This window comes from Pandoraea horticolens (assembly GCF_902459555.1).
Classification (GTDB): Bacteria; Pseudomonadota; Gammaproteobacteria; order Burkholderiales; family Burkholderiaceae; genus Pandoraea; species Pandoraea horticolens.
This window is the reverse complement of the sequence record NZ_CABPSM010000004.1, coordinates 1-115,343: the sequence shown is the minus strand read 5'-3', so window position 1 is coordinate 115,343 and position 115,343 is coordinate 1. Positions and strand designations below refer to the sequence as shown.

103 protein-coding genes, 1 tRNA gene and 3 pseudogenes (1 of these 107 running past the window's edge) are annotated in these 115,343 nt (G+C 62.5%); 45 read left to right on the top strand and 62 right to left on the bottom strand.

What is annotated here, in order from left to right; genetic code table 11:
- Both PHO31112_RS08995 and PHO31112_RS08990 read right to left on the bottom strand, forming a co-directional pair.
- Positions 1-232: the 5' portion of a peptidylprolyl isomerase gene (locus PHO31112_RS08995; RefSeq protein ID WP_150620206.1), read on the bottom strand. The gene continues 1,136 nt to the left of window position 1, outside the view; the window shows 232 of its 1,368 coding nt (coding positions 1-232); it begins with the start codon at positions 230-232; the stop codon falls past the left edge of the window.
- Positions 225-2,534, bottom strand: a complete 2,310-nt coding sequence (locus PHO31112_RS08990) for an LPS-assembly protein LptD (protein WP_174995633.1) — start codon at positions 2,532-2,534, stop codon at positions 225-227. Before PHO31112_RS08990 ends, PHO31112_RS08995 begins: the two co-directional genes overlap by 8 nt.
- 214 nt (positions 2,535-2,748) lie before the next feature.
- On the opposite strand from PHO31112_RS08990, the gene PHO31112_RS08985 reads away from it, so the two are divergent.
- The 7 genes from PHO31112_RS08985 to purH all read left to right on the top strand — a co-directional run bounded on the left by PHO31112_RS08985 (position 2,749) and on the right by purH (position 10,281).
- Positions 2,749-3,834 carry an aminoglycoside phosphotransferase family protein gene (locus tag PHO31112_RS08985; RefSeq protein ID WP_150620204.1) on the top strand — a complete coding sequence of 362 codons (1,086 nt, stop codon included), beginning with the start codon at positions 2,749-2,751 and terminating at the stop codon, positions 3,832-3,834.
- Positions 3,835-3,853: 19 nt separating this feature from the next.
- The gene (murU, locus tag PHO31112_RS08980; RefSeq protein ID WP_150620372.1) at positions 3,854-4,594 is read left to right on the top strand and encodes an N-acetylmuramate alpha-1-phosphate uridylyltransferase MurU; all 741 of its coding nucleotides are present in this window, start codon (positions 3,854-3,856) and stop codon (positions 4,592-4,594) included.
- A 51-nt stretch (positions 4,595-4,645) separates the two neighbouring features.
- Positions 4,646-5,977, top strand: coding sequence for an aminopeptidase P N-terminal domain-containing protein (locus PHO31112_RS08975; RefSeq protein ID WP_150620203.1), 1,332 nt, complete (start codon positions 4,646-4,648; stop codon positions 5,975-5,977).
- On the top strand, positions 5,977-7,290 hold the full coding sequence (locus tag PHO31112_RS08970; RefSeq protein ID WP_150620202.1) for a UbiH/UbiF/VisC/COQ6 family ubiquinone biosynthesis hydroxylase: 1,314 nt from the start codon (positions 5,977-5,979) through the stop codon (positions 7,288-7,290). Before PHO31112_RS08975 ends, PHO31112_RS08970 begins: the two co-directional genes overlap by 1 nt.
- A 107-nt stretch (positions 7,291-7,397) precedes the next feature.
- Entirely contained in the window at positions 7,398-8,426 is a 1,029-nt protein-coding gene (dusB, locus tag PHO31112_RS08965; protein WP_174995632.1) for a tRNA dihydrouridine synthase DusB, read from the top strand.
- Positions 8,423-8,656 carry a Fis family transcriptional regulator gene (locus PHO31112_RS08960; protein ID WP_010803993.1) on the top strand — a complete coding sequence of 78 codons (234 nt, stop codon included), beginning with the start codon at positions 8,423-8,425 and terminating at the stop codon, positions 8,654-8,656. Before dusB ends, PHO31112_RS08960 begins: the two co-directional genes overlap by 4 nt.
- A 59-nt stretch (positions 8,657-8,715) precedes the next feature.
- Positions 8,716-10,281, top strand: coding sequence for a bifunctional phosphoribosylaminoimidazolecarboxamide formyltransferase/IMP cyclohydrolase (gene purH, locus PHO31112_RS08955; protein ID WP_150620200.1), 1,566 nt, complete (start codon positions 8,716-8,718; stop codon positions 10,279-10,281).
- 168 nt (positions 10,282-10,449) lie between these two features.
- Here the strand turns inward: purH and PHO31112_RS08950 are convergent, their stop codons facing one another.
- From PHO31112_RS08950 to PHO31112_RS08920, 7 genes are all read right to left on the bottom strand, one after another.
- On the bottom strand, positions 10,450-11,064 hold the full coding sequence (locus PHO31112_RS08950; protein ID WP_150620199.1) for a HutD/Ves family protein: 615 nt from the start codon (positions 11,062-11,064) through the stop codon (positions 10,450-10,452).
- Positions 11,065-11,085: 21 nt separating this feature from the next.
- Entirely contained in the window at positions 11,086-12,354 is a 1,269-nt protein-coding gene (locus PHO31112_RS08945; protein ID WP_150620198.1) for a glutamate-5-semialdehyde dehydrogenase, read from the bottom strand.
- 95 nt (positions 12,355-12,449) lie between these two features.
- Complete coding sequence (gene holA, locus PHO31112_RS08940) at positions 12,450-13,529, bottom strand: DNA polymerase III subunit delta (RefSeq protein ID WP_150620197.1); 1,080 nt, start codon at positions 13,527-13,529, stop codon at positions 12,450-12,452.
- An 11-nt stretch (positions 13,530-13,540) separates the two neighbouring features.
- Positions 13,541-14,056, bottom strand: coding sequence for an LPS-assembly lipoprotein LptE (locus tag PHO31112_RS08935; protein ID WP_174995630.1), 516 nt, complete (start codon positions 14,054-14,056; stop codon positions 13,541-13,543).
- Between the two features lie 95 nt (positions 14,057-14,151).
- Positions 14,152-16,746: a leucine--tRNA ligase gene (gene leuS, locus PHO31112_RS08930; RefSeq protein ID WP_150620195.1), complete on the bottom strand. Its 2,595-nt coding sequence runs from the start codon at positions 16,744-16,746 to the stop codon at positions 14,152-14,154.
- 305 nt (positions 16,747-17,051) lie between these two features.
- Entirely contained in the window at positions 17,052-17,849 is a 798-nt protein-coding gene (dapB, locus tag PHO31112_RS08925; RefSeq protein ID WP_150620371.1) for a 4-hydroxy-tetrahydrodipicolinate reductase, read from the bottom strand.
- 28 nt (positions 17,850-17,877) lie between these two features.
- Positions 17,878-18,555 (bottom strand): outer membrane protein assembly factor BamE, encoded by a 678-nt coding sequence (locus PHO31112_RS08920; RefSeq protein WP_246177898.1) that lies wholly within the window; start codon positions 18,553-18,555, stop codon positions 17,878-17,880.
- Between the two features lie 166 nt (positions 18,556-18,721).
- Here PHO31112_RS08920 and fur point away from each other — a divergent pair, with 166 nt between their 5' ends.
- Positions 18,722-19,153, top strand: a complete 432-nt coding sequence (gene fur / locus PHO31112_RS08915) for a ferric iron uptake transcriptional regulator (RefSeq protein ID WP_150620194.1) — start codon at positions 18,722-18,724, stop codon at positions 19,151-19,153.
- A 297-nt stretch (positions 19,154-19,450) separates the two neighbouring features.
- On the opposite strand, the gene gap is transcribed toward fur, so the two are convergent.
- Together gap and tkt are read right to left on the bottom strand one after the other, a co-directional pair.
- Positions 19,451-20,461, bottom strand: a complete 1,011-nt coding sequence (gap, locus tag PHO31112_RS08910; protein WP_150620193.1) for a type I glyceraldehyde-3-phosphate dehydrogenase — start codon at positions 20,459-20,461, stop codon at positions 19,451-19,453.
- Between the two features lie 28 nt (positions 20,462-20,489).
- The gene (gene tkt, locus PHO31112_RS08905) at positions 20,490-22,502 is read right to left on the bottom strand and encodes a transketolase (protein ID WP_150620192.1); all 2,013 of its coding nucleotides are present in this window, start codon (positions 22,500-22,502) and stop codon (positions 20,490-20,492) included.
- Between the two features lie 197 nt (positions 22,503-22,699).
- Between tkt and PHO31112_RS08900 the strand changes: the two genes are divergently transcribed.
- The 4 genes from PHO31112_RS08900 to PHO31112_RS08885 all read left to right on the top strand — a co-directional run bounded on the left by PHO31112_RS08900 (position 22,700) and on the right by PHO31112_RS08885 (position 25,686).
- Positions 22,700-23,617 (top strand): spermine/spermidine synthase domain-containing protein, encoded by a 918-nt coding sequence (locus PHO31112_RS08900; protein WP_150620191.1) that lies wholly within the window; start codon positions 22,700-22,702, stop codon positions 23,615-23,617.
- A gap of 142 nt (positions 23,618-23,759) precedes the next feature.
- On the top strand, positions 23,760-24,182 hold the full coding sequence (locus tag PHO31112_RS08895) for a VOC family protein (RefSeq protein WP_150620190.1): 423 nt from the start codon (positions 23,760-23,762) through the stop codon (positions 24,180-24,182).
- Between the two features lie 78 nt (positions 24,183-24,260).
- Positions 24,261-24,998, top strand: coding sequence for a 16S rRNA (uracil(1498)-N(3))-methyltransferase (locus tag PHO31112_RS08890; RefSeq protein ID WP_150620189.1), 738 nt, complete (start codon positions 24,261-24,263; stop codon positions 24,996-24,998).
- 49 nt (positions 24,999-25,047) lie between these two features.
- On the top strand, positions 25,048-25,686 hold the full coding sequence (locus PHO31112_RS08885; protein ID WP_150620188.1) for a YidB family protein: 639 nt from the start codon (positions 25,048-25,050) through the stop codon (positions 25,684-25,686).
- A gap of 170 nt (positions 25,687-25,856) precedes the next feature.
- On the opposite strand, the gene PHO31112_RS08880 is transcribed toward PHO31112_RS08885, so the two are convergent.
- The 3 genes from PHO31112_RS08880 to PHO31112_RS08870 all read right to left on the bottom strand — a co-directional run bounded on the left by PHO31112_RS08880 (position 25,857) and on the right by PHO31112_RS08870 (position 29,406).
- Entirely contained in the window at positions 25,857-26,363 is a 507-nt protein-coding gene (locus PHO31112_RS08880) for a barstar family protein (protein ID WP_425495168.1), read from the bottom strand.
- Positions 26,364-26,412: 49 nt separating this feature from the next.
- Positions 26,413-26,808, bottom strand: coding sequence for a guanyl-specific ribonuclease (locus PHO31112_RS08875; protein ID WP_010803972.1), 396 nt, complete (start codon positions 26,806-26,808; stop codon positions 26,413-26,415).
- Positions 26,809-27,102: 294 nt separating this feature from the next.
- Entirely contained in the window at positions 27,103-29,406 is a 2,304-nt protein-coding gene (locus PHO31112_RS08870; RefSeq protein WP_150620187.1) for an NADP-dependent malic enzyme, read from the bottom strand.
- 489 nt (positions 29,407-29,895) lie between these two features.
- On the opposite strand from PHO31112_RS08870, the gene thiL reads away from it, so the two are divergent.
- From thiL to PHO31112_RS08855, 3 genes are all read left to right on the top strand, one after another.
- The gene (thiL, locus tag PHO31112_RS08865) at positions 29,896-30,897 is read left to right on the top strand and encodes a thiamine-phosphate kinase (protein ID WP_150620186.1); all 1,002 of its coding nucleotides are present in this window, start codon (positions 29,896-29,898) and stop codon (positions 30,895-30,897) included.
- Positions 30,894-31,415, top strand: a complete 522-nt coding sequence (locus tag PHO31112_RS08860; RefSeq protein WP_150620185.1) for a phosphatidylglycerophosphatase A family protein — start codon at positions 30,894-30,896, stop codon at positions 31,413-31,415. The genes thiL and PHO31112_RS08860 overlap by 4 nt, the downstream gene beginning before the upstream one ends.
- 162 nt (positions 31,416-31,577) lie before the next feature.
- Positions 31,578-32,081, top strand: a complete 504-nt coding sequence (locus PHO31112_RS08855) for a CinA family protein (RefSeq protein WP_150620184.1) — start codon at positions 31,578-31,580, stop codon at positions 32,079-32,081.
- Positions 32,082-32,306: 225 nt separating this feature from the next.
- Here the strand turns inward: PHO31112_RS08855 and pyrF are convergent, their stop codons facing one another.
- Together pyrF and corA are read right to left on the bottom strand one after the other, a co-directional pair.
- On the bottom strand, positions 32,307-33,119 hold the full coding sequence (pyrF, locus tag PHO31112_RS08850) for an orotidine-5'-phosphate decarboxylase (RefSeq protein WP_150620183.1): 813 nt from the start codon (positions 33,117-33,119) through the stop codon (positions 32,307-32,309).
- 162 nt (positions 33,120-33,281) lie between these two features.
- Positions 33,282-34,244: a magnesium/cobalt transporter CorA gene (gene corA, locus PHO31112_RS08845; RefSeq protein ID WP_150620182.1), complete on the bottom strand. Its 963-nt coding sequence runs from the start codon at positions 34,242-34,244 to the stop codon at positions 33,282-33,284.
- Between the two features lie 258 nt (positions 34,245-34,502).
- Here corA and PHO31112_RS08840 point away from each other — a divergent pair, with 258 nt between their 5' ends.
- Positions 34,503-35,378, top strand: coding sequence for a mechanosensitive ion channel family protein (locus tag PHO31112_RS08840; protein WP_150620181.1), 876 nt, complete (start codon positions 34,503-34,505; stop codon positions 35,376-35,378).
- A 132-nt stretch (positions 35,379-35,510) separates the two neighbouring features.
- Here PHO31112_RS08840 and mtgA read toward each other — a convergent pair whose 3' ends face one another.
- The 7 genes from mtgA to mpl form a co-directional block, all read right to left on the bottom strand.
- Positions 35,511-36,251, bottom strand: coding sequence for a monofunctional biosynthetic peptidoglycan transglycosylase (gene mtgA / locus PHO31112_RS08835; RefSeq protein ID WP_150620180.1), 741 nt, complete (start codon positions 36,249-36,251; stop codon positions 35,511-35,513).
- Between the two features lie 9 nt (positions 36,252-36,260).
- Positions 36,261-37,133: a shikimate dehydrogenase gene (gene aroE, locus PHO31112_RS08830; RefSeq protein WP_150620179.1), complete on the bottom strand. Its 873-nt coding sequence runs from the start codon at positions 37,131-37,133 to the stop codon at positions 36,261-36,263.
- Positions 37,134-37,224: 91 nt separating this feature from the next.
- The gene (gene lpxO / locus PHO31112_RS08825; protein WP_150620178.1) at positions 37,225-38,121 is read right to left on the bottom strand and encodes a lipid A hydroxylase LpxO; all 897 of its coding nucleotides are present in this window, start codon (positions 38,119-38,121) and stop codon (positions 37,225-37,227) included.
- A gap of 91 nt (positions 38,122-38,212) precedes the next feature.
- Positions 38,213-39,172, bottom strand: a complete 960-nt coding sequence (locus PHO31112_RS08820; RefSeq protein WP_246177887.1) for an energy transducer TonB — start codon at positions 39,170-39,172, stop codon at positions 38,213-38,215.
- Entirely contained in the window at positions 39,166-41,358 is a 2,193-nt protein-coding gene (locus PHO31112_RS08815) for a ribonuclease catalytic domain-containing protein (protein ID WP_150620177.1), read from the bottom strand. Before PHO31112_RS08815 ends, PHO31112_RS08820 begins: the two co-directional genes overlap by 7 nt.
- A gap of 77 nt (positions 41,359-41,435) precedes the next feature.
- Positions 41,436-42,047 carry a YqiA/YcfP family alpha/beta fold hydrolase gene (locus PHO31112_RS08810; RefSeq protein ID WP_150620176.1) on the bottom strand — a complete coding sequence of 204 codons (612 nt, stop codon included), beginning with the start codon at positions 42,045-42,047 and terminating at the stop codon, positions 41,436-41,438.
- Positions 42,048-42,100: 53 nt separating this feature from the next.
- A complete protein-coding gene (mpl, locus tag PHO31112_RS08805; protein ID WP_150620175.1) occupies positions 42,101-43,483 on the bottom strand; it encodes a UDP-N-acetylmuramate:L-alanyl-gamma-D-glutamyl-meso-diaminopimelate ligase in 1,383 nt (460 codons plus the stop codon).
- Positions 43,484-43,601: 118 nt separating this feature from the next.
- On the opposite strand from mpl, the gene PHO31112_RS08800 reads away from it, so the two are divergent.
- The 10 genes from PHO31112_RS08800 to PHO31112_RS08755 all read left to right on the top strand — a co-directional run bounded on the left by PHO31112_RS08800 (position 43,602) and on the right by PHO31112_RS08755 (position 51,661).
- Positions 43,602-44,252, top strand: a complete 651-nt coding sequence (locus PHO31112_RS08800) for a UDP-N-acetylmuramate--alanine ligase (RefSeq protein WP_150620174.1) — start codon at positions 43,602-43,604, stop codon at positions 44,250-44,252.
- Positions 44,253-44,351: 99 nt separating this feature from the next.
- A complete protein-coding gene (locus PHO31112_RS08795) occupies positions 44,352-44,876 on the top strand; it encodes a TlpA family protein disulfide reductase (RefSeq protein ID WP_150620173.1) in 525 nt (174 codons plus the stop codon).
- 143 nt (positions 44,877-45,019) lie between these two features.
- Positions 45,020-45,466: a type II 3-dehydroquinate dehydratase gene (aroQ, locus tag PHO31112_RS08790; protein WP_036664542.1), complete on the top strand. Its 447-nt coding sequence runs from the start codon at positions 45,020-45,022 to the stop codon at positions 45,464-45,466.
- 69 nt (positions 45,467-45,535) lie between these two features.
- The gene (accB, locus tag PHO31112_RS08785) at positions 45,536-45,994 is read left to right on the top strand and encodes an acetyl-CoA carboxylase biotin carboxyl carrier protein (RefSeq protein WP_150620172.1); all 459 of its coding nucleotides are present in this window, start codon (positions 45,536-45,538) and stop codon (positions 45,992-45,994) included.
- Between the two features lie 100 nt (positions 45,995-46,094).
- Positions 46,095-47,456 (top strand): acetyl-CoA carboxylase biotin carboxylase subunit, encoded by a 1,362-nt coding sequence (accC, locus tag PHO31112_RS08780; RefSeq protein ID WP_150620171.1) that lies wholly within the window; start codon positions 46,095-46,097, stop codon positions 47,454-47,456.
- A 27-nt stretch (positions 47,457-47,483) separates the two neighbouring features.
- Positions 47,484-48,377, top strand: coding sequence for a 50S ribosomal protein L11 methyltransferase (gene prmA / locus PHO31112_RS08775; protein WP_150620170.1), 894 nt, complete (start codon positions 47,484-47,486; stop codon positions 48,375-48,377).
- A 32-nt stretch (positions 48,378-48,409) separates the two neighbouring features.
- Positions 48,410-49,504 carry a DUF3426 domain-containing protein gene (locus tag PHO31112_RS08770; protein WP_150620169.1) on the top strand — a complete coding sequence of 365 codons (1,095 nt, stop codon included), beginning with the start codon at positions 48,410-48,412 and terminating at the stop codon, positions 49,502-49,504.
- A 32-nt stretch (positions 49,505-49,536) separates the two neighbouring features.
- On the top strand, positions 49,537-50,037 hold the full coding sequence (gene tpx, locus PHO31112_RS08765) for a thiol peroxidase (RefSeq protein ID WP_150620168.1): 501 nt from the start codon (positions 49,537-49,539) through the stop codon (positions 50,035-50,037).
- 189 nt (positions 50,038-50,226) lie between these two features.
- On the top strand, positions 50,227-51,162 hold the full coding sequence (locus PHO31112_RS08760) for a carbohydrate kinase family protein (protein WP_150620167.1): 936 nt from the start codon (positions 50,227-50,229) through the stop codon (positions 51,160-51,162).
- Positions 51,163-51,181: 19 nt separating this feature from the next.
- The gene (locus PHO31112_RS08755) at positions 51,182-51,661 is read left to right on the top strand and encodes an outer membrane lipoprotein (protein ID WP_150620166.1); all 480 of its coding nucleotides are present in this window, start codon (positions 51,182-51,184) and stop codon (positions 51,659-51,661) included.
- A 214-nt stretch (positions 51,662-51,875) separates the two neighbouring features.
- On the opposite strand, the gene PHO31112_RS08750 is transcribed toward PHO31112_RS08755, so the two are convergent.
- The 3 genes from PHO31112_RS08750 to PHO31112_RS08740 form a co-directional block, all read right to left on the bottom strand.
- On the bottom strand, positions 51,876-52,460 hold the full coding sequence (locus tag PHO31112_RS08750) for a histone H1-like DNA-binding protein (protein WP_150620165.1): 585 nt from the start codon (positions 52,458-52,460) through the stop codon (positions 51,876-51,878).
- A gap of 24 nt (positions 52,461-52,484) precedes the next feature.
- The gene (locus PHO31112_RS08745) at positions 52,485-52,790 is read right to left on the bottom strand and encodes a hypothetical protein (RefSeq protein ID WP_150620164.1); all 306 of its coding nucleotides are present in this window, start codon (positions 52,788-52,790) and stop codon (positions 52,485-52,487) included.
- 386 nt (positions 52,791-53,176) lie between these two features.
- The gene (locus PHO31112_RS08740) at positions 53,177-54,319 is read right to left on the bottom strand and encodes a ribonucleotide-diphosphate reductase subunit beta (protein ID WP_150620163.1); all 1,143 of its coding nucleotides are present in this window, start codon (positions 54,317-54,319) and stop codon (positions 53,177-53,179) included.
- A 555-nt stretch (positions 54,320-54,874) separates the two neighbouring features.
- Between PHO31112_RS08740 and PHO31112_RS08735 the strand changes: the two genes are divergently transcribed.
- Positions 54,875-55,837 (top strand): aldose epimerase family protein, encoded by a 963-nt coding sequence (locus tag PHO31112_RS08735; RefSeq protein WP_174995628.1) that lies wholly within the window; start codon positions 54,875-54,877, stop codon positions 55,835-55,837.
- 101 nt (positions 55,838-55,938) lie between these two features.
- Here PHO31112_RS08735 and PHO31112_RS08730 read toward each other — a convergent pair whose 3' ends face one another.
- The 5 genes from PHO31112_RS08730 to PHO31112_RS08710 form a co-directional block, all read right to left on the bottom strand.
- Positions 55,939-58,893 carry a ribonucleoside-diphosphate reductase subunit alpha gene (locus PHO31112_RS08730; RefSeq protein WP_150620161.1) on the bottom strand — a complete coding sequence of 985 codons (2,955 nt, stop codon included), beginning with the start codon at positions 58,891-58,893 and terminating at the stop codon, positions 55,939-55,941.
- Positions 58,894-59,268: 375 nt separating this feature from the next.
- Complete coding sequence (gene ampD / locus PHO31112_RS08725) at positions 59,269-59,868, bottom strand: 1,6-anhydro-N-acetylmuramyl-L-alanine amidase AmpD (protein ID WP_150620160.1); 600 nt, start codon at positions 59,866-59,868, stop codon at positions 59,269-59,271.
- Positions 59,869-60,331: 463 nt separating this feature from the next.
- Positions 60,332-60,844, bottom strand: a complete 513-nt coding sequence (locus PHO31112_RS08720; protein ID WP_010803942.1) for a DUF1269 domain-containing protein — start codon at positions 60,842-60,844, stop codon at positions 60,332-60,334.
- Positions 60,845-61,019: 175 nt separating this feature from the next.
- Positions 61,020-61,316, bottom strand: a complete 297-nt coding sequence (locus PHO31112_RS08715; RefSeq protein WP_150620159.1) for a PP0621 family protein — start codon at positions 61,314-61,316, stop codon at positions 61,020-61,022.
- 6 nt (positions 61,317-61,322) lie between these two features.
- Positions 61,323-62,207 (bottom strand): cytochrome C assembly family protein, encoded by an 885-nt coding sequence (locus tag PHO31112_RS08710; RefSeq protein ID WP_150620158.1) that lies wholly within the window; start codon positions 62,205-62,207, stop codon positions 61,323-61,325.
- A 112-nt stretch (positions 62,208-62,319) separates the two neighbouring features.
- Between PHO31112_RS08710 and ffh the strand changes: the two genes are divergently transcribed.
- Both ffh and PHO31112_RS08700 read left to right on the top strand, forming a co-directional pair.
- The gene (gene ffh / locus PHO31112_RS08705) at positions 62,320-63,684 is read left to right on the top strand and encodes a signal recognition particle protein (protein ID WP_150620157.1); all 1,365 of its coding nucleotides are present in this window, start codon (positions 62,320-62,322) and stop codon (positions 63,682-63,684) included.
- A gap of 107 nt (positions 63,685-63,791) precedes the next feature.
- On the top strand, positions 63,792-64,340 hold the full coding sequence (locus tag PHO31112_RS08700; RefSeq protein WP_150620156.1) for a hypoxanthine-guanine phosphoribosyltransferase: 549 nt from the start codon (positions 63,792-63,794) through the stop codon (positions 64,338-64,340).
- 98 nt (positions 64,341-64,438) lie between these two features.
- On the opposite strand, the gene PHO31112_RS08695 is transcribed toward PHO31112_RS08700, so the two are convergent.
- Complete coding sequence (locus PHO31112_RS08695) at positions 64,439-65,032, bottom strand: MarC family protein (RefSeq protein ID WP_150620155.1); 594 nt, start codon at positions 65,030-65,032, stop codon at positions 64,439-64,441.
- 128 nt (positions 65,033-65,160) lie between these two features.
- On the bottom strand, positions 65,161-66,900 hold the full coding sequence (locus PHO31112_RS08690; RefSeq protein ID WP_150620154.1) for a proline--tRNA ligase: 1,740 nt from the start codon (positions 66,898-66,900) through the stop codon (positions 65,161-65,163).
- Between the two features lie 212 nt (positions 66,901-67,112).
- Here PHO31112_RS08690 and PHO31112_RS08685 point away from each other — a divergent pair, with 212 nt between their 5' ends.
- A complete protein-coding gene (locus PHO31112_RS08685; RefSeq protein WP_150620153.1) occupies positions 67,113-67,760 on the top strand; it encodes an RNA pyrophosphohydrolase in 648 nt (215 codons plus the stop codon).
- Between the two features lie 228 nt (positions 67,761-67,988).
- Positions 67,989-68,474 (top strand): CNP1-like family protein, encoded by a 486-nt coding sequence (locus PHO31112_RS08680; RefSeq protein ID WP_174995626.1) that lies wholly within the window; start codon positions 67,989-67,991, stop codon positions 68,472-68,474.
- Positions 68,475-68,588: 114 nt separating this feature from the next.
- Here PHO31112_RS08680 and proB read toward each other — a convergent pair whose 3' ends face one another.
- The 4 genes from proB to rplU all read right to left on the bottom strand — a co-directional run bounded on the left by proB (position 68,589) and on the right by rplU (position 71,771).
- Positions 68,589-69,722 carry a glutamate 5-kinase gene (gene proB / locus PHO31112_RS08675; RefSeq protein ID WP_010803933.1) on the bottom strand — a complete coding sequence of 378 codons (1,134 nt, stop codon included), beginning with the start codon at positions 69,720-69,722 and terminating at the stop codon, positions 68,589-68,591.
- Between the two features lie 158 nt (positions 69,723-69,880).
- Complete coding sequence (gene cgtA, locus PHO31112_RS08670) at positions 69,881-71,020, bottom strand: Obg family GTPase CgtA (protein WP_150620151.1); 1,140 nt, start codon at positions 71,018-71,020, stop codon at positions 69,881-69,883.
- A 150-nt stretch (positions 71,021-71,170) separates the two neighbouring features.
- On the bottom strand, positions 71,171-71,431 hold the full coding sequence (gene rpmA / locus PHO31112_RS08665; protein WP_010803931.1) for a 50S ribosomal protein L27: 261 nt from the start codon (positions 71,429-71,431) through the stop codon (positions 71,171-71,173).
- Between the two features lie 28 nt (positions 71,432-71,459).
- A complete protein-coding gene (rplU, locus tag PHO31112_RS08660) occupies positions 71,460-71,771 on the bottom strand; it encodes a 50S ribosomal protein L21 (protein ID WP_010803930.1) in 312 nt (103 codons plus the stop codon).
- Positions 71,772-72,099: 328 nt separating this feature from the next.
- Here rplU and PHO31112_RS08655 point away from each other — a divergent pair, with 328 nt between their 5' ends.
- The 9 genes from PHO31112_RS08655 (at position 72,100) to yacG (ending at position 79,894) form a co-directional block, all read left to right on the top strand.
- Complete coding sequence (locus PHO31112_RS08655; RefSeq protein WP_010803929.1) at positions 72,100-73,029, top strand: polyprenyl synthetase family protein; 930 nt, start codon at positions 72,100-72,102, stop codon at positions 73,027-73,029.
- 22 nt (positions 73,030-73,051) lie between these two features.
- Positions 73,052-73,128: transfer RNA gene (locus PHO31112_RS08650), tRNA-Pro, on the top strand.
- 240 nt (positions 73,129-73,368) lie between these two features.
- Complete coding sequence (locus PHO31112_RS08645; RefSeq protein ID WP_150620150.1) at positions 73,369-74,658, top strand: HlyC/CorC family transporter; 1,290 nt, start codon at positions 73,369-73,371, stop codon at positions 74,656-74,658.
- A gap of 113 nt (positions 74,659-74,771) precedes the next feature.
- Positions 74,772-76,010, top strand: a complete 1,239-nt coding sequence (locus tag PHO31112_RS08640) for a GspE/PulE family protein (RefSeq protein ID WP_246177885.1) — start codon at positions 74,772-74,774, stop codon at positions 76,008-76,010.
- Positions 76,011-76,127: 117 nt separating this feature from the next.
- Positions 76,128-77,348: a type II secretion system F family protein gene (locus PHO31112_RS08635; protein ID WP_150620149.1), complete on the top strand. Its 1,221-nt coding sequence runs from the start codon at positions 76,128-76,130 to the stop codon at positions 77,346-77,348.
- On the top strand, positions 77,345-78,187 hold the full coding sequence (locus tag PHO31112_RS08630) for a prepilin peptidase (protein WP_150620148.1): 843 nt from the start codon (positions 77,345-77,347) through the stop codon (positions 78,185-78,187). Before PHO31112_RS08635 ends, PHO31112_RS08630 begins: the two co-directional genes overlap by 4 nt.
- Positions 78,184-78,798, top strand: coding sequence for a dephospho-CoA kinase (gene coaE / locus PHO31112_RS08625; protein WP_150620147.1), 615 nt, complete (start codon positions 78,184-78,186; stop codon positions 78,796-78,798). Before PHO31112_RS08630 ends, coaE begins: the two co-directional genes overlap by 4 nt.
- A gap of 141 nt (positions 78,799-78,939) precedes the next feature.
- Positions 78,940-79,695 (top strand): cell division protein ZapD, encoded by a 756-nt coding sequence (gene zapD, locus PHO31112_RS08620; RefSeq protein WP_010803922.1) that lies wholly within the window; start codon positions 78,940-78,942, stop codon positions 79,693-79,695.
- A gap of 4 nt (positions 79,696-79,699) precedes the next feature.
- Positions 79,700-79,894, top strand: a complete 195-nt coding sequence (gene yacG / locus PHO31112_RS08615) for a DNA gyrase inhibitor YacG (protein WP_010803921.1) — start codon at positions 79,700-79,702, stop codon at positions 79,892-79,894.
- A 74-nt stretch (positions 79,895-79,968) separates the two neighbouring features.
- Here yacG and PHO31112_RS08610 read toward each other — a convergent pair whose 3' ends face one another.
- From PHO31112_RS08610 to secA, 5 genes and pseudogenes are all read right to left on the bottom strand, one after another.
- Entirely contained in the window at positions 79,969-80,403 is a 435-nt protein-coding gene (locus PHO31112_RS08610) for an NUDIX domain-containing protein (RefSeq protein ID WP_010803920.1), read from the bottom strand.
- Between the two features lie 83 nt (positions 80,404-80,486).
- On the bottom strand, positions 80,487-81,368 hold the full coding sequence (locus PHO31112_RS08605; RefSeq protein WP_150620146.1) for an ATP-binding protein: 882 nt from the start codon (positions 81,366-81,368) through the stop codon (positions 80,487-80,489).
- 154 nt (positions 81,369-81,522) lie between these two features.
- Positions 81,523-82,752: a bifunctional glutamate N-acetyltransferase/amino-acid acetyltransferase ArgJ gene (gene argJ / locus PHO31112_RS08600; RefSeq protein ID WP_150620145.1), complete on the bottom strand. Its 1,230-nt coding sequence runs from the start codon at positions 82,750-82,752 to the stop codon at positions 81,523-81,525.
- Between the two features lie 161 nt (positions 82,753-82,913).
- Positions 82,914-82,994: pseudogene (locus PHO31112_RS28150) on the bottom strand (SEC-C metal-binding domain-containing protein); the annotation flags it as partial.
- Positions 82,995-83,107: 113 nt separating this feature from the next.
- Positions 83,108-85,712: pseudogene (gene secA, locus PHO31112_RS08595) on the bottom strand (preprotein translocase subunit SecA); the annotation flags it as partial.
- A gap of 304 nt (positions 85,713-86,016) precedes the next feature.
- Between secA and PHO31112_RS08590 the strand changes: the two are divergent.
- The gene (locus PHO31112_RS08590) at positions 86,017-86,484 is read left to right on the top strand and encodes a DciA family protein (RefSeq protein WP_010803916.1); all 468 of its coding nucleotides are present in this window, start codon (positions 86,017-86,019) and stop codon (positions 86,482-86,484) included.
- Positions 86,485-86,630: 146 nt separating this feature from the next.
- Here PHO31112_RS08590 and lpxC read toward each other — a convergent pair whose 3' ends face one another.
- From lpxC to coq7, 17 genes are all read right to left on the bottom strand, one after another.
- A complete protein-coding gene (lpxC, locus tag PHO31112_RS08585) occupies positions 86,631-87,545 on the bottom strand; it encodes a UDP-3-O-acyl-N-acetylglucosamine deacetylase (RefSeq protein ID WP_150620143.1) in 915 nt (304 codons plus the stop codon).
- A gap of 555 nt (positions 87,546-88,100) precedes the next feature.
- Positions 88,101-89,291, bottom strand: coding sequence for a cell division protein FtsZ (ftsZ, locus tag PHO31112_RS08580; protein WP_010806904.1), 1,191 nt, complete (start codon positions 89,289-89,291; stop codon positions 88,101-88,103).
- Positions 89,292-89,397: 106 nt separating this feature from the next.
- On the bottom strand, positions 89,398-90,630 hold the full coding sequence (gene ftsA / locus PHO31112_RS08575; protein WP_150620142.1) for a cell division protein FtsA: 1,233 nt from the start codon (positions 90,628-90,630) through the stop codon (positions 89,398-89,400).
- Between the two features lie 22 nt (positions 90,631-90,652).
- Positions 90,653-91,489, bottom strand: coding sequence for a cell division protein FtsQ/DivIB (locus PHO31112_RS08570; RefSeq protein ID WP_150620141.1), 837 nt, complete (start codon positions 91,487-91,489; stop codon positions 90,653-90,655).
- 56 nt (positions 91,490-91,545) lie between these two features.
- Positions 91,546-92,529 carry a D-alanine--D-alanine ligase gene (locus PHO31112_RS08565; RefSeq protein ID WP_150620140.1) on the bottom strand — a complete coding sequence of 328 codons (984 nt, stop codon included), beginning with the start codon at positions 92,527-92,529 and terminating at the stop codon, positions 91,546-91,548.
- A gap of 1 nt (position 92,530) precedes the next feature.
- Positions 92,531-93,940 carry a UDP-N-acetylmuramate--L-alanine ligase gene (murC, locus tag PHO31112_RS08560; protein WP_150620139.1) on the bottom strand — a complete coding sequence of 470 codons (1,410 nt, stop codon included), beginning with the start codon at positions 93,938-93,940 and terminating at the stop codon, positions 92,531-92,533.
- Position 93,941: 1 nt separating this feature from the next.
- On the bottom strand, positions 93,942-95,045 hold the full coding sequence (murG, locus tag PHO31112_RS08555; protein WP_150620138.1) for an undecaprenyldiphospho-muramoylpentapeptide beta-N-acetylglucosaminyltransferase: 1,104 nt from the start codon (positions 95,043-95,045) through the stop codon (positions 93,942-93,944).
- On the bottom strand, positions 95,042-96,310 hold the full coding sequence (gene ftsW / locus PHO31112_RS08550; RefSeq protein WP_150620137.1) for a putative lipid II flippase FtsW: 1,269 nt from the start codon (positions 96,308-96,310) through the stop codon (positions 95,042-95,044). The genes murG and ftsW overlap by 4 nt, the downstream gene beginning before the upstream one ends.
- A complete protein-coding gene (murD, locus tag PHO31112_RS08545) occupies positions 96,307-97,833 on the bottom strand; it encodes a UDP-N-acetylmuramoyl-L-alanine--D-glutamate ligase (protein WP_150620136.1) in 1,527 nt (508 codons plus the stop codon). The genes ftsW and murD overlap by 4 nt, the downstream gene beginning before the upstream one ends.
- A 163-nt stretch (positions 97,834-97,996) precedes the next feature.
- Positions 97,997-99,166 carry a phospho-N-acetylmuramoyl-pentapeptide-transferase gene (gene mraY, locus PHO31112_RS08540; protein ID WP_010806912.1) on the bottom strand — a complete coding sequence of 390 codons (1,170 nt, stop codon included), beginning with the start codon at positions 99,164-99,166 and terminating at the stop codon, positions 97,997-97,999.
- Between the two features lie 15 nt (positions 99,167-99,181).
- Positions 99,182-100,588 (bottom strand): UDP-N-acetylmuramoyl-tripeptide--D-alanyl-D-alanine ligase, encoded by a 1,407-nt coding sequence (locus PHO31112_RS08535; RefSeq protein WP_150620135.1) that lies wholly within the window; start codon positions 100,586-100,588, stop codon positions 99,182-99,184.
- Positions 100,585-102,123: a UDP-N-acetylmuramoyl-L-alanyl-D-glutamate--2,6-diaminopimelate ligase gene (locus PHO31112_RS08530; protein WP_150620367.1), complete on the bottom strand. Its 1,539-nt coding sequence runs from the start codon at positions 102,121-102,123 to the stop codon at positions 100,585-100,587. Before PHO31112_RS08530 ends, PHO31112_RS08535 begins: the two co-directional genes overlap by 4 nt.
- Positions 102,124-102,155: 32 nt before the next feature.
- Complete coding sequence (locus tag PHO31112_RS08525) at positions 102,156-103,931, bottom strand: peptidoglycan D,D-transpeptidase FtsI family protein (protein ID WP_150620134.1); 1,776 nt, start codon at positions 103,929-103,931, stop codon at positions 102,156-102,158.
- The gene (ftsL, locus tag PHO31112_RS08520) at positions 103,928-104,272 is read right to left on the bottom strand and encodes a cell division protein FtsL (RefSeq protein WP_150620133.1); all 345 of its coding nucleotides are present in this window, start codon (positions 104,270-104,272) and stop codon (positions 103,928-103,930) included. The genes PHO31112_RS08525 and ftsL overlap by 4 nt, the downstream gene beginning before the upstream one ends.
- Entirely contained in the window at positions 104,269-105,222 is a 954-nt protein-coding gene (rsmH, locus tag PHO31112_RS08515) for a 16S rRNA (cytosine(1402)-N(4))-methyltransferase RsmH (protein WP_150620132.1), read from the bottom strand. The genes ftsL and rsmH overlap by 4 nt, the downstream gene beginning before the upstream one ends.
- A 22-nt stretch (positions 105,223-105,244) precedes the next feature.
- Entirely contained in the window at positions 105,245-105,673 is a 429-nt protein-coding gene (gene mraZ, locus PHO31112_RS08510) for a division/cell wall cluster transcriptional repressor MraZ (protein WP_150620131.1), read from the bottom strand.
- A 421-nt stretch (positions 105,674-106,094) separates the two neighbouring features.
- Positions 106,095-106,742: a 2-polyprenyl-3-methyl-6-methoxy-1,4-benzoquinone monooxygenase gene (gene coq7 / locus PHO31112_RS08505; RefSeq protein ID WP_150620130.1), complete on the bottom strand. Its 648-nt coding sequence runs from the start codon at positions 106,740-106,742 to the stop codon at positions 106,095-106,097.
- Between the two features lie 318 nt (positions 106,743-107,060).
- On the opposite strand from coq7, the gene PHO31112_RS08500 reads away from it, so the two are divergent.
- Positions 107,061-108,218 (top strand): porin, encoded by a 1,158-nt coding sequence (locus PHO31112_RS08500; protein WP_150620129.1) that lies wholly within the window; start codon positions 107,061-107,063, stop codon positions 108,216-108,218.
- A gap of 184 nt (positions 108,219-108,402) precedes the next feature.
- Positions 108,403-108,882 (top strand): MarR family winged helix-turn-helix transcriptional regulator, encoded by a 480-nt coding sequence (locus tag PHO31112_RS08495; protein WP_174995624.1) that lies wholly within the window; start codon positions 108,403-108,405, stop codon positions 108,880-108,882.
- A 90-nt stretch (positions 108,883-108,972) separates the two neighbouring features.
- Here the strand turns inward: PHO31112_RS08495 and PHO31112_RS08490 are convergent, their stop codons facing one another.
- Both PHO31112_RS08490 and PHO31112_RS08485 read right to left on the bottom strand, forming a co-directional pair.
- The gene (locus PHO31112_RS08490; protein WP_150620127.1) at positions 108,973-110,100 is read right to left on the bottom strand and encodes an aminopeptidase; all 1,128 of its coding nucleotides are present in this window, start codon (positions 110,098-110,100) and stop codon (positions 108,973-108,975) included.
- Between the two features lie 55 nt (positions 110,101-110,155).
- Positions 110,156-112,231 carry a molybdopterin-containing oxidoreductase family protein gene (locus PHO31112_RS08485; RefSeq protein WP_150620126.1) on the bottom strand — a complete coding sequence of 692 codons (2,076 nt, stop codon included), beginning with the start codon at positions 112,229-112,231 and terminating at the stop codon, positions 110,156-110,158.
- A gap of 212 nt (positions 112,232-112,443) precedes the next feature.
- Between PHO31112_RS08485 and PHO31112_RS08480 the strand changes: the two genes are divergently transcribed.
- The gene (locus PHO31112_RS08480) at positions 112,444-113,640 is read left to right on the top strand and encodes a M20 aminoacylase family protein (RefSeq protein WP_150620125.1); all 1,197 of its coding nucleotides are present in this window, start codon (positions 112,444-112,446) and stop codon (positions 113,638-113,640) included.
- 90 nt (positions 113,641-113,730) lie between these two features.
- Here the strand turns inward: PHO31112_RS08480 and PHO31112_RS08475 are convergent, their stop codons facing one another.
- Positions 113,731-114,573: a DUF3047 domain-containing protein gene (locus tag PHO31112_RS08475; protein WP_174995622.1), complete on the bottom strand. Its 843-nt coding sequence runs from the start codon at positions 114,571-114,573 to the stop codon at positions 113,731-113,733.
- Positions 114,574-114,804: 231 nt separating this feature from the next.
- Here PHO31112_RS08475 and PHO31112_RS08470 point away from each other — a divergent pair.
- A pseudogene (locus tag PHO31112_RS08470) lies at positions 114,805-115,253 on the top strand (transposase); the annotation flags it as partial.
- Positions 115,254-115,343 lie beyond the last annotated feature (90 nt).

The following is a 115,343-nucleotide window of genomic DNA, read 5'->3' as shown; positions in this document are numbered from 1 at the left end:
GACGCTTGGCAAGCGTGAGCTGGTGCTTGGCCTCCTCGATCCGCGTGTCGAGTTCCTTGCGCGTGATCACGCTGTCGTTGACCACGGCCACGATGGAATCGACCGCACGTGCGGTCGACGCAGGCGCACCGGCGGCTTTGGCGCTGACCGGCGCCGGCTGAGCCACTGCCACCCCTGCCGCGAGACACAGGCCCGCCAGCAGCGAGGCACGCTTCACAAACATGTCATTCATAGTTGCTGAATCGAGAAGGAATCTGGTTCGTCGGCGGCGCCTGATAGCCCGGCACCCCGATCTTGAAGGCTTCTGTGGCACTGTTGCCGGACTTGGTCAAGCCCTTCAACTCCAACTGCCCGAAGATGCGCGTGGTCGTCGTAGTGGCATTGGTCGCGTACCGCTGGAGCCCCACCCGGAAGGCCCAGCAGTCGGCATCATACTCGAAACCCGCCAGGGCATCGATGAACGTCTTGTCGGTAATGCTGTAGTTCAATCGCCCGACAACCCCTAGACGTGGTGTGATCGGCCATTGACCGGAAAGTTCGACCTGGTTGATCGGCGTGATCGTCAATGCGGTTTGTCCCACGACCGGCGGGGGATTGCGCAGGTAACGATAGTACAGGTTGAAGACGCGGCGTTCGCCCGGACGCCATGTAATGCCCGCGTCTCCCCGGTTGAACTGCGACGTATTCGGACTGTACTGCACGTTCGACGTGAACGTGATGTTGTTATACAGCAGCGCCGAACCACCGACCAGGAAGTCGGACACGCCGGCATTTTCCGGCTTGCCGCCCGGCATCGTCACCAGAGATTGCTGAATGTTGTAACGCTGCGCGTACCAGACACGGCCACGCTCCACGCCGGACTCCGCATCGATCAGGCGCGACGTCAGCGCCATCGTGACGCGATTGGCGTCCTGAATCCGATCGACGCCAATGAACGAGTTCTCGCTGAAAATTTCGGCGAGGTTGAAGTCCGAAACCGCACTGTCGAAGATCGGGATCGAGCTCTGATTGCGGTACGGCGTATACACGTAGAACAGGCGCGGCTCCAACGTTTGCCGCATCGCCGTCCCGAACAGGTTCACCGGACGCTCGAACGTCAACCCGGTATCGAAGCTGAACGTCGGTACGGTACGCGTAATCGACGATTGCATCATCGATCCGTTCGGGTAATTGACATTGTACGAAGCGGCATTGAAGATGACCTTCGGTACGACGAAGTAGCCTGGCGTCAGAATCGGATAGCTCAACGTCGGCTGCGCATAGAGCCGCTCGCCATTCGGCTGGCCCGTCGACGATGCGATCTGGAACCGGTTGTACCGGATCGGCATCGTGAAATCGAAACCGTGGAAATCGAGCTTGTTGTATGTCGCCGACAGCTCCGGCACCGACTCGTACTGCGGCGCACTTGGCGCGAGCGTCTGATATTTCAGCACCCGGGCCAGGAACGACCAGTCACCGTAACTCCAGGTCAACCCCACTTCACGGTTGTACACACGCTGCACGCCAGTCTGGAAATTGGTACCTGCGCCGAAATCGTCCGGATAAGTGTCGTCCGAGACTTTCGTATAGTTGACGTAGGCATTAACGCCATAGCCGAGCGACTGGCTATGCTGCCACGTGAACGTATAACGGGCGTCGCCCGTCACGCGATCCTTCGCCAGATACTCAAGGTGGAACAACCCTGCGTACGTCGGTTCAAGATAGCGGAGGTCACCAATGAGCATCACACCACGCTTGGTCATGAAGCGGGGCGTGATCGTCAGGTCACGATTCGGCGCGATGTTGAAGTAGTACGGCGTGGACAACTCGAAACCCGTGCGGGTCGACTGCGTGAACGTCGGCGCCAGGAAGCCTGAGCGGCGTTCGGTCGACGTCGGGAACGACAGATACGGGCTGGCGAAAATCGGTACGCCTTGAAAGAACAGAATGCCGTTATACGCTGTGCCTTCCTGCTGCTCCTGATCGAACTCGAACTCGGACGCCTTGATGTACCAGGCCGGTGTCTGGCCTTCGTCCGTGCATGCGCAAGCCGAATAGGTGCCTCGCTGCATCGTCACGACGTTGTTCGCCTCGATGTCCGCCCGCTCCGACTTACCGCCCCCCCCCGACACCAGCCGGTAAGTCGGTGTCAGCATGTAGCCGTCGCCCGCGCCGGTATACATATGGGCCTCGGGGCCCACGAACAGATTCCCGCCCTGAGACAGATGCGCATTGCCGCGCGCCACGACTTCATCCGAGTCCTGGTCGTACGTCAGGCGGTCACCCTTCACGAACTGGCGGTATTTGCGCGCCTCGGCGTCGCCATCGACCGTCGCATCCACGTTGGTCCGGCCAGTCAGGTGCATGCCGCGCACGTACATCGGCACATCGTCACCAACACCCAACGGGTTGTCGACGAGCGCCGGCACCGTGCGCAGCACGAGACCGTCGCTCCTGGCGATATCGGGAGGGGGGGCTTCTTGTGCGCCGGCAAGCGAACACCACACTCCGGGAAGGGAGAGCAGGAGTGCCAGCGGCTTACGCCGCGTACGCATCAGGCGACGCAGCGAAGAATCATCATTCGTATGGACTTGTTTATCCGGCATGTACGCAAACAGCGTGACAATCGTGGCGCCGCTTGCGGGCAGCCAATCCCGTATGTCTGCACGGCTTTGCCGGGACATTCGGGACGGTCGATCGAGGTCGAGAATCAGGGCGTCGGGAAAACATGATCGGGTATTATATGGCAAGACGTTTACCGCCCCCATCATGACCGCACACCCCATTGCCGCCACGAGTGTTTCCAACGCTTCCCACCCGCTCTCCGACGCCGTCGATCCCCGCCTGAAAGCCCTGAGCGACTGGCTCGCCAGCGTGGCCGAACCGTTTGCGCTCGACATGACGCAGTGGGCGCCGGCGTCGGCAGACGCCAGCTTCCGGCGTTACTTCCGCATCGGCAGTCGCGATCCGGCCCATCCGAGCCTGATCGTGATGGACGCGCCGCCGCCGCAGGAGGATTGCCGCCCGTTCGTTCACGTCGCTCAATTGCTCGACGAAGCGGGCTTGCAAGCGCCGAAGGTGCTGACCGAGGATCTCGCGCAGGGTTTCCTTTTGCTGACGGATCTCGGACGCGAGACGTATCTCGACGTGATCAACGAGGAGAACGCGCGCACGCTCATGCGCGCCGCCCTCGACGCCTTGATCGTCTGGCAGAAAAGCTCGCGGCCGAATGTGTTGCCCCCCTACGATACGGCGCTGCTCCGGCGTGAACTCGACCTGTTCCCGGATTGGTATGTCGGCAAGCATCTGAAGGTGGAACTGAGCGCGGACCAACGGGCCACGCTCGATCGCATCAATGAGTTACTCATCGACAATGCCCTCGCACAACCCAAGGTGTTCGTGCATCGCGACTACATGCCCCGCAATCTGATGCCGGGTCTGCCAGGCACCACGGGGCCGGGCATTCTCGACTTTCAGGATGCCGTCTACGGCCCGCTCACTTACGACGTCATCTCGCTCATGCGCGACGCGTTTCGCAGTTGGGACGAAGAGCGCCAGCTCGACTGGCTGGCCTATTACTGGGAACGCGCCCGCAAGGCCGGCCTGCCGGTCGACGCCGACTTCGGTGAGTTCTATCGGCAAGCCGAATGGATGGGCCTGCAACGCCACCTGAAGGTGCTCGGCATTTTCGCGCGCATCAACTACCGGGACGGCAAGTCGCGCTATCTGGCCGATACCCCGCGTTTCATCGAATACGCACGCAAGGTCGCCGATCGTTACGCGCCGTTGCGCCCGCTGGCCAAGCTGCTCGACGAGTTGACCGGCCAGCAGGCTGACGTCGGCTACACGTTCTGAGGCGCGTCGCATGACAGCAATGAAAGCGATGATTTTCGCTGCCGGACGCGGCGAACGCATGCGCCCGCTCACCGACGTCACGCCCAAGCCCCTGCTGAGCGTTGGCGGCAAGCCGATCATCGTCTGGCAGATCGAGGCGCTCGCGCGCGCGGGCTTTGCGGACATCGTCATCAATCATGCCTGGCTTGGTACGCAGATCGAAGCCGCACTCGGCGACGGCAGCGCGTTCGGCGTGCGCCTCGCTTACTCGGCCGAGGCCGAGGCGCTCGAGACGGCAGGCGGAATTGCGAAGGCGCGTCCGTTGCTCGAAGGGGCCGGCAATATATTTCTGGCAATCTCGGGCGATGTTTTCACGGCGTTCGATTACGCGTCGTTGCGTCCGCAGGCTGCGCGTATGGCCGCACAGTCCGCGCCGGGAATGCATCTGGTGATGGTGCCGAACCCGCCGTTTCATCCGGCGGGGGACTTCGCGCTCGACGCGGCAGGGCGTCTGTATCTGCCCGAAACCGCTCCAGCCGCGGCCAGCCAGTTGACGTTCGGCAATATCGCGCTGTACGACCTGCGCCTGTTCGATGGCATCGCCCCCGGCACGCGCATGGCGATCACGCCGCTGTATCAGCGCTCGATTGCCGCCGCGCGGGCAAGCGGCGAGCGCTTCGATGGCATCTGGGAAAACATTGGCACCCCGGCACAGCTCGACGAACTGGATGCCGGCGTGCGCGCCCGGCAAGACCTCGCCCCCGGCAGTAGAATCGCCTGAATACATCCGAACACGCCTGAACTCGAACGAATAGACGAAATGGAGCCCGCGATGTCTGATTCCCCGTACCGTGCCCGCCGCGAGCGAGTCATCGAACAGATGCGCAAGGCCGGTGGCGGCGTCGCCATTCTGCCAACGGCGCCGGAAGTGCCGCGCAACCGCGACAGCGACTACCCTTACCGTCACGACAGCTATTTCTATTACCTGTCGGGCTTCACGGAGCCCGAAGCGGTCGTCGTACTCGACAGCCGCACGGGGCACTCGATCCTGTTCTGCCGCGCGAAGAGCGAAGAACGCGAGATCTGGGACGGCTATCGCTACGGCCCGGAAGCCGCACGCGAGACGTTCGGCTTCGACGCTGCCTACTCCATCGACGAGATCGATACGCGTTTGCCGCAACTGCTGGCCGACGCCCCCGCGCTCTTCTATGCACTCGGCGCTTCGGCTCAGCAGGATCGTCAGGTGCGTCACTGGCTGAACGCGGTGCGCGCGCAAAGCCGCACGGGGGTGTCTGCCCCGTCGGCCGCACGCGATATCCGCGCGATTCTCGATGAGATGCGTCTGGTCAAGGACCGCGTCGAAATCGAGATCATGGCGCGCGCCGGCAAGATTTCAGCCGATGCCCATGTGCGCGCGATGAAGGCGTCGCGCCCAGGGCTGCGTGAATATCATCTCGAAGCCGAGCTGCTGTACGAATTCCGCCGAAACGGCTCGCAATTCCCGGCTTACGGCTCGATTGTCGCCACGGGCGCCAACGCGACGGTGCTGCACTATCGCGCGGGCGATACCGAGTTGCGCGACGGCGATCTGTGTCTGATCGACGCGGCTTGCGAACTGGACGGCTACGCTTCGGACATCACGCGCACGTTCCCGGTGAACGGCAAGTTCACCCCGGCACAGCGCGAGCTGTACGACATCGTGCTCGCCTCGCAACAAGCCGCCATCGACGCCACACGCGCCGGCGTGCGCTTCGATGCGCCCCACGACGCTGCCGTGCGCGTGCTCGCGCAGGGCATGCTCGACACCGGCCTGCTCAAGCGCGACATCGCCGGCAGCCTCGACGACGTCATCGCCAACAAGTCGTTCAGCCGCTTCTACATGCACCGCACGGGACACTGGATCGGCATGGACGTGCACGATTGCGGCGAGTACCGTGAGGACGGTGCGAACGGTGAACGCCCGTGGCGGACGCTGGCCGCGAACATGGTGACGACCATCGAGCCCGGCATCTACGTGCGGCCCGCGCCGGACATTGACGAGCGCTACTGGAACATCGGCATTCGTATCGAAGACGATGCAGTCGTGACTGCAGACGGCTGCACGCTGCTCACGCGCGGCGTGCCGGTCGGCGCCGACGAGATCGAAGCCCTGATGCGCGGCTGATGACACACGCCCTGCCCCCCGCCTCGCCGACACCCGCCACGCCCACGGTGGACGAACATCCGGCGCGGCGTTTCGACGTAGCGATCGTCGGTGCCGGCCCGGTCGGCACGACGCTCGCGCTGATGCTCGCGCAACGCGCGCCGCAGTTGCGCATCGCGCTGGTGGATGGGCGCGGCGCACAGGCCGGTTACGACGACCCGCGTACACTCGCCCTCTCGCACGGCAGTCGCGAGATTCTCGCGCGCGCCGGAGCATGGCCGCATAGCGGGTCGGGGCTCGACAGCACACCGATTCAGCATATCCACGTCTCGCAGGCACGACGCTTCGGCAGCACGGAAATCGACTATCGCGATCACAGCGTTCCCGCGCTGGGTTACGTGGTGCGCTACGGCGCGCTGATGCGCGCGCTGGACGCAGCCATGTCGCGCGTGCCCGCCCGCTTCGAGCACGCCCCCGCCTCCCCGTCGGCGCCCGCTTCGCAAGATACGCCAGGCCTGCATCACTTCCGCCCCTATCGGGCAATCGCCCTGCGTCAGGATTCCCAACAGGTCACGATCACCCTCGGCACCTCGATCGACGACGAGGCGCACACGTTACATGCCACACTTGCCGTGAACGCAGAGGGTGGCCTGTTCGAGAGGCAGACGGCTCGCCCACGCGCACGCGACTACGGTCAGACGGCGCTCGTCGGCTTCGTCACCTGCGATCGGCCGCGCGTTGGCTGGGCATGGGAACGCTTTACCCCGGACGGCCCGCTGGCGCTGCTACCGCAGGAAAGCGGCTACGCGCTGGTGTGGTGTTGCTCTCACGCCGAAGCGAAACGCCGTCGGGAGATGGACGACGCGTCGTTCCTCGCGGAACTGCACACGGCGTTCGGCGACCGCATGGGCCGGTTCACATCGGTTACCGCCCGCGCCGGTTTCCCGTTGGGCCTGAACGCCCTCGGCCATGTCGTCGACGGCCGCATCGCCGCCATCGGCAACGCTGCGCAAACGCTCCACCCGGTCGCCGGACAAGGCCTGAACCTTGGCCTGCGCGACGCCTTCGATCTGGCCGACACGCTCGTTCGCAACGCGCACAGCGCCCCCCACCACCTTGGCGTGCCGGGCCCCGCCGCGCTCACCGCCTTCGCCCGTCGGCGTCGCGCCGACCGCGGCCTCACGATCCGCATTACCGACCTGCTGCCTCGCGTCTTCGGCATCGGCGCCGCCCCAGTCGCCGTTCTGCGCGGCATGGCGCTGGCCGGTCTCGATTTCGTCCCGCCGGTCAAAACCGCTTTCGCTCGCCAGATGCTGTTCGGCCAGCGCGGCTGAACCGGGCTTTCCCGGCGAGGCCCCGCGAACGATTTGCACATTTTTTAGGCGACGGGGACGAGTTTTCGCAGTAAAATACAAACTTTTTCCCGGCTTTTCCCTTCATCGTGCGTATTGGCCCCCACGAACTCCGCAATAACCTGTTTGTCGCTCCCATGGCGGGTGTGACGGACCGGCCGTTCCGCCAGTTGTGCAAACGACTCGGCGCGGGTTATGCCGTCTCGGAGATGGTGGCGTCGAACGCACAGCTCTGGAAGAGCGAGAAGACGATGCGCCGCGCGAATCACGCTGGCGAAGTCGCCCCGATCTCGGTGCAAATTGCCGGCGCCGACCCGGCCATGATGGCCGAGGCCGCCCGCTATAACGTGGAACGCGGCGCACAGATCATCGACATCAACATGGGCTGCCCGGCCAAGAAGGTCTGCAACGTTGCCGCCGGATCGGCCCTCCTGCAAAACGAACCGCTCGTCGCCCGAATCGTGTCCGCCGTCGTTGGCGCCGTGGGCGACGTGGTGCCGGTCACGCTCAAGATTCGCACGGGCTGGGACCGCGAACACAAGAATGCCCTCACGGTCGCCCGTATCGCCGAAGAGTGCGGCATCAGCATGCTGACGGTTCACGGTCGCACCCGCGCCGACCTGTATCACGGCGACGCGGAGTACGAGACCATCGCTGCCGTAAAGGCCGCCGCACGTATTCCGATCGTGGCCAACGGCGATATCGCCACGGCGCAGAAAGCGAAGCATGTGCTCGAAGTCACCGGCGCGGACGCCATCATGATCGGCCGTGCCGCACAGGGACGCCCGTGGTTGTTCCGCGATATTGAGTTGTTTCTCACGACGGGCGAGATTGCCTTACCGCCGCGCGTCGACGAGATCCAGCAGATCATGAACGAACACCTCGAAGACCATTACGAGTTTTACGGGGAGTACACCGGTGTGCGGACCGCGCGCAAGCATATCGCGTGGTATTCGCGTGGGCTGCCTGGGGCAGCTACGTTCCGCCAGCGTATGAATACGCTCGACACCACGCAGGAACAGTTGGCTGCAGTCAACGAGTTTTTCGAACAGCAGAAGGCGCACTCGGACCGTCTCTGCTATGAACAAGAATCGCCGAGGGAGCTATTAGCCGCATGAGCAAAACAAACATAGAACAATGCGTGCGCGACAGTCTGGATTCGTATTTCCGCGATCTGGATGGCGCACGGCCACACGATGTCTACGATATGGTCGTCTCGGTCGTTGAGAAGCCGCTGCTCGAGTTCGTGCTCGGCAAGGCCGACGGCAACCAGTCGCTCGCCGCCGAATATCTGGGAATCAACCGCAACACGCTGCGCAAGAAGTTGCAGCAGCACGGTCTGCTCTAACCGTTGCGCCCAGCCATTCGCCCAACTCGCCCGTTTTTGCCGCTTCACTACCGTCCGTCATGATTAAGCAAGCTCTCATTTCCGTCTCCGACAAGACCGGCATCGTCGACTTCGCCAAGTCGCTCGCTGCTCAGGGCGTGTCGATCCTCTCCACTGGCGGCACCGCCAAACTGCTGGCCGAAGCCGGCCTGAAGGTGACCGAAGTGGCCGACTACACCGGTTTTCCGGAAATGCTCGACGGGCGCGTGAAGACGCTGCATCCGAAGGTGCATGGCGGCATTCTGGCCCGACGCGATCTGCCCGAACACATGGCCGCGCTCGAGAAGCACAACATTCCGACGATCGATCTGCTTGTCGTGAATCTGTATCCGTTCGTACAGACCATCGCCCGCGATGATTGCTCGCTCGAAGACGCCATCGAGAACATCGACATTGGTGGCCCGACCATGCTGCGCTCGGCGGCGAAGAACCACCGCGATGTCACCGTGATCGTCGATCCGGCCGACTACGCCGTGGTGCTCGACGAAATGAAGGCGAACGGCAACACGGTCGGCTACGCCACGAACTTCCGTCTGGCGACCAAGGTGTTCGCCCACACGGCCCAGTACGACGGCGCGATCACGAACTACCTCACGAGCCTTGGCGAGTCGCTGCGTCACAGCGAGCGCTCCGCCTACCCGGCTACGCTGAATCTGGCGTATACGAAGGTGCAGGACATGCGTTATGGCGAGAACCCGCACCAAAGCGCCGCCTTCTACCGCGACATCGTCACGCCGGAAGGTTCGCTCGCGAACTATCGCCAGCTTCAGGGCAAGGAACTGTCGTACAACAATATTGCCGATGCCGACGCCGCCTGGGAATGCGTGAAGACGTTCGACGCCCCGGCCTGCGTCATCATCAAGCACGCAAATCCGTGTGGCGTGGCCGTGGCCGCCACGCCCGCGCAAGCCTACGCGAAGGCATTCCAGACCGATCCGACGTCGGCCTTCGGCGGCATCATCGCGTTCAACCGCGAAGTTGACGAAGCGGCTGCACAATCGGTGGTCAAGCAATTCGTGGAAGTGCTGCTCGCCCCGTCGTTCACCGACGCCGCCAAGCAAATCTTCGCAGCCAAGCAGAACGTGCGCCTGCTGGAAGTGCCGCTGGGCAACGGCGTGAATCAATACGACTTCAAGCGTGTGGGCGGCGGTCTGCTCGTTCAGTCGCCGGACGCGAAGAACGTGGCCCCGCATGAACTGCGTGTGGTGACGAAGCGTCATCCGACGCCGAAGGAAATGGAAGATCTGCTCTTCGCGTGGCGCGTGGCGAAGTACGTCAAGTCGAACGCTATCGTGTTCTGCGCTGGCGGCATGACGCTGGGCGTGGGTGCCGGCCAGATGAGCCGCGTCGACTCGGCACGTATCGCCAGCATCAAGGCGCAGAATGCGGGTCTGTCGCTGATCGGCTCGGCGGTGGCATCGGACGCGTTCTTCCCGTTCCGTGACGGCCTGGACGTGGTAGTCGACGCAGGCGCCACCTGCGTGATTCACCCGGGCGGCTCGATGCGCGACGATGAGGTCATTGCCGCTGCCGACGAACGCAACGTCGCCATGCTGATGACCGGCACGCGTCATTTCCGTCACTAAGCGCCCGGCTTCGCAACAAAAGAAGCGCGCTTTCTGAACGGCGCCCCAAAGGTTGGATGCCAATCCGATCTTTGGGGCGTTTTTCACGACGGCGTACGACACGACGCTCAAGCCGTGGCGAGTCGGGCCGTATCGAAGCGGTGGCGCGGCCCTGCACGGGCCGGGGGCTCAACGTCGCGAAAGCGTTGTCAGAAAGACTTCGGCAGGATTTGTCGCGCCGGCACGCAGATCACAGGAGGCGTCACTGCCTTCGATGCGAAGCGCATGCCCCTCCGGCACGTTCAGGGTATGGCCATCACCGAAAGTCGCCTGCACGTCCCCTTGCGCACAATACAGAAAAGCCACGGCATCGGTATTCGTCGGCAACCTCCACGTCAGCGCCTCTTCACCAATACGATGCTGTGCCAGTGTGTGCCGCCATTCGGTGCGACGCGTCATGACGTTGAAGTCGTCGATGGGCACACCTGCGATGTCCAGCACCGGCGTGCTGCTCACGCTTAGTTCGCCGCCAAAGACGTAGGGAGGGGTGCGCGTCGTGAGCGTGACATCCGGACGGCCCTCGACGTTGAGCGTGAGTGTGCCGCCCCGGACGATTGCCAGTGAGCGGTCGATGCCCGCGAACACGGAAAAAGGCCCCGGCGCCGCGATCGTCGCGGTGCTGATCCGCCAGTCGAAGCCGTCGTCGCCAGCGCGTCGCGCTACGGCCAATTCCGTTGTCACACCCTGGCCGTTCTTCCACGGCATCTTCAGAAAATCGGTCGGGCCGAGCACTTGCAGTTTCATAGGACGTAGTTGGCGACGCGATTACTGGCGGACTTCGCCGTGCCCGAACACGACGTACTTCAGACTCGTCAGGCCCTCGAGACCCACCGGCCCCCGCGCGTGCAGCTTGTCGTTCGAGATACCGATCTCCGCGCCCAGACCGAACTCGAAGCCATCGGCAAAACGCGTGCTGGCGTTGATCATCACGCTTGCCGAATCGACTTCGCGCAGGAATTGCATCGCAGCGGAGTAGTCCTCGGTGACGATGGCGTCGGTGTGATGCGAGCCGTAGCGATTGATGTGCTCGATGGCCGGCGCGAGGCCGTCGACGATCTTGATCGCCAGCACCGGTGCGAGGTATTCCGTGGACCAGTCTTCCTCGGTCGCCGCCACTGCCCCCGTCACGCCGGCATTGCCCAGCGCGGCGAGCGTGCGTTCGCAACCACGCAACTCGACCTGCTTGCTCTGGAACATGCGGGCAATGGCAGGCAACTGGCCAATGGCCTGCTGATCGACAAGCAGCGTCTCCATCGTGTTGCAAGTGCCGTAGCGGTGCGTCTTGGCATTCTCGCAAATCACCAGCGCCTTCGCCGGGTCGGCGCGGCCGTCGACGTAGACGTGGCAGATGCCATCGAGGTGCTTGATCATGGGCACGCGGGCGTCTCGCATCAGACGTGCGATCAGGCTCTTGCCACCGCGCGGCACGATCACGTCGACGTATTCGGTCATGGTGATGAGTTCGCCGACCGCAGCGCGATCGGGCGTATTCACCACCTGCACGGCGTCACCCGGCAGTCCAGTGTTCGCGAGCGCCTGTGCAATGAGCGCTGCCAGCGCAGTGTTGCTTTCAATGGCTTCCGAACCGCCGCGCAGAATGGTCGCGTTGCCCGACTTGAGGCAAAGCGCTGCGGCGTCGATGGTCACGTTGGGACGCGATTCGTAAATGATGCCGATGACGCCCAGCGGCACGCGCATCTGGCCCACCTGAATGCCGCTCGGCTGCACGCGCACGTTGCTGATCTCACCGATGGGATCGGACAGGCCGGCAATCTGGCGCAGCCCTTCGATCATCGTGCGCAGCGCCTTGTCGGACAGTGTGAGGCGGTCGATGAACGCGGCGTCCTGACCGTTGGCGCGCGCCCGCTCGAGATCGCGGCGGTTCACTTCCTGCAACATCGCGCCATCGCGTTCGATGGCATCCGCAATCGCCAGCAATGCGCGATTCTTGGCGGCAGTATCGGCACGCGCCATGGCGCGTGACGCCTCACGGGCACGCTGGCCCAGCGATTGCATGTAGGCTTTGATATCCATATCGTCGGTTCGGCAGTTCTTTGGGCGACGCGGTCGCCTTTGCATTCTGTTGGCGGCCAGTGCAGGCAGCCGGCGTTGGCAGGAATTGGGGCGCGCTAGGCGTGCACCGGACGCGGTGCGCGGGCGGAGCGCGCCGTCGGCGGTCGCTCGCCCGCGAGCAGCAGGCCGAGTTGCAGCATGCCGTCCCATGGGTCGCCGGGCAGGCCATCGGCACGCAGACCCTTGACCTGCCGATCCAGACGCGCCGCCAACTGCAGCGCCTGCGCAAGCATGGCCGGCGTGGCGCGATTCGCCGCTTGTTCCATCAGTCGCTCGCGCGGGCCCCAGACACGGTATTCGCGCAGCAACATGGCAAGCGGCTTGCCCGCTGCCATCCCACGCGTGATCTTGGCAAGTGTGCGGACCTCTTCGGTCAACGCCCACAGCACGAGCGGCGCGGCCTCGCCTTCGCCACGCAGACCGTCGAGCATGCGAACCAGCCGGGCGGCATCGCCGGCCAGTACAGCTTCGCTGAGCTTGAAGACGTCGTAGCGCGCGACATTAAGCACGGCGTCCTGCACCTGCTCGAACGCCAGCGCGCCCGACGGGTACAGCAGGCCGAGCTTCTGAATTTCCTGATGCGCCGCGAGCAGGTTGCCCTCGACGCGGTCGGCGATGAACTGCAATACGCGACGTCCCGGCTCACCGGCTTCGACGCGCTGTCCCTGCGCGGTGAGACGTTGGGCGATCCAGTCCGGCAGACGGCTCCGGTCGACCGGATCGATCTTGATCGTGACACCCACGCGATCGAGCGACGAGAACCAGTCGGACTTGGTCGCGGTAGCATCGAGCCGGGGCAGCGTGATGATGGTCAGCACGTCGCTATTGGCGGCATCGGCGTGCGCCTTGAGCGCAGCGCCCCCGTCCTTGCCCGGCTTTCCGCCGGGAATGCGCAACTCGATGAGTTTGCGGTCGCCGAACAGCGACATCGACTGCCCGGCGTTCGCAAGGGCGCCCCAATCGAAGCCGCGCTCAACGCTTAGCACGTCACGCTCGGTGAAGCCCCCCGCACGCGCCGCTGCGCGCACGCGATCCACCGCCTCCTGCACAAGCAGGCTCTCGTCGCCGTAGATCGTATAGATCGGCGAGAGGGTCTTGGCGAGATGCGCGTCGAGCGCGTCGGGACGCAGTTGCATAAGGGTAGACGTTACTCTTCCGGTTTCTTCGCCGGCATGGACTTTACCGCTTCCATGCGACGGATGATCTGAGCGACGGCGTCCTTCTGCATGTCTCGATTGAGCAGCGCAGCTTCCGCGTCGCGTGCCGTCGTTTCGCTGTCGCTATACGGCAGATTGCGGGTCAGGCGAATCGTACTCAACGGAATGATCGGCGTTCCGTCAGGTGTCACGAGCTGGAAGGTGAACGAGGTGCGCATTTCATACTCGCGCGCCTGGCCGTTTGCGTCGAGACTGATCGCCGAGCGTGACCCCGTCGCGCTTACGATTTCGAGCCGGGCATCGGCGTCCTTGGGTTCGGTCACAACGACCGTTCCCTTGCTGCCGTAGCGAATATAGCGCGAGATATCGGTCCCCATCTGACCGCCACCCGAGATGTACAGACGATGGAACGCGTACTCGCTTGCGCCACGCAACTGGAAGCCACACGCGGACAGCGTCAACGCGCAGCCCAGCAAAGCGACCCAGCCGAAAATCCTGCGCGTCACGCCGACGCCTCGTTGCCCGGATGTCATTTGCACGTGATGTGCCCTCTTGTCACCAAACGTCATCAATTCATCGACCCGCGGCAGCGGCTGCTGCCTCAGACCACTACGTTCACGAGACGGCCCGGCACGACGATGACCTTCTTCACCGGCTTGCCTTCGCCGAACTTGGCCGTCATTTCGTGTGCCAGCGCGGCTTGCTCGATGGTCTCGCGCGAAGCGTCCTTCGCCACACGCACGGCGCCGCGCACCTTGCCGGCCACTTGCAGCACGAGTTCGATTTCGTCTTGCACCAGCGCGCCTTCGTCGACTTCCGGCCACGCAGCGTCGAGCAGATCGCCGAGTTGGGCGGTATAGCCCAACTCGGCCCACAGACCGTGCGTGACGTGCGGCACCACCGGGTACAGCACGCGCAGCAGAATGCCGTAGCATTCGCGCACCGCGCCGGCGCCCGCAGCGCCCTTGTCGCTCTCGATGGCGTTGAGCATCTTCATCGCGGCCGACACCACCGTGTTGTACTGCACACGCTGATAGTCGTAGTTGGCCTGCTTGAGCACGCTATGAATCTCAAGGCGCAGCGCCTGAGCCGCCGGGTTGGCCGTCTCGATGGCGGCGTCCGTCTGACGCAGCAGCGCAGCCTGCGACTGACCGAAGCCCCAAAGACGGCGCAGGAAGCGGCTCGCACCTTCAACGCCGGCGCCCGACCACTCGAGCTGCTGCTCGGGCGGTGCGGCGAACATCACGAACAGACGCGCCGTATCGGCGCCGTACTGATCGATCAGCGATTGCGGATCGACCCCGTTGTTCTTCGACTTCGACATCTTCTCGATGCCGCCAAGCGTCACGTCCGCCCCGTCGGCCTTCGACGTCGCGCTGGTCGGACGGCCCTTGTCGTCGAATTGCACTTGCACGTCGAGCGGGTTGAACCATGTCTTCTTGCCCGAGGTGTCTTCACGATAGTACGTTTCGTTGAGCACCATGCCCTGCGTGAGCAGGTTCTGCGCCGGCTCCTTGAAGCTCACCAGCCCCAGATCGCGCATGACCTTGGTCCAGAAGCGCGAATACAACAGGTGAAGAATCGCGTGCTCGATGCCGCCGATGTACTGATCCATCGGCATCCAGTAATTGGTGCGCTCGTCGACCATCTTGTCGGCATCCGGGCAGGCGTAGCGCGAGAAGTACCACGACGAGTCCACGAACGTGTCCATCGTGTCGGTCTCGCGGCGTGCCGGCTTGCCGCATTTCGGGCAATCGCACTTGAGGAACGCTTCGGACTTGGCGAGCGGATTGCCGGTGCCGTCCGGCACGAGATCTTCGGGCAGCACAACCGGCAGATCCTTCTCGGGTACCGGCACGGCACCGCACGCGTCGCAATGAATGATCGGGATCGGCGTGCCCCAGTAGCGCTGACGCGAAATGCCCCAGTCACGCAAACGGAACGTGACCTGCTTGTCGCCCATGCCCTTCGCCTTGAGATCCGCGGCAATGGCGTCGACGGCAGCCGCGAAGCCCAGGCCGTCGTACTTGCCGCTGTTGATCAGCGTGCCATTTTCCTTGTCGCCGTACCAAGCCTGCCAGGCATCCGTCGAGTACGTCTCGCCGGCCGCCGCGACAACCTGCTTGATCGGCAGACCATACTTGCGCGCGAACGCGAAGTCGCGCTCGTCATGCGCCGGCACGCCCATCACGGCACCTTCGCCGTAACCCATCAGCACGTAGTTGCCGATCCACACTTCAACCTTGTCGCCGGTGAGCGGATGCGTGACGAAGAAGCCCGTCGGCATCCCCTTCTTTTCCATCGTGGCGATGTCGGCTTCCGCCACGCCACCCTGCTTGCATTCGGCGATGAACGCCTGCAAGTCTGGACGCTCAGCCGCCAGACGCGTGGCCAGCGGATGCTCGGCGGCAATCGCGCAGAAGGTCACGCCCATGATCGTGTCGGCACGCGTGGTGAACACGCGCAGCAACTTGCTCTCACCATCGAGTTCGTACGGGAAGCCGAAGTTCACGCCGAAACTCTTGCCGATCCAGTTCTGCTGCATCACCTTCACGCGCTCGGGCCAGCCGAGTTCGTCCAGGTCGCCGAGTAATTCGTCGGCGTATTCGGTGATACGCATGTAGTACATCGGGATTTCGCGCTTTTCAACGAGCGCACCCGAGCGCCAGCCGCGGCCGTCGATCACCTGCTCGTTGGCGAGCACGGTCTGGTCGACCGGGTCCCAGTTCACCGTTCCCGTCTTCAGATAAGCGACACCCTTCTCGAGCATCTTGAGGAACAGCCACTGATTCCAGCGGTAGTACTCCGGCTTGCAGGTGGCGACTTCGCGCGACCAATCGATCGCCAGACCCATGGCCTGCATCTGCTTCTTCATGTACGCGATGTTGTCGTACGTCCACTTGGCCGGCGGCACGCCGTTGGCCATGGCCGCATTTTCCGCCGGCATGCCAAAGGCGTCCCAGCCCATCGGCATCAGCACGTTGTAGCCGCGCATACGCATCTGACGGTACATCACGTCATTGATGGTGTAGTTGCGCACATGCCCCATATGCAACTTGCCCGACGGATACGGCAGCATCGAGACGCAATAGAATTTCTGTTTGTCCGCGCGCTCGGTGGTCTTGTAGGCATCGATCGCCTGCCAGTGAGACTGGGCGGAGGCTTCGACGTCGGCGGGAACGTATTTTTCTTGCATGATGGGTCGGCGGATAGGATTCGGCTCGGTCGGCCCCCACTGACGTGCGGCACAGATAGCGCGGCACGCAGGACTTTCAGGGCAAATCCGGGGAAAACGATAATTATAACGCCGCCGGGAGCGGATTCGGCGCGACGGCTGCGAGGGGATGCGGCCTTTAGGTCACTTTGACTCCGGAACCCGCCGATGCATCGTGCGATCTGCGGTGGAGTCCAACCCTTCCGATGACGTCAGAACTTCAGAGGCTGGCTGGCGCTTCACACGCGATGCGCCAGCCGGCTCCCTGGCCAGAAGCCGACGCTGGATCAGCGTAGGCCCAGCACGTCCTGCATGTCGAACAGGCCGGTCTTGTGTTGCGCGAGGAAGCGGGCAGCACGTAGCGCGCCCTGCGCGTACGACAGACGGCTCGACGACTTGTGGGTGATTTCGATACGCTCACCGATGCCGGCGAAGAGCACCGTGTGATCGCCGACGATATCGCCGCCGCGCACGGTGGCGAAGCCGATAGTCGACGGGTCGCGCTCGCCGGTCACGCCTTCGCGGCCATAGACGGCACATTCCTTCAGATCACGGCCCAACGCCTCGGCCACGACTTCGCCCATGCGCAACGCCGTCCCGGACGGCGCGTCGACCTTGTGGCGATGGTGGGCTTCGATGATCTCGATGTCGTAACCCGTGTTCAGGATCTTGGCGGCGACTTCGAGCAGCTTGAACGTGGCGTTCACGCCAACACTCATGTTCGGGGCGAACACGACGGCCACACGCTCGGCCCCCGCAGCCAGACGCGCCTTGTCTTCTTCCGAAAAGCCCGTGGTGCCGACGATCATCTTTACGCCGTGCTTTTCGGCGGCGGCCAGATGCGCCAGCGTACCTTCAGGGCGCGTGAAGTCGATCAGGTATTCGGCGCTGGCGAGCGCGGCGTCGAGATCGGCAGTGATTTTCACCCCCGTCTCGCGGCCCAGAAAAGCGCCGGCGTCGTGCCCCAGCGCCGGGCTGCCTTCGCGGTCGAGGGCACCGACCAGTTCGGCGTCGTCGGCCGCCAGGACGGTTTCGATCAGCATCCGGCCCATACGGCCGGAGGCGCCAGCAATCGCAATTTTCATCATCGTGATTCTTTAGACTTCCAACCGCTTACTTGGGCATCGAGAACAGACCACCACCGGAGGTCACGGGCGACGGAACAAGCCCCGTACCACCGGACGCGCCGGTACTCCCCGATGCGCTGTTGCCAGCAGCAGGCGCGGCCTGCACGGCAGGGTCGGCCGACACCGTCGAGACGCCGTTTGCCGCAGGTGCTGCGACCGGTGCAATGGCGGCAGCATCCGGCGACGGTGCAGCGGCCTCGGCGGCAGCAGCGCTTGCCGTCGACGGCGCGGGCGCTTCGGTCTTCACGGCCTTGCCCTTCTGACCGTCGATTTCCTGAACGAGCTGGTACTCGGTCGGCAAGTTTTCGCCGCCTTCCCAACGTGCCAGCGTATCGCCCTCGAAATACAGCTTCAGATGGCGCTCTTGCACCACGGAGGCATTGCCGCGCTTGAAGTAGAAGACGTAGTCCCAGCGGTTTGCGTGGAATATGTCCGTGAGCAGCGGCGTGCCCAGCAACTGGCGCACCTGATCGCGGTTCATGCCGGCCTTGAGCTGGTCATAGGCCTCTTTCGAGACGAAATTACCCTGAACGATGTTGATTCGATACGGCGTGACCACGCCGATCACTTTGTCGGTCACGCTGTCATACGTCGAGCAGCCGGCCAACGCCAGGAATGCCGCCGCAACACAGACGGAGAACGGAAGGGAGAGATAACGACGCAAATCTGACTCGCTTTCAAAAAAATCGAACTTGACTCCGGCACGCCGGGCGCGCCGCCACATCGCCCCCATTGACGGCGATTACCGTCCCGTTTGCCCCGGTTTGTACCCGGGCAAGGCAAAAAGGCATTATTATTGGGGCTGTATTGTACTCTAGGGACGTAGAGCGATGCCGAATCCCGCCGATTTGAAAAATATCGGACTGAAAGCCACGCTTCCGCGCCTGAAAATTCTGGAGATTTTCCAGAGTAGCAAGGTGCGCCATCTGACCGCTGAAGACGTCTACCGTCATCTGCTCAATGAAAATCTCGATATCGGCCTGGCCACGGTCTACCGTGTGCTGACACAATTCGAGCAAGCCGGGCTATTGTCGCGCAGCAACTTTGAATCCGGCAAGGCCGTTTTCGAACTTAACCAAGGCAATCACCACGATCACCTGGTGTGTCTTGACTGCGGCCGTGTCGAAGAGTTCTTCGACGCAGAAATCGAACGCCGCCAGAAGATGATTGCAAAGGAAAACGGCTTCGAGCTTCAGGAACACTCGCTCGCCATGTACGGGAGTTGCACAAAGGAACCGTGCCCGTACCGTCAAAAAAACTAAAAATTGACCTGTCAGAATGCCTTTCCACAGGGGCATTCTGGGATTTCCCCCGCATTCCCGCCGCTCGTTTAGCTCCACGTTACTGCGCGTCGCTGACAATAGCTCTCCGTAAAGTGCGGTTAGGCTCAGGTGTCGTGAGCACATCGCCGTATCAAAGCTTCCGCCGACTTTTCACCTGAATCGCGGAATATTGCCTGCCACTGAATCCAATACCGGACAAATCCCGAAAGCGATCGTCAATGAAAAAAGCCGCCATCTCACGACAGCGGCTTTTTTTAACACTCGCGTCGAACGCGCTTACTTCGCCGACATCAGCGCGACAGTCGTGTCGAGCATGCGGTTCGAGAAGCCCCACTCGTTGTCGTACCACGAGTTGACCTTCACCAGACGGCCCGACACCTTGGTCAGCGTGCCGTCGAAGTTCGACGAGGCCGGGTTGTGGTTGAAGTCGACCGACACCAGCGGCGCCGTGTTGTACGTAGCAATGGCCTTCAGCGGACCTTCAGCGGCTTCCTTCAGGATCGCGTTGACTTCGTCCACCGTCGTGTCGCGCTTGGCGATGAACGACAGGTCAACGATCGACACGTTGATCGTCGGGACGCGAATGGCGTAGCCGTCGAGCTTGCCGTTCAGTTCCGGCAGCACTAGGCCGACAGCCGAAGCGGCGCCCGTCTTGGTCGGGATCATGCTCATCGTGGCCGAACGCGCGCGACGCAGGTCTTCGTGATAGACGTCCGTCAGCACCTGATCGTTGGTGTAAGCGTGAACCGTCGTCATCAGGCCCGTTTCCAGACCGATCTTCTCGTGCAGCGGCTGAACCAGCGGTGCCAGGCAGTTCGTGGTGCACGAAGCGTTCGAGATGACCGTGTCGGTCGACTTGAGCACGCCGTCGTTCACACCGAACACGATGGTGGCGTCCACGTCCTTGCCGCCGGGAGCCGAGATGATGACCTTCTTCGCGCCGCCCTTCAGGTGGGCACTGGCCTTTTCCTTCGTGGTGAAGAAGCCAGTGCACTCGAGCACGACATCCACACCCAGCTCGCCCCACGGCAGTTCTGCCGGGTTACGGTTGGCCAGCACACGGATCTTGTCGCCGTTGACGACCATGAAGTCGCCGTCGACCGACACCGTGCCCGGGAACTTGCCGTGAGCCGTGTCGTATTGCGTCAGGTGAGCGTTCGTCTGCGCATTGCCGAGATCGTTGATGGCGACAATTTCGATGTCGTGCTTCTTACCGCCTTCGTAGTGGGCACGCAGTACGTTGCGGCCGATACGGCCGTAGCCGTTGATAGCGACGCGAATGGTCATGGGGGTATCTCCGTAAGGTCTAACGAAATCAGCCAAGCACAGACTTGACCGTCGCAACCACGTGGTCGACGGTCAAGCCGAAGTGTTTGAACAGCACGCCGGCCGGGGCCGACTCGCCGAAGGTATCGATGCCGACCACGCCGCCTTCCAGGCCGACGTACTTATGCCAGAACGCCGTCACGCCGGCTTCGATGGCCACACGCGGCACACCGCGCGGCAGCACGCTCTCGCGATACGCCTTGTCCTGACGGTCGAACACGTTGGTCGACGGCATGGACACGACACGCGCCGCGATCCCCTCGGCAGCCAGCACTTCGGCGCCCTTGAGGGCCAGATCCATTTCCGAGCCGGTCGCGATCAGCACGATCTGCGGATTCGCCACGTCACGCAGCACGTAGCCGCCACGGCGAATGTTGGCGATCTGCGCGTCGTCACGCGAGACGAACGGCAGGTTCTGGCGGCTGAACACGAGGCTCGACGGGCCATCGTGACGCTCCACCGCCGCCACCCACGCGACCGCCGTCTCCGTCGTATCGCACGGACGCCACAGGTCCATTTGCGGAATCAGACGCAGGCTCGAGACGTGCTCGATCGACTGGTGCGTCGGGCCATCTTCGCCCAGACCGATCGAGTCGTGCGTGAACACGAAGATCGAGCGCAGCTTCATGAGCGCCGCCATACGCAGCGCATTGCGGCTGTAATCGGAGAACGTCAGGAACGTGCCGCCGAACGGGAGGTAACCGCCGTGCAGTGCAATACCGTTCATGATGGCGCTCATGCCGAACTCGCGCACACCGTAGTTGATGTGGTTGCCGAACTGCACGCCTTCCGCGTTCGCACGCACGGCCTTGCTGGCCTTCCAGTTCGTCAGGTTCGAGCCGGTCAGGTCTGCCGAGCCGCCCAGAAATTCCGGCAGCACCGCAGCCAGACCCTCAATGGCCAGTTGCGACGCCTTGCGCGTCGCGACCGTCTCGGCCTTCTCGTTGGCCTTGGCGATCAATGCCGCAGCGGCCGACTTGAAGTCGCCCGGCAGTTCGCCCTTCATACGGCGTTCGAACTCGGCAGCTTCTGCCGGGAACTCGCTGCGATAGGCGGCAAAACGCTCGTTCCACGCGGCTTCGGCTTTCTGCCCCGCCGCCTTGGCATCCCATGCTGCATAGACTTCGGCCGGCACTTCGAACGGCGGCAGATGCCAACCCAGCGCAGCGCGCGTGGCAGCGATTTCGTCCGCGCCCAACGGTGCGCCGTGCACATCGTGACCACCCTGCTTGTTCGGTGCGCCCTTGCCGATGAGCGTCTTGCAGCAGATCAGTGTCGGACGATCCGATGTCTTGGCTTGTGCGATGGCAGCGTCCACAGCGTCGGCATTGTGCCCGTCGATGCCGCGAATCACGTTCCAGCCATAAGCTTCGAAGCGCTTGGGCGTGTCATCGGCAAACCAGTACTCGACGTCACCGTCGATCGAGATGCCGTTATCGTCGTACAGTGCGATGAGCTTGTTCAGACGCAGCGTGCCCGCGAGCGAACAGGCTTCGTGCGAGATGCCTTCCATCAGGCAGCCGTCGCCGAGGAATGCGTAAGTGTAATGATCGACGATGTCGTTGCCCGGGCGGTTGAATTCCTTGGCAAGCAGCGCCTCGGCGAGCGCAAAGCCCACGGCGTTGGTGATGCCCTGCCCCAGCGGGCCGGTAGTCGTCTCGACACCCGGCGTGACGCCCACTTCAGGGTGACCCGGGGTCTTGCTGTGAAGTTGACGGAAGTGCTTGAGCTCTTCAATCGGCAGATCGTAACCCGTCAGATGCAGCAGCGAATAGATGAGCATCGAACCGTGGCCGTTCGACAGGATGAAGCGGTCGCGATCGAACCAGTGCGGATTGACGGGGTTATGTTTGAGATGACGGCCCCAGAGAGCAACGGCGATATCGGCCATGCCCATCGGCGCGCCAGGGTGACCGGAGTTGGCCTGTTGGACCGCATCCATGGAAAGGACGCGAATGGCAGAGGCCATCAGTGCAGCCGTAGCAGAAGAGGAGTTCGTCATGGTGACCAGCCGAAAGAGCGGGCGTGCCCCGTTGCCGCAAGCTGCCGCGCGAAATTCAAATGCAGGAAAAGACCAAGATTTTACCAGATACGGCACTTGCCCGGGTCGTTCGTGGCGAACTTCCCCAACCGGCGGGAACGTGGAATCATGCGAGAAAGTGACGTGATCGCCACAAATTAGAGGAAGTTCCCCTACCAATGCCCGCCAAACGTGACGTCCCCGAACATGAATCCGGCATCGCGCCCCCCCTTTACACGGCACCTCTCGGGCGGTGGGCCGGTTATTCGTTCGCTGCGCACCCGGTATTCGCCACCACGACGGCTCACCAACACATCGAGATCCTGGATTTACCGGCATTCGGCGCGCTCGGACGCGCTTATCGGCTCGATGGCCGGTTCATGGCCTCGCTCGCCGATGCGCATATCTGCCACGAATGCATGGTGCACCCGCTGATGCTTGCGCACGGCAGTGTCGAGCGCGTGCTGATACTCGGTGGCGGTGACGGCGGCTCGGCACGCGAGGCGTTGCGCCATGCGAGTGTGCGTGAGGTCGTCGTTGCCGAACTCGATGCTCAGGTTCCCGCAACGATCCTTCGGTACATGCCGGCGCTGGCCGACGGTGCGTTTGACGATCCACGCACGACACTCGTCATCGGCGACGCCCGGCATCTCGTGGATGCCGCGCTCGCACATGGCGAACGATTCGATGCCGTGATTTTCGATCTGACGGAAGCCGACGGCGAAGCGGCGACGCTACACGACGCGGCGTTCTTCGCCAAAATCCGCGCGTTACTCGGACCTCGCGGCGGGATCGCCCTGCAACTGGGCGTCCCCTGGTTCGAGGCCGATCCGGTGCGACATATGCTCACCGCCCTGCGCTCGGTGTTCGCCTGCGTCCAGCCCATAACAACGTATGTGCCGCTGTACGGCACGCAATGGGCGCTCGTGTTCGCCAGCGATTCCCTGGATGTGCGCACAAGCGTCCCGGACGCCCTGCCAGACGCGTTGCAACCCCTGCGTCACTATTCGCCCTCGCGGCACGCCGCGCTGTTCGACATCCCGCCGGAACTGGCGGACGTACTTGGCAGTTCACCGGATCACTCGGCAACAAGATGACACACTGCGGGTGAAGCGAACACGCGTTCCTTGTATATTGAGGGCTAGTCACGACCGTCGGCCCCGCCCGTTCCTCCCCCCATTTTCAGGATTCGGGACGCGCGCCCATCGCCCCCGCCGGCGGACTTACCGGAGCACCGTCATGTCCGATCCCCGCCCGCCTCACGTACCGTGGTTGACGCCTTATCTGACCGTACGCGATGCCAGAGCGGCCGCAACGTTCTATGCCCAGGCGTTTGGTTTCACGATGCATGACATGGTGGACGACGACGGTGCGGTCATGCATGTCGAAATGTTCTATCAGGGCCAACTGATCCTGATGTTTGCTCCCGAAGGTGCGTTTGCCAGCACGGCACGCACGCCGCGCACCTCAGGCGTGGAAGCGCCGCAGAGCTTCTACGTGTATACGGAAGACGTCGATGCGCTATACGCCCGCGCCATTGCCGCCGGAGCAAAAGGGCTGATGCCACCCAGCGACCAATTCTGGGGCGATCGCTTCTGCCAGTTGGAAGACCCGGACGGGTATCGCTGGGGCTTCGCTCGCCCTGTCGCACCTCGCGGCTGAACGCTCGCTTCGATCGCATTGGGGTATGCTTCTGTCCCCATCGCCCCGCCTCGCAGCCTTCCTTCACCTTTCGCCCGTATGCCTCGTTTTTTCATTGATGCGCCGCTGCACGCCGGCGCGCTGCTCGACCTTCCCGACACCGTGGTTCGTCACGTTCAGGTATTGCGTCTGAAGACGGGTGACAGACTCACGCTATTCAACGGCACGGGCGGCGAGTATCCGGCCGTACTCACGACGCTGGAAAAACGGCACGCCACGGCGCAGCTCGCGGAGCACGATACGCGGGAAACGGAGACGCCGTATCGCGTCACGCTGGCGCAAGGCATCGCCGGCGGCGACAAAATGGACTGGCTGATCGAAAAGGCCATCGAACTCGGTGTGACGGACATCCAGCCGCTCGCCACCGAACGCTCGGTGATCCGCCTCGATGCAGAGCGCGCCGCAAAACGGATAGCGCATTGGCAAGCCCTGGCGCAAGCTGCTTGCGAGCAGTGCGGACGAAACCGCGTGCCGCGCATCCTACCGATCCGCCCGATCGGAACCTGGTTGTGCGAGCAGGACACGAGGACGTGCTATGGATGGCGTGTGCTATTGTCACCTAGAGCAGACAGCGGTTTCGATTCGCTGCCGCGTGAAGCGCCGCCTGAACCAGGCGTGTTGCTCTTCGGCCCAGAAGGTGGACTGACACCTCAGGAAGAAGCGCTCGCGCGGGAGGCCGGTTTTGCGGCAATTCGTCTTGGAGAACGTATCTTACGGACGGAAACAGCCGGCATTGCGGTGCTTGCCGCTTTGGCCGCGCGCTGGGGCGGTTGGTAAGCATAGATGACTCGATCAACGGCTTCTCAAGCCTAAGGAGCAAATCCTCATGGGTATCCTCGATTCCATTCTCGGCGACGTGTCCGGCAATCAGGCCGGTGGCGGTAGCGGCGGCGGCAATACCAAGATGTTGCTGCTGATGGGCTTGCTGGCGATGATCGCCAGCCGCTCCGGTAACGCGCAAGGTCAAGGCGCTCAGGGCGGCGACCTGCTCGGCTCGCTAGGCGGCGCACTCGGCGGGATGCTGGGCGGTGGTGCCGCAGCGGGCGGTGGCGGCGGTCTCGGCGGCCTGCTGGGCGGCTTGCTGGGCGGTGCGCAGACACCGCAGCCCACGGGCTCTGGCGCCCAGGCGACCTCCCCCGGTGATTTGGTTGGCGCGCTTGGCGGTCTGGGCGGCCTGACGCAGATGCTGGAAACCGGCGGGCTCGGCGACGCCATGCGTTCGTGGGTCGGTACCGGAAGCAACCAGCCCGTCTCGGCCGATCAGGTCACGCAAGCGCTTGGGCCCGGCGGTCGCCTGCAACAACTGGCCGATACCGCTGGCATCAGCCAGGACGACGCCGCACAGCAGTTGTCCTCGCTTCTACCGGAGGTTGTCAATCAACTCGCGCCGAACGGCGACCTGCCGCAAGGCCAGTTGGATCTGGCAAGTCTCGCGCAGAAATTCCTTGGCGGTCATACCGGCTGAGGTAGCACCGAAGTGTCGGATGGTCGGCACCCGGCCAGAAATGAAAAAAGGTCCGCATTACGGACCTTTTTTCTCGCCTTCGCTATGACACAAAATCACATCGCGGCACGCATCTGTCTACGTCAGGCAGCGAATTCGCGAGAATTCACTGCCGATGAAACCAGTAGCGATCAGGCAAATGAGTAGAAAACACGGAAGCTGACACGACGCTCCGACCAGAATTCAGCGGCATCACGGAAGACGTCGAGCAGTGTTTCCCGGCCATCCTTATCGAACTTCGTCACCACCGGCAATCCCTCAAGCACCACCACGAAGCCCGGTTGCGGGCCAGAGTGGCTCACAAGATCGGTGAGACAGTCGTGCAACGCATCGTAGTTCTTCCCGAAATGCTTGGGGAACAGAAACGATGTGGCAATCGTCTCCAGCACCTCGGCCTTGCTCTGCGCCTGAGAACAATTGGCGTATAGGAAGTGCTGCCCGAGTCGCTCGGCCTCTGCGGCCAGTTCCGGCACGCGGAATGCACGGATCGACTGCACGATATTCGGCCTGACGGTCTTGAAAAGACTCATATCTCCCTCTTCCGATAAGGTATGGCGGCGGCCGGCCCGCGCTACAGCATGCAGGCCCAGCACCTGCTTGAACAAGTTGCCCTCGCCCGCACCGAATGGATCTGCCATAAGATCTTTCCCGCGTTCCTGTGCGAAAACCGGCTCACTCATACTGCTGTCATTCCCTTATGCGTCTAAAGCTGTTGTAGTGATCTTGCGTGTAGTAACACGGATCCACTGTGCGTTGGTCGCCGCCGCAGATGATGCGCCTAGCACCTCTATTACGGGCACCGGGAGTCGGCACCGTATATTCATGGTAATAGCCGCGTGGCATTTTGGGCAGACGCTTTTCGTAGTTCCCGAACACAATGCCATCTTTGGCATAGGGGAACGGCCCGCCCTGAGCAATCAGCGTCAGCGTGCGCTGCGCTTCACGAGGCAACTCAGCAACGGATACCGCTGCCGTTTGATCCGTGACGTATGGCGCGGTTTCGCGCGCCACGGTATTGCCCGCCAGAAAAACACTACCAGCCGCCGTCAGCGCCACGATGCCCCGATGAAGCCAACGTGCCATTGTCATAGCTAGCCTGTCGCCCGACGCCGTTTTGCGCTGCGGACTCGTTCTGGTGGGTGAAGCCGTAAGGTTATCGCTATTGCTCCCGAGAATCAATGTCGGCTTACATTTTGCAACCAAACTAGTCAACAAATTCATGAAAACATAAGGGGTTTCATGATAGTAAGCACCCACATGAATATTTTCGCTGGGTAAAATGCGTCGCAAAAATGACAAAACGCCGCCCCGAATAGGTGCGGCGTTTGTCGTCAACGTGTGGCGAACAGCGCCAATCTGCCCTGTACCCTCGCCAGATCAGCGCGATTCTTGCTGCGCTGCCGCATCGGCCACCACGAGCGCAGCCATGTTGATGATGCGGCGTACCGTAGCGGACTCGGTCAGGATATGCACCGGCTTCGCCGCACCTAGCAGGATCGGGCCGATCGCGACGTTATTGCCGGCTGCCGTCTTGAGCAGGTTGTAGGCAATGTTCGCAGCATCGATGTTCGGCATGACAAGCAGGTTGGCGGCGCCGGTAAGCGTCGAGTCCGGCATGATGCGCGCGCGGAGTTCGGGGTCGAGCGCACAATCACCGTGCATTTCCCCGTCAACTTCCAGTTCTGGCGCACGCTCTTGCAGAATTGCCAGTGTTTCGCGCATCTTGCGTGCGCAATTGGCATCGCTCGTACCGAAGTTCGAGTGCGAGAGCAACGCCACCTTCGGCTGGATGCCGAAACGGCGAATCTCGTCAGCCGCCATCAACGTGATCTCGGCCAGTTCCTCGGCGCTCGGGTCCTGATTGATGTGTGTGTCGACCAGGAAAATCTGGCGATTCGGCAGAATCAGTGCGTTCATCGCAGCGTACACGTGGCCACCCGCGCGCTTACCAATCACGCGATCGATGAAGTGCAGGTGACGGCCCGGCGTCGACACCGTGCCGCAGATCAGGCCATCGGCCTCGCCCTTGCGCACCAGCATGGCGGCAATCAGCGTCGTGCGGCGGCGCATTTCAACGCGTGCATACGACGCCGTCACGCCCTTGCGATTGGTCAACTGATGATACGTCTCCCAGTAATCGCGATAGCGCTCGTCGTGGTCCGGATTGACGACGGTGAAATCGACACCCGGCGTCAGGCGCAGGCCATATTGCTCGATGCGATGTTCGATCACGGCCGGGCGGCCCACCAGAATCGGCGTCGCCACGCGCTCGTCCACGAGTACCTGCACGGCACGCAGCACACGCTCTTCTTCGCCCTCGGCAAACGCAATGCGCTTCTTGTTGGCGGGCACACTACGCGCCACCGAGAACAGCGGCTTCATCAGACTGCCGCTGTGGTACACAAACTGCTGCAACGACTGCGAGTAAGCATCCACATCCGCGAGCGGGCGCGTGGCGACACCTGCGGCCATCGCCGCTTCGGCCACAGCGGTGGCGACCTTGACCAGCAAACGCGGATCGAATGGCTTCGGAATCAAGTATTCCGGGCCGAACGACAGGTTCTTGATACCGTAAGCCGACGCCACGATATCGCTCTGCTCCTGACGCGCCAACTCCGCCAGCGCGTTCACGGCGGCGATTTCCATCGAGCGCGTGATCGTAGTCGCGCCAACATCGATGGCGCCGCGGAAGATGAACGGGAAACACAGGACGTTGTTGACCTGATTCGGGTAGTCGGTGCGACCGGTTGCCATCACGCAATCCGGGCGCACTTCCTTCGCGAGTTCCGGCGTGATTTCCGGGTTCGGATTGGCCAGCGCGAAGATCAGCGGCTGATCGGCCATCGTCTTGACCATTTCCGGCTTAAGCACGCCGGCGGCCGACAGGCCGAGGAACACGTCTGCGCCGCCGATCACCTCGGCAAGGCTGCGAGCATCGGTCTTTTGCGAGAAACGGATCTTTTCCGGATCCATCAGTTCAGTACGGCCCTCGTACACCACGCCCGCCAGGTCCGTCACCCAGACGTTCTCGATAGGCAGGCCCATGTCGACGAGCAGGTCCAGGCATGCGAGTGCGGCGGCGCCCGCGCCGGACGTGACCACCTTCACCGACGTCAGTTCCTTGCCGACCACCTTCAGGCCGTTGATGAGTGCTGCGGCAACCACGATGGCCGTGCCATGCTGATCGTCGTGAAAGACCGGGATCTTCATGCGCTCGCGAAGCTTGCGCTCCACGATGAAACACTCAGGCGCCTTGATGTCTTCAAGATTGATCGCGCCGAAAGTCGGCTCCAGTGCCGCGATGATGTCGACGAGCTTCTCGGGGTCCTTCTCGTCGATCTCGATATCGAACACGTCGATGTTGGCGAACTTCTTGAACAGCACGCCCTTGCCTTCCATCACCGGCTTCGATGCCAGCGGACCGATGTCGCCCAGACCGAGCACCGCGGTGCCGTTCGAGATGACGCCGACCAGATTGCCGCGCGCCGTATAACGCGATGCGTTGAGCGGATCGACAACGATTTCCTCACACGCGGCCGCGACGCCCGGCGAGTACGCCAGCGCGAGATCGCGTTGGTTGAGCAACTGCTTGGTCGGCGCGATGGCGATTTTGCCGGGAGTGGGGAATTCGTGATACTCGAGCGCAGCTTCGCGCAGTTTCGGATCGATCGGCGTGGGCATGAGGAAAGGCTCTTGGACGAGCAGAATGAGTCAAATTTTCACTGCGAATTGTAGCCCCATTTATTCACGCAATTTATGCAAAAAACGGATAAGGGCCGCGCCTGCGTTACTGTATGTCTCCGACGATAGTGGCCAGAAATCCATGCGAGATCAACGCTGCATTGCACCATCACCTGCATTTTCAGACGAAGGATGAAGGTCGACTCAGGTGTTATCCGAGAGGATCATGAGAGATAGGCTGAATTCATGACGCGTCCCGTTTGTCCGCTTGGGAAAGCGGAAGCAGCCTCTTAGAATATAGGGGTTCGCACTGTGCATTTCGGGTGCCCATTTCACCCATTCACCCATTCCGCCCTTTACACCCTTTACACCTCTACACTTTTACTCACTCACTGCCCGCCGCCTGACGCCTCACGTTGCCACGCAGCCGCGCTGCGCTGCAATGCAACGCATCCCGCCAAGGCGCTGGCAACGGTTGTACCGGTGCCCATGACCACGACAATCCCGTCACCTTCGCCGCTGTCCGAGTTCTCGCTGATCGACCGCTTCTTCGCCCGTGCAACGCGCCAGGGTGAGCATGTGACGCTCGGCATCGGGGACGACTGCGCCCTGCTGCGCCCGCCGGCAGGCGAGCAACTCGCGATTTCGACCGACATGCTCGTCGAGGGCCGCCATTTCTTCGCGGACGCCGATCCGCGCGCGCTTGGCCACAAAACACTCGCCGTCAACCTGTCGGATCTGGCGGCAATGGGCGCACGCCCCATGGGATTCACGCTGGCCCTTGCCCTGCCCGACAGCGATCCCGCGTGGCTCGCACCATTTGCGCAAGGCCTCTCGGCGCTGGCCGACCGCTACGCGTGCCCGCTGGTTGGCGGCGACACCACACGTGGTCCGCGCAATCTCTGCGTGACGGTGTTCGGCAGCGTGCCGGGCCCCCAGGCGCTGCGGCGCGATGCCGCCCGGCCCGGCGACGACATTTGGGTCTCCGGCACCCTCGGCGATGCCCGGCTCGCGCTCGGGGCATTGCGCGGCGAATGGTCGCTTCACCCAGACGATCTCGCGCTCGCGCGTCGCGCGATGGACTGGCCCGAGCCTCAGATCGCACTCGGGTTGGCGCTGCGAGGTGTGGCACGCGCTGCGCTAGACGTCTCGGACGGATTGCTCGGCGACCTCGGCCATATTCTTGAGCGCTCGAATATGAGTGCACAGGTGAACGTCGACGACCTGCCACGCTCGGCCCTGCTGGCATCGCAAACCCGCGAGATTCAACGCCTTTGCACGCTCGCAGGTGGCGACGACTATCAATTGTGCTTTTGCGCCGACAGCGCTCAACGGCCTCGAATCGCGGCGATCGGCGACGAACTTGGCATACGTCTCACGCGTATCGGTACAATAGCGTTTCCCGACGCGCGCCGAACGATGCTGCATCTTCACGACAAGACTGGCGCGGCCGTCGCTGCCGATTACAAAAGTTTCGACCATTTCCAATGAGCACTGATCAAACGGCCGCCGTCAACCCGGGCAGTGGCCCGCGCCGGCCGACCTCGCGTTTCCTGCTGTCGCACCCCGCGCACCTGTTTTCGCTTGGTTTCGGCACAGGCCTGTCGTCATTCGCGCCAGGCACCGTGGGAACACTGTTCGGGTGGGCGTCGTATCTGGTGCTCAATCTGTATCTGACGGTCACCGGCTGGGGCGTGTTGATCGCCGCGTCTCTCATCGGCGGCGTCTGGATCTGCGGCTTTACGGCACGCAAGCTCGGCATACAGGACCCGAGTGCGGTTGTCTGGGACGAGATCGTCGCGTTCTGGATCGTGTTGCTGTTCGTTACCCCGGCAAGCTTCGGTGGCCAACTGGTGGCGTTCGTCCTGTTCCGTTTCTTCGATGCCGTCAAACCGCCGCCCATCAGTTATTTCGATCGCACGGTGAAGGGCGGCCTCGGTATCATGCTGGACGATCTCGTCGCCGCGTTCTGCACGCTGCTCGTGATTGCGTTGTGGCGCTCGATCTGACCGGCCTTGCCACTGCGGCATGACGGCGGCATGACAACATGCATGACTGCCGTATTTCTGCGGCGGCGTCGCGCTGAGACAGCACCACAAAGGGTGTCCCGCAAATGCCTTGCCCGTGCCCGTTGCGTATTCGTTGCATAGACTTTTTGAAGGCGTCGTCCCGTGGTCTCCGAACAAAATCTTCTCGCTCAACTGTCGGTGAAAGTCGGCAACCGTCTGCGTGACGAACGCCTGATGCTAACAACGGCCGAGTCGTGCACCGGTGGCCTCGTCGCCGCTGCAATCACCGACATTTCCGGCAGCAGCAACTGGTTCGAGCGCGGCTTCGTCACCTACTCGAATCAAGCCAAGTCCGAGATGATCGGTGTTCCGGCCGAACTGATCGATAAGCACGGTGCCGTGAGCGAACCCGTGGCGCGCGCCATGGCCGAAGGTGCGCTGCTCAATAGCCGTGCGCAGATCTCGCTGTCGATCACTGGCGTCGCCGGTCCTGGCGGCGGCACACCCTATAAGCCCGTGGGCATGGTGTGCTTCGCGTGGAGCAACCGTGTCACGACACTCGTCGAGACGAAGCATTTCAAGGGCGATCGCACGCAGGTGCGCAGTCAGGCCGCGCAACACGCGCTGCGTGGCGTCATCGAGTTGCTCGACAAAGCCGAAGCGTAACTGCCGGGGCTCGTCCCCCACGTCACGCCAAACGCGAAACGGCGAGCGCAAGACGACAAGAACGCTGCCATCCGGAATCATAAAAAAACAGCGCCTGCGATTCACTCGCAAGGCGCTGTTTTTTCCGGGTCGTCATCCCCGATAGCGCGGCGGCAAAACCTGACGCGGCAGCCGCTACGTATTGGGCAATGACGGTGATGACTCGCGCATCAATACGACGCCCGGTCAGCGATAAGCATTGATGCTATCGCGCGTCTTCTGCGCAGCCGTCGCCGCAGCCTCGGCGAATTGCTCATCGCGACCGGCATAGATGATGGCGCGCGACGAATTGATCATCATGCCTGTGCCGTTGGCGGTACGGCCGGCTTTGACCGTCGCCTCGACGTCGCCGCCCTGAGCGCCCACGCCTGGGATCAACAGCGGCATATCGCCAACGATGCTGCGAACGGTCGCGATTTCCGCCGGGAACGTTGCGCCGACCACCAAACCGATCTGACCGCTCGTATTCCACGGACCCGCCGCCAAACGCGCCACCGTTTGATACAGCGGCCTGCCGTCGACATCGAGGAACTGCAGATCGCTGCCCCCCGGATTCGACGTCCTGCACAGCACGATCACGCCCTTATCGGCGTGCGCGAGGTATGGTTCCAGCGAGTCGAAACCCATATACGGGTTCACCGTCACGGCGTCGGCACGATAGCGCTCGAATGCTTCGCGCGCGTACTGCTCGGCGGTGCTGCCGATATCGCCGCGCTTCGCATCGAGAATAACCGGCAGGCCCGGATGATCGGCGTGAATATGCGCAATCAGCCGCTCAAGCTGGTCTTCGGCACGATGCGCGGCGAAGTAGGCGATCTGCGGCTTGAACGCACAAGCGTAGCGCGCGGTAGCATCGACGATCTGGCGGCAAAACTCGAAAATCGCGTCGGGCTGACCTTGCAGATGTGCGGGGATACGCGACGGCTCAGGGTCCAGCCCCACGCAAAGCAATGAATTGTTGCGCGTCCAAGCGGCCTTGAGAACTTCGGTGAATGTCATGACGGGGTTCCGGCGGGGTTCCGGCGGCGGTAGTCCGGCGGAGGGTGATTCGAGACTGGTTCCATCCAGCGATGGCCGCTATTTTACCTGCTCGGCGGCCTCGCCTTCCCTTGTTCAGCGCAAGATGGCCGCGACGGCGGCGTCGGGCACTGCCCGAGGCGCTCAGTCGAGCCAGCCGCGATGACGGAAATACAGGAACGGTGCAATCGCCGAAAGGATCATCAAGCCGATGGCGAACGGATAACCAACCTCCCAACGCAGTTCCGGCATCATCTGGAAATTCATGCCATAAATACTGGCGATCAGCGTGGGCGGAAGAAAGGCAACCGCCGCCACCGAGAAGATCTTGATGATCTTGTTTTGATTGATGTTGATGAAGCCGATCGTGGCGTCCATCAGGAAGTTGATCTTGTCGAACAGATACGCCGTGTGGTTATCGAGCGATTCGATATCGCGCAGGATCTGCTTGCCCTCCTGATACTGCTCGTCCTTGAGCATGCGGGCACGCATGAGGAACGACACAGCGCGGCGCGTATCCATGACGTTGCGACGAATCCGGCCGTTCAGATCCTCCTCGGCGGCGATGCTCTCCAGGGCCTTGGCGGCATCGGCATCGGTGAGATTCTTGCCGAGTACTCGCTTGCTTACCTCTTCGAGCGCGGCGTACACCCCTTCGAGCGAATCGGCCGAATACTCGGCGTCGGTCGAATAGAGGTCGAGCAATACGTCCATCGCGTCGCGAACCGACCCAGGACGAATGCGCGCACGCATGCGCACCAGCCGGAACACTGGCAAATCTTCGTCGTGGATGGAAATCAACAGGTCCTTGAGCGCCACGAACGCGACGGGAACGTTGCGCGACTGCTCTTCGTCGTCGAGCAGGAAATCCGTGCGGATGTGCAGCACGCCACCATCGTCTTCGTAATAGCGGGCCGATGCCTCGATATCGGTCACCTCATCGCGTGACGGCAACTTGACGTTGTAGGCCTCTTCTACCCAGCGGCGCTCCTCTTCCGATTCGCTATGTAAATCGACCCAAACCGGTGAGACGCTGGCCAGGTCGCTGGGGTGGTCACATGTCACCTGTTGCAGACGGCCATGATGGATGACGAAGGCATTGATCAAACGAGGTTCTCCCGGCTACACAGCGACGGCAAGTGTAGCAGCCGCTCCACGGACACGCCAAGAACGGCAACCTTTCCCGATGACGCGCGTCTTCCGTCGTCGGTCGGCGGAGGATTCTTCCGTAAGCATCCTCCTAAAACATTAAAAGTCGGCGCGGGCGGCCGGGAATGCTGGCAAGCTAGTCGAACCAATCTACGCACTTTGCGTCAACCTTGGTATCGACGCGTTCACGCGTCCATCGACAGGGAGAAAAGCGAAATGAATGAAGTCACGCCCCCTCTCGCGTCCTTCGACGCGGTGATGGGTTTTCTCGCGGGCAATGCCGTTCGTTACGGGCTGTCGTTCGTACAAGCCGTGCTGATTCTGCTGATCGGCTTCTGGATTGCGAAACGATTGGCTCGCTTCGTTCACCGCGCCCTGAGCCGTTCGCCGCATTTCGACGCCACGCTCAAGCCGCTCATCGAGTCGGTCGTGCTTTGGTCGGTACGCATCATCACCATCGTTGCGGTACTGGCGCAGTTCGGCGTGCAAACAGCCAGCATCATCGCAGTGCTCGGTGCTGCCGGTCTGGCGATCGGTCTCGCGCTGCAAGGCACGTTGCAGAACATCGCGGCGGGCACGATGCTGCTGGTGCTGCGCCCCTTCCGCAACGGCGACTACATTACCGCCGGCGCGTCGGTCGCGGGAACGGTCAACGAGATCGGCCTGTTCACCACCACGCTCACGAATGCCGACGGTATTTACGTCTGCGTGCCGAACAATCAGATCTGGGGGCAACCGATCACGAACTTCAGCCGGAACGCCACGCGTCGCATGGAGATCACCGTGGGCATTGCGCTCGACGACGATCTCGACGCAGCCATGGCCGCGCTGCATGCGCATGTCGCGCACGACGACCGGGTGCTCGACAAACCTGCGCCGGAAATCATGGTCAAGCAGGTCAGCGACAGCGCCGTGATTGTGAACGTGCGTGTCTGGTCGCTGCTGGGCAACTACTGGGGGCTGTATTGGGATCTCCAGCGTCGTGTCAAAGAGACGGTCGAGGGTGTGGGTTGCTCGCTGCCCTTCCCGACACGCACCATCATGCAAGTGCCTGCGCAGCCCATGCCGGACGCAGCGCAGCCGAGACACTAGGCCCGGCTCGCCTTCCCTCTCATGCGGGGGCACGGGTTGCGGAACACCGGGCAGCGCGGCTTTCGTCGCGCCGCCTTTTTTCGTCGTGACGCAGCGCTGACGCCGCAGAGACGGGCCGGCATCGGCAATGCGCTACTGCGGCAACTCCGCCGCGCCCATACGACGCGAAATCACGCCAGCGCGCTGCGCGAGATACGGCGAATTGCGATGGGTGTCGAAATAGCGCGGACGCGGCAGCATCACGGCCAGTCGCGCCGCCTGCCATGGCGAGAGCTTGGCGGCCGGAATGCCGTAGTAGTAACGTGCGGCCGCTTCGGCACCGAATACGCCGTCGCCCCACTCCACCGAATTGAGATAAATCTCGAAGATGCGCTGCTTGTCCATCCAAAACTCGAGCATCCAGGTGATGCTCAGCTCTTCGGCCTTACGCAGATAACTCTTCTCGCTCGACAGAAACAGATTCTTGGCCAACTGTTGCGAGAGGGTCGAGCCGCCAGCGACGATGCGCCCCTTCTTCTGATTCTTCTCCCACGCGCCGAGCATCGCGTCGATCTCGAAGCCGTCGTGGTTGACGAAGTTCGCGTCTTCACTCGCGATGATCGCGCGCTTCAGGTTGCGCGAAATCTGATCGTACGGCACCCATTCGTGCCGCAGCGTCGCGTTCGCATCGGTCTCGCGCAGCCTCGCCTCGGCCGCCCGCATGAACGCCGTCGACTGCGGATTGAAATGCACCCACCAGCCGATTTGCATGAAGTAGTAAAGCTGTGTGGCCAGCACGCCCACGAACAGCAGCGTGACGACGTAGGCCATCCAGTGCCACGGACCCCAACGGCGTTTACGGGTCGTGCGCGGGGTTCGTCGCTGCGCAGCCATCGCGGAAGATCAGCCCTTGGCGGCGAGTCGTGCACGCAACGCTGCGCGCACGGCATCGGTCGACGGACGCACGCCGCGCCACACCGCAAACGCTTCAGCCGCCTGTTCGACCAGCATGCCCAGTCCGTCCACCGCGCGTGCCGCACCGGCCGACAATGCGTGCGTCATGAACACGGTCGGTTGCGCACCGTACATCATGTCGTAGGCCAGGGCTCCGGCCGCGTAGACGCCAGCCGGCAGCGGCGGCAACTCGCCCTGCAAGCTGCCGGCCGTGGCATTGATGACGACATCGAACGCCGCCGGGGTGGCGTCCCAACCGCCGCCGGCCAGCGCAACGCCATGACGCTGCGCCGCCGCCGTAAAACGTGCGACAAGCTCATCGGCGCGTGCGGCCGTGCGATTGGCGACGAACAGCGCCGCCGGCGCCGCCTCGATCAGCGGGAGCATCGCGCCGCGTGACGCGCCGCCGGCGCCAAGCAGCAGCACGCGGCGCCCCTTGAGCGAAACGCCAAGCGGCCCCTCGATATCGCGCACGAGCCCCACGCCGTCGGTGTTGTCACCGGTAATTCCCTGTGCGTCGAACACCAGTGTGTTGACGGCGCCAGCCGCCTGCGCGCGCTCGGTCAGACGATCTGCGAGCGCGTGAGCCTCGAGCTTGAACGGCACCGTGACGTTGGCGCCCCGTGCGCCGCTCTCGATGAAAGTTCGGACAGTGGCCGCGAACGCATCGAGTGGCGCGAGCAGACGTTCATAGGTGAGATGCTGCCCCGTCTCGCGCGCGAACTCAGCGTGAATGAACGGCGACTGACTGTGTTCGACAGGATGACCGATCACCGCGTAGCGATCGGCCGGCAGGTCCCCGGGTGGCGTTTGGTTTGTCATCGTTTTCAAAGACGCGGCGCCTGGCTTTCGCTCAGGCGCCGCTGTTGCGTGCGTCAAATACGGCGTTTGGCCAAAGGTCTGCGAGCGCCGATCACCAGAAGATCCACAGCGCGATGCCGCCGAACAAAGCCCATTTCACTGCATAGTACACGTAGCGGTTCCACGCCTTGAGGCGTTTGCCGACAATGCGGATCGAGTAAATATACTTGAACGCCTTGTTCAACCCGCCGGTACGGTCGCCCGCCTCGTTGGGCGACGCCGCCGCACCGACCAGATGACGGCCGAACCAGTGGTTGATCGCCTGCGTCCAGCGATACTTCATCGGACGCTCGACGTCGCAGAACAGAATGATGCGGTTCTGACCGCTCTTGTTCTCGGCATAGTGAATGTACGTCTCGTCGAACACCACGCCCTCGCCGTCGCGCCAGCTATAGCGCTGACCGTCGACGTCGATATAACAGCGGTCATCGTTCGGCGTGACCAGCCCGAGGTGAAAACGCAGCGACCCCGCGAACGGATCCCGGTGACGCACGAGGCGGCTGCCGTGCGGCAGTTCGGCAAACATCGCCGCCTTGATCGTCGGAATCTGGCGTACAAGACCGGTGGTCAGCGGACAGAGTTCATTGGCAGACGGATGCGCGTCGTCATACCACTTCAGATAGAAACGCTTCCAGCCACTCTTGAAGAAAGAATTAAAGCCAAGATCGTTGTACTTATCCGACGCTTTGATTTGGCTCGCGCCGAGCAGCGATACCGCTTCGGCACGAATCGCTTCCCAGTTCTGGCGCAACGGCTCGAGTTCCGGGAAGTTTTCGGTTTTCAGATATGGCGTTGTCGGCACACGAGAGAACGTGTACATGAACACGTTCAGTGGCGACAGAAACGTCGAATGGTCAGAGAGTTGGCGGAAAAATTTGTGGCGAACCTTGCCGCGAAAATGCACATATGCAGCACAAGCGGCAAAGATCGCCAACACAATCCATTTCATGGCTGACTTTCCAAGAGTCGGAGAAAACTTCGCAATTATAGAAATATTTAGAAGGTTTTTCCGAGCAGGCCACGCCGTGAAATGCCAGGTATTACCGTGCCTCGCCCTCCGGCGGGGCGGCCAGCGTTTCGGCCTGCACGCCCTGACGTGAGAACGTCATCCGCGTGACGATTTCGAGAATGTCGTAGCGCTGTTTCATCTCGGAAGAGAAGTCGCCAAACGGAGCGCTGGCTTGCACGATCGCCACGGCGCGGCGGTCCAGATCGCGATTGCCGGAGCTTCGCGTGACCTCCACACCCGTGACGCTCCAGCCGTCCTTGTGATACCCGAGTCCGCCGCGTTGATTGACGTTGAGCGTCACGATCAACTCGCCATAAAGGCGGTCGTTGCCGATCTGCGGAAAGTGCTCCGTGCCGTAACGCTCCACGCGATGGCGTAGCGTATCGAAGTATCGGGCGTACACCACTTCGCGCGTGTTGGCCGTGACCTGACCGCGTTTCGGACGAGTCTGATACGCGCGCAACTGCTTATCGATTTCCGCCTGCAGACGGGCGATCCGCTGATCGACGTTCTGATCGTCGTGCCCTTGCCCGCGTTGCGGGGCGTCGGCACGATTGCGCTGCGACTCCGGCGCGGCAGCGTACTGACTGCGCAGTTGCGAAAGCAACTTTTCCTGCATCGCCTCGAGGTCGCTCACGTTGCGCTGGATCTGCGCGACGGGCGCGCCGTCGCGCTCGAAGGCACGCGACGGCAAGGGCGACGTCGCGCGCTCACCGTCGTGCTCGCCGCCGCCCACAAGGTTAGCCTGCGCCAGCGCGGTGGCCTTGTCGGGCGCGTTGGCCGACTTCGCATTGACGAGAACGACTTCGAGCGGCGAGTCTGCGCTGTGCAGCCGGAAACTATCGGGTGCGACGAAATGCACCGCCAGCGCGAGCAGATGAACCACGGCCGAAAATACGAGACCCGTGGCAAGCGGATGCTCACGCATGAGCGACCAGCCGCGGCGTCGGGCCTCGCCCAGATTGCCGGAGGCGAGCGCCGGTTTCAGCACGCCGAGCTGGCAGAGGCGTCGCGAGCGCCCGCAGCCATCAGCGCGGCAGCGAGCGGCGAAGTCTCGGAGCCGGCATCCGCCGGTTGCGCGACAGGCGCACTCGTGTCGGGCGAGGCCGACACGGCATCCTCTTCACTGCGGCTTTCGACACCATCGGCATCGTCATTGCTGTCGGTACCATCGGCGCCATCGGTGTCATCCGCACCGCCTGCTCCCTCAGCCAGTTCTCCGCCGTCGCCGCCCTCACCCGCGCCGCCTTCCCCTTCGTCATCGTCATCGGCAAGCACGGTCTGGCTGGCGTCGAGCACCTGCGAGATACGCACCGAAATACTGAGCGTGACGACGTCGAGCGACAGCACGTCGAGCATGATCTGCGTGCCACGCGCGTGCAGACCGAGTCCCGGCACAATCAACGTCAGCGGGATGTCGTTCAGACGCACCGTGTCGCCCTTGAGCACACTCGCCTGCACCTGCGACTTGTTCTCCTGAAGCAGCCAGCGCAGACACCAGTAACGCTCCATCCGGCTCTGATGCTCGGCATAGGCGGCATAAGCGGCCTCGAAGCTCGAGACGGTGACATACAGATCGGCGTCCTTGGGCTTGAAGGGCGCCGCCAGTTTGGCCGTCACCCCGTGACGCACACACGCGATCAACTGCCACTGGTTCACGAGATCGACGTAGCGACGAAGCGGTGAAGTGCTCCACGCGTACTGCTCGACGCCGAGGCCCTCATGCGGCGCCGGCGACGTCTGCATGCGCGTACGGTTCACACCGTAGGCACGTTGTGCACGGTAGATGCCGGGCACGCCGCATTCGGCCAGCAGGCGTCCCCAACGACTGTTCGCGAGAATCGCCATCTCGGCGACGATCAGATCCAGCGGCGCACCCCGCAGGCGCTGCTTGATCGTGATGTGCTCGCCGTCGACGTAGAAACTGAAGTCGGTCTTGTTCTGCACTTCCGGGCGCAAGCCATAGCCCACGCGTGCGGCCTGACGTTTGTCGTAAAGCGACTGCGCGAACGGCCACAGCAGACGCAGTTCTTCCTTGTGCGGATAGTCGCCGCTGCCATCGGCCAGCGCCTCGGCCGTGATGATCGAGTCGAGTTCGTTGTGGCGCAGGTTCGCAGAGATCGGCACGCGTTCAGCACGCGTCTCGGTGGCGACGATCTCGTACGTGTCGGCCTTGGCCACGACATACAGCGACAACGCCGGACGGGCACCGCCTTCGGCGAGCGTGTACGCCTCGACCACGGCGTCGGGCAGCATCGTAATCTTCTCGCCGGGCGCGTAGACCGTCGACAGGCGTACGCGCGCGATGGCGTCGATGGCGTCGCCGCGCGTGATTCCGAGCGCAGGCGCCGCAATGTGGATACCCACACGCAGCAGGCCGTCGGGCAACAACTGCACCGAGAGCGCGTCGTCGATTTCCGTCGTCGTCGAATCGTCGATGGAGAATGCCTGCACGTCGGCCAGCGGCAGATCGTCGCTTGGCAGGGGAACCTGCCCCACATCGGGGAAGCCAGTACCGCGCGGGAAGTACTCGTAGAGGAATGCCGCCTCGTGATACGCGCGCGGCGACGCAATGCCGCCACAGGCAAGCATTACTTCGGCGTGCGTCTTACCCAGCGCGCTGGCGGCGGCGTCGAGCGCCTTCCACTCGATGGCGTTCTTGTCCGGGCGGAACAGCAACAGCAGTTCCTTGCCCTTGAGCGCATCGGGCAGCGTGCCCGCAATCATCTGATCCGCATAGCTGGCCTGCAACTCTGCCTGCTGCTGCTTGCGGGCGAGTCCTGCGAGCGCGGCCTGGATTTGTTCCTGCGGCGCGCGTTGATACTGGCCGCGGCCCTTGCGGCGGAAGTAGATCGGCGAGGCTTGCAGGGCCAGCGCCAGTCCGGCCTGTTGCGCAACACTCGCGCCTTCGCCGAAGTACTCGGCGGCGAGCGTCGGAAACGGAAACTCCTCGGCAGGCGCGCATTCCCACAGGAAACTCATATCGATGTCCTGTGCGGCTGCCTGAGCCTGGGCGATCAGATCAGCGGGAGAGGGCGACTCAAAACGCAACAGGACGTCGCGTCCTTTGATCTTGCTACGGCGTCCGCCAGGCAGTTCCACCTGATACGACTCACCCTGCTGCGACAACACCGTGCCAGCCTTGAAGCCGCCGGATTCCTCAAAAAAAATGTTCATGAAACAGCCATCGATCGCAATAGGCGATATTGTAGCCCGCCAAACGACGGCGGTTTAGGGCAGAACGGGCAAACGCGTCATTCGCTCGCGAGCGAACCTGCGGCACCGGGCGAAGAGGTGACATCGATGCCGGCGAAGCGCAGCACGTCGTCCATATAATCGATAAAATCGGAAATACCGTGGTCGCTGCCTTCGATCTGGGTGAGCTTGGCCCCCGGGAACTTCGCCACCATGTCACGGTAGTCCAGGGTCTGGTCGCCGGTCGCCGCCACGAGGTAATAGCGCTCGGCACGCGTGATCTGCGCCACGTCGATCATGCGCAACTCGTCCAGGTGGCGCGGCTCGACGACGATGGTGCCGCCGCCATGCCACATCGGCTGCTCGCCGAGCCATTTACCAAGGTCCTCGTACGGCCGCGTGGCCGGATTGAGCAGCACCGCGCGGCAGCCGAGCTTCTCGGCCAAATAGGTTGCGTAGTAGCCGCCCAGCGAGCTGCCCACGATGGTCAACTCGTCGGGCGCCACGCCGGTCAGCAGGCGCTGGGCGTCCACCACTGCCGCCAGCGGCGACGGCGGCAACTGCGGACACGCCCACGCATGTCCCAGGCCGAGCCGGTGCATGCGGGCAGCCATCAATTGCGCCTTGAACGAACGCGGCGACGAACGGAAGCCGTGCAAATAGAGAATCATGTGAGCCCCCGATAAAACCCAATCAGTATGCGCAAACGGCGACGGCGCCGGAATCAGGCGCGCGCCGCCAGTGTGTCGAGCAATTTCTGGTGAATGCCGCCGAAGCCGCCGTTACTCATCACCACGATCTGGTCGCCGGGCTGTGCTGCCGCACTCACCGCACGCACGAGTCCGTCGATATCGCTGAAGGCCTGCGCCCGGGCGCCGAGCGGTGCGAGCGCTTCGGCAAGATTCCAGCCAAGTGCGTCTTTGCCCGACGGCGCACCGTAGCCGAACACCAGATCGGCATCGGCCAGACTCGCGGGCAATTGCGACTTCATCACGCCGAGCTTCATCGTATTCGAGCGCGGTTCGAGCACCGCCAGAATACGCGCGGTGCCGGCCCGGCGGCGCAGTCCGGCCAAGGTCATCTGAATGGCGGTCGGATGATGAGCGAAGTCGTCGTAGACGGTGACGCCCGCCACCTCGCCGCGCACTTCCATGCGGCGCTTCACGTTCTGGAACTTGCCCAGCGCCGCCGCGCCCTGCTCCGGCGGCACCCCCACGTGCCGTGCCGCCGCCAGCGCCGCCAGCGCGTTCATCCGGTTGTGCTCGCCCTGGAGCGACCACTTCACTTCCCCGGCAGCCGCCGGGCCGTGATGGACCCAGAAGGCTTCCTGCCCCGGCGCGAGCGTGTCGTTGGCCTGAGCGACGTGCCAGCCGTCTGCCACACCGAAGCGTTCAACCTCGCTCCAGCAGCCGCGCACCAGCACGCGCTCGAGCGCCGCCTCGCGACCATTGACGATCACGCGGCCCTGCCCCGGCACAGTGCGCACCAAATGATGGAATTGCGTCTCGATGGCGGCCAGATCCGGGAAGATGTCGGCGTGATCGAACTCCAGGTTGTTCAGAATCGCCGTGCGCGGATGGTAGTGGACGAATTTGGAGCGTTTGTCGAAAAAGGCCGTGTCGTACTCGTCGGCCTCGATCACGAAGAAATCGCTGTCAGTCAGACGCGCCGAGATGCCGAAGTTCATCGGCACGCCGCCGACGAGGAATCCCGGATGGTACCCGGCGTCCTCGAGAATCCAGGTCAGCATCGACGTGGTTGTCGTCTTGCCATGCGTTCCCGCCACGGCCAGCACCCACTTCTTCGACAGCACATGCTCGCCGAGCCATTGCGGGCCCGAGGTGTATGGCAGGTTTCGATTCAGGATCTCTTCCATCAGCGGATTACCGCGCGAGACGACGTTGCCGATCACGAACAGGTCGGGCCCCAGTGAGACCTGTTCGGCGTCGAACCCTTCGATCAACCGGATGCCCTGCGCCTCGAGTTGCGTGCTCATGGGGGGATAGACATTGGCGTCGCAACCTGTGACGGTGTGGCCGGCCTGACGTGCGAGGACTGCCAGACCGCCCATGAACGTGCCGCAGATGCCAAGAATATGAATATGCATGGATGGGGAGCGTGGTGAGGACGGGCCGAACCCGTGCGGGAAATGGAGTGCCGAAAAGCCAAGGGCTCCATTGTACCTGTGGCGTGCTCTGCAATGCCTTTCGGGTATCATCGTCCGCATGACACGCAAATCCTGGACCGACGCCCAACGCCTGCGCGAAGAAATTGCGCTGGCCGCCGCACGCCTCATCGCCGAGGAGGGCGCCGACTACGCCACCGCGAAGCGCAAGGCGGCGAAGCAGGTCACCGGTGAGACGCGGATTGCCGGTGAATTGCTGCCAGATAACGATCAGATCGAAGCGGAAGTCCGCGAGTACGTCCAGACCTTTCTCTCCGACACGCAGCCCGCCGAGTTGGCGCATCTGCGCCAAGTGGCGCTCACCGTCATGACGGCACTGGCGCGCTACCGGCCGTTCATTACCGGTGCCGTCTACAACGGCACGGCAACGGCGCTATCGGATATCTATTTGCAGGCTTTTTGCGACAATCCGAAGGAAGTTGCCATCGATCTGCTCAATCGGGGAATCGACTACGAGGTCTCGGAGAGCCGCCATTTCAATGGCCGTGGCATGGTCGAGACGCTGAGCTTCCTGTGGCGCGAGCGGCATCAGCGGGGTGAACCTGCGGGCGTGCACCTGTCCTTGTACTCCCTGGATGACATGCGCGGTGCGCTCAAGGCAACCGACGGCAACGGCCGCCCGATACGCGTCGATGCCAACGGCCTGCGCGCGCTGATTGCCGAAGCCACGGAGCCAGCGGCCAACAGTTGATCTGCCGTCATGTTGCGGCAAAATCGCCACTTATTCTCCTCAATTGCCCTCCGTTTTTCGTCTACCGTTGATCCCGGCACCTCTGCCCTCCCTCCCATCATGGCAAAACGCATTGTTATTCTAGTGATTCTGGCGCTCGCAGGGCTGGCGGGCGGCTTCTGGCTCGGCCACCGGAACCCGCCGCCGGCGAACGCCCCGGACGCCGCTGTCGCGCAGTTGCTCGCCACCCGGCTGCCCGACCTGCGCGGTAACGAGCAGGCCGTCTCGCAATGGCGCGGCAAAACACTGGTCATCAACTTCTGGGCGCCGTGGTGCGGGCCCTGCGTGGAAGAAATGCCCGATTTGCAGGCATTGTCCTCGGAATTCGGTAGTAAAAACGTCCAATTCGTGGGAATCGGCATCGATACCGCCCAGAACATGATCGCGTTCGAGCAGAAGGTAAAAGTCGACTATCCGCTGCTCGTGGCCGGCTACGCGGGAACCGATCTGGCCCGTGCGCTGGGCAACAAGGCCGGGGCATTACCGTTTACCGTCGTTGTCGATCCGCAGGGCCGCCTGCACTACGAGAAGCTCGGCCGCATCTCGTCGGACGAAGTCCGCGCAGCGCTCAGGCCGTTCATCTGACCCCACAGCGGAAACAGGAAGTCACGGGGGCATCACGGGGAGTCCCGCCGGACGTGGGTGGCACGGCACGATTTTCGCCCCACTGGACAAAATCCACCAACTGGCGTTTAATTGCGCCCAATTTCGTGAAATTTGATTCGCCAATGCCTCACCGCATTCTCGTGCTCCATGGCCCCAACCTGAACCTGCTCGGCACTCGCGAGCCGGAGGTGTACGGTCGCACGACGTTGGCCGACATTGACTCCGCCCTTGTGGCGCAGGCCAAGACGGCGGGTGCCGAGGTGGTGACATTCCAAAGCAATCACGAAGGTGCATTGGTTGACCGGATTCAGGCGGCTCGCGATGAGTCGATCGACTTCATCGTCATCAACCCTGCGGCCTACACCCATACCAGTGTGGCGATGCGCGACGCCCTGGCCGGGGTGGGCATTCCGTTCGTCGAGGTCCACCTCTCGAACGTCCATGCGCGCGAAGCCTTCCGGCATCACTCGTACTTTTCCGATATAGCGCAAGGCGTGATCTGCGGCCTGGGCTGGCGCGGCTACACCTTCGCACTCGATTTTGCCCTGCGGCGACTCGCCGGCGGGTAGTCCTCTCATCCCCATTTCCCCGCGCGGGGCGTTGCCCCCGTGCCGATATCGAATCAAGGAGCTTCCTTCATGGATTTGCGCAAACTCAAGACGTTGATCGACCTCGTGGCCGAATCGGGTATTTCCGAACTCGAAGTCACCGAAGGCGAAGGCAAGGTCCGCATCGTCAAGGCGCCGCCCCAAGTGATCGCCGCCCCGATGCAGATGGCCATGCCGGCACTCCCGCAGGCCGCTGCGCAAGCTCCCGTCGCTCCGAGCGCTGCCCCCGCCCCGGCCACGCCGGTGCTGCCGCAAGGTCATATCGTGACGTCGCCGATGGTCGGTACGTTCTACCGTGCCCCGTCGCCGGGCGCCGATCCGTTCGCGCAAGTCGGCGACTCGGTCAAGGAAGGCCAGACGCTGTGCATCATCGAAGCCATGAAACTGCTCAACGAAATCGAGTCGGACAAGGCTGGCGTGATCAAGGAAATCCTGGTCGAGAACGGTCAAGCCGTGGAATACGGTCAGCCGCTGTTCGTGATCGGCTAATGCCGGTTGTCGGACGCCCCACGCAGCGCAGCTGTGTACCGCTTGGCGGCAAGCGGCGTCCGGCCCCGCTCCTCTCCCCTTACGGGCAGGACTGCACATAATGTTTGAAAAAATTCTCATCGCCAACCGCGGCGAAATCGCTTTGCGCATCCAGCGCGCGTGCCGCGAGATGGGCATCAAGACCGTCGTGGTCTACTCCGAAGCCGACAAGGAAGCGAAGTACGTCAAGCTCGCTGACGAAGCCGTTTGTATCGGCCCGGCACCCTCGCCGCTCAGCTATCTGAACATGCCTGCGCTCATCAGCGCGGCAGAAGTCACCGACGCCCAGGCTATCCACCCAGGCTACGGCTTTCTCTCCGAGAATGCCGACTTCGCCGAGCGCGTCGAGCAATCGGGCTTCACGTTCATCGGCCCGCGCCCCGACACCATTCGCCTGATGGGCGACAAGGTCTCGGCCAAGCAGACGATGATCAAGACCGGCGTGCCCTGCGTGCCGGGCTCGGAAGGCGCGTTGCCCGACGATCCGAAGGAAATCGTGCGCATTGCACGTCAGATCGGCTATCCGGTGATCATCAAGGCCGCAGGCGGCGGCGGTGGTCGCGGCATGCGCGTGGTGCACACGGAAGCGGCACTCGTGAACGCGGTTAACATGACCCGCGAGGAAGCCGGCCGTGCGTTCGGCAATCCGGAAGTCTATATGGAGAAGTTCCTCGAGAACCCGCGCCATATCGAAATCCAGATTCTCGCCGACAAGCACAAGAATGCAATCTGGCTGGGCGAGCGCGACTGCTCGATGCAGCGCCGTCACCAGAAGGTGATCGAAGAGGCGACCGCACCGCTGATCCCGCGCCGTCTGATCGAGCGCATCGGCGATCGATGCGCCGACGCCTGCAAGAAGATGGGCTATGTCGGCGCCGGCACGTTCGAGTTCCTGTTCGAGAACAATGAGTTCTACTTCATCGAAATGAACACGCGCGTGCAGGTCGAGCACCCGGTCACGGAAATGATCACGGGCATCGATATCGTGCAGGAACAAATCCGCATCGCGGCCGGCGAGAAGCTCGTCTACCGTCAGCGCGACATCCAGTTCCAGGGGCACGCCATCGAGTGCCGTATCAACGCCGAAGATCCGTTCAAGTTCACGCCGTCGCCGGGTCGCATCACCGCCTGGCACATGCCGGGCGGCCCCGGCATCCGCGTCGATTCTCATGCTTATAACGGCTACTTCGTGCCGCCCAACTACGATTCGATGATCGGCAAGCTGATCGCCTACGGGGCAACGCGCGACCAGGCGATTCGCCGCATGCGCGTGGCGCTGTCGGAAATCGTGATCGAAGGTATTCAGACGAACATTCCGCTGCACCGGGAATTGATGCTCGACGCCAAGTTCGTCGAAGGCGGCACGAGCATCCATTATCTGGAACACAAGCTGGCGCAGAAGTCTGCCGTCGGCAGCAATTAAGTCGTTAATTCGTAGGAACTACTCGCTATGTATCGCGAACTCGTCGTAGAAGTTGCCCGTGCCCAAGCCGAGGCCCTGTCAGACGCCCTGCTCGATCTCGGCGTGCTGTCCGTCTCGGTGGAAGACGCGGACGCCGACACGCCCGACGAGCAACCGATGTTCGGCGAGCCTGGTCTCACCCCGCCGGACACTGCGTGGCAGCACTCGCGCGTGGTCGCGCTGGTGGGGGAAGACCAGGACGCCGCCGTGCTGCTCGCGGCGGCGGTCAATGAATTGGGGCTCGCCGCGTCACCCGCGTTCACCTTGCGTGACGTGGAGGAGCAGGATTGGGTGCGCCTCACGCAATCGCAGTTCGAGCCGATGCAGATCGGCCAGCGGATCTGGGTGGTGCCGTCGTGGCACGACGCCCCGGACACCGACGCCCTCATCCTCGAACTCGATCCGGGCCTGGCCTTCGGCACCGGCAGCCATCCAACCACGCGACTCTGCATGGAGTGGCTCGAACAGAACGTACAGCCGGGCCAATCGCTGCTCGACTATGGTTGTGGCTCGGGCATTCTGGCGATTCTCGCGCGCAAGTGCGGCGCCGATCCGGTCATCGGTATCGATATCGATCCGCAGGCCGTCGAGTCCGCCCGCTACAATAGCGAACGCAATCACGCGACGGTCGAATACGGACTGCCCGACGACCTGCGCGACGGTCAGTTCAACATTGTGGTCGCTAACATCCTGTCGAATCCGCTCAAGCTGCTGGCCTCGATGCTCACCTCGCGGGTAGCACCGGGCGGACGCCTCGCGCTGTCCGGCGTGCTGGAACGACAAGCCGGCGAAGTGATCGCTGCCTACGCGCCCTATATGAAGATGTCGGTCTGGCGCGCTGACGATGGCTGGGTCTGCCTGCACGGGCAGGCCGCCAGCTAAACCGCGCACAACGCGCCGAGCCCTCGAGTCCCATGACCCAGCCCTCGCGCGTTCTCGCTACCCGCTGCCCCCACTGCCATACCGTCTTTCGCGTCGTCTCGGATCAGCTCAAGCTGCGCGATGGTTTGGTGCGTTGCGGCAATTGCCGTGAAGTGTTCGACGGACGCGCCTATCTCTGCGATCCGCCCAGCGAAGCGAGTGACGCGCCGGCCGCCGAGATGATGAGTGCGACGCCAGCCGATAGCACTGCCCTCATCGATACCGTCGCGACGAACGGCGCCGGTACCCACGACATCTCGGGCGAACCGCAGGTGTCGTCGCTGCCGATCGATAAGGCGGTGTCTGCGGCATCGGCGAACGAATCCGTACCCCGCGCCGAACGGCCGCCGGCGCCCGAGATGCTCACGCCCACCGCCATCGCTGCGTTGCTGGGCACCGCCGACGAAAGCCGGGCGCAAATGCAACATGGCCCAAGGCGCTACATCGACGACGACGAACCCACGAGACTCAACACACCGACCTCACCAACCGCCTCGTCGTCCCGAGCCGAACCACCAGGCTCGAGCCACCTCGCAGGGCAACCGCAGCGCCCCGGTGCCGGCCGCGCGATCTGGCGAGTGCTGCTCACGCTGGCGATCCTCGGCCTGGCTGCACAGTGGGCATGGATCGAACACGCCGCACTGGTCGACCGGGTTCCGGCATTGCGCGGCGTGTTCACCGCTATCGGCCGGCCGATGCATGTGACGATCGCACCACCGCGTCAGCCGGACATGATTCAGCTTTCCAGCGTGACTCTTGTCACCGACGAAGCCGGCACAGAAGACGCCACCGACGCAACGGCAAGCGCGGTGTCTGCCTCCCCGGCCGACGCCGTACCCATGACGCTCACCGTGTTCATCCGCAATCAGGCGGACTACGCGGTGGCGTGGCCATCGCTCGAACTGACGCTGTCGGACATCGACGGCAAGCCCGTCGTGCGACGCGTTTTTGCGGCCAGCGACTACGTTGCCGATGCCGCGCTGCGCGAGGCCGGGCTGGCTTCACGCAATGAACGAACGATTCGGTTACGATTGTCGGCGCAGGCAGCGCTAGCCAGTAATTACCGGGTGCTCGCGTTCTATCCTTGATAGCGCTGTTGCACTCAATTCAGGAGATATTGATGTCCCAAGTCACGCTCGGGGGTAACCCCATCGAAGTCGACGGCCAGTTCCCGCAGAAGGGTCAGACCGCACCGGCACTCTCGCTCGTCAACGCCAAATTGCAAGACGTCACGCTCGACGACTTCGCCGGTAAACGCAAGGTGCTCAACATCGTGCCGAGCCTCGACACGCCGACCTGCGCCACCTCGACCCGCAAATTCAACGAAGCCGCCGGTAAGCTCGAGAACACTGTCGTGCTCGTGATCTCGGCCGACCTGCCGTTCGCGATGAGCCGCTTCTGCGCCACCGAAGGCCTGAACAACGTTGTCACGCTCTCGACCATGCGCGGTCGCGAGTTCCTCAAGAATTACGGCGTGGCGATCACGACCGGCCCGCTCGCCGGCGTGGCAGCTCGTGCCGTCGTGGTGCTCGATGCCGATAACCGCGTGATCCACGCTGAACTCGTGCCCGAGATCAAGAACGAACCGAACTACGACGCCGCGCTCGCCGCCCTGGCGTAAATCACTGCCGTTCATCTGGCTCGCCCGCATCAGTCGATTCGGCCGGTGCGCGCCGGATCGCAGTTCCCGTGCCGGCGCAACAGATGCGATGCGCCGGCCCGTTTTTTCGACAGCATGAGGCGGCTCGACTGCGAGTCATCGACTGCCGCCCTTGTTGCCCCCTTCTTACTTTTCGCAAGGACCTGTTCCGTGACTACCGTGATCTGCGGCTCGCTCGCCTACGACAACATCATGACGTTCGAAGGCCGCTTCGGCGAGCACATCCTGCCCGATCAGGTGCACATCCTGAACGTCAGCTTCCTCGTGCCGACGATGCGCCGCAACTTCGGCGGGTGCGCCGGCAACATCGGCTACAGCCTGCATCTGCTGGGGGGCTCGCCGGTGGTGATGGGGACGGTCGGCGGCGATGGCGGCGCCTACGTCGAGCGTTTCCAGTCGCTTGGCATGACGACGGAATTCGTGCGCACCGTCGCCGACAGCATGACGGCGAACGCCATGATCACCACCGATCTGGACAACAACCAGATCACCGCCTTCCACCCGGGCGCAATGATGTTCTCGGCGGAGAATCGCGTGGCCGACGTCAAAGGCGCCACGCTCGGCATCGTCGCCCCCGATGCCCCGGACGCCATGCTCACCCACGCCGAGGGCTTCGCCGCGGCAGGAGTGCCTTTCGTGTTCGATCCGGGCCAGGGTTTGCCGCTGCTCTCGGCTGAGGCACTGCGTCGCATGGTGGAACTCGCAACGTATCTCGCGGTCAACGACTACGAAGCCAAGCTCCTCTGCTCGAAGACCGGCTGGTCGATGGAAGACCTGCAGTCCCGAGTCGAGGCACTTGTCGTCACGCGCGGAGAGCACGGGGCCCTGATCTTCGCCGACGGCAAGCAACACGACATTCCTGCCGTGACCGCCAAGCGCATCGTCGATCCCACCGGTTGCGGCGATGCGTTCCGTGGCGGGTTGCTGTATGGCATTGAAAAGGGCCTCGACTGGCCGACGACCGGCCGCCTGGCCAGCCTGATGGGTTCACTCAAGATTGCCGAGCAAGGCCCGCAGACTTATGCACCGGCGCGCAGCGAAATCGAGGCGCAATATGTAGAAGCGTTCGGCCACCGCTTCGAATGATCTTAGAAAAGGCACAACGATGGCACGACTGACCACACCGCTCATTATTCTCACTGCCGCGGCTTCGCTCTCTCTGTCCGCCTGCACGGCGTTCGGCCCGAGCAATTCTGCGAGCGTCTACAACAGCCGTCAGGCGCAACGCGAACAGGTCGTGCGCATGGGCACGGTCGAATCGGTACGCCCGGTCACGATCGACAGCAGCAACGGCGATCCGGGCATTCTCGGCATCGCGGGCGGCGGCGCGCTCGGTGCCATCGGCGGCAGCGCCATCGGCGGCGGTCGCGGTTCGATTGCGACGGGCATCGTGGGCGGTCTGCTGGGCGCCGTGGCAGGTCAAGCCATCGAGAGCCGCATGAGCAAGAAGGCGGGTCTGGAAATCACGGTGCGACTCGACAACGGCGAGCTGCGTGCGATCACGCAGGATGCCGACGAGACGTTCCAGCCGGGACAGCGCGTGCGTCTGCTCTCGAGCGGCGGCGTGACACGTGTGACGCACTAAGTCTTCACGTTGCGCTGACACGCGCTGTACTTGCCGGAAGCGATCTCGTATCGCGCCTGTGCACGCATGACTCGGGCGACTCAGGTCGCCCGTTTTCATTTGCACCATGAAAAAACCCGCTGCGACGATGACTCATCACAGCGGGTTCCGGATCGAGTAGGCCTACTCGATCAAAAGACACCTAAGTGCCCTGGTTCCTGCATCGGCACTCGAATTACGGACGGCTGCCGGTCGGGAACGGCCATGCCGCTGCCGGGTTCAGCGCCGTCTTCGGTGCTGCCGGCGACGTAGCCGGAGCAGGCTTTGCAGCAACCTTCTTCACTGCCGGCTTCTTGGCAGCAGCGGGCTTCTTCGCAGCAGGCTTCTTGGCAGCCGGCTTCTTCGCAGCAACCTTCTTGGCAGCAGGCTTCTTGGCAGCGGCCTTCTTCGCTGCCGGCTTCTTCGCAGCGACCTTCTTCACTGCTGCCTTCTTGGCTGCCGGCTTCTTGGCGGCAACCTTCTTCACCGCTGCCTTCTTGGCGACCGGCTTCTTGGCGGCAACCTTCTTCACCGCTGCCTTCTTGGCGACCGGCTTCTTGGCGGCAACCTTCTTCACCGCAACCTTCTTCGCTGCCGGCTTCTTGGCAGCAACCTTCTTCGCTGCCGGCTTCTTGGCAGCAGCTGCCTTCTTCGCTACCGGCTTCTTAGCAGCCACAGCCTTCTTGGCGACAGGCTTCTTGGCGACAGCAGCCTTCTTCGCTACCGGCTTCTTGGCAACAGCCTTCTTGGCTGCGGGTTTTTTCTTAGCAGTAGTAGCCATCACTTTGCTCCTTAACGTGAAAGATCACTCAAACAAACCACCTGAGAAGGAAACCCGACCACCGTGCGGTGAACTGCCGGCGAGCGGGCTATTCATCGGCGTACGCATCGGACAACGACGGCTTACGCTAATGAATTCGGCGCTGCGCGCATGACGCTGACCGTGTGTGGTCACGCGCGCAAAAAAATTGCCGGCGACATCGCCGCCAGCAATTCGATTGTCTTGAGAAGGGGGATTCGCCAGATTCTTCGGGGGGTAGCTTGCCTGTCCCGTCATCGGGATGGAGGAGATTGCGATAGCGGATAAGCGATACTGCTTGCTATGCACCAAGGTTTTTACGCTCCGTAACTACCAGCTCTCTGTCGCGGGAGGAAAGCAATGTGCTTTCGTGTGTTCATCGAGACTGCAATTTATTTGAGCGAATCATAATTCTTTTGTGATGCGATGTTAATACTTTGCACGTAAAAAAGCGCACAACATTCGTAATGAAGAAGTCAATCTGTTGTATTTGATGCACATCGCACTCGCATGTCGACGCATGCGAAGCACTTGCGAAGCGATCGAAACGTCTTGCGAGTGAGGATGATGTGCGTGACCTGCACATTCTCTTTTGCTTCTCTTGCTGTTGGTCACGCCTGTCATGCACGCACACACCACCCTCTCGAAACCCGCATGGATACTCGCTTTGCAGCGAGCACCCATTTTTTTCTCCGGACTTAGTCCCAGCTCAACGCGCCACCGGTCTGGTACTCGATCACACGCGTCTCGAAGAAGTTGCGCTCCTTCTTCAGATCGATCATCTCGCTCATCCACGGGAACGGATTCTCTTCGTTCGGGTAGAGCGCTTCGAGACCAATTTGGGCACAACGACGGTTCGCGATGAAGCGAAGATAGCTCTTGAACATGCCCGCGTTCAGACCAAGCACGCCGCGCGGCATCGTGTCTTCAGCGTAGCGATACTCCAACTCGACCGCCTTCTTGAACAGCTCGCGAATCTCTTCGCGGAACTCCGGCGTCCACAGGTTCGGGTTTTCCAGCTTCACCTGATTGATCAGATCGATGCCGAAGTTGCAGTGCATCGACTCGTCGCGAAGGATGTACTGATACTGCTCTGCAGCACCCGTCATCTTGTTCTGACGGCCCAGCGCGAGGATCTGCGTGAAGCCGACATAGAAGAACAGACCTTCCATGATGCAGGCGAACACGATCAGCGAGCGCAGCAGCTTCTGGTCGGTTTCCTGCGTGCCGGTCTGGAACGACGGATCGGCCACGACTTCAATGAACGGGAGCAGGAACTCGTCCTTGTCGCGAATCGACGGCACTTCGTGATACGCATTGAAGATCTCGCCTTCGTCCAGCCCCAGGCTCTCGACGATGTACTGATAAGCGTGCGTGTGAATCGCCTCTTCGAACGCCTGACGCAGCAGGAACTGGCGGCACTCCGGCGCGGTGATGTGGCGATAGGTGCCCAGCACGATGTTGTTCGCGGCGAGCGAGTCGGCGGTCACGAAGAAGCCAAGGTTGCGCTTGATGATGCGGCGCTCGTCGTCGGTCAGACCGTTCGGGTCCTTCCACAGAGCGATGTCGCGCGACATGTTGATTTCCTGCGGCATCCAGTGGTTCGCGCAACCCGCGAGATATTTCTCCCAGGCCCATTTGTACTTGAAGGGCACCAGCTGGTTCACATCCGTCGTGCCGTTGATCACGCGCTTGTCGGACGCACTCACGCGACGCGTCGACTGCGAAGCGATCACACTCGGGGTATCCCCTTGGGTGCCGAGAATGTTCGACGCAGGGGCCGGAGCAGCGGAGGGAGCAGCCGGTTTGGCGGCGGTGGTGTCTTCTTCCCAGTTAAGCATAGGGTCTCAGTCCATTCAGGTTGATGCGATGCACACAGGCGCGCACATCGCCGAAGTGACAGATCAGCCGTTCGCGGGCGAAGGCTGACAAAAAACTAGCGATCCGGCAGTCGGCGACCTATCGCCGGCAGTGCGAAGTTCGCCGGAAAAGTTGCCGTGTTTCGGGGGTAATGCAGATGCGCAATTACGCAGTTTTGAACAACAATGCCGACGCGAGAGCGATAACAACATCATGACCTCCCGACGTCGAATTGAATGACTCCAATTTAGCACAATTACGTTACTCATTCCAGCACGCGACACTAGATATAGTGTCGCACCGCGCGATAACCACTATACCTAGTGTTTGGCGATTTCCCTTAGCCATTGGCATCCGGTCTCGCGGGACCGGCATCTTGCCACGAAACGGCGTCGCACGACAGCCATTGCGCCGCCTTCGGAGGGCGCGGCGTCACATTGGCGTATCCTGTGGCGGCGAGCGTCACCGCGCAGCGGACCGGAGCGGCAGATTCCGGCGTGCGCCACCCCCAGACGCCGATGAAGGAGATACCGACGATGACATTCCCAAGCGCCGACAGCGCACAGACTCAGGCGGGCTCGCCAGGCCCAACCCCACGCATACTCACGCCCGGCAAACCGATCCGCCTCTCGAAAGGCTCGCTCGTGGCCGAAGTCCAACCCGGTTGCGGCGGCCGGCTCGCACGACTCGCTCGCCGCGACACGCGCGGCGACCTCTTCGACTACCTCGTACCGCTGGGCAACGAGCCGTTCTCGTCGGACGAATGGCCGAAGGCCGGTGCCTTTCCGATGCTGCCGTATACCAATATGTTGCGCGACGACACCCTGCACTGGCGCGAGCGCACGATTGGCGTTCGCGAGGCGCCCGCGGCGTCGAGTTCGCTGCACGGCTGGGGGCTGCGGCGCGAGTGGGACGTCGTCGACGAGAGCCCTGACTGTTGCGTGCTGCAACTCGATAGCCCCGCGCAACCCGAGTGGCCCTGGCACTATCAGGCGTACCTCTCGGTGTCGCTCGATGAGCAAGGGGTGGACATGCAACTGTCGATCACCAATCTCTCCACCGAAGACATGCCGGCCGGGCTCGGGCTGCACCCGTACTTCCGCTGGCCCGCAGGCGCACGTCTGACGTTCGAGTCGGAGGCGATCTGGCGTTCGCCCTCCGAGGACATCCGCTGGCCGAGCGAGCAGCGTGTGCATGTCGGCGCGATGGAAGTCGTGTCCGTAGGCGGCGGACTCGATACGGGAGGACGATCGACATGGTTCGCTGAAGCGCCCTCCGAGTCCGGACGATTCGACGCGCGTATCGACTATGCCGGTGGCCTGCGCTCGGCCACCGTGCGCAGCGACAACGCCGCCTGGCTGGTGGTGCACTCGCCAGCGGGGCGTCCGTACCTGTGCCTCGAGCCGTCGACACACCGGGTAGGTGAGTTCGACAACGATCACGCCGTGGTCGCACATGGGCAGACGCTCGATCTGTCGATGCGTATCGATCTGGCCTGATCGCCAGACGAATCGCCCAAGAAAAAACCCCGCCGGCCCGCAAGGGCGACGGGGTTTTTCCCAGGTACCGGGGCCCTGTCGGGCACCTCGGCACGCTCAACTTACTGGCAAGCCTCGCACTCTTCGAAGCCAGGGTCGCCCGGACGCATCGTGCAAACCGCGCCTTCGGCTTCCGGCATCGGTTGTGCCAGCGGCGAGGTCGGCTCGGCCGAGAAGCTTCCGCTCGGCGTTACCCCCCCCGAGCTCACCGCGTTCAGCGCGCCGTGGCTCACCGTCGACTTCTCGACGTGCGTTGCGGCCATCGTACGCAGGTAGTACGTGGTCTTCAGCGCGCGCGTCCAAGCCAGCTTGTACGTCTCGTCGAGCTTCTTGCCCGAAGCGCCCGCCATATAGATGTTGAGCGATTGCGCCTGGTCGATCCACTTCTGACGACGCGACGCGGCCTCGACCAGCCACTTCGGCTCAACTTCGAACGCCGTGGCGTAAATCTCGCGCAGGTCGGCCGGCACGCGATCGATACGGGCGAGCGAGCCGTCGAAGTACTTCAGGTCGGCGACCATCACTTCATCCCACAGGCCGCGGGCCTTCAGGTCACGCACCAGATACTCGTTGACCACCGTGAATTCGCCCGACAGGTTCGACTTCACGTACAGGTTCTGGAACGTCGGCTCGATACAGGCCGATACGCCAATGATGTTCGAGATCGTCGCGGTCGGCGCGATCGCCACGCAGTTCGAGTTGCGCATGCCGTGATCGGCGATGTGCTTGCGCAGGCTGTCCCAGTCGAGCGTGCTCGACAGGTCGACGTCGACATAACCACCACGCTCTTCGGCCAGCAGCTTCAGCGAATCCTGCGGCAGGATGCCACGATCCCACAGCGAGCCCTTGTACGACGAATACTGACCGCGTTCCTTCGCCAGCTCGGTCGACGCCCAGTAGGCGTAGTAGCACACGGCTTCCATCGAACGATCGGCAAACTCGACCGCGTCGTTCGACGCATAGGGCGTGCGCAGCAGGTGCAGGCAGTCCTGGAAGCCCATGATGCCCATGCCCACCGGACGGTGATGCAGGTTCGAATTGCGCGCCTTCGCCACCGCGTAGTAATTGATGTCGATGACGTTGTCGAGCATGCGCATCGCCACGCGAATGGTGCGCTGCAGCTTCTCGTGATCCAGTTCGTAGCCGTTGGCCGTCTGCTTCAGGTGAGCCACGAGGTTCACCGAGCCGAGGTTACACACGGCGATTTCGGTCTCGCTCGTGTTCAGCGTGATTTCCGTGCACAGGTTCGACGAGTGCACCACGCCCACGTGCTGCTGCGGCGAGCGGATGTTGCACGGGTCCTTGAACGTGATCCACGGATGGCCGGTTTCGAACAGCATGCCCAGCATCTTGCGCCAGAGCGCCTGCGCCGGCACCTTCTTGAACAGCCTGATTTCGCCGCGTGCGGCCTTCTCTTCGTAGGCCGTGTAAGCCTGTTCGAAGGCCTTGCCGTACTTGTCGTGCAGATCCGGGCAGGTCGACGGCGAGAACAGCGTCCACTCGGCGCCTTCCATCACGCGCTTCATGAACAGATCGGGAATCCAGTTCGCCGTGTTCATGTCGTGCGTACGACGACGATCGTCACCCGTGTTCTTACGCAGTTCCAGGAATTCTTCGATGTCCAGGTGCCACGTTTCCAGGTACGCGCAGACAGCGCCCTTGCGCTTGCCACCCTGGTTCACGGCCACCGCCGTGTCGTTGACTACCTTCAGGAACGGCACCACGCCCTGGCTCTTGCCGTTCGTGCCCTTGATGTGCGAGCCGAGTGCGCGAACCTGCGTCCAGTCGTTGCCCAGACCGCCGGCAAACTTCGAGAGCAGTGCGTTTTCCTTGAGCGCTTCGTAGATACCTTCCAGATCGTCCGAGACCGTCGTCAGATAGCACGACGAGAGCTGCGAGCGACGCGTACCCGAGTTGAACAGCGTCGGCGTCGAACTCATGAAGTCGAAGCTCGACAGAATCTGATAGAACTCGATCGCACGCGCTTCGCGCTCGACTTCATTGAGTGCCAGACCCATTGCCACACGCATATAGAACGCCTGTGGCATTTCGATACGATGACTGTCGATGTGCAGGAAGTAGCGGTCGTACAGCGTCTGCAGGCCCAGGTAGTTGAATTGCAGGTCGCGCGACGCGTCGAGCGCAGCGCCCAGCCTGGCCAGATCGAACGAGAGCAGTTGCTCGTCGAGCAGTTCGGCCTCAACCCCTTGCTTGATGAAACGCGGGAAATACTCAATGTAGCGCTCAGCCATTTCGCCCTGCAGCACTTCTTCGCCGAGGATTTCGCGGCGGATCGTGTGCATCAGGATACGGGCCGTAACCTGGCTGTACGCCGGCTCCTTCTCGATGAGCGTACGCGAAGCGAGGATCGCCGAATCGTAGACCTGCGACAGCGGCACGCCGTCGTACAGATTCTTGATGGTCTCGGTCAGGATCGGCTCGGCTTTGACTTCATCGCCGAGGTTTTCGCAGGCGGCTTGCACCACGCCGCGCAGCACGGCCATGTCGAGCGTACGCGTCACACCGTCGTCGGTGACACGCAGCACCGGCGCGTCGGGCGTAGCGGCTTCCTGCGTGGTCTCGACCGCCTGAGCGCGCTCTTGCGAACGCTTCTCGCGGTACAGCACGTAGGCGCGAGCCACGTTGTGCTCACCTTCGCGCATGAGCGCCAGTTCGACCTGATCCTGAATATCTTCGATGTGGAACGTACCGCCGTTCGGACGGCTACGCACCAATGCGCGCACGACGTTCTGCGTCAATTGCTCCACGAGTTCGCGCACGCGCGCCGAAGCCGCACCTTGACCGCCGTTCACGGCAAGAAACGCCTTGGTCACAGCGATGGCGATCTTCGACGGCTCGAAACCCACCACCGCGCCGTTGCGTCGAATCACTTTGAAGTCAGCGTTGGTGGCCGGCTCGAATGCGCCCGTCGTCTGGGGCGCCGACGCACCCGCGCCACTGCCTGCAGTTGCAGCGGGCGTGGGGTTCGGGCGGGTGAGGTTTTCGTTAGTCTGCATGTAAAAACTCCCGTTCCAATGAGATGGTGCTGTTAGCGCGTCTCTACCAGTTTTATTGCCGGCAAAAATGCGCCCTGGGGGCGCCGATGGAGCGAAGTGCTGAACACCGCACGACCGACGGACGGCCAAGGGTTCGAGGTGTCCGCTGCACGGCTTTGCTGCTGTGCCGCCCCACAAAACGCCGCGGGACAAGCACGGTATTGATGGTTATTGCATCCTGGGCCGAACTCGACATCAACCACTAGATGTAGTGGTCGGCACTGGAATTGGCACTAAGTATAGTGGAGATGACGCACTCCGCAAACCCAAAAATTTCACGCGCCGGGGAGGCCCGTGCCATCGCCCTGTCAAGCAAAACCTGTCCCCGGATGGGGATTAATCGGCTGGCTGAAACGGCAGTGCCTCGGGGCTCAGATCCGCCATCCGGCGCAATCGCCGCCACTCGAAATGCGGTCCCGGATCGGTCTTCCGGCCCGGTGCTATATCGGCATGTCCGGCCACGGCTTGAATCGGATAACGCTCACACAACGCACGCGTGAGCGCCGCCAGCGTTGCGTACTGCGCCGCAGTGAACGGCAGTTCGTCGGTGCCTTCAAGCTCAACGCCGATTGAAAAATCATTGCAGCGCGTACGGCCTTCGAACGACGACGCCCCCGCATGCCACGCCCGCGCATTGCACGACACGAACTGTTGCAACGCACCGTCGCGTCGCACCAGAAAGTGCGATGAGACGTGCACGCCGCGAATCTCGTCGAAGAACGGATGCGCATCGTGGTCAAGCCGATTCTGGAAAAATGCCGCAATTTCGTCGCCGCCGAACTGTCCCGGCGGCAATGAGATGTTGTGCACCACGAGCAGGTCGGTCGGCATCCCATCGGGCCGCATGTCGAAATTGGGCGACGGCAGATGTTCGGCTTCGCACACCCATCCGTTGGCATCGAGCGTGAGCGACAGACGTTGATCCGGCGCGTTCATGCGCGACCTCGCGGCATCGGCAAGGTGTGCCTCTCGACACGCTCACACGACCGGAGCGCAACGTTAGGGGACGCAAATGACTGGAGCATGACGGGCATGGCGAACTCCCGTAGAGCGAGGGGCGCCATTGTAGCCCACTTGGCCCGTCCCCGCCGCAGGCACGTCCGGCATGCCGGATGCGGGCGGTGCGTCAAAATATCGCCTGTTGCCGGGTGCCTGCCGGCCACGGGACGATGGCGATGGCGAATTCCCAAAGAAGAAGCCTCCCGCCGTGCTTGGCCGAGAGGCTTCTGTGGGCGTGACCACGCCCTGGGATGGCGTCGTACTCGTGTCATACGACACGCGCGCCACCCCGCGCCGCTCACAGGTGCGGCGCTATTGGCCGTTGCCGGCCGGTGATACTCGTCTCCTGCGTCAATCCAGTATTCGATGCCGATCCGATTGCCTCGCTCGTTACCATCCATCACGGAAATGCCGGAATAGCCGACTCCACCCCTTCCATATGCGCCTCAGGGTGATGCTCCTTGAGCATGTCGCGAATCTCGTCAACACGGCCGTCGCGCACATCCACCATGAGCAGGATCATGCCGCGCTCGAGCGGTTCGCGAAACGCCTTGAGCCGGGAGTTCGGCACCGACACACCAATCATGCTCGACACCCAGGCGCCGAAGAGCGCGCCGAGAGGTGCGGTCACGATCATCAATTCCCATTGGGGACGCGTGCCCACGATGGGGAAAAACGCGGCGACTGCACCGACCGCCAAACCACAGAACCCGCCGATCACGAGCCCGGCTTCTGCGCCGTGCACGATATCGGAAGTCTGTAGCAGGTTAGCCTCGTGCAGTCCCTCCAGGTCCATTTCGTCACGTGCCATAAAGTGGATGTGACGCTCGTCGATCCGGGCGAGCAGCAAATCGCTCATCGTGCGCCCGGCACTGGCCAGATCGGGAAGAAGAAAATACATCCGTCTGCGCATTAGCATATTGCGCCCTCCTGTCGTCTCGTCTCTGTTGCTATGGTTCTTTTGTACAGAGCCGGTTACTGTGTTTTAGTGCATGCGACAGCCATGCGCAAGGCTGCCCATTCGGGCGCCATGCCAGAGACGAGGGGGGAATTCGGAATCGCTGCGCAGTCTGGCTGCGCAGCGGGACTCAGACGCGGTGTTCGCGCGTGAGATAGGCGTTGCGGTGCGCAGCGCTGCAAAAGTGATTACCGCCTGCACCGCCGACGGCTTCGCTCTCGGGAAGGTAGGTATCGCACTCGATGCATTGCACCATGCGCTCGGCCGGTGGCAGCGCTTCGCGCACGGTCGTGCGCGGACCGTGCGCCGGCGGCGGGCGCCGTTGTTCGTTGCGCTCATCGCGCTCGGTGTTGCGCTTACGCTCGTTGTACCGCATCCACCATGTGCCAGCCACCAACAACACCAGTAACAGCAGAATATTGCGCATCGCGCTTCAAGTCTCCGTTATGCGATGCAGCACCACCTCAAGCACGAAGCGAGAGCCGACATACGCCAGCAAAAGCGCCACGAACGACGCCAGAACCCAACGCAGCGCAACCTTGCCGCGCCACCCATAAAAGTGTCGGCCCAGCAGCACCGCGCCGAACATCAGCCACGACACCACCGCGAACACGGTCTTGTGATCGATGCGCACCGCGCGCCCGAACAGCGCCTCGGAGAACATCACGCCGGAAATCAGCGTCAGGGTCAACAATACGAACCCGGCGCCGATTAACCGGAACAGCAATTTTTCCATCGTGAGCAGTGGCGGCAACGTCTCGAGCCAGCGCGAAAGCCAGCCGGTCGCCTCGTTGCTGCGCGACGGATGCAGTTGCCGCTCGGCATAAATCATCAGCAGCGCGTGCAGCGCGGCCAGTGCGAACAGCCCGTAGGCCATGTTGGCGATGATGAAGTGCACCTTGAAAATCGGATCTGCCGCAAAACCGAGAATGCGCACATCCGGAAAAATCATCGGCAACAGGCACGAGACGGCGGCCACGGGTGTGACCATCAGCCGCAGGCTGTCGAGAGGGAAAAAGAAACTCTCGATCCAGAAAATGCCGACCGAAAGCCAGAGCATGGCCGAGAGCATGTACGCGAAACCGAAGTGCATGCTGTCCGCGCGGAAGATGGTCTGATGCAGCAACACCCCATGCAGCAACAGCGCAGCGAGCAGCGAAAGCTGCATCGGCCAGCGCGAGGGGGTGCCGGTGACCGGCGCAGGCGCGACCCGCCCGCCCGCCAGAGCGAGCGCGGCATCGCGCCGGTATCCTTGCCACGAACAAACCGCCAGCCGGGCGTAAAGGATGGCGGTCAGCGCATACAGTAAAATAGTCATATTTGAAGTTTACACCAGCCTATGATGGGCGCGCTGCCGCGCCCACTACGGCCCCTTCCGGGGCTGCGGGACAGGCCGCCGGGGCCACTGCGAGTCTTACAGGATACGTTTCATGCTCGACAATCTCACTACGCGCCTCGCCAAAGTCGTCAAGACGCTGCGCGGCGAAGCTCGCCTGACCGAGGCCAACACGCAGGAAATGCTGCGCGAAGTGCGTCTCGCCCTGCTCGAGGCCGACGTCGCCCTGCCGGTGGTCCGCGATTTCATCGCCAAGGTGAAAGAAAAGGCACTGGGTGAGGAGGTGATTTCCAGCCTCTCGCCGGGCCAGGCGCTCGTGGGCGTGGTGCAGCGCGAACTGACCGCGCTCATGGGCGGTGATTACGAAGGCCGTGCCGCCGAACTCAATCTCGCGACGACGCCGCCCGCCGTCATCCTGATGGCCGGCCTGCAGGGCGCCGGTAAGACGACCACCGTCGGTAAGCTCGCCAAGCTGCTACGCGCCCAGAAGAAGAAAGTCCTCACGGTTTCCACCGACGTCTACCGCCCCGCCGCTATCGCCCAGTTGCAGACGGTGACGCAACAGGTCGACGCCGACTTCTTCCCGTCGCAACCCGATCAGAAGCCGGTGGATATCGCCCGCGCGGCCGTCGACTGGGCCCGCCGCCATCACCATGATGTGCTGCTCGTCGACACGGCCGGCCGTCTGGGTATCGACGAAGTGATGATGCAGGAAATCAGCGCCCTGCACGCCGAACTCAAACCGATTGAAACGCTGTTCGTCGTCGACGCCATGCTCGGCCAGGACGCCGTGAACACCGCCCGCGCCTTCAACGACGCACTGCCGCTCACCGGTGTGGTGCTCACCAAGCTCGACGGCGACTCGCGCGGCGGTGCAGCGCTGTCGGTGCGTCACATTACTGGCAAGCCGATCAAGTTCGTCGGTGTGGGCGAGAAGCTCGACGGCCTCGAAGTCTTCCATCCGGATCGCATGGCGAACCGGATTCTCGGCATGGGCGACATTCTGGCGCTCGTCGAGGAAGCGCAACGCGGCGTCGACGTGCAGGCCGCGCAAAAACTCGCCGAGAAGGTCAAGAAAGGCGGCGACTTCGATCTGAACGACTTTAAGGCGCAGATCGGCCAGATGAAGAAGATGGGTGGCCTGTCGTCGCTCATGGACAAGCTGCCCGCGCAATTCCAGGCCGCAGCCAGCCAGACCAACATGGATCAGGCCGAGAAACAGGTGCGCCGCATGGAGGGCATCATCAATTCGATGACGCCGGCCGAGCGCGCCAAGCCGGAACTTATCAAGGCGAGCCGCAAGCGCCGCATTGCCGCCGGCGCCGGTGTTCAGGTGCAGGAGGTCAACCGCATGCTCAATCAGTATGACCAGATGCGCACCATGATGAAGAAGCTCAAAGGCGGTGGCATGATGAAAATGATGCGCAGTATGAAAGGCATGATGCCTGGCATGCGCTGAGCCAGACCTGCCGGTCGCGGTCCGGGCATTCCTACGGATTTTCCGTATATACTCCGGGCCGCACTTAGCGACATCCCCCAGCAACACGTTCCACAGGGTCGCCCCATATGAACCGCGAAGAAGCCCTCGAAGTATTCCGTAATTCCGAAGAAATCGTCTCGGCCGACGAGGTGAACCGATCCGTCGACATGATGGCCAAGTCCATCAAGGACGCCATTGGCGACGAATTCCCGATGGTGCTGTCGGTCATGGGCGGCGCGGCCGTCTTCACCGGCATGCTGCTGCCGCGTCTGGACTTCCCGCTCGAGTTCGACTACATCCACCTCTCGCGCTACAACAACACTACCACCGGCGGTGCAATGCAGTGGCGCGTGGCGCCGCGCGACTCGGTGCGCGACCGCGTGGTGCTCGTGCTCGACGACATTCTCGACGAAGGTGCCACGATGGCGGCGATTCGTGACCGGATTCTGGAGATGGGCGCCTCGAAGTTCTACAGCGCCGTGCTGTGCGAGAAGATCCTGACGAAGGAAAAGCCGTCGCGCCCGGATTTCTGCGGCTTCACGGTGCCGGATCGTTACGTCTTCGGCTGCGGCATGGACGCCAAAGGCTACTGGCGTAACCTGCCGGCAATTCGCGCGCTAACCGCGCCGCGCTGAGCGCTGCGGCGGGATACGCTCCCGCACCGCCAGACAGTCAAAGGGGCCCGTTCAAGCGTGGCCCCTTTTTCAGGGTCGCCGCTGCACGCGCCACGCCATCAGAATTGGTGCACGAAGATCTTCACGCCCTTGAGGATCATCTCGACCGAGATCGCCACCAGAATCAGCCCCATCAGACGCTCGAATGCCATCACCACGCGCGAGCCGACCCACCGTTCGATACGATCGGCCAGAAGCAGCACCACCGCGCAGACGGCCATCGTCACGCACAGCGCCGTGATCCACTCGAGCATACGTCCCGGTTGCTGCGACACGAGCAGCATGACGGTCGCGAGTGCCGACGGCCCCGCAAGCGCCGGTATCGCCAGCGGCACAATAAGCGGCTCGCCCGCATCGGGCAACGACCCCTGATCGGGACGGGGAAAGATCATGCGCAGCGCGATCAGGAACAGCACGATGCCCCCGGCCAACTGCAACGACAGGTCGGTGAGACTCATCATGCGCAGGAAGCGGTCGCCCGCCAGCATGAAGAGCAACAGGATGACAAACGCAATCAGCACCTCGCGCAAGATCACCCGCGGCCGTCGATGAGCCGGCACGTTCTTCAGGGCATTCACGAAGATCGGGATATTGCCGAACGGGTCGGTGATGAGCAGCAACAGTACCGTCGCCGACGCGAACGTATATTCCATACCGGTAACGCTTCCAGATATGACAACGGCAGCCGCCGGGGCGACTGCCGTCAGGTATTGCCTCATGCACCTGCGCACGCGCGACGTTTCACCGGCAGACGTTCACCGGCGCACCGCGCGCCCCTCGCTCAGATCGCTTTGGCGGCGCAAACCTTGCCGGTGACGACTTCCGCCACGACGGCGGCGTCGAGCAACTGAGCTTGCGCATCGCGGCGGCCCTGATACTCGATCTTGCCTTCCTTCAGGCCACGGTCGCCGATCACCACGCGATGCGGCACGCCAATCAGCTCCCACTCGGCGAACATCACGCCGGGACGCTCGCCGCGGTCGTCGAGAATCACGTCGACGCCGGCCGCCAGAAGATCTTCGTAGACCTTATCGGTAGCGGCACGCACGGCGTCGCTGCGGTCGTAGCCCATCGGGCACAGCACCACTTCGAACGGCGCGATCGACTCCGGCCAGATGATGCCTTTATCGTCGAAGTTCTGCTCGATGGCCGCACCGAGAATACGCGTGATGCCGATACCGTAGCAGCCCATCTCCATCGGTGCCGGCTTGCCGGTCTCGTCGAGGAAGGTGCCGCCCATGGCGTCCGAGTACTTGGTGCCCAACTGGAACACGTGACCCACTTCGATACCCCGGCACAGCGCGATCTCGCCCTTGCCGTCCGGCGAGAGGTCGCCCGGCACGACGTTGCGCAGATCGGCCACGACTTCGGGCTCGGGCAGATCGCGGCCCCAGTTCACGCCGGTGGTGTGGAAGTCGACCTCGTTCGAACCGACCACGAAATCGCTCATCTTCGCGACCGCGCGATCGACCACGAGCTTGACCGGCTTTTTCGTGCCGAGGGGGCCCAGATAGCCCGGCGGCGTGCCGAACCATTCGACGATCTCGGCTTCGCTCGCGAAACGGAAGTCGGACAGCCCCGGCACCTTGCTCGCCTTGATCTCGTTGAGTTCGTGGTCGCCGCGCAGCAGAAGCAGCCACACGGTGGTACCGGCGTCTTCGCTGTCAGTCGCGAGCACGATCGACTTGACCGTGCGTGCAAGCGGGATCGACAGCAATTCCGCGACGGCTTCGCACTTGGCCTTGCCCGGCGTGGCAGTCTTGGTCAGTGCTTCGGCAGGGGCGGCGCGCTCGCTCTGCGGCGCGAGCGCCTCGGCCATTTCGACGTTGGCTGCATAGTCGGACGTCGGGCAGTAGGCGATAGCGTCTTCGCCGGTGTCGGCGATCACATGGAATTCATGCGAACCGGAGCCGCCAATGGAGCCGTTGTCGGCCACCACGGCGCGGAACGTCAAACCCAGACGCGTGAAGATGCGCACGTAGGCGTCGAACATCTTCTGATAAGACACCTGCATGCCCGCGCGGTCCTTATCGAAGGAGTAGGCGTCCTTCATGATGAATTCGCGGCCGCGCATCACGCCGAAACGCGGACGAATCTCGTCGCGGAACTTCGCCTGCACCTGATAGAAGTTCACCGGCAGTTGGCGATAGCTCTTGATTTCGCGGCGGGCGATGTCCGTCACGACTTCTTCGTGCGTCGGGCCGACGACGAATTCGCGGCCGTGGCGATCCTTCAGGCGCAGCAGTTCCGGGCCGTACTTCTCCCAGCGCCCCGACTCCTGCCACAATTCGGCCGGCTGCACGGCCGGCATAAGCAGTTCGAGCGCGCCTGCGCGGTTCATTTCTTCACGAACGATGGCTTCGACCTTGCGGATCGAGCGCAGGCCGATCGGCAGGTAATCGTAGATACCGCCGGCGACGCGGCGAATCATGCCGGCGCGCATCATCAGCTTGTGGCTGACGATTTCGGCGTCGGTGGGCGCTTCCTTGAGGGTGCCGATGAAGAAACGAGAGGCTTTCATGCAGATTTCCGGAAAAATGAGGGTCAACGGCGCGCACAGCGCTCAGGTCGGTGACCAGAAGCGAGGCCGGGGCGCGCCAAAACGTCGTCGCAGCCCCTGAGACACCCGCCGGCCGTACACGCCGCCCCGGTCACCCGAGCCGCCGCCGGCCGCCGCGCCGGTGATTATCTGTTTATAATCGAAGCAATTTTAAAGGATTCAAGGGTGGTTGTATGCTTGACCGTGAAGGCTTTCGCCCGAACGTCGGCATCATCCTCTTAAACGCACGCAATGAAGTGTTCTGGGGCAAGCGGCTGGGCGAGCACTCTTGGCAGTTCCCGCAAGGCGGCATCAAGTACGGCGAAACGCCTGAACAGGCCATGTTCCGAGAATTGCACGAGGAAACCGGGCTAAAGCCAGAACACGTCAAAGTCATCGGTCGCACACGCGACTGGCTGCGTTATGAGGTGCCGGACAAGTTCATCAAGCGCGAAGTGCGCGGACATTACCGGGGCCAGAAGCAAATCTGGTTCCTGCTGCGCATGGTCGGTCGCGATTGCGACATCTGCCTGCGCGCCACTGATCATCCCGAGTTCGACGCCTGGCGTTGGAACGAGTACTGGGTGCCGCTCGACGCAGTGATCGAATTCAAGCGCGAGGTGTATCAGCTCGCCCTGAACGAGCTATCGCGCTATCTGCGACGCTCGGCCGCACGCGCGCAGCATGACCGGCGGCGGTTTCCGCGCGCCGGCGCCCGGATCGAAGACATGCCGCCAGGCGGCACCGACGCGCATGACGACAGGTGCAATAGCGAGAACTGCGGCAGCCCCGGCGAAGCAGCAGACACCGCCAGTTCGGGTATGCCACCCCGGGAGCACTGAACCAGGCCGCGGCCGGCTTGTCCCATCATCGGTCGCGGGCGTCATGCCCGCGCCCTTTTTTGACCTGGCGTCCTCCGGGATGCCGCGCGGATTGCCCGCTTTCGTTCATCCGCCGTCCAACCGACTTCTCATCCACATCTCATGCGTCCTTTCTTTGCCCGCCACGCCCAGCGCCTGGCCGCCCTGGCTCCTCTGGCCGCTCTGGCGCTGATTGCCGGCTGCAGCAGCATGTCGCAACCCGTCCAGGATTTCGACGAATACATCGCCCAGCAGGAAGCCGCCAAGGGCAAATGGAAGGAAGCGGAGTACGCTCTGCCGACAACGCCGCCGCAAGACGCCGACCTTGTGAGCTTCCCCACCTTGCCGAACGCGACGCTCGACTACGCCATCGACACGAAGTCGGTGCAGGTGACGGACGACGGCGTGGTCCGCTATATCGCCGTGATTCGCAGCAAGCAAGGCGCGCGTAACGTGTCGTACGAAGGCATTCATTGCTCGTCGTTCGAGTCGCGTCTGTATGCCACGGCTCGTCCCGACGGCACCTGGATCCCGGCGCGCAACAGCGAATGGCGCCCGATCAGGCCGTATGGCTCGACGGCCTATCAGGGCATTCTGTACCGCGATTATCTTTGCCAGGACAAGACGCCGGCAGGCAACGCCAAGGCCATCGTTCAGGGCTTGCGCTTCCCGACGACCAATCCGACCTACCGCTGAGCGCAGCAGGCGGGTCTCGCCTGTCACGCTTCATCGAAAGAAAACGCCGGTCACGCATTGCGTGCCGGCGTTTTTTTACGTTCGATGCGAGGGATGCGCGCCCTGCCCTGCGGCTCAGCGCAGAATCAGATTGTCGCGATGAATCAGTTCCGGCTCGTTCGCAAAGCCCAGCACCTGCTCGATATCGCTGCTCGGGTGACGGCGAATCAGTCGTGTCTCGGAGGCACTGTAGTTGGACAGGCCCCGCGCGACTTCATGACCGGCTTCGTCCATGCAGGCAATCACCTCCCCGCGCGCAAACGTGCCCTCGACGTCGATCACGCCGATCGGCAACAAGCTCTTGCCCTCTTCCACCAGCTTCTTGCACGCGCCCGCATCGATCACGACACGGCCGCGCACTTGCAGATGGTCGGCCATCCACTGCTTACGTGCCGTGAGCACCGCGGTGCGGGCGACCAATTGCGTGCCGATCGCTTCGCCGCCAGCCAGACGCACGAGCACGTCGGCTTCGCGCCCCGACGCGATCACGGTATGCGCGCCGCTCGTGGCCGCGCGCTTGGCCGCAAGGATCTTGGTCAGCATGCCGCCGCGTCCGATGTTGGTCCCGGCACCCCCGGCCATCGCTTCCAGACGCTCGTCACCCGCTTCGGCCTCGTGCACGAACTCGGCGTCAGGGTGTTTACGCGGGTCGGCCGTGTACAGGCCCGATTGATCGGTCAGGATGACCAGCGCGTCGCCGTCGATCAAATTGGTCACGAGCGCACCCAGCGTGTCGTTGTCGCCGAACTTGATTTCGTCAGTCACCACCGTGTCGTTCTCGTTGATGATCGGCACCACGCCGAGTCGCAACAACGTCAGCAAGGTCGTCCGCGCATTCAGATAGCGTTCGCGGTCTGCCAGATCGGCATGCGTGAGGAGAATCTGTGCGGTTCGCACGCCGTGTTCGGCGAAGCGGGTCTCGTAGACCTGCGCCAGGCCCATCTGGCCTACGGCAGCAGCCGCCTGAAGTTCATCGATGGCCTTCGGGCGGCGCGCCCAACCCAGACGCTGCATTCCCTCGGCAATGGCGCCCGAACTGACGAGCACCACCTGCTTTGGCGCACGTCCGTCGCCACCGTGCCGCAGCGCGGCGATCTGTTGCGCCCATCGCGCAATGGCAACATCGTCCAGACCGCGACCGTCGTTGGTCACGAGACTGGAGCCCACTTTCACCACAAGCCGCTTGGCATCGGCGATGACCGAACGCATGGACCTGGATTCTCCTGCGGATATATTGGGAAGACGGGCCGCTGCAGTCGCCGGGAAGTGACGCAGGACCGCCCTTCCCTCACATGGCTACAGCAGCCGGTTCACGGGGGGTGAGGCAAACCGGCGCGACAGCACCCCGCATTTGAGTGACGAGAAGTTTACGCCTTTGGCGCGTCGTCCGGGGGCGTTTGCGGTGCGGCGTCTGCAGCCGGTTCGGCCGGGGCGGCACTGCCTGCGCGGAAACGCGGGTCCAGTGCGGCGTCTTCAAGCGCTTCTTCGACAGCACCACGTTGCTGGTAAAGATATTCCTGTACCGCCAGACACAGCTTCTCGCAGCCTTCGCCCGTCAGCGCGGAAATCTCGAACGTGGGGCCACTCCAGCCGAAGCGCTTCTTGAAGTCGGCCACGCGCTCGGCACGCTCCGCTTCGGGCACCATGTCGACCTTGTTGAGCACCAGCCAGCGGGGCTTCTGGAACAGCTCCTCGTCGTACTTCTGTAGTTCGAGAACGATGGCCTGTGCATCGACCACCGGGTCGACGCCTTCGTCGAACGGTGCGATGTCCACGATATGGAGCAACAAGCCGGTACGCTGCAAGTGACGCAGGAACTGGTGACCCAGCCCCGCACCTTCCGCAGCGCCTTCGATCAGGCCAGGAATATCGGCGATCACGAAACTCTTGCCCGGCGCGGTGCGCACGACACCCAAATTCGGGTGCAACGTCGTGAATGGGTAATCCGCGATCTTCGGACGCGCATTCGATACCGATGCGATGAACGTCGACTTACCCGCATTCGGCATGCCGAGCAGACCGACGTCCGCGAGCACCTTCAGCTCGAGCTGGAGCATACGGCGCTCGCCGGGTTTGCCATCCGTCTTCTGACGGGGTGCACGGTTCGTGCTCGACTTGAAATGGAGGTTGCCTAGACCGCCTGCGCCGCCTTGCGCGAGCACGACTTCCTGGCCGTGTTCGGTCAGATCGGCGATGGTCTCGCCGGTTTCCATGTCGCTGATGATGGTGCCGACCGGCATGCGCAGGAAAATGTCCTCGCCGCCTTTGCCGTAGCAATCTGCGCCGCGACCGGATTCGCCGTTCTTCGCCAGATGCTTCTTCGAATAACGGTAATCGATCAGGGTGTTGATGTTGCGATCCGCCACGGCATACACACTGCCGCCGCGACCGCCGTCGCCGCCGTCAGGTCCACCGAAAGGCACGAACTTCTCACGGCGCATCGATGCCGAGCCATTGCCGCCATTCCCGGCGATCACCTCGATACGCGCTGCGTCAATGAATTTCATGTGGGTTCGTTCCGCTCAATCGACCGTCCGCAGACGATCCAAATACTGTTCAATGATCCGGCCGGGCGCGCGATGCTTGCGGCGCACAGGCGGGACAAACAAAAAAGGCTCCGCATGAGAGCGGAGCCTTTTGGTGGCAAAAGGCTTAGCTTACGCTGCCGGCACCACGCTAACCACTTGCTTCTTCGCTGCGCCCTTGACGGCGAATTGCACATGACCGTCGGCCAGTGCGAACAGCGTGTGGTCCTTACCGATACCGACGTTTTCGCCGGCATGCATACGAGTACCACGTTGGCGAACGATGATGCCGCCAGCCAGGATTGCCTGACCGCCGTACACCTTCACGCCGAGGCGCTTCGACTCAGAATCGCGGCCGTTACGGGACGATCCGCCTGCTTTTTTGTGTGCCATGACTTAACTCCTTACCTAGCTTGATCGATTAGCCGTTGATGCTGTCGATGCGCAGCTCGGTGTAGTTTTGGCGATGGCCTTGACGCTTTTGGTAGTGCTTGCGACGGCGCATCTTGAAAATCTTCACCTTGGGGTGACGACCTTGGGCGATAACGGTAGCCTTGACGGAAGCCCCACTGACCAACGGCGCACCGAACTTAATCGATTCGCCCTCGCCAACGGCGAGAACCTGGTCGATGGTGATTTCAGCGCCAATGTCAGCCGGTATCTGTTCTACTTTGAGCTTTTCGCCAGCAGCAACTTTATATTGCTTACCGCCGGTTTTTATGACCGCGTACATTGTTGAACCTCACTCATAAACAAGAGAATTTCCGTGCCGGCCGAGGGCCCCGAAAGGACTCGACTTACCGGCCGATCACACCCGCCGCGGACCGTTATACCGAAGTATTTTCGGACCCGACGCAACGAATGCGCGCACGAAAACCGGGAATTATACAGACTTTCTCCTTTTGAGTCAAAGACTTCCGTCAAACCAGCCATTACGCGGGGCTGGTCCCCGAAAGTCGCCGCGCGCACTATATAATTTGGGGCGAATTTTTCCTCACCCGAGCCTTGTCTTGACTGCTTCGACTTCTCCCCAGAACGTACTGGCCGCCATCGCCGACGACATGCGTGCCGTCGACCAGCTTATCCGCCACCGGCTGGCCTCCGAGGTGGTCCTGATCAATCAGATCTCGGAATACATCATCAATTCGGGCGGCAAGCGGCTGCGTCCGGCATTGCTGCTGCTCGTGGCCGGTGCGCTCGGCGTGAGTTCGCCGCATCGCTTCGAACTGGCCGCAGTCATCGAATTCATTCACACCTCAACGCTGCTTCACGACGACGTCGTCGACGAATCCGACCTGCGCCGCGGCAAACAGACCGCCAACGCGCTGTTCGGCAATGCGGCGTCGGTGCTTGTGGGCGACTTCCTGTATTCGCGCTCCTTCGAAATGATGGTGAGCGTGGACAACATGCGTGTGATGCAGATTCTTGCGCGAGCGACCAACGTGATCGCCGAAGGCGAAGTGCTGCAGTTGCTGAACATGCACGACCCGGACGTCGACGAAGCGCGCTACCTGCAAGTCATCCAATACAAAACGGCCACGCTGTTCGAAGCGGCCACGCAACTCGCTGCAGTACTCGCCAATGCCGACGCGCAGACCGAAGCGGCCGTGCGTGAATACGGCGGCCGTCTGGGGACGGCGTTCCAGTTGATGGACGATTGGCTCGATTACGCGGGCGACACCGACGCGATGGGCAAGAACGCGGGCGACGACCTGCGCGAGGGCAAGCCGACGCTGCCGCTCATTCATGTGCTGCAACACGGCACGGATGAAGAACGCGCCCTCGTGCGCGAAGCCATCGAGAACGGCGGCACCGACAAGTTCGAACCGATCCTCGCGGCAATCACGCGCACGGGCGCACTCGACTACACGCTCGCACGCGCGAAAGAAGAGGCGGATGCGGCAGCACAAACAATTTCTGCGCTGCCCTCTTCCCAATATAAAAATAGCCTGCTAGAATTGTGTTCTTACTCGATAGCGCGACGCACTTAACGGTGGAGCAGCAGTATCGAAGCGGGGTGTAGCTTAGCCTGGTAGAGCGCTACGTTCGGGACGTAGAGGCCGGAGGTTCGAATCCTCTCACCCCGACCAGGATTTACTTTGCTCTCAAGCAAAGCAAAAAAACCGCCGGACGTGTCCGGCGGTTTTTTTATGCCCGCAGCATTCGTTGTCCATATGGGGTTCCCCTGGCGAAACAGGCTCGAATGCCATGCAGCCCGTCTCATTCGATCTGACGCATCGTGCGCCCCAGCCCGTATGACGGGCGCCCCACCCCCTCTGCTATAGTGGCGACTCATTGCCACCCCACTCGCCATTCGCGCGCCCTAACGCTTGGAAGCCTTGCCCTTATGGGCGCAGATTTGCGCCGTCGCCCTCCTGATCGTCTGCTCGGGATTCTTTTCCATTTCCGAGACGAGCATGATGGCGCTCAATCGCCATCGCCTGAAACATCTGGTACGGATGAACGTCCACGGCGCCAAGGCCACTCAGGGCCTGCTCTCGCGCACTGAAGCGCTGCTCTCCACGATTCTCGTCGGCAATAACGTCATCAATACCGTCGTGCCGGTGCTCACCACATCGATTGCGGTGCGCTATTTCGGTAACGACGCCGTCACGCTGTCGATCGCGACCGCGCTCATTGCGTTGCTTATCATCATCTTCGCCGAGATCGGTCCGAAAATCGTAGGGGCTACATATCCCGAGCGCATCGCGTTACCGGCCAGCACGCTGCTCAAGCCGATCGTGAAAGTGGCCACGCCGCTCGTCTGGGTGCTCAACGGCTTCGTGCGCGGCATGCTGCGCGTGCTGCGCATCGATACGCGCCGTGCAGCAAACGAACCTCGCCTCACCACGGAAGAATTGCGCACCATCGTGCTCGAGGCCGGCAATTACATACCGACCAAGCCGCGCAGCGTGCTGCTCAATTTGCTCGATCTCGAGAACATCACCATCGACGACGTGATGGTGCCGCGCGCGCGCATTGAGGCGCTCGACATTTCGGCGCCGCTCGACACGATCCTTACGCAACTTGAGACGTGCTATCACAACAAGCTGCCTGTCTATGACGGCGACATCGATCGCATCGTCGGCATTCTTCCGGTACGTCGCACGCTTGCCGCGCTACGACACCCCGACGACCTCACGGTCGATACCTTGCGTGCGCTGCTCGTTGACCCGTACTTCATCCCGAGCGACACGCCGGCGCTGCGCCAGTTGCAGTACTTCCAGGAGAACCATCGGCGCGTGGGGCTGGTCGTCAACGAATACGGTGAGGTTGAAGGGCTGGTCACCACCGAGGACATCATCGAAGAACTCATCGGCGAATTCACGACGAGTGTGCCTGGCACGGGTGGCAGTCGCTCAGGCTGGACGACGAACGACGATTGCCTGGTCAGCGGCGGCGTGGGACTGCGCGATCTGAACCGGCGCTTGAATCTGCATCTGCCGACCGATGGCCCGAAGACCCTCAACGGCCTGATCCTGGAAGTGCTGCGCGAGATTCCCGAAGCCGCCGTCAGTCTGGAAATCAGCGGTGTGCGCATGGAAATCGTGCAAATCGACAATCAGGCCATCAAGATGGTGCGTCTGTTCAAGCCAGCCGCACGCGCGTCGCACGATTGAGCCGCACTCGCTCACTGCCAGTGACATCGCCCCATTTTTCGGGCAATTCCGATTGAGCTGCCCCAGGGTTTTGACGAGACTGAAGCTTCACCCAGTCCTCGCCAAACCCTGTCATGTCATTTCACGCTTCCGAATCCGCAGACGCGGCGCGCGCCGCCGATAGCCGCGCGACCGTACCGGCCATCGCCGGGTCGCTTACCGGGCCACTTACCGCACCACTCGCCACGTCACGCAGCGCTGCTACGCCGTTACAGTTCCTCGAGCAGATGCTGAGCGAAGCCATTCGGGCGGGTGCATCCGATGTGCATTTCGAACCAATGGCACAACGCTTCCGCATTCGGCTACGCATCGATGGCCGTCTGCAAGAGCACCGCGACGTGCCCATGCCGTGGCGCGACATGCTCATCTCGCGTATCAAGGTACTCGCCAATCTGGATATCGCGCAGAAGCGCCTGCCCCAGGACGGGCGCATGGTGTGGCGCGAAGCGGGCGAGCCGGTCGAATGCCGCGTCAGCGCGCTGCCCACGCTGCACGGTGAAAAGGTGGTCGTGCGCTTGCTCGACGGTGCGAAGGTTCCGCTCTCGCTGGAAGGTCTTGGGTACACACCAAAGCAGTACCTTGCGCTCGCGCGCGCGATTGCCCAGCCGCACGGCATGATCCTGCTGACCGGCCCGACGGGCAGCGGCAAGACGGTCTCGCTCTACAGTTGCCTGCGGCGACTCAACGACACATCGCGCAACATCGTCACCATCGAAGACCCGGTCGAAATTCGCTTGCCGGGTATCACGCAGGTCAATCTCAACGAACGTGCCGGGCTCGACTTTGCAACCGCCCTGCGCGCGTTTCTGCGACAGGACCCTGACGTGCTCGTCGTTGGCGAAATCCGCGATCCGCAAACCGCCGAGATCGCCGTGCAGGCGGCACAGACCGGACACCTCGTCTTCGCGACCGTTCACGCGAACGACGCGCCCAGCACACTCGCCCGACTGTTCGACCTCGGGGTTGCGCCATTCAATCTTTCGTCGACGCTGCTGGTCATCAGTGCACAGCGATTGCTCCCAAGACGCTGCCCGGCGGGGTGCCAACCCAGCGCTGCATCCGAAGGCACGGCACCGCCCGGACATCGCTGCATGCGCTGCCATGGCACCGGCTTTGCCGGGCGCATCGGTGCCTTTCAGGTGATGCCGATCAGCGCGACACAGGCGATCAACATAGCGCAGGGCCGCAGCCCACACGAACTTGCGGCACAAGCCCGAAGCGAAGGCGTCATGACATTGCGTGAAGCCGGGCTCTGGCATGCCGCGGCAGGCACGGTCAGCGAGGAGGATGTCGATGCGACAACGCCTGCCTGACGCACGTTCACAACATGCGGGGCACCACGCACCGCCTGCCTCGTCATGCACAACGCACCGGCGTTCAATGGGAGTACATCGATCTCGGCCGCGTGTCTTATCGCAGAGGAATAAGCCATGGCATCGATGACACACTCCCGCCGCTGGCGATGGCAAGGTACGGATGCCGACGGGCAACATCGCCGGGGAGAAGTGATGGCTCCCGGTGAAGCTGCTGCGCGCCTGATGCTTCGCGACCAACGTCTGACCATCACGCATATCCGTGCGGGCCGCAGACATACCCCGGCAGGGCGAGTCGGCGCGGCAGACGCCACCGATCTTGTCCGGCGTCTTGCCACGCTGCTGGGCACGGGCGTGCCACTCACGGCCGCGCTCGACGTGCTCGCACGCGGCGCCCACACACGAGGACTCAAACGGCTAGCCTCTGCCGTCGGATCGGACGTCGCGCAAGGGCATCCGTTAGCGCAAGCCATGGCGCGAACCAGCCGCCGATTCAGCAGCGTCGACTGTCAACTGATCGCTGCCGGGGAATTGAGCGGTCAGCTTGGCCCGACGCTGGCGCGTCTTAGTGCGCAGTACGATCAAACACGAGCCGTAAAGGAAAAGCTCCAGCGGGCGCTTGCCTATCCGTCGACGGTGCTGGTGATTGCCATCACCGTCGTGATCGCGCTGCTGCAATGGGTCATCCCAGAGTTCGAGCGACTGTTCGCCAGCGCCGCCGGTGGCGGCGTGCCATTGCCCCCCCTCACCCGGTGGCTCATCGACATATCACGCGCGTCGCTGGCCAACGGGCCATGGCTGCTGGCCGGTCTCGGCGCGACGGGGTTGGTCGTCACGGCAGCATGGCGTCGCAGCACGCGCATACGGCGGCTACGAGATCGTCTGATATTGCGGCTACCCGGCGCCGGCCGGATCATTCGCATGATGAGCGCCGCGAGGTGGGCCAGAACCCTCGGCACACTGGTCGACGCGGGCGTCGCGCTGCCCGATGCGATGGACGCCGCCGCGAGCGCATGCGGCAACCTCGTCATGCAGCAAGCAGCACACGACGTGCATCGGGCGGTTGCCCGCGGCGCACGACTCGCGAGTTCGCTCGAGGCTCACGCGCATTGGCCGCTGGTGATCGCGCAACTGGCCGTGATCGGGGAGGAATCGGGTACACTCGGGCGCATGCTCAACCAGGCCGCCGGCCTGCTCGACGAAGAGGCCTCGCATGCGCTGGTCAGTGCCTGCGCGACGCTGGAACCTATGATGATTACGTTTCTTGGCCTGCTGATCGGTGGCATGGTCCTCGCCATGTACCTGCCGATGTTCCAACTCGGATACGGTGTCGCATGAACGGTGACGCAGAGCTGCTTCTTGTCGACTGGCTAGCGCAACTGGAACCTCACTGGCGCCTTTTGCTGTTCGCGGCCGTGGGCATCATCGCCGGGCTCGGCCTCGATGTCATCGTGCGACGCGTGCCGCTCGCCGTCGAACAGGCATGGCTCGAAGAGATGCAGGCCGCCGATGCGAGCGGCACCCCACCGCTTCACGCCCCCTCGCATCCGGCCGCCCTGCCGTCCGCCGCGATGACGCGGGCGGGTTCCCTCGCCTCGCCACACCTCGCGCGACTTGATACTGCCCCGACACGCCGCTGGCAGTTATCGCTACTAAGTGGCGTGCTCAGTGTCGCGATCAGTTGGCGCTTCGGCCCGACATGGCAGAGTATCGGTGCACTCGGACTTGTCTGGACACTGATCGCCCTCGCCTACATCGACTACGACACACAACTCCTGCCCGACATGCTGACGCTGCCCTTGCTCTGGGTTGGACTGCTCTGCAACCTCGGCCACTGGTTCGCCGCACTGCCTGCAGCGGTCGTTGGCGCCGCCGCAGGCTACATGAGCCTGTGGGCGTTGTATTGGGTGTACTGGTGGCTGCGTCGCCGCGAAGGCATGGGCTTCGGCGACTTCAAACTCTATGCGGCGCTGGGTGCGTGGTTCGGCTGGACGGCGTTATTGCAGATCCTCACGCTCGCTTGCCTGCTGGCGATCGTTGTGGCCGGCAGCGCATGGATCGCCGGACGCCTGCGTAGCGACCAGATGTTTCCGTTCGGCGCTTTTCTCGCAGCAGCGGGCATCGCTACGCTGTTCTGCGGCAACGGTCTGATGATCTGGATCGGAGGAACGCCATGACTTACGCCATCGGCCTGACCGGCGGCATCGGCAGCGGCAAGACGACCGTCGCCAATCTGTTCGCCACCCACGGCATCGTTATCATCGACACCGACGCCATTGCGCACAGCATCACGGCACCGGGGGGTGCCGCCATGCCCGCGATCCGGCGCGAGTTCGGCGACGCCTTTGTCGCCCCGGACGGCTCGCTCGACCGCGCACGCATGCGCGAGGCGGTCTTCACCGACGACGCAGCAAGAACGCGTTTAGAGGCGATTACCCATCCGCTAATTCGCACAGAGTGTGAGCGCGCTGCCGCCGAGGCGGAAGGGCCATATCTGATTTTCGTCGTACCGCTGCTGGTGGAATCCGGTACGTGGCGCGAGCGGGTGCAGCGGGTGCTCGTCGTCGACTGCACCGAGGAAACGCAGATCGCGCGGGTAATGTCCCGTAACCGCTTCACCCGTGAGCAGGTGCAGGCGATCATGGCGCGGCAGGCCACCCGCGCGCAGCGGCTCACTGCGGCCGACGACGTCATCGACAACGATGTTCAGCACGCACCGCTGGCGCCTCAGGTTGACCGTTTGCATGCGGCTTATCTGAAGCTCGCGGCGCAAGTGGAGGGCAATTAATCGACGTTGGCGGCCTCGTTTCCTGTGTAACTGGGGGCACACCGCCTTCGATTGAGCGCCCACTCGCGTTGCACCCCGACAGATTCCGGCATTAGAATGTCGCCATTACGCTGAAAAGCGCCAACTCTTGGGCCAACGCGCTTGATCCTGTACGAATATCCGCTCAACGAACGCATTCGCACGCTGCTTCGGCTAGAAGAGCTGTTCGGGCGCTTTGCCTTTTTCGTCGGACAGGATCAGCCGCTCGATCACCATGCGGCGCTGATCACGATGTTCGAGATTGCCGACATTGCCGGACGCACCGACCTGAAGAACGATCTGGTCAAGGAACTCGACCGGCAGCGTCAAACGCTTCATACCTATCGCGGCAATCCCGATATCGCCTCCGACGCGCTCGAGCAGTTCATCGGCGAAGTCGAGCTGGCTATCGCGAACCTCAACCAGATTCCCGGCAAACCCGGCCAACACCTGAACGACAACGAATGGCTCGCAAGTATCCGCAGCCGCTCCGTGATCCCGGGTGGCACGTGCCGTTTCGATCTGCCGTCGTATTACGCGTGGCGTCACAACGACGCTGAACAGCGCCGTCACGACATCGACAAATGGATCGGTCCGCTACTTCCGCTGCGTGAGGCCATTGGCATCGTGCTGGGCCTCGCTCGCGAGTCCGGCCACGCCAGCAAGGCGATGGCACAGCAAGGCAGCTATCAGCAGATGCTGACCGGACGCGTCTACCAGCTCATGCAGGTGCGTGTCGCGGCCGATCTGCGCGTCATTCCCGAAGCCAGCGCCAACAAGTACATGCTGTGGGTGCGCTTCACGACGCAGGACGGCGATCTGAAGCCGCGCCCCGTCGACAGCGACGTGCCGTTCCTGCTGACGCTCTGCAATCTTTAAGACCATGACGACGGTCATCAACTGTCCGACCTGCGGCAAGAAGGTGGTCTGGGGACCGCAGGCCAAGTTCCGCCCGTTTTGCTCCGAGCGTTGCAAGCAGATCGACATGGGTGCCTGGGCGGCCGAGAAGTACACGATCCCCGCCGAATCGCCGGACGACCCGTCGCAGGACGCACCACTCGATCCGACACAGCGTTAAGCCGCACGGCGTTTCGCCGGATGGACACTCAGAAGCGCCTCTCGTCGTCGCCCCACCGGCAACGGCCGCCCTCGTTACAGTTTCGCCGCCAATTCCTCGGCGAGCCACGTCAACGGCGGCAGCGCGGCCGGCAGCAGCGGCTCAACGCTCACCGGCGGACGCTCCCACGCCAGCGCTTGACCTTCCTTGCCGTGCGGCTCCCCCTGCCATGCCGTCACCTTGCAGAAATGCAGACGGACATACGCATGCGGGTAATCGTGTTCGAGAACGCGCCACGGCGCGCAGCGCTGCACGGTCACGCCGAGTTCCTCATGCAGTTCGCGCGCCAGCGCCGCAGCCACCGACTCGCCCGCTTCGAGCTTGCCGCCCGGGAATTCCCAGTAGCCCGCATACGGCTTACCCGCAGGACGCTGTCCAAGGAGCACCGAGCCATCCGGGCGCACCATTACACCAACGGCCACTTCCGTGACGGGACGCCCATCGGGCGCAAATCGTTTCGAGTCTGTCATATCACTGCAAAATGCCTGCGGAATTTCCTGACTGACCATCGGACGGGTGTGGCCCTTCGGCCCGCCCGCCGTTCGCCAGATCGTTACGATGCGTGCGACGCGCCACGCTGTTTGCCCGCCCAATCGCGGGCAAACTGAAACGCCACGCGGCCTGAACGCGAACCACGTTCCAGCGCCCAGATCAACGCGTCGTGACGCGCACTCTCCGTCTCGTCGGCCGGCACACCGAAGTGCTGCAACCAGTGGCTGACGATCGTCAGATAGTCGTCCTGCTTGAACGGGTAGAAGCTCACCCACAGCCCGAAACGCTCCGATAGCGAGATCTTTTCCTCGATCACTTCGCCCGGATGAATCTCACCGTCTTCGGTGTGACGATAGCTCTCGTTGTCCTTCATGTACTCGGGCAACAGGTGACGGCGGTTCGACGTGGCGTAGATCAGCACATTGTCTGACTGCGCGGCGACAGAACCATCCAGCGCCACTTTCAGCGCCTTGTAGCCCGACTCGCCGTCTTCGAACGACAGGTCGTCGCAAAACACCACGAAACGCTCGGGACGCTGCGAAATCAGGTCGACGATATCGCCCAGATCGACCAGATCGTCCTTATCGACTTCGATCAGGCGCAGGCCTTCCGAGGCGTATTGGTTCAGACATGCCTTGATCAGCGACGACTTGCCCGTGCCGCGCGCACCGGTGAGCAGCACGTTGTTGGCGGGCTCACCACGAACGAACTGGCGCGTATTCTGCTCGATCAGCCCCTTCTGGCGCTCGATGTTTTGCAGATCGTCCAGCGTAATCTCGGATACGTGCGCCACCGGTTGCAGGAAGCCACGGCCCTGCTTCTTGCGCCAACGAAACGCCATCGCGGCGCTCCAGTTGATCTCGGGGGCGGCCGGGGGCAACATCGCCTCCAACCGAGCCAGCACGCCTTCCGCGCGCGTCAGGAACTGCTCCAGTTTGTCCATGCTTCGAAGTCCCCGCGCCGCTGATGGGCGCCTGTGTCGATGCTGCGTCTGTTGTGGTTTCCCTTCGCTTTGCGCCACGGTGCTTTTGCCACCTGCCGGCGACGCGCCGACGGCCCTCGCCCCCGGTGGAGGTGCGCGGCCGCCGCGTCAGGGCTCAGGAACGGTAATCCGCGTTGATGCTCACGTAGTCGTGCGAAAGGTCGCACGTCCACAACGTCGTGGCAGCGTCGCCGCGGCCGAGCACCACACGTACCGTGATCTCGCTTTGCTTCATCACCCGTTGGCCATCTTCCTCGCGGTAGTCGGCGTTGCGGCCACCCGCGCGGGCGACCAGCACGTCGTCCAGATAAAGGTCGATCTTGCTGACGTCGAGGTCGTCCACGCCGGCATAGCCGATCGCCGCCAGGATACGGCCCAGATTCGGGTCGGACGCGAAAAACGCCGTCTTCACCAGCGGCGAATGGCCGATTGCATAGGCGATCTGACGGCACTCGGCCACCTCACGCCCCCCTTCGACCTTCACGGTGATGAACTTGGTCGCCCCTTCGCCGTCGCGCACGATGAGTTGTGCCAGTTCCTGCGAGATCGACAGCAGGGCGTCGCGGAATGCGGCAAAGGCCGGCGTGTCTGTGCTGGCAATTTCCGGCAGGTCGGTCTGGCCCGTGGCCGCGACGATGAACGAGTCGTTGGTCGACGTATCGCCATCGATCGTGATGGCGTTGAACGAACGGTCCGCGACGTACTTCACGAGCGCGTCGAGCACGGGCTGCGCCACGCGCGCGTTGGTGCCGACGAAACCGAGCATGGTTGCCATGTTCGGCTTGATCATGCCGGCGCCTTTGCTGATGCCCGTGAGGACGATGGACTTGCCGTCGATCACAATTTCGCGCGACGCGGCCTTCGGCAGCGTGTCGGTCGTCATGATCGATTGGGCCGCCTCGTACCAATGCGCGGGCGCCAGATTGGCGATGGCCTGCGGCAGACCGGCAACCAGACGATCGACCGGCAGCGGCTCGAGAATCACGCCCGTCGAGAACGGCAGAATCTGGTTCGGCGCGACCGACAGCAGCTTAGCGAGTGCGTTGCACGTCGCACGCGTAGCGGCCATGCCCGGCTCGCCGGTACCGGCGTTGGCATTCCCCGTGTTGACGACGAGCGCGCGAATACCTGCATGCGCGGCCAGATGCTCTTTACATACCGTCACCGGCGCCGCGCAAAAGCGGTTCAACGTGAAAACGCCGGAGACCGTGCTACCGGCGGCCAGTCGCATGACCAGCACGTCCTTGCGGTTCGGCTTACGGATATTGGCTTCGGCCCAGCCCAGTTCGACGCCGGGAATGGCGCGCAGTTGGGAGGCTTCGATCGAGGGGAAATTGACGGCCATGAGGGTTCGCCCGCGAGAGGTAAGGGTTGCAGCTCCCGCCCTGGCGATGTCGGCACGACACTCCGCCAGGGCGGCGGTTGATCGGTGCGGCCGGTTGAAAACCCGGCGCTACAAACGACGCGGCGCCGATTGAGTCGGCGCCGCGTCGATCGGTTCACATCTTAAGACAGTTTGCCGTGGCAGTGCTTGAATTTCTTCCCGCTGCCGCACGGGCACGGATCGTTGCGGCCAACCTTCGGCAACAACTCGCCATCGACCGCCGCAGCTGCGCCCGCCGCGTGGGCGAGTGCCGCGACCACCGGACGACCGGCGTCCTCGTCGATCTCGCCTTCGCCGCCCACGGTTTCGAGTTCGTCGTGCTTGAACTCGATGTTGATCAGACCGCCGGTGCTGTCGTCGAGCGACTCCGTTGCCTGCTCAAGCTCTTCCTGCGACTGGATGCGCACGTTCATGATGACGCGCGTGACTTCCAGCTTGATGGTCTCGAGCAACTGGGCGAACAGTTCGAATGCTTCGCGCTTGTATTCCTGCTTCGGATTCTTCTGCGCATAGCCGCGCAGATGGATGCCCTGACGCAGGTGATCCAGCGCCGCCAGATGCTCACGCCAGTTCGAATCCACACTCTGAAGCATGACCGAGCGTTCAAAGCCCGAGAACGACTCGCGTCCCACCAGTTCGACCTTGGCATTGTAGGACGCTTCGGCCGCCTCCATCACTTCCTTGACGATATCCTCGTCGTCGATCTCGTCTGCACCTTCAATACGCGACTGCAGCGGCAAGTCGAGTTGCCACTCTTCGCGCAGCGTCGTCTCCAGCCCCTTCAGATCCCACTGCTCTTCCACGGTGCCGACCGGCACGTAGGTACGCACCAGATCCTCGAACACGCTCTGACGCATGCCCGCGATGGTTTCCGAGACGTCATTCGCTTCGAGCAATTCGTTACGCTGCTGGTAGATCACCTTGCGCTGATCGTTGGCAACGTCGTCGTACTCCAGCAGTTGCTTACGTACGTCGAAGTTGCGCGCTTCCACCTTGCGCTGCGCCGACTCGATCGAGCGCGTGACGATGCCCGCTTCGATGGCTTCGCCTTCCGGCATCTTCAGACGATCCATGATCGCGCGCACGCGGTCACCCGCAAAAATGCGCAGCAGCGGATCTTCCAGCGAGAGATAGAAGCGCGACGAACCCGGATCGCCCTGACGCCCCGAACGGCCACGCAACTGATTGTCGATACGACGCGATTCGTGACGCTCGGTGCCGATGATGTGCAGGCCGCCAGCGGTTTTCACCTGCTCGTGCAGACCTTGCCACTCGTCCTGCAATTGCTTGATGCGAGCGGCCTTGTCGGCGTCGGACAGCGCGGCGTCGGCTTCAATGAAGCTCGATTGCTTCTCGACGTTGCCGCCCAGCACGATGTCGGTACCACGACCGGCCATGTTCGTGGCGATGGTAATCACGCCCGGACGGCCCGCCTGCGCCACGATCTCGGCTTCGCGCTCGTGCTGCTTCGCGTTGAGCACCTGATGCGGCAGCTTTTCACGCGTGAGCAACTGCGAGAGGTACTCGGACGTTTCGATCGACGTCGTGCCCACCAGCACCGGCTGGCCACGCTCCACGCAATCGCGAATGTCCTTGATGACGGCGTCGTACTTCTCCTTGGCCGTCTTGTAAATCTGGTCCTGACGATCGATCCGCTTGGGGGGGCGGTTCGTCGGGATCACTACCGTCTCGAGACGGTAAATTTCGTTGAATTCGAACGCTTCCGTATCCGCCGTACCCGTCATGCCCGAGAGCTTGACGTACATGCGGAAATAGTTCTGGAAAGTGATCGAGGCGAGCGTCTGGTTCTCGTGCTGAATCGAGACGCGCTCCTTCGCTTCCACCGCCTGATGCAAACCTTCCGACCAGCGGCGGCCAGCCATCAACCGGCCGGTGAATTCGTCGACGATGACGATCTCGTCGTTTTGCACCACGTAGTGCTGGTCCTTGTGGAACAGCGTGTGCGCACGCAGTGCGGCGTACACATGATGCATGAGCGTAATGTTCTGCGGCGCGTAGAGGCTATCGCCCTCGGCGATCATGCCCCACTCGGCAAGCAGTTGCTCAGCCTTCTCGTGGCCGCGCTCGGTCAGGAACACCTGACGCGCCTTCTCGTCGAGCGTGTAGTCGCCCGGCACTTCGACGCCCGTGCCGTCCGACTTCTCTTCACCGATCTGCCGCTCGAGCATCGCGGGCAGGCGATCCATCTTCACATACAGTTCGGTGTGATCTTCAGCTTGGCCGGAGATGATGAGCGGCGTACGCGCTTCGTCGATCAGGATCGAGTCCACTTCGTCGACGATGGCGTAGTTGAGCGTGCGCTGCACGCGCTGCTCGGTCTCGTAGACCATGTTGTCGCGCAGGTAGTCGAAGCCGAACTCGTTGTTCGTGCCGTACGTGATGTCGGCCGCGTAAGCCGTCTGCTTCTGATCGTGCGGCATCTGCGACAGGTTGATGCCCACCGACAGGCCCAGGAAGTTGTACAGACGCGCCATCCACTCGGCGTCGCGCTGCGCCAGGTAATCGTTGACGGTCACCACGTGCACGCCCTTGCCCGAGAGTGCATTCAGATAGGCCGGCAGCGTCGCGACGAGCGTCTTGCCTTCACCCGTGCGCATTTCGGCGATCTTGCCGAAGTGCAGCACCATGCCACCGATCAGCTGGACATCGAAGTGGCGCATTTTGAGAACGCGCTTGCCGGCTTCACGGCACACCGCAAAGGCTTCGACGAGCAACGAATCTATGGTCGCCCCCTGGGCGACGCGTTGCTTGAATTCCTCAGTCTTGCCGCGCAGTTGCTCATCGCTCAGTTCGGCGATCTGCGGCTCGAGGGCGTTAATCGCCGTGACGGTTTTCTGGTACTGCTTGATGAGCCGCTGGTTGCGACTGCCAAATACTTTTTTGAGAAGACCGGGAATCATCGGATCACTGGTTAGGGCGGCAAATGTCGATCGCAATCGCGCAGCCTGTCATCGGGTGGAGCACGCACTCCGGCGCCATGCCCCGGAAATGCAAACCGCCCGATGCGCCTGCGCGCTGCGGGTCACCGGTGTTTGGCACGCTGGCCTCACTCCGGTTCGATACCTGTACTGAAAAATGGATTCTAGCATGCTGCGGTGACACGTCCCGGCGGTACCCAACGCCGGCAATCCGGTGATTTCACGGGCCGGGCGGAGGTGACGCCCGATGGCGGGGTAAAATATGCGGCGACATCTGTCTCATCATATGAAACGACCCAAAGCAAATCGCGTCGCCCGCCCCCTGACTACCCTCCTGTCCGCATCCGACGGCGCCGGTTCGCTGCTGGTCGCCGCCGAACAGTTGGGCCGGCTGGAGCGGGACGTTCACGCGTTGCTGCCCCCCGCGCTCACCGCCAGTGTGAAAGTCACACCGCCGCGCGAGGGGGCGCTGGTCTTTCTCGTCGCCAACAATGCGCTGGCCGCACGTCTGCGCCAGCAGACGCCGTCATTGATCGACGGCCTCGCCAAACGCGGCTGGCTGATTCGCACGATCCGGATTCGGGTCAGCATCGCAGCCCCCGAACCCCAGAAGCCGCCCAAGGAGGCCCGGCTGCCCCGGCAAGGACTGGTCAGTCTGCGCGACCTGCGCGACGCATTGGAGCCCTCCCCGCTGCGCGACGCCCTTGCCCGTCTCGTCGCCCGCCATTCTTACGGCGGGTCGCGCAAGCCCTAACAGGCGCTATCGCGACTTTCATGTTCCGATGAATCCCTTCGTTGGCACAACGCCGATATTTGTTGCGCGTCAAATAAAAAAGCGCCGGAAACCCGGCGCTTTCGTTTTGTTACATCCACGCTGCAGCGTGCCGCCTTTTGCGCGATTTACGCGAACTGCGTCTGCGGATCGAATTGGAAGCCGCGCGGGGCGTCTTCGGCGTGCTCGAACGTGACGATTTCGTAGGCGTCTTGTGCGAGAACCTCGCGCAGCAACTGGTTGTTCAGACCGTGTCCCGACTTGTATGCGGTGTACGAGGCGAGCAACGGGTGACCAATGACGTACAGATCGCCGATCGCGTCGAGCATCTTGTGCTTCACGAACTCGTCATCGTAGCGCAGGCCGTCGTTGTTCAGGATGCGATATTCGTCGAGCACGATGGCGTTGTCCATGCTGCCTCCGCGCGCCAGACCCAGCTCGCGCAGCATCTCGACTTCATGCGCAAAACCGAACGTCCGGGCACGCGCAATTTCCTTCGCGTAGGACGTCTCGGCAAAATCGATTTCGAGCGCCTGGCCGGTGCGATCCACAGCCGGGTGGCGGAAATCGATGGTGAACTTGAGCTTGAAACCGTCGTACGGCTCGAGACGGGCGAACTTGTCGCCTTCGCGAATCTCGACCCGCTTCGTCACACGGATGAATTTCTTGGCGGCAGCCTGCTCTTCGATGCCTGCGGACTGAATCAGGAAGACGAATGTCGCTGCACTGCCGTCCATGATCGGGATTTCTTCGGCTGTCACGTCGACATACAGATTGTCGATGCCCAGCCCCGCGCATGCCGACATCAGGTGTTCCACAGTGGACACCCGCACACCATCCTTTTGCAATACCGACGCCAGACGCGTGTCGCCGATCGCCATTGCCGACGCCGGAATCTCCACAGGAGGATTCAGATCGGTGCGGCAGAAGACGATACCCGTGTTGGGCGGTGCCGGACGCAACGACAACTCGACCTTGCGACCGGAGTGCAAGCCGATGCCGACTGTCTTGGCGATGGATTTGAGTGTGCGCTGCTTGAGCATGCTATTTATTAAAACTATCGGCCGCTAATGACCATAGAGTCGATTATATCAGATCGGTGCCTTCATCGCTGTGCCACAAACACAACGCTTCGTTACTAAACATTCCGAATTCTGCCCCATCGGTATGTCCGCCGCCCATCTCGCGATACGAAATAGGCCATTTCGTCGTTCCATCGTTTGTGCTTCAACGCCTGGCCACACGCCGGGCGTCATGCACTTTCGGGGCACCCCGGCCGCCGCGACGGAGGCATGCCGCAGCGGTCGGGGGACAGATCCGCGAGACCGGGTCCGGGATCACAAACGCTTACCCGTAACGTTCGTTATCTGCGATGCGTTGACGCCTATTGCAACTCTGGTTGTCGCAGCCACAAGGCATCTCCCGCGATCACAACCTTGCCGTATCGCCATTCGGACTCGTATTGCGGCGCGCCTTCCCCACGCCACTTGGCATGGTCGACGGGGCGACGGCGAATCCTCACGACGACCTGCGTAGGTCTCGCGATTCCCAAGGTGCGGCGGCGCCAGGCACTGGCACCCGGCCCGCGCGCAACCCTGTCAGTCGGCTTGCTTGCGCAGGAAAGCCGGAATGTCGTACGTGTCGACACCCTTTTCCTGCAACGCGGCAACGTGCGAGGCTGCGGTCTCGCGCGTGCTGCGCCATACGGCCGGCGTATCGAGCGCACCGTAATCCGTACCGCCCGCCTGACCGACGTTCGGCACATGGCCGGTCGCGATCGGCATATTGTCGGTACCGGTCTTGAGCAACGTCATCGGCGCAGCGGCCTTCTTTGCAACCGCACGGCCCAGGCCGGTTGCCACAACGGTCACGCGCAATGCATCGCCCATCTTGTCGTCGTAGACGGTACCGAAAATCACGGTCGCGTCTTCGGCGGCGTAGCTCTTGATGGTGTTCATCACTTCACGCGTTTCCGACAGACGCAGCGAACGCGATGCCGTGATGTTGACCAGCACGCCACGGGCGCCCGACAGGTCCACGCCTTCGAGCAACGGGCTCGCCACGGCTTGCTCGGCAGCCAGACGTGCACGATCGACACCGGCAACGGTTGCCGTGCCCATCATCGCCTTGCCTTGCTCGCCCATCACCGTCTTCACGTCTTCAAAGTCGACATTCACCAAGCCGTCGACGTTGATGATTTCGGCGATGCCGGCCACGGCGTTATGCAGCACGTCGTCGGCGCACTGGAAGCACTTGTCCATCTCGGCGTCGTCGCCCATGACTTCGAACAGCTTGTCATTGAGCACAACGATCAGCGAGTCGACGTTGTCTTCCAATTCCTGCGCGCCCGTCTCGGCCACACGCATGCGCTTGCCGCCTTCGAACTCGAACGGCTTCGAGACCACGCCCACGGTCAGAATGCCCATTTCCTTGGCAATCTGTGCCACGACCGGTGCCGCGCCCGTGCCCGTACCGCCGCCCATACCGGCGGTGATAAACACCATGTGCGCACCACGCAGGGCGTCGGCGACGCGCTCGCGGGCTTCTTCCGCCGCGGCGTGGCCCATTTCCGGCTTGGCGCCAGCACCCAGACCGGTCTTGCCGAGCTGAATGGTGACGCTGGCCTGCGAGCGGCCCAGCGCCTGAGCATCGGTGTTCATGGCGATGAATTCCACGCCCTGCACACCACGGTTGATCATGTGCTGGACGGCATTGCCGCCAGCGCCACCAACACCCACCACCTTGATGATGGTGCCGTTGGTTTCCGTTTCCAACATTTCAAAGTTCATAGCGCCTCCAGTGAATTAAAAGCAGATCCGGTACTGCGGGTCACGTGTGGCTCGGGTAAGCCACGCGTGTTTTCAATGCCGAATCCGCGCCCCTCAAAAAACACCCTCAAAAATTGCTGAAAAACCAGTCGCGCATGCGCGTCCAGACTTGATTCGCTTGCCCCGACTGCACGGCGACCTTGCGGCCGCGCATGCGCTGGGAACGTCCTTCGAGCAGCAGCCCCATCGCCGTCGCGTAGCGCGGACTGCGCACCACGTCGGCCAGACCGCCCGCGTACTCCGGCACGCCGATGCGCACCGGCTTGAGGAAGATGTCCTCGCCCAGCTCGACCATGCCCGGCATCATTGCCGCGCCGCCGGTGAGCACGATGCCCGAGGACAGCAACTCTTCGTAACCCGACTCGCGCACCACCTGCTGCACGAGTGAGAACAGCTCTTCGACGCGCGGCTCGATCACTGCCGCCAACGCCTGACGCGAGAGCGTGCGCGGACCGCGCTCGCCCAGCCCCGGCACTTCGATCATCTCGTCGGGGTCAGCCAGCGACTGCTTGGCGATGCCGTGCTGAATCTTGATGTCTTCGGCATCCGGCGTCGGCGTGCGCACGGCCATCGCGACGTCGCTCGTGATCTGATCGCCGGCAATCGGAATCACCGCCGTGTGACGAATCGCACCTTCGCTGAAGATCGCGATATCCGTCGTGCCGCCGCCGATGTCGATCAGCACCACACCGAGTTCCTTCTCGTCTTCCGTGAGCACCGAAATGCTCGACGCCAGCGGTTGCAAAATCAGATCGTTGACTTCGAGGCCGCAACGGCGCACGCACTTCACGATGTTCTGCGCGGCCGAGACGGCGCCGGTCACGATGTGCACCTTCACTTCGAGACGGATGCCGCTCATGCCGATCGGCTCGCGCACGTCTTCCTGACCGTCGATGATGAATTCCTGCGTGAGGATGTGCAGCACCTGCTGATCGGTCGGAATGTTGATCGCCTTGGCCGTCTCGATGACGCGCGCCACGTCGGCCTGCGTCACCTCCTTGTCCTTGATAGCCACCATGCCGCTCGAGTTGAAGCTGCGGATGTGGCTACCGGCGATACCCGTGAACACATTGGTGATCTTGCAGTCAGCCATCAGTTCCGCTTCTTCGAGCGCGCGCTGAATCGACTGCACGGTGGCCTCGATGTTCACCACGACGCCTTTTTTCAGGCCCCGCGACTCGCTCTGGCCAAGGCCGATCACTTCATAGCGGCCTTCAGGGCGCAGCTCGGCCACCACCGCCACGACTTTCGACGTGCCGATATCGAGGGCGACCAACAGATCCTTGTAATCTTTGCTCATAGCGTGTGTAAGTCCTGAAGTCTCACTGGCTTCGCTTCTGCCGTGCGGCAGGTTGCGCAACTGCCGGCTTTCGCGAATCCCGCTTTTGCACCGGTGTCGCGGCTAGCTTCTTGGCTTGTTCTTCGCTCAAAAAACGCATACCCGCGGCCCGTACCGCAAAACCGTTCGGGTATCGCAGATCGGCATACTCGATCTGATTTCCCCAGCGCGCCGCAACCTGCGGATACGCTTGTACGAAACGCCGGCTGCGCGTGGCGAGGGTTTCGGGTGTACGCTCCCGTCCCAGCGCCAGTTGCACGCCCCCTGCGAGCCGCACGCCCCATGCGTAACGATTCGACAGCGTGACCGCTTCGGGTTTCATATTCAGCGGCGCGAACCACTTCACGAAGTCGTAGTACCGCGCCGTCACATCTTTCTCGCTGCCCGGCGGCCCCGCAAACTCGGGCAGCTTGCCCTCGTCCTCGGCTTCCGCCAGATTCGCCGCGAACAACTCGCCATCCACACTCACCAGACGGCCGTCGTTCCAGGTGGCCAGCGGCTTGTATTCCTCGATCGTGATGGCCAGTTGATTCGGCCAGACACGCCGCACACTCGCATGACGCACCCAGGGCACCGCCTCGAACGCTGCACGCGTCGCGTCCAGATCGATCGTGAAGAAGTTGCCCTTCAGACGCGACACCGCGTTCGCACGCAAGGTCGGTCCGTTGATGTGCGACACGTCCCCATCGATCTGGATCGCCTTGAGTGTGAAGATCGGCCGCTGAATCAGCCAATGGCCGCCCGCCGCGAGCGCCGCCAGCACGACGAGTGCGACGAGCACACTCGCGATGGCGTTGAGCAGGCGTACGTTGTGCCACATGGCGATTTGCTTTCCGTATCAGGGCGTTCTTCAACGCGTTCAAGGTTTAACTCGGCTCACTCTGGCTTCCACTGCGCGTTCGGATGCAGATCGAGCGTCGCAGTTGCCAGAATTTCGACCACCAGGTCTTCGTACGACAGGCCCGCCGCTCGCGCCGAGATCGGCACCAGCGAGTGGCCGGTCATGCCCGGCGACGTATTGATCTCCAACAGGAACGGCTTGTTGTCGCGCTTGCGAAGCATCACGTCTGCGCGGGCCCATCCACGGCAGCCCAGCACGAGGTAGGCGCGCAACACGAGGCGCTGCACTTCCTCCTGCAAGGACACCGACAGCGGCGGCGGGCATTCGTAACGCGTGTCGTCCTTGAAGTACTTGTTCTGGTAGTCGTAGTTCGCCTCCGGCGCCACGATGCGGATCACCGGCAGGGCACGCGCGGCGGCTGCCCCCTTCGTGCCGACGCCGAGCACCGGGACGGTCAATTCGTCGCCGTCGATGAACTCCTCGGCGAGTACGTCCGGGTCGAGCGCGGCGGCCTTCTCGTACGCGGCCTTCACCTGCGACGCTTCGGTGACCTTCGTCAGCCCGATGGTCGAGCCTTCGCGCGACGGCTTGACGATCAGCGGCAGACCGAGATCGTTCGCCACGGCATCGAAGTCGCTGTCGGCGGTGAGCATCACAAAGCGCGGCGTCGGCAGCCCTTCGTTGATCCACACGCGCTTGGTCATTTCCTTGTCCATCGCCAGTGCGGAGGCCAACACGCCGCTGCCGGTGTAAGGAATACCCAGATGTTCGAGTGCGCCCTGAAGCGTACCGTCTTCGCCGTAGCGCCCATGCAGTGCGATGAACACGCGGTCGAACTTCTGCGCGGCCAATGCGGCGAGGTCATGCAGGCCTGTGTCGAAAGGATGCGCATCCACGCCGCGCGAGCGCAGGGCTTCGAGCACGCCATTGCCCGAAATCAGCGAGATCTGACGCTCAGCCGAGCGCCCGCCCATCAGGACGCCAACCTTGCCGAAACGTTTCGGATCGAAAGCACTCACGTCAAACTCCTTGCTGAACTTGCAACTTGCCGGGCACCGCGCCGATGGAGCCGGCACCCATGGTGATCACGATATCGCCCGCACGAGCGACCTGCAGAATGGCGTCGGGCAGTTGCGCAACGTCTTCCACGAAAACCGGTTCGACTTTGCCCGCCACGCGCAATGCGCGCGCCAGGGCGCGGCCGTCAGCCGCCACGATGGGCGCCTCGCCCGCCGAATACACTTCGCCGAGCACGACGGCATCGGCGTCGGACAACACCTTCACGAAGTCCTCAAAGCAATCTCGCGTACGCGTGTAGCGGTGCGGCTGGAAGGCCAGCACGATGCGGCGTCCAGGGAACGCACCACGCGCAGCAGCCAGCGTTGCGGCCATCTCGACCGGGTGATGCCCGTAGTCGTCGATCAATGTGAACGTGCCGCCGCCGCTTGCCTTCGGCAACGCGATTTCACCGTAACGCTGGAAGCGGCGGCCAACGCCGTTGAATTCAGCCAGCGCTTGCTGGATCGCGGCGTCGGGCACTTCGAGTTCGGTGGCAATGGCAATCGCCGCCAGTGCGTTGCGCACGTTGTGCTCGCCCGGCAGATTCAGCGTGATGTCGAGCGGCGGGGCGCCGGCGCCGAACTGGCGCAGCACGGTGAAACGCATTTGCCCGGCGTCGGCACGCACGTCGATGGCGCGCACCTGTGCGTCGTCCGACAGGCCGTAACGCACGATCGGCTTCGAGACGAACGGCAGAATCTCGCGCACGTTCGGGTCGTCCACACACAGCACGGCAATACCGTAGAACGGCAGACGCTGCGTAAAGGCCACGAACGACTGTTTCAGACGGGCGAAGTCGTGCCCGTAAGTATCCATATGGTCCGCATCGATGTTGGTGATGACTTCGATGACCGGATTCAGGTTCAGGAACGAGGCGTCCGATTCGTCGGCCTCGACCACGATGAAGTCGCCGGTGCCGAGCTTGGCGTTCGCCCCCGCGCTGTTCAGGCGGCCGCCGATCACGAACGTCGGGTCCAGCCCGCCCTGGGCAAGCACGCTAGCCACGAGGCTCGTTGTGGTCGTCTTGCCGTGCGTGCCGGCGATGGCGACGCCCTGCTTCAGACGCATGAGTTCCGCGAGCATCAGCGCGCGCGGCACGATGGGAATCTGACGGGCGCGGCCCGCGAGCACTTCCGGGTTGTCTGCCGTGATGGCGGTGGACACGACGATGGCGTCCGCGCCTTCAATATGCTCGGCCGCGTGACCGCGAGCGATACGCGCGCCGAGGCCCTCGAGGCGCTGGGTCACCGCGTTGTCGCCGAGATCGGAGCCGCTCACCTGATATCCCAAGTTGAGCAACACCTCGGCAATGCCGCTCATGCCCGAGCCGCCAATGCCGACGAAGTGAATGTGTTTGACGATGTGTTTCATTTCAATCCTTGGCCAGAGCTGCGCACACGCGCGCCACTTGTTCGGTGGCGTCCGGCTTGGCGAGCGTCCTGGCTTTCTCTCCCATCGCGAGCAGCGATTCGCGCGTCTGACGGCGCAGCCACTCGGCCAGGGTCTCGACCGACAGCTCGCGCTGATCGATCAGCGTTGCCGCGCCCTTGTCGGCGAGGAAACGCGCATTCGTTGTCTGATGGTCGTCGACCGCGTGCGGGAACGGCACGAAAAGCGCCGCCACGCCAGCCGCAGCCACTTCGGCCACCGTCATCGCCCCCGCCCGGCAGATCACCAGATCCGCCGCCGCGTAGGCCTCGACCATGTTGTCGATGAACGGCACCGCTTCGACCGTCACCCCCGCTGCGGCGTAGTTCGCTTGCAGCGTCTGAATATGTTTGACGCCCGCCTGGTGCGTGACCCGCGGACGATCTTCGCGCGGCAGCTTCGCCAGCGCCTTCGGCACGATCTCGTTGAGCACGGTCGCGCCCAGACTGCCGCCCACCACCAGAATCTGCAGCGGCCCAGTGCGCGCGTTGTAACGCTCGGCCGGCGGCGCCATCTCGTCGAAGTCGGCACGAATCGGATTACCGACCCATTCGCCGCCCTCGATGGTGTCGGGGAACGCGAGCAGCACCTTGTCGGCCACGCGTGCGAGCACCTTGTTCGCCATCCCGGCCACCGAGTTCTGCTCATGCAGCACAAGCGGACGCCCCAGCAGCGACGCCATCATGCCCGCCGGGAACGTGATGTAACCGCCCATCCCGAGCACCACGTTCGGCTTGGCGCGACGAATCGCGCCAATGCTCTGCCAGAACGCGCGCAGCAAGTTGAGCGGCAGCAGCAGCTTGGTCATGAGCCCCTTGCCCCGCAAGCCGCCGAACTTCACGAACTCCATCGGAATGTCGTACTTCGGCACCAGCGTCGCTTCCATGCCGTTCGGATTGCCGAGCCAAACCACGCGCCACCCCTGCACACGCAGGAAGTTGGCAACCGCGAGCCCCGGGAAGACGTGACCGCCCGTGCCGCCGGCCATGACCAGCAGCGTGCGTGTCTTCGTTTCCGGTGCCGGCATCGCGGTAGCGCGCTCGGTCATACTTTTCCTCCCCGCATCAATACGCGGTTCTCGTAGTCCACCCGCAGCAGAATCGCCACGGCCACACAGTTGAGCAAGATGCCCGAGCCACCGTAGCTGACCAGCGGCAACGTCAGCCCCTTGGTCGGCAGCAGCCCCAGATTCACGCCCATGTTGATGAAGGTCTGCGCACCGAGCCACACGCCGACGCCCTTCGCGAGCAACCCTGCGAACGTGCGCTCAAGCGCCAGCGCCTGACGGCCGATCTCGAACGCGCGGCGCACCACCCAGTAGAAGAGCAGGATGACGACCAGCACCCCCAGGAAGCCGAACTCCTCGCCGATCACCGCGAGGATGAAGTCGGTGTGCGCTTCCGGCAGGTAGTGCAGTTTTTCGATGCTGCCGCCCAGCCCCACACCGGTCCATTCGCCGCGACCGAACGCGATGAGCGAGTGTGTGAGCTGATAAGCTTTGCCAAGCGCATAGTCTTCGCGCCACGGATCGAGATACGCGAAGATCCGCTCGCGACGCCATGGCGACAGCCAGATCAGCATGGCGAACGTGCCGACGGCCGTGAGCGCCAGCCCGCCGAACAGACGGCCGTTCACGCCACCGAGGAACAAAATGCCCATCGCGATGGCCGCGACCACCATGAACGCGCCCATGTCCGGCTCGAGCAGCAGCAACATGCCCACGAACACCACGGCGATACCCATCGGCAGGAAGCCCTTGCCGAAGCTCTGCATGAATTCCTGCTTGCGCACGGTGTAGTTCGCGGCGTAAAGCGTGACGGCGAGCTTCATGATTTCCGACGGCTGGAGGTTGAGCACACCGAACGGAATCCAGCGCTTCGAGCCGTTCACGCCCTTGCCCACGTGCGGAATCAGCACGATCACCAGCAGCATCAGCGCCAGCAGGAAAACCTTGGGCGCGAGCTTGTCGAGCGTCTTGACCGGAATACGGAACGTGATCGCCGCCGCGGTCAACCCCATCGTGAGCGACACGATGTGACGGCCCAGGAAGTGATACGTCGAATAGCCGCTGTATTTCGGCGAGTCCGGCAACGCGACCGATGCCGAATACACCATCACCAGCCCCAGCGACAGCAGCGAGATCACCACCCACATAAGGGCGTGGTCGTACTCGAGCATGCGCGAGCGCGTCGGCTTGATGCTGCCGAGCGTACGGCTCGCCGCCTGAGTCGCCGCGCCCGGCGCGGTGGCCGTGCCGGCGCCGGCAAAGCCTGCCTGACGCTTCTTGCTGAAGAACGCCTTGATACGGTTCATAGCATCACCCCTGCGTCGGCGGCCAGATCAACCACGGTATCGCGAAACACCTGTGCGCGATGCTCGTAGTTGCGGAACATGTCGAGGCTCGCGCAAGCGGGCGAGAGCAGCACCGCATCGCCCGGCTGGGCCAGCCTGGCGGCTTCACGCGTCGCGTCTTCGAGCGTCGGGGCATCGATCAGCTCGACGCCCGTATCGGTCAGGGCTTCACGCAGCAGCGGCGCGTCGCGACCGATCAACAGTACGGCGCGCGCATGATGCGCCACGGGATTGGCCAGCGGCGAGAAGTCCTGCCCCTTGCCCTCGCCGCCCAAGATCAGGAGCAGCGTCTTTTGCAGGCCCGTGATAGCCGCGACGGTCGCGCCAACGTTGGTGCCCTTGCTGTCGTCGTAATACTCGACTTCGTTGAGCGTGCCGATGAGTTGCACGCGATGCGGCTCGCCTGGGTATTCGCGCAAGCCGTGCAGAAGTTTGGCCATCGGCAGATCGATGGCGCGGGTGAGCGCGAGCGCCGCCAGCGCGTTTGCGGCGTTGTGCTGACCTCGGATGCGAAGCGCATCGGCAGGCATGAGACGCTTGCCATACACCTCGACCGCCGCTTCCACGGCACCCGCCTTGCGGCGCTTCGGTCCGGGCGGCGCCTCGTCGCGCGTGATGCCCTCGACCAGCCACCACATGCCACCTTCCATCTCCAGACCGAAGTCGCCAACGGCCTCGGGCTTGTTCGTGCCGAAGGTCACGACATTGGCCTCGGGCGCGGCAAACGCCATGACGCGCGCATCCTCGCGGTTGAGCACGCGTACGGTCTGCTCACCGAAAATGCGCGCCTTGGCCGTCGCGTAGGCGTGCATGTCGCCGTGCCAGTCGAGATGGTCTTGCGTGATATTGAGAATCGCGGCCGCATCGGGCGCGAGCGAATACGTCGTCTCGAGCTGGAAGCTGGAGAGTTCGAGTACCCAGACGTCGGGCAGCGTGGCGTCGGCAATGCACTCGGTCAGACGGTCGAGCGCCGTCGGACTGATGTTGCCCGCCACGGCAGTCCGCTTTCCAGCGCGACGGCACAGCAGCCCGGTCAGACTCGTGGTCGTGGTCTTGCCGTTCGTGCCGGTAATGGCCAGCACCTTGGGGGCGTAGCCGCTCATCGCCTGCATGTGACGCAGCGCCTGCGCGAAGAATTCGATCTCGCCCCACACGGGAACACCGCGCTCGGCCGCTTCGGCCAGCAGGGCCGCGACATCGGGGGCCTTCGGCGAAAGACCGGGGCTGATACCGATCAGTTCGATATCGTCGAGCAATGCATCGACTTGCCCGGTAAACGCACCACCGATGAACTCGGCCTGCGGCGCGTCGACACGCAACGTCACAACGTTCGGCGGTGTCTCCGACGACGCAAAGCGCGTATCGGCTGCGCGAACGCGGCAGCCGTAACGCGCGCACCAACGCGCCATCGCCAGGCCGGACTCTCCCAGACCCAGGATCAGGACACGCGGTTGCCAGGATTCACCAAACTTCTCGCCGAACACGTCGCTCTTTCCTTTTTTTATCGATTCAAACAACCTACGAATGCATCGCTTCAACGACACCGATATTCCGCTATCGGCGCGAGCGGCCTTTCCTTTAGTGCAGCGCTGCAAGAAGGCGGCTTCGCCCGTTCGCGACGCCGCTCTTCCGTCTTCTTTCGTCCTGTTAGCGCAGCTTCAGCGTCGACAGGCCGATCAGTACCAGCATCAGCGTGATGATCCAGAAGCGAACCACCACCTGCGTTTCCTTCCATCCCGACAATTCGAAGTGGTGATGCAGCGGGGCCATCTTGAAGATCCGCCGCCCTTCGCCGAAGCGTCGCTTGGTGTACTTGAACCAGGTCACTTGCAACATCACCGACAGCGTCTCCGCGACGAACACACCGCCCATCACGAAGAGCACGACTTCCTGACGCACGATCACCGCCACCGTGCCAAGCGCGCCGCCCAGCGCCAACGCGCCGACATCGCCCATGAACACTTGTGCCGGGTGTGTGTTGAACCATAGGAACGCCAGCCCCGCGCCCGACATCGCCGAGCAGAACACGAGCAACTCGCCCGCGCCCGGAATATGGGGGAACAGCAGGTACTTCGAGTAGACGACGTTACCCATCACGTAGGCGAACACGCCCAGCGCCGCGCCGACCAGCACGACCGGCATGATGACCAGACCGTCGAGACCATCCGTGAGGTTAACGGCGTTGGACGAGCCGACGATGACAAAGTAGGTCAACGCGATGAAGCCGAACACGCCCAGCGGGTAGCTCATCGTCTTGAAGAACGGCACGATGAAGTCGGCCTTCGGCGGCAAATCGAGCGGGAAACCGTTGCGCACCCAACTGATGAACAACTCGATGACTTTCAGGTTGCTCGTCTCCGACACCGAGAACGCCAGATAGATCGCCGCGAACAGGCCGATGATCGATTGCCAGAAATACTTCTCGCGCGACGACATGCCGCGCGGGTCTTTGTAGACCACCTTCCGATAGTCGTCGATCCAGCCGATGATGCCGAAGCCCAACGTGACGGTCAGCACGATCCAGATAAAACGGTTGCTCAAATCCGCCCAAAGCAACGTGGCGACGGTAATGCCGATGAGAATCAGCACGCCGCCCATCGTGGGCGTTCCCGACTTCACGAGGTGAGTCTGCGGGCCGTCGGTGCGCACGGCCTGGCCCACCTTCAATTCGGCGAGCTTGCGGATGACCATCGGCCCGAACGAGAGCCCGATCACCAGCGCCGTGAGGCTTGCCATCACGGCCCGAAACGTCAGGTAGTTGAACACGCGCAAATAGCTCGCATCCGCTTGCAGCCATTGCGCCAACGTCAGCAACATTCCATCAATCCTTTATCACTTGGCGAGGGCATCGACGCCCCCGCCTTCACTCGTCGCGCGCAACTGCTCGAGCACGCGCTCCATCCGCATGAAGCGGCTTCCTTTCACCAATATCGTGGCCGGTGCACTCAACGTGGCTTTCAACTCGGCCACGAGCGGTGCGACATCGGTCACGTCTGAAAAATGCTCGCCGCCGTCGCCGAAAGCGGCAACGCTGGCTTGCGTCTGCTCCCCCATCGCCAGCAAGCGGTCGACACCGCGCTGCGCGGCATACTCGCCCACTTCGCGGTGAAACGCCGGCCCGTTGTCGCCAACTTCCCCCATGTCGCCCAGCACCAGAACACGCGGCGCCGGCGTTTGTGCCAGTACGTCGATAGCGGCCCGAACAGAATCGGGGTTCGCATTATAGGTGTCGTCGATCAGCGTGACACCGGCGAGCGGTCCCTTCGAGAGCGTTGACATCTGAAGACGGCCTTTGACGGCGGAAAACGCTTCGAGCGCCCGCACGATCGAACCAATATCGACATGCGCGCCCACGGCACACGCAATGGCAGCCAAAGCATTGCGCGCGTTGTGCTCGCCGAGCAGCGGCAACGCGACCGAGAAGTCGCCGGCCGGCGACGCCACACGTAGCACACGCGTGGCCATGTCGTAACGTCCCGACACGGCGGCGCGCGTGTCGAGCGCGAAGTCGAGCACACGGCGCGTGCCCGCGATTTCGCGCCACATCGGCGCAAATTCGCTCTCGGCCGGGAACACTGCCGCACCCTCGGCGGGCAGCGCCGCCAGCACGGCCGAATGCTCTTCCGCAACCGCGGCCACGCTCACCATGAACTCCTGATGCTCGCGCTGTGCGTTATTGATGACGGCAACCGTCGGCTGCGCGATCTTCGCGAGATACGCCGTCTCGCCGGGGTGATTCATGCCCAGCTCGAGCACCGCCAGCTTGTGGCCGTCCGTCAGACGGAACAGCGTGAGCGGCAAGCCGATGTCGTTGTTGAGGTTGCCGGCCGTCGCGAGACGCGCCTCTGGCCCCACCGCCTCGGCGAAGATCGCCGAGATCATTTCCTTGACCGTCGTCTTGCCGTTGCTGCCCGTCACCGCCACCACGGGAATCGCAAAGCGGCGGCGCCATGCGGCGGCCAGGTCACCCAAAGCAATACGCGTATCCGGCACGATCAGCGCCGGCACTTCAAAACCTTCCGGCACGCGCGACGCGACCACAGCGGCAGCGCCTGCGCGCGCCACATCGGTCAGGAAGTCGTGCGCGTCGAACCGCTCGCCCTTGATCGCCACGAAGAGATCGCCCGGCTGCACCGAACGGCTGTCCGTCACGATGCGTGTGAAGGCAGTCGACGGTGCCCCCATCAGGCGCGAATCGATCACCGCGGCTTGGGCGTCGCTCAGTTGCCACATCGTCATTCGCCACCTCCGCGCACAGTGGTGGCACGCGCGGCGAGTGCCAGGCGCGCATGCTCCTGATCGGAGAACGGCCGCTTCTTACCCATGATTTCCTGTGTACTTTCGTGTCCCTTGCCCGCAACGAGCACCACATCGGCGGCCTGCGCACTGCGCACGGCTTGCAGAATGGCACTCGCCCGGTCTTCGATGTGCCTTGCGGCGCCGGGGTGCGCAAGCCCAGCGGCGATCTGCACCATGATGTCGGCCGGTACTTCGGTGCGGGGGTTGTCGCTCGTGAGCACAATGGCGTCTGCCAGACGTTCGGCCACCGCGCCCATTTGCGGACGCTTGCCCGCGTCGCGATCGCCACCGCAACCGAACACGCAGACCAGCTTGCCGCCGCGCGCTGCCGCCACCGGGCGCAGCGCTTCGAGCGTCTTGTCGAGCGCATCGGGCGTGTGCGCATAGTCGATAACGACCAACGGTTGTCCCGGTTGTCCGATCTGCTCCATACGGCCGGACACAGGAGTGAGCGTCGCCAGTCCGGCAATGGCCGCGTCTTGCGGCACACCGGCAGCCAGCGCGGCGCCCAACACGGCCAGCGCGTTGCTCACATTGAACTCACCGATGAGCGGCACCGTGATCTGCTGGCTGTGATCGTCGATATGCAGCGTGAAGCGCGTGCCCACCGTCGTCGCGCGAATGTCTTCGGCGCGCAGCACTCGGTTACCGTGCGCCGACACCGCGTCGCCGTGCACGCCATATTCGTATACCGGTGTCTTCCCCGCCAGACGCGCGAGCAGGCGTTGCCCCATCGCATCGTCCCGGTTGATGACGGCGGCCTTCAGGGCCGGCCAGTCGAACAGGCGCGTTTTGGCCGCTTCATACTCGGCCATTGTGCCGTGGTAATCGAGGTGGTCTTGCGTCAGATTGGTGAAGACGGCGACGTCGAATGCCACGCCGTTGACGCGGCCTTGATAAAGGCCATGCGACGACACTTCCATCGCGACTGCCTTCGCCCCTTGGGCGCGCAGGTCGTCGAGGCTGCGTTGCAACTGGACGGCGTCCGGCGTAGTGAATCCCGTCACCGTCAGATGCCCTGGGAAGCCACTGCCCAGCGTGCCGATCACGGCGCTGCGGGTGCCCGCCTTCGACAGCAGTTGCGCGAGCCACTGGCTGCACGACGTTTTGCCGTTCGTCCCGGTCACGCCCAGCATCGTCATCCCGACGCTCGGCTCGCCGTACCACAGCGCCGCCAACGGACCGGCGAGCCGGTCGAGTCGCGGCACACCGAATTCCGGCACGTTTGCCACACCCGCCTGCGACGCCGGCCAGGTAAAACCATCGCTCTGCCACAGCACGGCGGCGGCGCCGCGTTCGACGGCGTCGGCAATGAAGCCACGGCTGTCCGCGCCCTTCACGGCGTACGCGACGAAAACGTCGCCCGGCGTCACGCGGCGGCTATCCGCGTGCAGCGTTGCGCCAGCCGGCACCGTGCGGTGCAGCCAATCCCATGCCTGCGCGAGCGTCGCGCGCTCGGTGGCGTCCGCAATCATGGCGAGCGTGGCGAGGTTCTGAGGCGTCGGGGTCACGGTGCCCATGGCTCGCTCTCCTCCACCTTGTCGCTCACAACGAGCTTCGTCACCGGCGAATCCGGCACCACGTTCAACGCACGCAACGTACCGCCCACAATCGCGGCGAACGCCGGACCGGCGGCCACGCCGCCGAAGTGCGAACCGCGGTCCGGCTCATCGAGCGTGACGGCCACGATGATGCGCGGCTCGGACATCGGCGCCATGCCGACGAACGACGCGCGGTACTTGCTCTTGTCGTATCCCTTGCCCGATTGCTTGTAGGCCGTGCCAGTCTTGCCGCCCACGCGATAGCCGACCACCTGGGCACGCGTGGCGGTGCCGCCGGGCGAGGTCACCATTTCCAGCATCTTGCGCACTTCGCGGGCCGTCGCCGGCGAGATGACCGGCGTGCCCTTCACGACACTGCCGTCCGTTTTGTAGATGGAGATCGGCAGCAGTTCACCGTCGTGCGCGAACACTGTGTAGGCGCGGGCAAGCTGAATCAGCGAGGCCGACAGCCCATAGCCGTAGCCCATGGTCGCCTGCTCGATCGGACGCCAGCTCTTGGCCGGACGCAAACGCCCGGCCACGGCGCCGGGGAAACCGATCTTCGGCGCCTGACCAAGGCCGACGCTCGTGAACATGTCCCACATTTCCTGCGACTTCATCTGCAGCGCGATCTTGGCTGTGCCGATGTTGCTCGAGTGCTGGATGACGCCTTGCACGGTGAGCAGACCATAGTCGCGCGTATCCGTGATCGTCGCACCGAAGAAGTTGGCCCGTCCGGTGGTCATCACCGTCGACGTCGGCTTCACATAGCCGTTCTCGATGGCAGCCGCAACGGTGATCGGCTTCATGATCGAACCCGGCTCGAACGTGTCGGTGATGACTCGGTTGCGCAACTGCGCGCCCGTGAGATTCGTGCGGTTGTTGGGGTTATACGTAGGAAGGTTTGCGAGCGCGAGCACCTCGCCCGTGCGAACGTCGAGCACCACGGCGCTGCCGGCTTTCGCGCCGGTACGCTCGATGGCGTCCTTCAGTTCGCTGTAAGCGAGGAACTGGATCTTGCTGTCGATCGAGAGCGTGATGTCGCGGCCGTCGCGCGGCTGCGCCAGGATGTCGATATCTTCGACAACGCGCCCCAGGCGATCCTTGATCACGCGGCGGCTACCTGGGGTCGCGGCCAGATCCTTCTGCATCGACAGTTCGACGCCTTCCTGCCCGATATCCTCGACGTTCGTGAAACCCACCACGTGCGCGGCGATCTCGCCTTCCGGATAGAAGCGCTTGTACTCTTTGCGCTGGTATATGCCGGGGATGTCCAGATCGGCGACCTGCTTGGCCACATCCGGCAACACCTGACGCTTCACATAGACGAAGCTCTTTTCCTGATTGAGCTTGCGGCGCAAATCCGGCTCACCCATTTCGAGCAGACGCGCGAGCTGACGGATCTGCTGCGCCGAGACGTCGTCGGGCACGTCCTCGGGGATGGCCCAGATCGCCTTGACGGGCAGACTGGTGGCAAGCACCTGTCCGTTACGGTCGAACACTTTGCCCCGCGTGGCGGACATCTCCAGTGTGCGTTCGTAACGGCTCTCGCCTTGACGTTGATAGAAGGCGTTGCCCGGCCCTTGAATCCAGAAGGCACGCGCGACCAGCGACGCAAACGCGCCAAAGATCACGAAGACGAGCATCTTCGAGCGCCACATCGGCAGACGCACGGACAGGACCGGGCTGGCAGAGAACTGCACATCCTTGGTCTTGGCTTTGGCGTCTTTGCGGCGAATCATCGCTTGCCTCCGCTCACTGGGGCCGACGCGGCGCTCGCGCTCGGCACCGGCACATCCACCATCGCGCCGGTGCTACCGGCGGGTGCGGACAGATATTGCGTGCGGCCCGGCGAGACAGCCTGCATCTTCAGATCGCTGCGCGCCACGCTTTCGATACGAGCGCTCTTGCTCTGCGCGCTCTGTTCATACTGGAGACGATCCCAGTCCTGCAGCAGTTGATGCTCGAGCGCCTGCTCGCGATTGAGTTCGACAAACGTCCCGCGCGCCCGGTACTGGGCATTGATCAGCGACAACGCGCAGCCGATGAGCAGCGCGAGCAGAAGCACGTTGAGCCGGCTCATGTTGCCACCCGCTCCATGACCCGCATGATCGCCGAGCGCGCACGCGGGTTCGCCTCCACCTCTTCGGCGGACGGTTTGATCTTGCGGCTGGATTTGAAGGGCGGCTCGGGAATTTCATGGGCACGCAAAGGCACGCGGCGATCCACCACCGGCGCGCTGGTGCGCGCTTGCATGAAGCGCTTCACGATGCGGTCTTCCAGTGAATGAAAGCTGATCGCCACGAGTCTGCCTCCCGTTTCGAGGACATCGGCCGCCACGTCGAGTGCTATCTGCAAGTCCGCAAGCTCTTGATTGACGTGAATCCGTAGAGCCTGAAAGGTGCGTGTTGCCGGATCCTTGCCCTTCTCACGGGTCTTGACGGCGCCCGCCACGATCGCGGCAAGCTCGCGAGTGCTGACGAGTGGACCGAGGTGTTCGGCGTTTGCCCGGCGAGCAACAAGCGCCTTTGCAATCTGAAAAGCAAACCGTTCTTCCCCATAGTCCTTGATGACCTCCGTCATTTCTTCCAGCGTTGCCCGGGCCAGCCAGTCGGCAGCCGACTCGCCGCGCGTGGGATCCATGCGCATATCGAGCGGGCCGTCGAAACGGAAACTGAATCCGCGCGCGGGATCGTCAAACTGCGGCGACGACACGCCCAGGTCCAGCAAAACCCCCGACACCTTGTCGATACCGCGTCGGGCCAGCGCCTCGCGCAATGTCGCGAAGCTCTCGTGCTCAATCGAAAATCGCGGATCGGCAATTTTTGCCGCCTCCGCGATCGCTTGGGGATCCTTATCGAATGCGATCAGCCTCCCCTTGGGACCCAGCCGCTCGAGAATCCTGCGACTGTGCCCGCCTCTGCCGAACGTGCCGTCGACGTATACGCCGTCGCCGCGCCACAGCAAGGCATCCACGGCCTCCTCTAGCAGGACCGTGCGGTGCTGCATTACCGTTTCCACCGCGTGCGCCATGCTCGTCGGACCACCTGATCTGTCAAAAAGTGAAGTTTTTCAGTGCTTCCGGCATGCCCTGCGCCATCGCCGCCTGTTCCTTGGCGGCATACGTCGCGGCATCCCAGAGTTCAAAGTGACTGCCCATGCCCAGCAGCATGACTTCCTTATCCATGCCCGCAGCCGCACGCAACTCGGGCGCCACCAGAACACGTCCTGCCGAATCCAGCTCGACGTCGGCCGCGTTGCCCAGGAAGATGCGTCGCCACCAGTGCGCGTCCATCGGCAGTGCGGCGATCTTGCCGCGGAAGATTTCCCATTCGGGACGCGGAAACAGCAACAGACATCCGTCTGGGTGCTTGGTGATGGTCACCTTGCCTTCAGCGTCGCCCTGCAGCACGTCACGATGCCGGGCCGGAATCGACATCCGTCCCTTCGCATCGAGTGAAAGTGCCGAGGCTCCCTGAAACACGTGCGCTCCCGTGAGGTTTCGTCCGCCTGCCCGTTATGCCGAAAGAGAAAGATTTTGTGCCCTACGCCACACAAAAATACACTTTCTCACACTATTTCCCACTTTAGAGGAGAGTGTTTGGCCGGTCAAGCCTTTCGCCCTTTTTTAGGGGCAAATTTGTCAGGCAGAACAATGACTTAGCTCACTTTCCTAAAGTCGGAAAACGGAATTTTGTCAGGAAAATTAAAGACATAACTGCGATAGTGAAAGTGGAACCTCAAACTTTGGGCGTCGCCTCGCAGGAGGCCCGCCAGCGCTATCGATACCGGGTAGTGCGCGCTCACGCCGTGACAAAGCTGGGCGATCACCGGCCGGCACGCGTCGCGCAGAGGAAGATCGATCGGTACGTGGGGGGTCTTTCGAGGAGGGCGTTTCAGACGTTCTATATATAGTAGGCGGTCGTCGTCATGACCTTGGCAGCAGCACGCATCATACGCTGCACCGGCACCGGCAGTTCGATACCGCCAGCATCGCGTGCGGCCTGGCCGTGCTCGATTTCGTCGATTCGCATCTGGTCCACGATGGCTCGCGAGCGCAGATCGTGCGGCGGCAGGTCGTCCAGGTGGCTCTCCAGATGATGCTCCACCTGACGCTCGGTCTCCGACACGAAGCCCAGACTGACCTTGTCCCCGCATTTGCCAGCGACAAAGCCAATGGCAAACGCACCGGCGTACCAAAGCGGGTTGAGCAAGCTGGGACGCGAACCCAGTTCCGAGAGGCGGTGCGCCGTCCACGCGAGGTGATCCTCTTCTTCCTTGCCCGCATGCTCGAAGGCGGCCCGCAGCTCTGGGCGCGTCGTCGCCAGCTTCTGTGCCTGATATAGCGCCTGCGCGCAAACCTCACCGACGTGATTCACGCGCATGAGGCCTGCCACGTGCCGACGCTCCTGCGGCGTCAACGCATCGTCGCCAACCGGGGCATCACTATTTGAAGCAGACGCCGTTGTGGGCGTCGGGCGAGTGGCCTGGGTGATGCCGGCGATCGCTCGCAGGCCGCGGTCAAGTTCGGAGATCAGACTGTCGGAGAACATCGTACTTTCAATTCACCTCAATATTTCACAATGCGGAATAAAGGACGATTTACTCATGTCCGCCGCCGATGATACGCCCCTTTATCCGGCGTGCCTTGCGCGGGCACAAACGCATGAAATCCCCGCCGGACGCCGGTTTCCGGGCTGTTGCGTAAACGAAACAAAGGGGGCCGCAAACCCGCGTAAAACCGGCCTTTTCCTTTGCCGCCCACATTGAATTTGTTACATTACGTCCAACTTCTCGCGAAGTTGATTAGCAAGGACGTTATCACTAGTGACCTTGTTAAACAAATCTCACAATCCTTTGGAGATCACTCAATGAAAAAGTCGCTTCTCGCTCTGGGTGTGCTCGGCGCATTCGCTGGCGCTGCTCACGCTCAAAGCAGCGTGACCCTGTACGGTATCATCGACGCTGGCCTGCAATATGTCAGCAAGACTGGCGGTAACCTGGCTGGCACGGGTAACACCTCCAAGAACTTCCAGTTCGCCAACGGCAACCTGCAAGGTTCGCGTTGGGGCCTGAAGGGTGCTGAAGACCTCGGTGGTGGCCTGAAGGCGATCTTCGTGTTGGAAAACGGCTTCAACCTGGGCAGCGGCACGCTGGGCCAAAACGGCCGCATGTTCGGTCGTCAAGCCTACGTTGGCCTGAGCAGCGCAACGGCTGGTACGCTGACCATCGGTCGTCAGTACGACTCCGTGGTTGACTTCGTTGGCCCGTACGCTTCGGGCAGCCAATGGTCGACGTTCGCGGGCGCTCACCCGTTCGATAACGACAACTTGAACAACTCGTTCCGTGTGAACAACGCTGTCAAGTACACGTCGGTCAACTACGGCGGCTTCAGCGCTGGCGGTATGTACGGCTTCTCGAACTCGGCCAACAATGGTTCGACGGGTTCGGGCTTCGCCAACAACCGCGCTTACTCGTTCGGCGCTGGCTATGCTAACGGCCCGCTGTCGTTCGGCGCTGGCTACTTGTACATCGGCGCTCCGGCCAGCAATGCTAGCGGCGTGATCAACAACTCGGGCGACGCTACCACGCCGATGACGCTTGGCGGTTTGGTTGGCAGCGACAAGGCATGGATCGCATCGGCAGGCGGTTCGTACGCCTTCGGTCCGGCCACGGTGGGTCTGGTGTACGGTCACAGCGTGTACCAATACATTGGTGGCGGCAGCTGGAAGTTCGACAATGCCGAACTGAACGCCAAGTACATGCTGACCCCGGCGCTGCAACTGGGCGCTTCGTACACGTACACGTGGTCGACGCTGAGCGGTGCAGGTGCCAGCGTGTCGCCGAAGTACCACCAAGTCAACCTGGGCGTCGACTACTTCCTGTCGAAGCGCACGGACACGTACCTGGTTGGTCTGTGGCAACACGCCAACAACGAGGCTCCTGGTGGCGCTTCGTTGAATGGTCTGGGCTTCTCGAACAGCACGAATCAGTTCGCAGTCACGGCTGGTATCCGTCACAAGTTCTAAGCTGACAGTTTCTGTCACTTAGTCTTTGTTTGACGAAAGGGCACCTTCGGGTGCCCTTTTTTTGTCCCAATCTTCGATTTTCGAGCCTTGCGGGCCTATTCAGCGACCTCGTAACGCCCCCATCTTGACCAAGCGTTTATTTCAAACCTAAAATTTCCATACTGTAAATTTCATTCCTCCGCCCATGAGCCTCGCCGACTCCGACTCTCTCGATCTCGAAACGCGAGCCCACGATCGTGAGCACGACGCCCTGCGCCTCTGGTTGCGGTTGCTCACCTGCACCAACATGATCGAGACGGATATCCGTTCGCGCTTGCGCCAGGAATTCGATTGCACGCTGCCGCGCTTCGACTTGCTCGCACAACTCGACCGCCACCCTGAAGGGTTGAAGATGGGCGAGTTAAGCAAGCGGATGATGGTCACTGGCGGGAATGTCACAGGGATCACCGATCAGTTGGAGAAAGAAGGCTGGGTGACACGTGAGACGGTCGTCAACGACCGGCGCGCCTTCCTGATCAAACTCACCCCACGCGGCAAGAAGGCCTTCTCCAATATGGCTCGCGCGCATGAAACCTGGATCGAGCAGCGCTTGGGGCAGCTTCCGGAAGATCGCCAACACCAGCTTTACATGCTGTTGGGAGACTTGAAGGCGGTGATCGGGTAACGCGCGAAAATCACTGTTTTCAGTTTGGTGCGGCGTGTCGCGCGCTTAACTGTAATCTGACGAGAAAACCCGGTGGCCAGTGCAATTGACTTATCGTCCCGCCTGCATCGGTGTTTCCAGCGAGGCTCGCACCATAGCCGCTTCAGGGGTTTTGTCCAGAGCGGTGAGCGCCTCGTTGCGCTCGGGTTCTGGCCGTTTCGACATGGTTTTGACGGCAGCGTAGAACTTGGGCAAATCGCCATGGACTTGCGCAAGCAGCGCCATGAATGCCGGCACCCATTGGTTGTATGTCGCGAAGGCCCCGATCTTGGCGTTGTTCAAATCGGTCGCGAACCAAAGATCGAGGCCTTTGTATCCCCCCAAGGACGTTTTCAACGCCTCATAGTCGGCACGCATGCGGGCGAACATGACCTCTTTGCCGGCTGTCTTCTCGGCATCTGTCTCAGGGCCGGTATAGAGCGCTTCCAGACGTTTTCTATAGCTGTCCACTAACTTGCGAAACTGACGCCGGTGCGCGTCGTATCGTTCATACTCCATCGCCGCATCAGGGTGCGCGGCAAGCCAGCGCTGGACGCCCACGGTTTCCACTGCCACGGCAAAAGACTCGTTGAACGCGGTATCCCCTCGAACAAACAAAACCTGATGGGCGAGTTCGTGGAAGATCATGCGTGCGACTTCCGCACGCGGCAGATAGATGAAAGTGTTCAGCAGCGGATCGTCGAAATAGCCCAACGTCGAATAAGCCGGAATTCCTGCAACGAACGTCTCCCACCCATCCCGATGCAACTCGGCCGCGTAAGCCTCGGCAGATTCACGGGAGTAGTAACCGCGATACTCAACGCATCCAACGACCAGCAGGCATGACTCGCGCAGCTTCAACGACAGCGAGGGGGCAGCGAAGACGTTGTAGACGACGAACGGACGTTTCAGGTCAGCATAACTGCGATAGCTACCGTTATCCGGCTCGCCGAGCGCCGATACCGCATAACTACGAATTTGCTCCGCTTCGATTAGCCGCGAACGCAACCGCGGATCGATCGATGGGTCCGCAAGTAGAGCGGACACGGGCTGTGCCTCGTGCAATACCGTGAAATGCCCGTTGATCGATTGTGCGTAATAGCCGACCTGACTACATCCCCCGAGACCAAACAGCAGGCCGCATCCCAGCGCCATTGCCGCAAGCGTCTGCAACCGGCGACGGCAAAACGTCGTGACCATCGCAGATAAGATCGGCATCGCGGGCTCCTCGACGTTAGCCTGAAATCGACCGCGCCTATATCGGCGCGACGTCGACCAGACAGTCGTAGAATGTCGGTGCCCGGCCGAGGTCAGTGAGTTGCTGGCTCGTGACTTCGTTGGCATTTTTGCCGTCCGGTGCAAGCTTTTTCCACCAGATGGACAGCCCGACGACGACGCCCTCACGTGCTTTCTCCGTGACGCAGGCCTTTGCGTTCAACGTCCCTCGATCGTTGAAAATTCGTACCCCCATGCCGTCCGCAATGCCACGCGCAGCGGCATCCGACGGATGGATATCCAGCGTCGGCTCGCCGACCGATGCCCGCAGGCTATCAACGTTCACGAAGCTCGAATTCAGGAAATTACGAGCCGGCGGAGAGATCATTGCCAACGGATAGCGCGCCGCGAGCTCGGGGTTACTGGCTACCGACTCGTATGGCGGCACCCAGTCCGGCAATGGATCAAAGCCTTCCTGCAACATGCGCTCGGAATAGAGCTCGCATTTCCCCGATGGGGTATAGAACTGCCCGTTCGCAAACGGCGCTTCGGGAAGATCGTAGCGAATCCACCCGTCACGCTTGAGGGTTTCCCAGTCGCTGTTTGCCATACGAGCATCGCCCCAACGGATCGACTGTTCCGCAAGTTGATCGTCGGTGTCGGAGAAGCACGCGTCCTGCCACCCCATACGCTTGGCCAACAGACGGAATATCTCCGAGTTGGGTTTGGCCTCGCCGAGCGGCGCAATCGCCGGATTGTTTGCCAGCAAGTATGTATGTCCGTACGCTTTGTGAATATCCAGATGCTCGAGCTGCGTCGTTGCCGGCAACACAAAGTCCGCGTGATCTGCGGTATCGGTCTGGAAATGCTCCAACACCACCGTGAAGAGATCCTCGCGGCCGAACCCGGCCGCCACCTTGCTCGATTCGGGAGCCACGGCAACCGGGTTGCTGTTATAGACCACCAGCGCCTCGATCTTCGGACCGAATGACTCGTCGCCCTGGTGGCAAAGCGCATCGCCGATTGCACTCATGTTCACCACACGCGTGGGCTTTTCCTGCCGTGGCCGCAGATCAGGACGTGCTTGGGCCACCGCATCGACGGGTGCGTAACTGGACGTCGACATCAGCACCCCGCCCGCCGGATCGCGCCAGGCGCCAATCAGTGCAGGAAGACACGCGACCGCACGCGTCGCCTGACCACCGCCTTTGGCACGCTGCATACCGTAGTTCAGCCGGATCGCTGCGGGCTTTGCGCTCGCATACTCTCGCGCCAACGTCGTGATCGTCTCTTCGCTGATGCCACAGATTTCCGCGACGCGAGCCGGCGTATAGCGGCTCACACGATCCTTGAGTTCGGCGTAACCGACAGTGTGCCGCGCAATGTATTCGTGATCGACCAGATCCTCGGCGATCAGGACATGCATCATGCCCAACGCCAACGCGGCATCCGTGCCTGGCAGCAATGCAATGTGCTGATGACACTTCTCGGCGGTAAGCGAGCGATAGGGATCGATGGCAATCAGCTTCGCGCCGCGCCGCTTCGCTTCCTGCGCAATCGCCCAGAAATGGACGCTCGACGTAATCGGGTTGCTGCCCCAGATAAGAATCAGCTTGCTGTCGACGAAATGCTCGACATGCATGCCGACGCAGGCACCGTATGTGTATCGCAGGCCCGCAGCCCCCGCACTCGCACAGATCGTGCGATCGAGATCGGACGCGCCCAGTTTGTTGAAGAAACGCGCGGCCATCGATTCGCCCTGAACGAATCCCATCGTACCCGCATAACTGTACGGCAGAATGGCTTCGGGGTCGCGCGCGGCAATGGCTCTCAACCTGCCGGCAATCTCGTCGAGGGCTTCGTCCCAGCTGACCCGCACGAACTGCCCGCTACCTTTCGGGCCAACACGTTTGAGCGGGTGCAACAAGCGATCCGGATGATAGGTTCGTTCTGTGTAGCGCGAGACTTTCGTGCACAAGACGCCATTGGTGGTCGGATGGTCTGGGTCCCCCTGGACCTTGATCGCGACGCCATTTTCCACGGTTACGTGCAGTGCACACGTATCGGGACAGTCATGTGGACATGCGGCCCGAACGACATGGGTATTGGTCGTCATGAATCTACTCCTCTCTCTACCGAATGGCTGCGTCCAGCAATGGTGGGACGCTGGCGATATTGTATTACGTTCATTTACGCCTCGCCCCGCCACACGGGCATTCACGGCATATTCCAGACGTATCCGAGATCACGCTCGGGCATTTCCTGCCAAGATGCCAGACCCGGCCATTAGGGGTAAGATGAGCCATTGCGCCCTGCAGGAATCCCCTCATGAAGCTCATTCCAGAAATCGACGCCGCTCGCGGCGAAATTCAGACCATCCGACGTGACATTCACGCGCATCCCGAACTTTGTTTTGAGGAAAAGCGCACGTCCGACGTCGTTGCAGAGACGTTGACAAAATGGGGTATCCCCATCCACCGGGGGCTCGGTAAAACCGGGCTCGTCGGCATTATCAAGAATGGCAGCAGCGACCGTGCTATCGGTCTGCGCGCCGATATGGATGCCCTACCGATTCACGAAGCCAATACGTTCGAACACGCGTCAAAGCATGACGGCAAAATGCACGCTTGCGGTCATGATGGCCATACAGCCATGCTGCTCGCCGCGGCGCAATATCTTCAGAAGCATCGCAATTTCGACGGCACCGTATATCTGATTTTCCAACCGGCCGAAGAAGGTGGTGGCGGTGCTCGCGAGATGATCAAGGACGGGCTTTTTGAGCGCTTTCCCATGAAGGCCGTGTTCGGCATGCACAACTGGCCGGGCGTGCCGACTGGCACGTTCGCTGTGACGCCGGGCCCGATGATGGCCTCGAGCAACGAATTCAAGATCACGATTCGCGGCAAGGGTACCCACGCAGGCATTCCAAATGCGGGGATCGACCCGGTCATTGCCGCCGTTCAGGTGGCGCAGGCCTTGCAGAGCATCATTACCCGAAATAAGCGCCCGATCGACGCCGCGGTGCTGTCCATCACCCAGATTCACGCCGGTGATGCGACCAATGTGGTGCCCGATCTGGCATGGTTGGGCGGCACGATTCGCACGTTCTCGATTGAAGTGCTGGATCTTATCGAAACGCGCCTGCGCGAGATTTCCGAATTCGTCGCGAAAGGACTTGGCTGCTCGGCGGAAATCGAATTCCAGCGCAACTATCCGCCAACGATCAATGAACCGGCCATGGCCGCGCTGTGTGCGGATGTCATGCGCGAGGTGGTCGGCGACGCGAACGTCAACGACAAGGTCGAGCCGACGATGGGCGCGGAGGATTTTTCATTTATGCTCCTCGAGAAACCTGGCGCGTACGTGTTCATCGGCAATGGCGACGGCACACACCGGGACATGGGGCATGGCCTCGGGCCGTGCAATCTGCACAACGCCAGCTACGACTTCAACGACGATCTGCTCCCGCTTGGCGGCACCTACTGGGTGAAGCTCGTTGAAATGTATTTTGGGCGAGATCAATAAGCTGTCGTGATCTAGTCGCCCGGGTCGCAACAAAAAGGCAGGCTAATGGAATTAGCCTGCCTTTTTGTTTCTGATGTCGCGAGAAGTCTACTATTTCGCGGCGGTAGTCGTGGGGACACCGTCCGTCTCCAAGCGGATGTCGCCGTACCAGGCGGTGAATTTCGATTGCGTATTGTCGCCATCGCTCATGATGGCAATGCCAATCAGACGTCCCGGAGGCTCGCCAAACGCTCTCTCATAATCCTTGGCGACGTCGCGGGAATACGTCCTCCACTTCCCAAGATTGACGTCTCCGCGTTCGACAACGACAGAGCGGATACGGCTGGTATAAGGATTTTCGACGACCTCATCTGCAGCGAATTTATCGTCACCCCATGTATACATCAGCGTGGCAAACGGCAACTCCCGGCCACTCACCAACTTGGCTAGTTCGCGATGCATATGATCTTGTACGGTGAGCTTTGCCGGATCGCCATCGAATGCGAGCGCGATGCGTACAGGTGCGTCATCGAATCGCTTCGTGCGAATGTCGGCGCTGATCGGCATGCTGTCGGCGCGCCAGCGCCACGTTAACTTGGCACCGGGGTACATCGGTACATCCAGTTTCTGAGCGATTCCAGACGCGGATCCGTCAACGGTCGCTCGAATTACGGCAATTCCGTCGCCATCAGTGGTCTGTTCGTAGTTGGTGAGCCGCTTTTTGCGGGTGACAAGATAAGTCTCCCAATGCGGAGGCAAACCATCCGAATTTACTGCGGTAGAAAGGGAGGCAATTTCGTCTCGCTGCCCCGGCACAGCTATTGTCGAAACCTGCGTCGAAGACGGTCCGAACCAGGCACACCCGCCAATTCCCCAGATAACGACAGCGGCACCGACGTACGCCACACCTGCACGCCACTTTGCATGGCGCTTGCCCCAATCTTGATTCACCACCTGTTTCACTCCACGAACTTCACTAACCCCGTGACCAAATGCTAAGCGAGAAATGAATATCGATCTATCGGTAATTTCACATCATGACGATGGTGCAACACCGACAGCTTCGAATGATGCACACAAATCCTCGATTGAATTCATAAGGAGGTGATCTGCTTTAGGAATCTTGGACCGATCCGAGCGCGAGTTTTGCGGCAAACTTCACCCTGAACCGGGAGGTGGTTTGTCATGAAACGGAAACGCTTTTCGATCGAACAGATTGTGGCAGTGCTGAGGCAAGCCGAGCTGGGGATGCCGGTGGCCGATGTGATCCGGCAGGTCGGTATCTCAGAACAGACGCTCTATCGGTGGAAGAAGCAATACGCCGGGATGCAGTCTGATCAAGTACGCGAACTTAAGCAGCTGCAGGAAGAGAACGCGCGGCTGAAGAAGCTGGTCGCCGAACTGAGCTTGGACAAGGCCATCCTGCAGGACGTAGCTGCAAAAAATGTATGGTCCGCCCCGCGCTGAGGAAAGACGTGGTGGATTACGTGATAAGCCACTACGGATTGACGATGAGGCGGGCCTGCAGGCTGGTCAAGCAACCACGCAGCGTGCAGTATTACCAAAGCGTTAAAGATCCTCGGCCGGAGCTCCGTGCACGCATGCGAGAGCTTGCCTATACGCGGGTGCGTTATTGACCTGACGGATTTTTTCGTACCACTGGTGTCTAGAGATTCACGGCCCCAGTGGTTGGATTACATTCGCTAACCCGACGGAATTCGGCC

Excerpts from the sequence above, each read along its gene's own strand:
- PHO31112_RS08740 (WP_150620163.1), bottom strand. The coding sequence starts at position 54,319 with ATGCTTAACTGGGAAGAAGACACCACCGCCGCCAAACCGGCTGCTCCC.
- lpxO (WP_150620178.1), bottom strand. The coding sequence starts at position 38,121 with ATGAAATGGATTGTGTTGGCGATCTTTGCCGCTTGTGCTGCATATGTG.
- mpl (WP_150620175.1), bottom strand. The coding sequence starts at position 43,483 with ATGCATATTCATATTCTTGGCATCTGCGGCACGTTCATGGGCGGTCTG.
- PHO31112_RS08635 (WP_150620149.1), top strand. The coding sequence starts at position 76,128 with ATGGCATCGATGACACACTCCCGCCGCTGGCGATGGCAAGGTACGGAT.
- murG (WP_150620138.1), bottom strand. The coding sequence starts at position 95,045 with ATGACCGAGCGCGCTACCGCGATGCCGGCACCGGAAACGAAGACACGC.
- mtgA (WP_150620180.1), bottom strand. The coding sequence starts at position 36,251 with ATGGCTGCGCAGCGACGAACCCCGCGCACGACCCGTAAACGCCGTTGG.
- ampD (WP_150620160.1), bottom strand. The coding sequence starts at position 59,868 with ATGAACGCGCCGGATCAACGTCTGTCGCTCACGCTCGATGCCAACGGA.
- PHO31112_RS08890 (WP_150620189.1), top strand. The coding sequence starts at position 24,261 with ATGCCTCGTTTTTTCATTGATGCGCCGCTGCACGCCGGCGCGCTGCTC.
- PHO31112_RS08690 (WP_150620154.1), bottom strand. The coding sequence starts at position 66,900 with ATGAAAGCCTCTCGTTTCTTCATCGGCACCCTCAAGGAAGCGCCCACC.
- PHO31112_RS08870 (WP_150620187.1), bottom strand. The coding sequence starts at position 29,406 with ATGCCCACGCCGATCGATCCGAAACTGCGCGAAGCTGCGCTCGAGTAT.
- PHO31112_RS08535 (WP_150620135.1), bottom strand. The coding sequence starts at position 100,588 with ATGACGATGTGGCAACTGAGCGACGCCCAAGCCGCGGTGATCGATTCG.
- PHO31112_RS08985 (WP_150620204.1), top strand. The coding sequence starts at position 2,749 with ATGACCGCACACCCCATTGCCGCCACGAGTGTTTCCAACGCTTCCCAC.
- holA (WP_150620197.1), bottom strand. The coding sequence starts at position 13,529 with ATGCAACTGCGTCCCGACGCGCTCGACGCGCATCTCGCCAAGACCCTC.
- leuS (WP_150620195.1), bottom strand. The coding sequence starts at position 16,746 with ATGCAAGAAAAATACGTTCCCGCCGACGTCGAAGCCTCCGCCCAGTCT.
- PHO31112_RS08755 (WP_150620166.1), top strand. The coding sequence starts at position 51,182 with ATGGCACGACTGACCACACCGCTCATTATTCTCACTGCCGCGGCTTCG.
- PHO31112_RS08570 (WP_150620141.1), bottom strand. The coding sequence starts at position 91,489 with ATGTGGCACAACGTACGCCTGCTCAACGCCATCGCGAGTGTGCTCGTC.
- rplU (WP_010803930.1), bottom strand. The coding sequence starts at position 71,771 with ATGTACGCGGTCATAAAAACCGGCGGTAAGCAATATAAAGTTGCTGCT.
- PHO31112_RS08685 (WP_150620153.1), top strand. The coding sequence starts at position 67,113 with ATGCTTGACCGTGAAGGCTTTCGCCCGAACGTCGGCATCATCCTCTTA.
- PHO31112_RS08810 (WP_150620176.1), bottom strand. The coding sequence starts at position 42,047 with ATGATTCTCTATTTGCACGGCTTCCGTTCGTCGCCGCGTTCGTTCAAG.
- proB (WP_010803933.1), bottom strand. The coding sequence starts at position 69,722 with ATGCGTTCGGTCATCGCCGATGCCAAGCGGCTTGTGGTGAAAGTGGGC.
- pyrF (WP_150620183.1), bottom strand. The coding sequence starts at position 33,119 with ATGACATTCACCGAAGTTCTCAAGGCCGCTTGGACGCGCAACAATTCA.
- ftsZ (WP_010806904.1), bottom strand. The coding sequence starts at position 89,291 with ATGAACTTTGAAATGTTGGAAACGGAAACCAACGGCACCATCATCAAG.
- PHO31112_RS08480 (WP_150620125.1), top strand. The coding sequence starts at position 112,444 with ATGAAGCTCATTCCAGAAATCGACGCCGCTCGCGGCGAAATTCAGACC.
- yacG (WP_010803921.1), top strand. The coding sequence starts at position 79,700 with ATGACGACGGTCATCAACTGTCCGACCTGCGGCAAGAAGGTGGTCTGG.
- PHO31112_RS08795 (WP_150620173.1), top strand. The coding sequence starts at position 44,352 with ATGGCAAAACGCATTGTTATTCTAGTGATTCTGGCGCTCGCAGGGCTG.
- PHO31112_RS08640 (WP_246177885.1), top strand. The coding sequence starts at position 74,772 with ATGTCATTTCACGCTTCCGAATCCGCAGACGCGGCGCGCGCCGCCGAT.
- PHO31112_RS08630 (WP_150620148.1), top strand. The coding sequence starts at position 77,345 with ATGAACGGTGACGCAGAGCTGCTTCTTGTCGACTGGCTAGCGCAACTG.
- coaE (WP_150620147.1), top strand. The coding sequence starts at position 78,184 with ATGACTTACGCCATCGGCCTGACCGGCGGCATCGGCAGCGGCAAGACG.
- PHO31112_RS08700 (WP_150620156.1), top strand. The coding sequence starts at position 63,792 with ATGAACCGCGAAGAAGCCCTCGAAGTATTCCGTAATTCCGAAGAAATC.
- accC (WP_150620171.1), top strand. The coding sequence starts at position 46,095 with ATGTTTGAAAAAATTCTCATCGCCAACCGCGGCGAAATCGCTTTGCGC.
- PHO31112_RS08750 (WP_150620165.1), bottom strand. The coding sequence starts at position 52,460 with ATGGCTACTACTGCTAAGAAAAAACCCGCAGCCAAGAAGGCTGTTGCC.
- ftsA (WP_150620142.1), bottom strand. The coding sequence starts at position 90,630 with ATGAGCAAAGATTACAAGGATCTGTTGGTCGCCCTCGATATCGGCACG.
- PHO31112_RS08950 (WP_150620199.1), bottom strand. The coding sequence starts at position 11,064 with ATGAAACTGCAAGTGCTCGGCCCGACCGATTTTCTGAAGATGCCGTGG.
- argJ (WP_150620145.1), bottom strand. The coding sequence starts at position 82,752 with ATGGCCGTCAATTTCCCCTCGATCGAAGCCTCCCAACTGCGCGCCATT.
- thiL (WP_150620186.1), top strand. The coding sequence starts at position 29,896 with ATGACCACGACAATCCCGTCACCTTCGCCGCTGTCCGAGTTCTCGCTG.
- PHO31112_RS08715 (WP_150620159.1), bottom strand. The coding sequence starts at position 61,316 with ATGCGCAATATTCTGCTGTTACTGGTGTTGTTGGTGGCTGGCACATGG.
- PHO31112_RS08900 (WP_150620191.1), top strand. The coding sequence starts at position 22,700 with ATGCCCGCCAAACGTGACGTCCCCGAACATGAATCCGGCATCGCGCCC.
- purH (WP_150620200.1), top strand. The coding sequence starts at position 8,716 with ATGATTAAGCAAGCTCTCATTTCCGTCTCCGACAAGACCGGCATCGTC.
- PHO31112_RS08880 (WP_425495168.1), bottom strand. The coding sequence starts at position 26,363 with ATGGCAGATCCATTCGGTGCGGGCGAGGGCAACTTGTTCAAGCAGGTG.
- rsmH (WP_150620132.1), bottom strand. The coding sequence starts at position 105,222 with ATGGCGCACGCGGTGGAAACGGTAATGCAGCACCGCACGGTCCTGCTA.
- PHO31112_RS08770 (WP_150620169.1), top strand. The coding sequence starts at position 48,410 with ATGACCCAGCCCTCGCGCGTTCTCGCTACCCGCTGCCCCCACTGCCAT.
- PHO31112_RS08590 (WP_010803916.1), top strand. The coding sequence starts at position 86,017 with ATGAAACGACCCAAAGCAAATCGCGTCGCCCGCCCCCTGACTACCCTC.
- PHO31112_RS08960 (WP_010803993.1), top strand. The coding sequence starts at position 8,423 with ATGAGCAAAACAAACATAGAACAATGCGTGCGCGACAGTCTGGATTCG.
- PHO31112_RS08990 (WP_174995633.1), bottom strand. The coding sequence starts at position 2,534 with ATGCGTACGCGGCGTAAGCCGCTGGCACTCCTGCTCTCCCTTCCCGGA.
- PHO31112_RS08610 (WP_010803920.1), bottom strand. The coding sequence starts at position 80,403 with ATGACAGACTCGAAACGATTTGCGCCCGATGGGCGTCCCGTCACGGAA.
- PHO31112_RS08495 (WP_174995624.1), top strand. The coding sequence starts at position 108,403 with ATGAGCCTCGCCGACTCCGACTCTCTCGATCTCGAAACGCGAGCCCAC.
- rpmA (WP_010803931.1), bottom strand. The coding sequence starts at position 71,431 with ATGGCACACAAAAAAGCAGGCGGATCGTCCCGTAACGGCCGCGATTCT.
- PHO31112_RS08605 (WP_150620146.1), bottom strand. The coding sequence starts at position 81,368 with ATGGACAAACTGGAGCAGTTCCTGACGCGCGCGGAAGGCGTGCTGGCT.
- PHO31112_RS08525 (WP_150620134.1), bottom strand. The coding sequence starts at position 103,931 with ATGATTCGCCGCAAAGACGCCAAAGCCAAGACCAAGGATGTGCAGTTC.
- PHO31112_RS08655 (WP_010803929.1), top strand. The coding sequence starts at position 72,100 with ATGCGTGCCGTCGACCAGCTTATCCGCCACCGGCTGGCCTCCGAGGTG.
- gap (WP_150620193.1), bottom strand. The coding sequence starts at position 20,461 with ATGACCATTCGCGTCGCTATCAACGGCTACGGCCGTATCGGCCGCAAC.
- fur (WP_150620194.1), top strand. The coding sequence starts at position 18,722 with ATGCCGAATCCCGCCGATTTGAAAAATATCGGACTGAAAGCCACGCTT.
- PHO31112_RS08840 (WP_150620181.1), top strand. The coding sequence starts at position 34,503 with ATGAATGAAGTCACGCCCCCTCTCGCGTCCTTCGACGCGGTGATGGGT.
- ftsW (WP_150620137.1), bottom strand. The coding sequence starts at position 96,310 with ATGAACCGTATCAAGGCGTTCTTCAGCAAGAAGCGTCAGGCAGGCTTT.
- PHO31112_RS08530 (WP_150620367.1), bottom strand. The coding sequence starts at position 102,123 with ATGATTGCGGACGCCACCGAGCGCGCGACGCTCGCGCAGGCATGGGAT.
- PHO31112_RS08975 (WP_150620203.1), top strand. The coding sequence starts at position 4,646 with ATGTCTGATTCCCCGTACCGTGCCCGCCGCGAGCGAGTCATCGAACAG.
- PHO31112_RS08490 (WP_150620127.1), bottom strand. The coding sequence starts at position 110,100 with ATGGTCACGACGTTTTGCCGTCGCCGGTTGCAGACGCTTGCGGCAATG.
- PHO31112_RS08860 (WP_150620185.1), top strand. The coding sequence starts at position 30,894 with ATGAGCACTGATCAAACGGCCGCCGTCAACCCGGGCAGTGGCCCGCGC.
- accB (WP_150620172.1), top strand. The coding sequence starts at position 45,536 with ATGGATTTGCGCAAACTCAAGACGTTGATCGACCTCGTGGCCGAATCG.
- PHO31112_RS08735 (WP_174995628.1), top strand. The coding sequence starts at position 54,875 with ATGACATTCCCAAGCGCCGACAGCGCACAGACTCAGGCGGGCTCGCCA.
- ffh (WP_150620157.1), top strand. The coding sequence starts at position 62,320 with ATGCTCGACAATCTCACTACGCGCCTCGCCAAAGTCGTCAAGACGCTG.
- mraY (WP_010806912.1), bottom strand. The coding sequence starts at position 99,166 with ATGTTGCTGACGTTGGCGCAATGGCTGCAAGCGGATGCGAGCTATTTG.
- dapB (WP_150620371.1), bottom strand. The coding sequence starts at position 17,849 with ATGAAAATTGCGATTGCTGGCGCCTCCGGCCGTATGGGCCGGATGCTG.
- PHO31112_RS08680 (WP_174995626.1), top strand. The coding sequence starts at position 67,989 with ATGTCGCAACCCGTCCAGGATTTCGACGAATACATCGCCCAGCAGGAA.
- coq7 (WP_150620130.1), bottom strand. The coding sequence starts at position 106,742 with ATGTTCTCCGACAGTCTGATCTCCGAACTTGACCGCGGCCTGCGAGCG.
- PHO31112_RS08720 (WP_010803942.1), bottom strand. The coding sequence starts at position 60,844 with ATGCGCAGACGGATGTATTTTCTTCTTCCCGATCTGGCCAGTGCCGGG.
- prmA (WP_150620170.1), top strand. The coding sequence starts at position 47,484 with ATGTATCGCGAACTCGTCGTAGAAGTTGCCCGTGCCCAAGCCGAGGCC.
- tkt (WP_150620192.1), bottom strand. The coding sequence starts at position 22,502 with ATGACGAACTCCTCTTCTGCTACGGCTGCACTGATGGCCTCTGCCATT.
- PHO31112_RS08500 (WP_150620129.1), top strand. The coding sequence starts at position 107,061 with ATGAAAAAGTCGCTTCTCGCTCTGGGTGTGCTCGGCGCATTCGCTGGC.
- aroE (WP_150620179.1), bottom strand. The coding sequence starts at position 37,133 with ATGACAAACCAAACGCCACCCGGGGACCTGCCGGCCGATCGCTACGCG.
- murC (WP_150620139.1), bottom strand. The coding sequence starts at position 93,940 with ATGAAACACATCGTCAAACACATTCACTTCGTCGGCATTGGCGGCTCG.
- PHO31112_RS08945 (WP_150620198.1), bottom strand. The coding sequence starts at position 12,354 with ATGGATATCAAAGCCTACATGCAATCGCTGGGCCAGCGTGCCCGTGAG.
- PHO31112_RS08895 (WP_150620190.1), top strand. The coding sequence starts at position 23,760 with ATGTCCGATCCCCGCCCGCCTCACGTACCGTGGTTGACGCCTTATCTG.
- PHO31112_RS08885 (WP_150620188.1), top strand. The coding sequence starts at position 25,048 with ATGGGTATCCTCGATTCCATTCTCGGCGACGTGTCCGGCAATCAGGCC.
- PHO31112_RS08815 (WP_150620177.1), bottom strand. The coding sequence starts at position 41,358 with ATGAACATTTTTTTTGAGGAATCCGGCGGCTTCAAGGCTGGCACGGTG.
- PHO31112_RS08875 (WP_010803972.1), bottom strand. The coding sequence starts at position 26,808 with ATGGCACGTTGGCTTCATCGGGGCATCGTGGCGCTGACGGCGGCTGGT.
- murU (WP_150620372.1), top strand. The coding sequence starts at position 3,854 with ATGAAAGCGATGATTTTCGCTGCCGGACGCGGCGAACGCATGCGCCCG.
- lpxC (WP_150620143.1), bottom strand. The coding sequence starts at position 87,545 with ATGCTCAAGCAGCGCACACTCAAATCCATCGCCAAGACAGTCGGCATC.
- aroQ (WP_036664542.1), top strand. The coding sequence starts at position 45,020 with ATGCCTCACCGCATTCTCGTGCTCCATGGCCCCAACCTGAACCTGCTC.
- PHO31112_RS08800 (WP_150620174.1), top strand. The coding sequence starts at position 43,602 with ATGACACGCAAATCCTGGACCGACGCCCAACGCCTGCGCGAAGAAATT.
- PHO31112_RS08970 (WP_150620202.1), top strand. The coding sequence starts at position 5,977 with ATGACACACGCCCTGCCCCCCGCCTCGCCGACACCCGCCACGCCCACG.
- PHO31112_RS08730 (WP_150620161.1), bottom strand. The coding sequence starts at position 58,893 with ATGCAGACTAACGAAAACCTCACCCGCCCGAACCCCACGCCCGCTGCA.
- tpx (WP_150620168.1), top strand. The coding sequence starts at position 49,537 with ATGTCCCAAGTCACGCTCGGGGGTAACCCCATCGAAGTCGACGGCCAG.
- PHO31112_RS08485 (WP_150620126.1), bottom strand. The coding sequence starts at position 112,231 with ATGACGACCAATACCCATGTCGTTCGGGCCGCATGTCCACATGACTGT.
- ftsL (WP_150620133.1), bottom strand. The coding sequence starts at position 104,272 with ATGAGCCGGCTCAACGTGCTTCTGCTCGCGCTGCTCATCGGCTGCGCG.
- PHO31112_RS08710 (WP_150620158.1), bottom strand. The coding sequence starts at position 62,207 with ATGACTATTTTACTGTATGCGCTGACCGCCATCCTTTACGCCCGGCTG.
- cgtA (WP_150620151.1), bottom strand. The coding sequence starts at position 71,020 with ATGAAATTCATTGACGCAGCGCGTATCGAGGTGATCGCCGGGAATGGC.
- PHO31112_RS08695 (WP_150620155.1), bottom strand. The coding sequence starts at position 65,032 with ATGGAATATACGTTCGCGTCGGCGACGGTACTGTTGCTGCTCATCACC.